The 111722-nt window shown below is 64.1% G+C and carries 108 protein-coding genes and 1 pseudogene (2 of these 109 cut by a window edge); 58 read left to right on the forward strand and 51 right to left on the reverse strand.

Features of this window, described 5'->3' with window-relative positions; all coding sequences use genetic code 11:
• Both alr and AC1Z32_RS00540 read left to right on the forward strand, forming a co-directional pair.
• A protein-coding gene (alr, locus tag AC1Z32_RS00535) for an alanine racemase (RefSeq protein WP_483476765.1) crosses the window boundary here: on the forward strand, positions 1-431 show its final stretch. The gene continues 673 nt to the left of window position 1, outside the view; 431 of the gene's 1104 nt are visible here — the last part of the coding sequence; the start codon falls outside the window, past its left edge; its stop codon occupies positions 429-431.
• A gap of 151 nt (positions 432-582) precedes the next feature.
• Entirely contained in the window at positions 583-2388 is a 1806-nt protein-coding gene (locus tag AC1Z32_RS00540; protein WP_483476766.1) for an L-lactate permease, read from the forward strand.
• A gap of 6 nt (positions 2389-2394) precedes the next feature.
• On the opposite strand, the gene AC1Z32_RS00545 is transcribed toward AC1Z32_RS00540, so the two are convergent.
• A complete protein-coding gene (locus AC1Z32_RS00545) occupies positions 2395-4017 on the reverse strand; it encodes a D-alanyl-D-alanine carboxypeptidase/D-alanyl-D-alanine-endopeptidase (protein ID WP_483476767.1) in 1623 nt (540 codons plus the stop codon).
• A gap of 400 nt (positions 4018-4417) precedes the next feature.
• On the opposite strand from AC1Z32_RS00545, the gene AC1Z32_RS00550 reads away from it, so the two are divergent.
• From AC1Z32_RS00550 to AC1Z32_RS00560, 3 genes are all read left to right on the forward strand, one after another.
• Positions 4418-4723 (forward strand): DUF485 domain-containing protein, encoded by a 306-nt coding sequence (locus tag AC1Z32_RS00550; protein ID WP_483476768.1) that lies wholly within the window; start codon positions 4418-4420, stop codon positions 4721-4723.
• Positions 4720-6393: a cation acetate symporter gene (locus tag AC1Z32_RS00555; protein WP_483476769.1), complete on the forward strand. Its 1674-nt coding sequence runs from the start codon at positions 4720-4722 to the stop codon at positions 6391-6393. Before AC1Z32_RS00550 ends, AC1Z32_RS00555 begins: the two co-directional genes overlap by 4 nt.
• Positions 6394-6642: 249 nt before the next feature.
• Entirely contained in the window at positions 6643-6939 is a 297-nt protein-coding gene (locus AC1Z32_RS00560; protein ID WP_483476770.1) for a hypothetical protein, read from the forward strand.
• A gap of 52 nt (positions 6940-6991) precedes the next feature.
• Here AC1Z32_RS00560 and AC1Z32_RS00565 read toward each other — a convergent pair whose 3' ends face one another.
• Genes AC1Z32_RS00565 through AC1Z32_RS00580 form a run of 4 tightly spaced genes read right to left on the reverse strand, consistent with a single transcriptional unit; the run spans position 6992 to position 11706 of the window.
• On the reverse strand, positions 6992-8371 hold the full coding sequence (locus AC1Z32_RS00565) for a CoA transferase (RefSeq protein ID WP_483476771.1): 1380 nt from the start codon (positions 8369-8371) through the stop codon (positions 6992-6994).
• Positions 8372-8424: 53 nt separating this feature from the next.
• Positions 8425-9426, reverse strand: coding sequence for a 4-hydroxythreonine-4-phosphate dehydrogenase PdxA (gene pdxA / locus AC1Z32_RS00570; protein ID WP_483476772.1), 1002 nt, complete (start codon positions 9424-9426; stop codon positions 8425-8427).
• Between the two features lie 25 nt (positions 9427-9451).
• Positions 9452-10705 carry a four-carbon acid sugar kinase family protein gene (locus AC1Z32_RS00575; protein WP_483476773.1) on the reverse strand — a complete coding sequence of 418 codons (1254 nt, stop codon included), beginning with the start codon at positions 10703-10705 and terminating at the stop codon, positions 9452-9454.
• Positions 10702-11706 (reverse strand): 2-keto-3-deoxygluconate permease, encoded by a 1005-nt coding sequence (locus tag AC1Z32_RS00580; protein ID WP_483476774.1) that lies wholly within the window; start codon positions 11704-11706, stop codon positions 10702-10704. Before AC1Z32_RS00580 ends, AC1Z32_RS00575 begins: the two co-directional genes overlap by 4 nt.
• A 260-nt stretch (positions 11707-11966) precedes the next feature.
• Between AC1Z32_RS00580 and AC1Z32_RS00585 the strand changes: the two genes are divergently transcribed.
• Positions 11967-12737, forward strand: coding sequence for a DeoR/GlpR family DNA-binding transcription regulator (locus AC1Z32_RS00585; RefSeq protein ID WP_483476775.1), 771 nt, complete (start codon positions 11967-11969; stop codon positions 12735-12737).
• A 3-nt stretch (positions 12738-12740) separates the two neighbouring features.
• Here the strand turns inward: AC1Z32_RS00585 and AC1Z32_RS00590 are convergent, their stop codons facing one another.
• Both AC1Z32_RS00590 and AC1Z32_RS00595 read right to left on the reverse strand, forming a co-directional pair.
• Entirely contained in the window at positions 12741-13913 is a 1173-nt protein-coding gene (locus AC1Z32_RS00590; protein ID WP_483476776.1) for a thiolase family protein, read from the reverse strand.
• Positions 13914-13946: 33 nt separating this feature from the next.
• Complete coding sequence (locus tag AC1Z32_RS00595) at positions 13947-15248, reverse strand: MFS transporter (RefSeq protein ID WP_483476777.1); 1302 nt, start codon at positions 15246-15248, stop codon at positions 13947-13949.
• A 193-nt stretch (positions 15249-15441) separates the two neighbouring features.
• On the opposite strand from AC1Z32_RS00595, the gene AC1Z32_RS00600 reads away from it, so the two are divergent.
• The gene (locus AC1Z32_RS00600; protein WP_483476778.1) at positions 15442-16194 is read left to right on the forward strand and encodes an SDR family oxidoreductase; all 753 of its coding nucleotides are present in this window, start codon (positions 15442-15444) and stop codon (positions 16192-16194) included.
• Between the two features lie 15 nt (positions 16195-16209).
• Positions 16210-17013, forward strand: a complete 804-nt coding sequence (locus AC1Z32_RS00605) for an enoyl-CoA hydratase/isomerase family protein (RefSeq protein ID WP_483476779.1) — start codon at positions 16210-16212, stop codon at positions 17011-17013.
• Between the two features lie 4 nt (positions 17014-17017).
• On the opposite strand, the gene AC1Z32_RS00610 is transcribed toward AC1Z32_RS00605, so the two are convergent.
• Entirely contained in the window at positions 17018-17902 is an 885-nt protein-coding gene (locus AC1Z32_RS00610; protein ID WP_483476780.1) for a LysR substrate-binding domain-containing protein, read from the reverse strand.
• 64 nt (positions 17903-17966) lie between these two features.
• Here AC1Z32_RS00610 and AC1Z32_RS00615 point away from each other — a divergent pair, with 64 nt between their 5' ends.
• Positions 17967-19910, forward strand: coding sequence for a CaiB/BaiF CoA-transferase family protein (locus AC1Z32_RS00615; protein WP_483476781.1), 1944 nt, complete (start codon positions 17967-17969; stop codon positions 19908-19910).
• On the opposite strand, the gene AC1Z32_RS00620 is transcribed toward AC1Z32_RS00615, so the two are convergent.
• The gene (locus AC1Z32_RS00620) at positions 19852-22362 is read right to left on the reverse strand and encodes a hybrid sensor histidine kinase/response regulator (RefSeq protein ID WP_483476782.1); all 2511 of its coding nucleotides are present in this window, start codon (positions 22360-22362) and stop codon (positions 19852-19854) included. The two genes, AC1Z32_RS00615 and AC1Z32_RS00620, sit on opposite strands and share 59 nt — an antisense overlap.
• 362 nt (positions 22363-22724) lie before the next feature.
• A complete protein-coding gene (locus AC1Z32_RS00625; protein WP_483476783.1) occupies positions 22725-24068 on the reverse strand; it encodes an aminotransferase-like domain-containing protein in 1344 nt (447 codons plus the stop codon).
• 107 nt (positions 24069-24175) lie between these two features.
• Here AC1Z32_RS00625 and AC1Z32_RS00630 point away from each other — a divergent pair, with 107 nt between their 5' ends.
• Complete coding sequence (locus tag AC1Z32_RS00630; protein WP_483476784.1) at positions 24176-24784, forward strand: DJ-1/PfpI family protein; 609 nt, start codon at positions 24176-24178, stop codon at positions 24782-24784.
• Between the two features lie 12 nt (positions 24785-24796).
• Here the strand turns inward: AC1Z32_RS00630 and proP are convergent, their stop codons facing one another.
• A complete protein-coding gene (gene proP, locus AC1Z32_RS00635) occupies positions 24797-26251 on the reverse strand; it encodes a glycine betaine/L-proline transporter ProP (RefSeq protein ID WP_483478167.1) in 1455 nt (484 codons plus the stop codon).
• Positions 26252-26724: 473 nt separating this feature from the next.
• Between proP and AC1Z32_RS00640 the strand changes: the two genes are divergently transcribed.
• On the forward strand, positions 26725-26991 hold the full coding sequence (locus AC1Z32_RS00640) for a hypothetical protein (RefSeq protein WP_483476785.1): 267 nt from the start codon (positions 26725-26727) through the stop codon (positions 26989-26991).
• 12 nt (positions 26992-27003) lie between these two features.
• Here the strand turns inward: AC1Z32_RS00640 and AC1Z32_RS00645 are convergent, their stop codons facing one another.
• The 9 genes from AC1Z32_RS00645 to AC1Z32_RS00685 form a co-directional block, all read right to left on the reverse strand.
• Positions 27004-28611 (reverse strand): ABC transporter substrate-binding protein, encoded by a 1608-nt coding sequence (locus AC1Z32_RS00645; protein ID WP_483476786.1) that lies wholly within the window; start codon positions 28609-28611, stop codon positions 27004-27006.
• Between the two features lie 91 nt (positions 28612-28702).
• Positions 28703-30340, reverse strand: a complete 1638-nt coding sequence (locus AC1Z32_RS00650) for an AMP-binding protein (protein ID WP_483476787.1) — start codon at positions 30338-30340, stop codon at positions 28703-28705.
• A 12-nt stretch (positions 30341-30352) separates the two neighbouring features.
• A complete protein-coding gene (locus AC1Z32_RS00655; RefSeq protein WP_483476788.1) occupies positions 30353-30748 on the reverse strand; it encodes a RidA family protein in 396 nt (131 codons plus the stop codon).
• 283 nt (positions 30749-31031) lie between these two features.
• Positions 31032-31481, reverse strand: coding sequence for an acyl-CoA thioesterase (locus AC1Z32_RS00660; RefSeq protein WP_483476789.1), 450 nt, complete (start codon positions 31479-31481; stop codon positions 31032-31034).
• Positions 31478-32659 carry an acyl-CoA dehydrogenase family protein gene (locus AC1Z32_RS00665; protein ID WP_483476790.1) on the reverse strand — a complete coding sequence of 394 codons (1182 nt, stop codon included), beginning with the start codon at positions 32657-32659 and terminating at the stop codon, positions 31478-31480. The genes AC1Z32_RS00660 and AC1Z32_RS00665 overlap by 4 nt, the downstream gene beginning before the upstream one ends.
• Complete coding sequence (locus tag AC1Z32_RS00670; RefSeq protein WP_483476791.1) at positions 32660-33511, reverse strand: enoyl-CoA hydratase family protein; 852 nt, start codon at positions 33509-33511, stop codon at positions 32660-32662.
• An 11-nt stretch (positions 33512-33522) separates the two neighbouring features.
• Positions 33523-34083, reverse strand: a complete 561-nt coding sequence (locus AC1Z32_RS00675; RefSeq protein WP_483476792.1) for a MarR family winged helix-turn-helix transcriptional regulator — start codon at positions 34081-34083, stop codon at positions 33523-33525.
• The gene (locus AC1Z32_RS00680) at positions 34080-34841 is read right to left on the reverse strand and encodes an SDR family NAD(P)-dependent oxidoreductase (RefSeq protein WP_483476793.1); all 762 of its coding nucleotides are present in this window, start codon (positions 34839-34841) and stop codon (positions 34080-34082) included. Before AC1Z32_RS00680 ends, AC1Z32_RS00675 begins: the two co-directional genes overlap by 4 nt.
• 2 nt (positions 34842-34843) lie before the next feature.
• Positions 34844-37228: a bifunctional salicylyl-CoA 5-hydroxylase/oxidoreductase gene (locus AC1Z32_RS00685; RefSeq protein WP_483476794.1), complete on the reverse strand. Its 2385-nt coding sequence runs from the start codon at positions 37226-37228 to the stop codon at positions 34844-34846.
• A 1171-nt stretch (positions 37229-38399) separates the two neighbouring features.
• Between AC1Z32_RS00685 and AC1Z32_RS00690 the strand changes: the two genes are divergently transcribed.
• From AC1Z32_RS00690 to AC1Z32_RS00700, 3 genes are all read left to right on the forward strand, one after another.
• Positions 38400-39554, forward strand: a complete 1155-nt coding sequence (locus AC1Z32_RS00690) for a PLL family lectin (protein ID WP_483476795.1) — start codon at positions 38400-38402, stop codon at positions 39552-39554.
• Between the two features lie 98 nt (positions 39555-39652).
• Positions 39653-39844: a hypothetical protein gene (locus AC1Z32_RS00695; protein ID WP_483476796.1), complete on the forward strand. Its 192-nt coding sequence runs from the start codon at positions 39653-39655 to the stop codon at positions 39842-39844.
• 4 nt (positions 39845-39848) lie between these two features.
• Positions 39849-40136: an MFS transporter gene (locus tag AC1Z32_RS00700; protein WP_483476797.1), complete on the forward strand. Its 288-nt coding sequence runs from the start codon at positions 39849-39851 to the stop codon at positions 40134-40136.
• A 228-nt stretch (positions 40137-40364) separates the two neighbouring features.
• Here the strand turns inward: AC1Z32_RS00700 and AC1Z32_RS00705 are convergent, their stop codons facing one another.
• Positions 40365-41351 carry a Vgb family protein gene (locus AC1Z32_RS00705; RefSeq protein ID WP_483478168.1) on the reverse strand — a complete coding sequence of 329 codons (987 nt, stop codon included), beginning with the start codon at positions 41349-41351 and terminating at the stop codon, positions 40365-40367.
• Between the two features lie 165 nt (positions 41352-41516).
• On the opposite strand from AC1Z32_RS00705, the gene AC1Z32_RS00710 reads away from it, so the two are divergent.
• A complete protein-coding gene (locus tag AC1Z32_RS00710) occupies positions 41517-42494 on the forward strand; it encodes a YncE family protein (protein WP_483478169.1) in 978 nt (325 codons plus the stop codon).
• Positions 42495-42926: 432 nt separating this feature from the next.
• On the opposite strand, the gene phaZ is transcribed toward AC1Z32_RS00710, so the two are convergent.
• The 3 genes from phaZ to AC1Z32_RS00725 all read right to left on the reverse strand — a co-directional run bounded on the left by phaZ (position 42927) and on the right by AC1Z32_RS00725 (position 45886).
• Positions 42927-44141, reverse strand: a complete 1215-nt coding sequence (gene phaZ / locus AC1Z32_RS00715) for a polyhydroxyalkanoate depolymerase (RefSeq protein WP_483476798.1) — start codon at positions 44139-44141, stop codon at positions 42927-42929.
• Positions 44142-44158: 17 nt separating this feature from the next.
• Positions 44159-44677 carry a hypothetical protein gene (locus tag AC1Z32_RS00720; RefSeq protein WP_483476799.1) on the reverse strand — a complete coding sequence of 173 codons (519 nt, stop codon included), beginning with the start codon at positions 44675-44677 and terminating at the stop codon, positions 44159-44161.
• Between the two features lie 381 nt (positions 44678-45058).
• On the reverse strand, positions 45059-45886 hold the full coding sequence (locus tag AC1Z32_RS00725; protein ID WP_483476800.1) for a universal stress protein: 828 nt from the start codon (positions 45884-45886) through the stop codon (positions 45059-45061).
• Between the two features lie 340 nt (positions 45887-46226).
• Here AC1Z32_RS00725 and AC1Z32_RS00730 point away from each other — a divergent pair, with 340 nt between their 5' ends.
• Complete coding sequence (locus AC1Z32_RS00730) at positions 46227-46535, forward strand: hypothetical protein (RefSeq protein ID WP_483476801.1); 309 nt, start codon at positions 46227-46229, stop codon at positions 46533-46535.
• 17 nt (positions 46536-46552) lie between these two features.
• Here the strand turns inward: AC1Z32_RS00730 and AC1Z32_RS00735 are convergent, their stop codons facing one another.
• From AC1Z32_RS00735 to AC1Z32_RS00755, 5 genes are all read right to left on the reverse strand, one after another.
• Complete coding sequence (locus AC1Z32_RS00735) at positions 46553-47029, reverse strand: DUF3564 family protein (protein ID WP_483476802.1); 477 nt, start codon at positions 47027-47029, stop codon at positions 46553-46555.
• 23 nt (positions 47030-47052) lie between these two features.
• Positions 47053-47451, reverse strand: coding sequence for a c-type cytochrome (locus AC1Z32_RS00740; RefSeq protein ID WP_483476803.1), 399 nt, complete (start codon positions 47449-47451; stop codon positions 47053-47055).
• Between the two features lie 142 nt (positions 47452-47593).
• Entirely contained in the window at positions 47594-48382 is a 789-nt protein-coding gene (gene fnr / locus AC1Z32_RS00745; RefSeq protein ID WP_483476804.1) for a fumarate/nitrate reduction transcriptional regulator Fnr, read from the reverse strand.
• A 231-nt stretch (positions 48383-48613) separates the two neighbouring features.
• A complete protein-coding gene (locus tag AC1Z32_RS00750) occupies positions 48614-49972 on the reverse strand; it encodes a PAS domain-containing sensor histidine kinase (protein ID WP_483476805.1) in 1359 nt (452 codons plus the stop codon).
• Positions 49973-50043: 71 nt separating this feature from the next.
• A complete protein-coding gene (locus AC1Z32_RS00755; protein ID WP_483476806.1) occupies positions 50044-50883 on the reverse strand; it encodes a universal stress protein in 840 nt (279 codons plus the stop codon).
• Positions 50884-51178: 295 nt separating this feature from the next.
• Here AC1Z32_RS00755 and AC1Z32_RS00760 point away from each other — a divergent pair, with 295 nt between their 5' ends.
• Complete coding sequence (locus tag AC1Z32_RS00760; RefSeq protein WP_483476807.1) at positions 51179-51418, forward strand: UDP-glucose 4-epimerase; 240 nt, start codon at positions 51179-51181, stop codon at positions 51416-51418.
• Here AC1Z32_RS00760 and AC1Z32_RS00765 read toward each other — a convergent pair.
• Positions 51415-52953, reverse strand: coding sequence for a bifunctional aminoglycoside phosphotransferase/ATP-binding protein (locus AC1Z32_RS00765; RefSeq protein ID WP_483476808.1), 1539 nt, complete (start codon positions 52951-52953; stop codon positions 51415-51417). The genes AC1Z32_RS00760 and AC1Z32_RS00765 overlap by 4 nt on opposite strands.
• Before the next feature lie 397 nt (positions 52954-53350).
• On the opposite strand from AC1Z32_RS00765, the gene AC1Z32_RS00770 reads away from it, so the two are divergent.
• The 4 genes from AC1Z32_RS00770 to AC1Z32_RS00785 all read left to right on the forward strand — a co-directional run bounded on the left by AC1Z32_RS00770 (position 53351) and on the right by AC1Z32_RS00785 (position 56023).
• Positions 53351-54097: a beta-ketoacyl-ACP reductase gene (locus AC1Z32_RS00770; RefSeq protein ID WP_483476809.1), complete on the forward strand. Its 747-nt coding sequence runs from the start codon at positions 53351-53353 to the stop codon at positions 54095-54097.
• Between the two features lie 46 nt (positions 54098-54143).
• Positions 54144-55121, forward strand: a complete 978-nt coding sequence (locus AC1Z32_RS00775; protein ID WP_483476810.1) for a universal stress protein — start codon at positions 54144-54146, stop codon at positions 55119-55121.
• A gap of 163 nt (positions 55122-55284) precedes the next feature.
• Positions 55285-55716 (forward strand): Hsp20/alpha crystallin family protein, encoded by a 432-nt coding sequence (locus AC1Z32_RS00780; protein ID WP_483476811.1) that lies wholly within the window; start codon positions 55285-55287, stop codon positions 55714-55716.
• 34 nt (positions 55717-55750) lie between these two features.
• Positions 55751-56023: a hypothetical protein gene (locus tag AC1Z32_RS00785; RefSeq protein ID WP_483476812.1), complete on the forward strand. Its 273-nt coding sequence runs from the start codon at positions 55751-55753 to the stop codon at positions 56021-56023.
• 19 nt (positions 56024-56042) lie between these two features.
• Here the strand turns inward: AC1Z32_RS00785 and AC1Z32_RS00790 are convergent, their stop codons facing one another.
• Both AC1Z32_RS00790 and AC1Z32_RS00795 read right to left on the reverse strand, forming a co-directional pair.
• A complete protein-coding gene (locus AC1Z32_RS00790) occupies positions 56043-56882 on the reverse strand; it encodes a universal stress protein (RefSeq protein ID WP_483476813.1) in 840 nt (279 codons plus the stop codon).
• Positions 56879-57556 carry a nitroreductase family protein gene (locus tag AC1Z32_RS00795; protein WP_483476814.1) on the reverse strand — a complete coding sequence of 226 codons (678 nt, stop codon included), beginning with the start codon at positions 57554-57556 and terminating at the stop codon, positions 56879-56881. The genes AC1Z32_RS00790 and AC1Z32_RS00795 overlap by 4 nt, the downstream gene beginning before the upstream one ends.
• A gap of 265 nt (positions 57557-57821) precedes the next feature.
• Here AC1Z32_RS00795 and AC1Z32_RS00800 point away from each other — a divergent pair, with 265 nt between their 5' ends.
• Together AC1Z32_RS00800 and AC1Z32_RS00805 are read left to right on the forward strand one after the other, a co-directional pair.
• A complete protein-coding gene (locus AC1Z32_RS00800) occupies positions 57822-58514 on the forward strand; it encodes a CBS domain-containing protein (protein WP_483476815.1) in 693 nt (230 codons plus the stop codon).
• A gap of 179 nt (positions 58515-58693) precedes the next feature.
• The gene (locus AC1Z32_RS00805) at positions 58694-59857 is read left to right on the forward strand and encodes an AI-2E family transporter (RefSeq protein WP_483476816.1); all 1164 of its coding nucleotides are present in this window, start codon (positions 58694-58696) and stop codon (positions 59855-59857) included.
• Positions 59858-59866: 9 nt separating this feature from the next.
• On the opposite strand, the gene AC1Z32_RS00810 is transcribed toward AC1Z32_RS00805, so the two are convergent.
• The gene (locus AC1Z32_RS00810; protein ID WP_483476817.1) at positions 59867-60928 is read right to left on the reverse strand and encodes an IS630 family transposase; all 1062 of its coding nucleotides are present in this window, start codon (positions 60926-60928) and stop codon (positions 59867-59869) included.
• Positions 60929-61140: 212 nt separating this feature from the next.
• Between AC1Z32_RS00810 and AC1Z32_RS00815 the strand changes: the two genes are divergently transcribed.
• On the forward strand, positions 61141-61623 hold the full coding sequence (locus AC1Z32_RS00815) for a carboxypeptidase regulatory-like domain-containing protein (protein WP_483476818.1): 483 nt from the start codon (positions 61141-61143) through the stop codon (positions 61621-61623).
• Between the two features lie 20 nt (positions 61624-61643).
• Here AC1Z32_RS00815 and AC1Z32_RS00820 read toward each other — a convergent pair whose 3' ends face one another.
• Positions 61644-62384 carry a GNAT family N-acetyltransferase gene (locus AC1Z32_RS00820; RefSeq protein ID WP_483476819.1) on the reverse strand — a complete coding sequence of 247 codons (741 nt, stop codon included), beginning with the start codon at positions 62382-62384 and terminating at the stop codon, positions 61644-61646.
• 67 nt (positions 62385-62451) lie between these two features.
• Complete coding sequence (locus tag AC1Z32_RS00825) at positions 62452-63075, reverse strand: hypothetical protein (RefSeq protein ID WP_483476820.1); 624 nt, start codon at positions 63073-63075, stop codon at positions 62452-62454.
• A 263-nt stretch (positions 63076-63338) separates the two neighbouring features.
• On the opposite strand from AC1Z32_RS00825, the gene AC1Z32_RS00830 reads away from it, so the two are divergent.
• Positions 63339-63932: a hybrid sensor histidine kinase/response regulator gene (locus AC1Z32_RS00830; protein WP_483478170.1), complete on the forward strand. Its 594-nt coding sequence runs from the start codon at positions 63339-63341 to the stop codon at positions 63930-63932.
• Between the two features lie 35 nt (positions 63933-63967).
• On the opposite strand, the gene AC1Z32_RS00835 is transcribed toward AC1Z32_RS00830, so the two are convergent.
• The 3 genes from AC1Z32_RS00835 to AC1Z32_RS00845 all read right to left on the reverse strand — a co-directional run bounded on the left by AC1Z32_RS00835 (position 63968) and on the right by AC1Z32_RS00845 (position 65752).
• Positions 63968-64282 (reverse strand): DUF4148 domain-containing protein, encoded by a 315-nt coding sequence (locus tag AC1Z32_RS00835; protein ID WP_483476821.1) that lies wholly within the window; start codon positions 64280-64282, stop codon positions 63968-63970.
• A gap of 113 nt (positions 64283-64395) precedes the next feature.
• Positions 64396-64689, reverse strand: coding sequence for a hypothetical protein (locus AC1Z32_RS00840; RefSeq protein WP_483476822.1), 294 nt, complete (start codon positions 64687-64689; stop codon positions 64396-64398).
• A gap of 100 nt (positions 64690-64789) precedes the next feature.
• On the reverse strand, positions 64790-65752 hold the full coding sequence (locus AC1Z32_RS00845) for a LysR family transcriptional regulator (RefSeq protein ID WP_483478171.1): 963 nt from the start codon (positions 65750-65752) through the stop codon (positions 64790-64792).
• Positions 65753-65852: 100 nt separating this feature from the next.
• On the opposite strand from AC1Z32_RS00845, the gene AC1Z32_RS00850 reads away from it, so the two are divergent.
• From AC1Z32_RS00850 to AC1Z32_RS00880, 7 genes are all read left to right on the forward strand, one after another.
• Positions 65853-67019 carry a mandelate racemase/muconate lactonizing enzyme family protein gene (locus AC1Z32_RS00850; RefSeq protein ID WP_483476823.1) on the forward strand — a complete coding sequence of 389 codons (1167 nt, stop codon included), beginning with the start codon at positions 65853-65855 and terminating at the stop codon, positions 67017-67019.
• Positions 67020-67120: 101 nt separating this feature from the next.
• Positions 67121-67690, forward strand: coding sequence for a hypothetical protein (locus AC1Z32_RS00855; protein WP_483476824.1), 570 nt, complete (start codon positions 67121-67123; stop codon positions 67688-67690).
• Between the two features lie 26 nt (positions 67691-67716).
• Positions 67717-68277, forward strand: a complete 561-nt coding sequence (locus AC1Z32_RS00860) for a hypothetical protein (protein WP_483476825.1) — start codon at positions 67717-67719, stop codon at positions 68275-68277.
• Between the two features lie 31 nt (positions 68278-68308).
• Positions 68309-68848, forward strand: coding sequence for a hypothetical protein (locus AC1Z32_RS00865; RefSeq protein ID WP_483476826.1), 540 nt, complete (start codon positions 68309-68311; stop codon positions 68846-68848).
• 126 nt (positions 68849-68974) lie between these two features.
• Complete coding sequence (locus AC1Z32_RS00870; protein WP_483476827.1) at positions 68975-69757, forward strand: hypothetical protein; 783 nt, start codon at positions 68975-68977, stop codon at positions 69755-69757.
• Positions 69758-69941: 184 nt separating this feature from the next.
• Entirely contained in the window at positions 69942-73001 is a 3060-nt protein-coding gene (locus AC1Z32_RS00875; protein WP_483476828.1) for a transglycosylase domain-containing protein, read from the forward strand.
• 27 nt (positions 73002-73028) lie between these two features.
• Positions 73029-73709, forward strand: coding sequence for a TetR family transcriptional regulator (locus AC1Z32_RS00880; protein WP_483476829.1), 681 nt, complete (start codon positions 73029-73031; stop codon positions 73707-73709).
• 42 nt (positions 73710-73751) lie between these two features.
• Here the strand turns inward: AC1Z32_RS00880 and AC1Z32_RS00885 are convergent, their stop codons facing one another.
• Complete coding sequence (locus tag AC1Z32_RS00885; RefSeq protein ID WP_483476830.1) at positions 73752-75092, reverse strand: ArsB/NhaD family transporter; 1341 nt, start codon at positions 75090-75092, stop codon at positions 73752-73754.
• An 18-nt stretch (positions 75093-75110) separates the two neighbouring features.
• Complete coding sequence (locus tag AC1Z32_RS00890) at positions 75111-76148, reverse strand: amino acid ABC transporter substrate-binding protein (protein WP_483476831.1); 1038 nt, start codon at positions 76146-76148, stop codon at positions 75111-75113.
• Positions 76149-76413: 265 nt separating this feature from the next.
• On the opposite strand from AC1Z32_RS00890, the gene AC1Z32_RS00895 reads away from it, so the two are divergent.
• Together AC1Z32_RS00895 and AC1Z32_RS00900 are read left to right on the forward strand one after the other, a co-directional pair.
• Complete coding sequence (locus AC1Z32_RS00895) at positions 76414-76776, forward strand: cupin domain-containing protein (RefSeq protein ID WP_483476832.1); 363 nt, start codon at positions 76414-76416, stop codon at positions 76774-76776.
• Positions 76777-76780: 4 nt separating this feature from the next.
• On the forward strand, positions 76781-77527 hold the full coding sequence (locus AC1Z32_RS00900) for an SDR family NAD(P)-dependent oxidoreductase (protein WP_483476833.1): 747 nt from the start codon (positions 76781-76783) through the stop codon (positions 77525-77527).
• A 6-nt stretch (positions 77528-77533) separates the two neighbouring features.
• Here AC1Z32_RS00900 and AC1Z32_RS00905 read toward each other — a convergent pair.
• Positions 77534-77863, reverse strand: a pseudogene (locus tag AC1Z32_RS00905) (acyl-CoA dehydrogenase family protein); the annotation flags it as partial.
• Positions 77864-78127: 264 nt separating this feature from the next.
• Here AC1Z32_RS00905 and AC1Z32_RS00910 point away from each other — a divergent pair.
• A complete protein-coding gene (locus tag AC1Z32_RS00910) occupies positions 78128-79189 on the forward strand; it encodes an LLM class flavin-dependent oxidoreductase (RefSeq protein WP_483476834.1) in 1062 nt (353 codons plus the stop codon).
• Between the two features lie 46 nt (positions 79190-79235).
• Here the strand turns inward: AC1Z32_RS00910 and AC1Z32_RS00915 are convergent, their stop codons facing one another.
• Genes AC1Z32_RS00915 through AC1Z32_RS00930 form a run of 4 tightly spaced genes read right to left on the reverse strand, consistent with a single transcriptional unit; the run spans position 79236 to position 83101 of the window.
• On the reverse strand, positions 79236-80477 hold the full coding sequence (locus AC1Z32_RS00915; protein ID WP_483476835.1) for an acyl-CoA dehydrogenase family protein: 1242 nt from the start codon (positions 80475-80477) through the stop codon (positions 79236-79238).
• A gap of 15 nt (positions 80478-80492) precedes the next feature.
• Complete coding sequence (locus AC1Z32_RS00920; protein ID WP_483476836.1) at positions 80493-81506, reverse strand: NrtA/SsuA/CpmA family ABC transporter substrate-binding protein; 1014 nt, start codon at positions 81504-81506, stop codon at positions 80493-80495.
• A gap of 45 nt (positions 81507-81551) precedes the next feature.
• Positions 81552-82265 (reverse strand): ABC transporter ATP-binding protein, encoded by a 714-nt coding sequence (locus AC1Z32_RS00925; protein WP_483476837.1) that lies wholly within the window; start codon positions 82263-82265, stop codon positions 81552-81554.
• The gene (locus AC1Z32_RS00930; RefSeq protein WP_483476838.1) at positions 82265-83101 is read right to left on the reverse strand and encodes an ABC transporter permease subunit; all 837 of its coding nucleotides are present in this window, start codon (positions 83099-83101) and stop codon (positions 82265-82267) included. The genes AC1Z32_RS00925 and AC1Z32_RS00930 overlap by 1 nt, the downstream gene beginning before the upstream one ends.
• A 305-nt stretch (positions 83102-83406) precedes the next feature.
• Between AC1Z32_RS00930 and AC1Z32_RS00935 the strand changes: the two genes are divergently transcribed.
• From AC1Z32_RS00935 to AC1Z32_RS00965, 7 genes are all read left to right on the forward strand, one after another.
• Positions 83407-85005: an ABC transporter substrate-binding protein gene (locus AC1Z32_RS00935; RefSeq protein WP_483476839.1), complete on the forward strand. Its 1599-nt coding sequence runs from the start codon at positions 83407-83409 to the stop codon at positions 85003-85005.
• A 9-nt stretch (positions 85006-85014) separates the two neighbouring features.
• Positions 85015-85995, forward strand: coding sequence for an ABC transporter permease (locus AC1Z32_RS00940; protein WP_483476840.1), 981 nt, complete (start codon positions 85015-85017; stop codon positions 85993-85995).
• A gap of 20 nt (positions 85996-86015) precedes the next feature.
• Positions 86016-86969, forward strand: a complete 954-nt coding sequence (locus AC1Z32_RS00945) for an ABC transporter permease (RefSeq protein WP_483476841.1) — start codon at positions 86016-86018, stop codon at positions 86967-86969.
• 13 nt (positions 86970-86982) lie between these two features.
• The gene (locus tag AC1Z32_RS00950; protein WP_483476842.1) at positions 86983-88671 is read left to right on the forward strand and encodes an ABC transporter ATP-binding protein; all 1689 of its coding nucleotides are present in this window, start codon (positions 86983-86985) and stop codon (positions 88669-88671) included.
• Between the two features lie 35 nt (positions 88672-88706).
• Positions 88707-89909, forward strand: a complete 1203-nt coding sequence (locus AC1Z32_RS00955; RefSeq protein WP_483476843.1) for an acyl-CoA dehydrogenase family protein — start codon at positions 88707-88709, stop codon at positions 89907-89909.
• A 104-nt stretch (positions 89910-90013) separates the two neighbouring features.
• A complete protein-coding gene (locus tag AC1Z32_RS00960) occupies positions 90014-91369 on the forward strand; it encodes an LLM class flavin-dependent oxidoreductase (protein WP_483476844.1) in 1356 nt (451 codons plus the stop codon).
• Positions 91370-91512: 143 nt separating this feature from the next.
• On the forward strand, positions 91513-92352 hold the full coding sequence (locus AC1Z32_RS00965; protein ID WP_483476845.1) for a CmcJ/NvfI family oxidoreductase: 840 nt from the start codon (positions 91513-91515) through the stop codon (positions 92350-92352).
• Between the two features lie 10 nt (positions 92353-92362).
• On the opposite strand, the gene AC1Z32_RS00970 is transcribed toward AC1Z32_RS00965, so the two are convergent.
• From AC1Z32_RS00970 to AC1Z32_RS00980, 3 genes are all read right to left on the reverse strand, one after another.
• Positions 92363-93001, reverse strand: a complete 639-nt coding sequence (locus AC1Z32_RS00970) for an NADPH-dependent FMN reductase (protein WP_483476846.1) — start codon at positions 92999-93001, stop codon at positions 92363-92365.
• Positions 93002-93142: 141 nt separating this feature from the next.
• Complete coding sequence (locus tag AC1Z32_RS00975; RefSeq protein ID WP_483476847.1) at positions 93143-93916, reverse strand: HAD family hydrolase; 774 nt, start codon at positions 93914-93916, stop codon at positions 93143-93145.
• A 9-nt stretch (positions 93917-93925) separates the two neighbouring features.
• Positions 93926-96286, reverse strand: a complete 2361-nt coding sequence (locus tag AC1Z32_RS00980) for a hybrid sensor histidine kinase/response regulator (protein ID WP_483476848.1) — start codon at positions 96284-96286, stop codon at positions 93926-93928.
• A 342-nt stretch (positions 96287-96628) separates the two neighbouring features.
• On the opposite strand from AC1Z32_RS00980, the gene AC1Z32_RS00985 reads away from it, so the two are divergent.
• The 3 genes from AC1Z32_RS00985 (at position 96629) to AC1Z32_RS00995 (ending at position 97492) form a co-directional block, all read left to right on the forward strand.
• Complete coding sequence (locus tag AC1Z32_RS00985) at positions 96629-96817, forward strand: hypothetical protein (RefSeq protein WP_483476849.1); 189 nt, start codon at positions 96629-96631, stop codon at positions 96815-96817.
• 81 nt (positions 96818-96898) lie between these two features.
• Positions 96899-97111 carry a hypothetical protein gene (locus AC1Z32_RS00990; RefSeq protein WP_483476850.1) on the forward strand — a complete coding sequence of 71 codons (213 nt, stop codon included), beginning with the start codon at positions 96899-96901 and terminating at the stop codon, positions 97109-97111.
• Between the two features lie 153 nt (positions 97112-97264).
• Positions 97265-97492 (forward strand): DUF2934 domain-containing protein, encoded by a 228-nt coding sequence (locus tag AC1Z32_RS00995; protein WP_483476851.1) that lies wholly within the window; start codon positions 97265-97267, stop codon positions 97490-97492.
• Between the two features lie 28 nt (positions 97493-97520).
• Here AC1Z32_RS00995 and AC1Z32_RS01000 read toward each other — a convergent pair whose 3' ends face one another.
• Positions 97521-97700, reverse strand: coding sequence for a hypothetical protein (locus AC1Z32_RS01000; RefSeq protein ID WP_483476852.1), 180 nt, complete (start codon positions 97698-97700; stop codon positions 97521-97523).
• 433 nt (positions 97701-98133) lie between these two features.
• Between AC1Z32_RS01000 and AC1Z32_RS01005 the strand changes: the two genes are divergently transcribed.
• Positions 98134-98325, forward strand: a complete 192-nt coding sequence (locus AC1Z32_RS01005) for a hypothetical protein (RefSeq protein ID WP_483476853.1) — start codon at positions 98134-98136, stop codon at positions 98323-98325.
• An 8-nt stretch (positions 98326-98333) separates the two neighbouring features.
• Here AC1Z32_RS01005 and AC1Z32_RS01010 read toward each other — a convergent pair whose 3' ends face one another.
• On the reverse strand, positions 98334-98606 hold the full coding sequence (locus AC1Z32_RS01010) for a hypothetical protein (RefSeq protein WP_483476854.1): 273 nt from the start codon (positions 98604-98606) through the stop codon (positions 98334-98336).
• 91 nt (positions 98607-98697) lie between these two features.
• Positions 98698-99324 (reverse strand): dihydrofolate reductase family protein, encoded by a 627-nt coding sequence (locus tag AC1Z32_RS01015; RefSeq protein ID WP_483476855.1) that lies wholly within the window; start codon positions 99322-99324, stop codon positions 98698-98700.
• A gap of 538 nt (positions 99325-99862) precedes the next feature.
• Between AC1Z32_RS01015 and AC1Z32_RS01020 the strand changes: the two genes are divergently transcribed.
• The 12 genes in view from AC1Z32_RS01020 to AC1Z32_RS01075 are tightly spaced (at most 2 nt apart) and all read left to right on the forward strand, a layout consistent with a single transcriptional unit that may run on beyond the window.
• Complete coding sequence (locus AC1Z32_RS01020) at positions 99863-100558, forward strand: beta-ketoacyl synthase chain length factor (RefSeq protein WP_483476856.1); 696 nt, start codon at positions 99863-99865, stop codon at positions 100556-100558.
• A complete protein-coding gene (locus tag AC1Z32_RS01025) occupies positions 100545-101336 on the forward strand; it encodes a lysophospholipid acyltransferase family protein (protein WP_483476857.1) in 792 nt (263 codons plus the stop codon). Before AC1Z32_RS01020 ends, AC1Z32_RS01025 begins: the two co-directional genes overlap by 14 nt.
• Entirely contained in the window at positions 101317-101616 is a 300-nt protein-coding gene (locus tag AC1Z32_RS01030; RefSeq protein WP_483476858.1) for a phosphopantetheine-binding protein, read from the forward strand. The genes AC1Z32_RS01025 and AC1Z32_RS01030 overlap by 20 nt, the downstream gene beginning before the upstream one ends.
• A gap of 2 nt (positions 101617-101618) precedes the next feature.
• Positions 101619-101870: an acyl carrier protein gene (locus AC1Z32_RS01035; RefSeq protein WP_483478172.1), complete on the forward strand. Its 252-nt coding sequence runs from the start codon at positions 101619-101621 to the stop codon at positions 101868-101870.
• The gene (locus tag AC1Z32_RS01040; protein WP_483476859.1) at positions 101867-102517 is read left to right on the forward strand and encodes a COG4648 family protein; all 651 of its coding nucleotides are present in this window, start codon (positions 101867-101869) and stop codon (positions 102515-102517) included. Before AC1Z32_RS01035 ends, AC1Z32_RS01040 begins: the two co-directional genes overlap by 4 nt.
• Positions 102514-104217: an ApeI family dehydratase gene (locus AC1Z32_RS01045; RefSeq protein ID WP_483476860.1), complete on the forward strand. Its 1704-nt coding sequence runs from the start codon at positions 102514-102516 to the stop codon at positions 104215-104217. The genes AC1Z32_RS01040 and AC1Z32_RS01045 overlap by 4 nt, the downstream gene beginning before the upstream one ends.
• The gene (locus AC1Z32_RS01050; RefSeq protein WP_483476861.1) at positions 104214-105971 is read left to right on the forward strand and encodes a glycosyltransferase family 2 protein; all 1758 of its coding nucleotides are present in this window, start codon (positions 104214-104216) and stop codon (positions 105969-105971) included. Before AC1Z32_RS01045 ends, AC1Z32_RS01050 begins: the two co-directional genes overlap by 4 nt.
• Positions 105958-107550 (forward strand): HAL/PAL/TAL family ammonia-lyase, encoded by a 1593-nt coding sequence (locus AC1Z32_RS01055; RefSeq protein ID WP_483476862.1) that lies wholly within the window; start codon positions 105958-105960, stop codon positions 107548-107550. The genes AC1Z32_RS01050 and AC1Z32_RS01055 overlap by 14 nt, the downstream gene beginning before the upstream one ends.
• Positions 107543-107980 (forward strand): acyl-CoA thioesterase, encoded by a 438-nt coding sequence (locus tag AC1Z32_RS01060; protein WP_483476863.1) that lies wholly within the window; start codon positions 107543-107545, stop codon positions 107978-107980. Before AC1Z32_RS01055 ends, AC1Z32_RS01060 begins: the two co-directional genes overlap by 8 nt.
• A complete protein-coding gene (locus AC1Z32_RS01065; protein WP_483476864.1) occupies positions 107968-108663 on the forward strand; it encodes a LolA family protein in 696 nt (231 codons plus the stop codon). The genes AC1Z32_RS01060 and AC1Z32_RS01065 overlap by 13 nt, the downstream gene beginning before the upstream one ends.
• Complete coding sequence (locus AC1Z32_RS01070; protein ID WP_483476865.1) at positions 108660-111077, forward strand: MMPL family transporter; 2418 nt, start codon at positions 108660-108662, stop codon at positions 111075-111077. The genes AC1Z32_RS01065 and AC1Z32_RS01070 overlap by 4 nt, the downstream gene beginning before the upstream one ends.
• A protein-coding gene (locus AC1Z32_RS01075) for a beta-ketoacyl-[acyl-carrier-protein] synthase family protein (RefSeq protein WP_483476866.1) crosses the window boundary here: on the forward strand, positions 111074-111722 show its 5' portion. 536 nt of this gene lie beyond the right edge of the window; only the first 649 of its 1185 coding nucleotides appear in the window; it begins with the start codon at positions 111074-111076; the stop codon falls past the right edge of the window. Before AC1Z32_RS01070 ends, AC1Z32_RS01075 begins: the two co-directional genes overlap by 4 nt.

The raw sequence follows: 111722 nt of genomic DNA on the forward strand, positions 1-111722 counted from the left end.
GCTTCCCGTTGCGCGCGGCGATGTCGCTCGAAAGCCGCATCATCAGCGTGCAGACGCTCGAGGCCGGCGAGACGATCGGCTATGGCCGCACGTTCACGGCGGATCGCGCGATGAAGATCGGCGTGGTCGCATGCGGCTACGCGGACGGCTATCCGCGCCACGCGCCGACGGGCACGCCCGTGGTCGTCGATGGCGTGCGCACGCGCATCGTCGGACGCGTGTCGATGGACATGCTCACCGTCGACCTGACGCCGTGCCCCGCGGCGGGCATCGGTGCGCCGGTCGAACTGTGGGGCGAGCACGTCCGGGTGGATGAAGTCGCGGAGGCGTCCGGCACCATCGGCTATGAATTGATGTGCGCGCTCGCGCGGCGCGTGCCCGTGAGCATCGATTCGGACGTGCCTCGCAAAGAGGAAGCCCATTCCGCCTGACCCTCGCGTAGCGTGATTCCTGCGGCGGCGCGCCTTGCCCTCGCGCCGCCGCAAAACTTGAAATCGACCTTTCGCCCCGCTATACATCAAAGATTAGGTAGTAATCCTGTAAGGAACAGTTCGAATCCTAATATCAAAAAAAGGAAGCGACATGTACCAGCAGACCTACAACCCGTTGGGCAATGCATTCCTTTCCACCATCGCCGCGGCGATTCCGATCCTGACACTGCTCTACTTCATCGCGCTGCATCGTCATCGCGATTCACAGGGCAACGTTCATCTGGGCATTTCGGCGCCGTATGCGGCGTTCTTCGGCGTCATCGCCGCGTTCATCATTTCCTGCCTCGTGTTCCGAATGCCCGTGACTTCGGCGGTTTCGGCTTTCGCGCTCGGCTCGCTTTCGGGATTTCTGGGCATCATCTGGATCGTGCTGGCCGCGATGTTCCTCTACACGATGAGCGTCGTGACCGGCAAGTTCGAGATCGTCAAGGAATCGATCGTCCACATCTCGTTCGACAGAAGGCTCCAGTGCGTGCTGATCGCTTTCTCGTTCGGCGCGATCATCGAGGGCACGTCGGGATTCGGCACGCCTGTGGCGATTGCCGGGGCCGTGATGGTCGGCCTCGGCTTCAGGCCGTTCCAGTCGGCGGTGCTGAACCTGCTCGCGAACACGGCGCCGGTTGCGTGGGGCGCGATCGGCACGCCGATCGTCACGCTCGCCGCCGTCAGCGAGCTCGATCAGGTCACGCTCTCGGCGATGGCGGGTCATCAGTTGCCCTTCGTATCGGTGCTCGTGCCGTTCTGGCTCGTCGCGACCTTCGTGAAGATGGAAGGCGGCTCATGGAAGGAAGTCTTCGAAGTCTGGCCCGCGATGCTCTGCGCGGGCGGCTCCTTCGCGATCATGCAGTTCTACGCGTCCGGCAGCCACGCACTGCACCTGATGACCGATGTGGTCTCGGGCGTGTTCTCGGTAATCTGCACGGCGCTGTTCCTGCGCTTCGTCTGGCATCCGAAGACGCGCTTTTTGCTCAGGTCCGAGCGTGAAGCGCTCGCGCGGGAAGGCGGCGCGTCGGCTGACGTCATCGACAAATCCCAGTGGAAGTACAAGTACTCGGCCGGCGAAACCATCTATGCGTGGATGCCGTGGGTAATCCTGATCGCCTGCTGCGCGCTGTGGGGCGTGCCCGAATTCAAGAAGCTCCTCAACAACCTGTTCGCGGGCGTTCCCTTCTCCACGACGCTGCTCGGCTCGCCGTTCAAGGGGACGCTGTCATTACCCGTCTGGGACATGCCCTCGCTGCATAACCTCGTGCAACGGATGCCGCCGGTCGCGCCCGTCAACGCGAAGGCGGAAGCCGCGCGCTTCACCATCAACTGGCTGTCGGCGGCGGGCACCGGCGTGTTCGTCGCGGCGATGCTGTCCGGCTTCGTGCTGCGCCTTTCCGCCGCGCAATGGAAGGACGCGTTCATGCAGACGATGCACCGCATGAAGATTCCCGTGCTCGTCATCGCACAGGTGCTCGGACTGGGCTTCCTCACCCGCTATTCGGGCACCGATGCCGTTCTCGGGCTCGCCTTCACGGGCGCGGGCGTGTTCTATCCGTTCTTCGCGGCGTTTCTGGGCTGGCTCGGCGTGTTCCTGACGGGCTCCGACACGGCGTCCAACGCGCTCTTCGGCAGCCTGCAGCGCATCACGGCGCAGCAGCTCAACCTGAATCCGATACTGATCGTCGCAACGAACTCGACGGGCGGCGTGATGGGCAAGATGATCGATGCGCAGTCGATCATGGTCGCGTGCGCCGCCTGCTACGACGATCCGAAGGAGCGTTCGTTCGCGCTCGGCCCGATCTTCCGGACGGTATTCTTCCACTCGATCGCGGGCGCGGCGGTGATCGGCGTGATCGCGATGCTGCAGGCGTATGTCTTCCCGGGGATGATCCCGGTGCCGCCGAAGTAAGGCCGCTCAGTAACGCGCGTAGACGATGCCCAGTATTTTTGCTTCGTCGTCGAACACTTCGAGCGTGTCGGTGAGCGCCGTGACCGGACCGGCGTCGTTGACGAAGAGCGCGTACGAGAGCCGGCGTCCGCTCTTCGCGTCCATGTAGCCCGCCATGTTCATCGCGATCATCTGACCGTTGGTCACGGTCGCGCCGCTCTTTACCCTGATGTGCTCCTTGCCGGGGACATCCTTGCCGATTGCCGCGAGCGAGCCGTCGACGCCGAGGATCGACAGCGCATCGCGATACACCGGATAGATCGGCAGGCGGCTCATCACGGTGAGCAGTGTCGCCGTGGTGCGCGCGGTCGCGCGGCTGTCGGGCGAACCGCTGCCATTGGTCGGAAAGTTAAAGCCCGCGCCGTCGATGCCGAGCGTGCCCGTCAGATATTGGCGCTCGGTGACGAGCGCGGTATCGACCGTGCGCGCGCCTTTCGTCAGACCTTGGTACATCAGGCTCAGATTCGCGCCGGTATTGAGGCTCACCTTGAGTATCAGCTTCGCGATCTCGGAGTAAGGCAAGGAGGTGAAGCTCGCGACCTGTGTCGCGCTCGTATAGCTTTGCGGCGATGGCAACCTGCTTCTGTCGTTCGCCTGAACCGCCGGCGCCGATACGCGCACGCCCGCGCGCGTCAATGCGTCGATGAATGCGGTGCGCGCGAACGACGGCGGATCTTCGACGCGCAGATTGCTGACATACAGGTTGTTGCCGACGAGCGGCGACGTGTAGCCCATGGGAATCGTCGCGGGCGTGGAGAGGCTTGCTTCTCCCGAGATCGTGCCGTGGCAGCCCGGTGCGGCGAGGCAACCGAGCGGGCCTTCGTCGAGCGCATCGCCGGATGTGACGATGTCGGCCTGGGCGTTTGCCGCAGTCGTGAGCGTCGCGCCCTGCATGGTCATCGCGCTCGTGCGCGGACGCCAGTCGAGCTGGCCGGGCTGGCCGGCGGATGTCGGCGCGAGCGTCACGTCGATCACGTTTTCGTTCACGAGAATCGGTGAAATGAGCACGTTGCCGTTGGGCACGCGAAACGCATCGAAGAGCCTGTCATCGACGATGACATCGCCGCTGACCGACGTGATGCCCGCCGCCTTGACTTGCTGCGCGAGCTGGTTCACGGCCGTCAGCGGATCTTCCGGCGTGAGAATGGCGCCATCGAAGGCGCGCGCCTCGTTGTGATCGAAGTCGGTGAAATCGATGGTGCCATCGGGTTTCTGGCGTCCGCCGAAAGTCAGATCGCCGGACGCCTTGAGGATGAGATCGCCTGTCAGCTTGCCCGATGCGTCGAGCGTGCCGTTCCGGTAGACCGGCGTTTCGAAACGATGATCCGCGCCGATGGTGTTGAGCGCGGTGCCCACCGAATACAGCTTGCGGACCGAGCCCGTGAACGAGAGCACGTCGGGTTGAAGTGCGAGAAGCGTTTCGCCTGTGGTCGCGTCCATCACGACCATCGACCATTGGGAATTCGCGCTGGTGTAGCGCGGCTTCTTCATCACCTGATCGATGGGATCCTGCGATGAACCGCCGCCACAGCTCGCGGCGAGAAGGCTGGTGGCGATCAGCAACGGGACAGCCAGAATTCGCGCGCGCATGTTCTTGTTCTCGTCGTTATTCAACGAGATTGAGAATAGGACGGGCGGATCGGAATACAAAGGAAGTTCGCTCCGTTCGAAGGTCAGGTGTACCCCGCATGTTTTGGTGCGTCTTCGCCGCTGCGCCGTCCCCAGTCGCGTGAGCACGAAAGCGCTTGTTTGGCGAACGCTTAAAAATACATCGCTCACAACTGGCGTTTTGCGATCAGATTCTTCTCAATTCCCACGCAAAATAAACCTACCGGATGGTCGGTTTATTAATAGAATGGCTGCTCGTCGGCAATGGTGCGACCCGATGCCACGCGCTGACGATCCATCCCAAAACAAGACCGGCAATCATCCGCGCTGGCCAGAGAACAAGGATTTCGCGGCAAACATCCATCCCTTCGGAGACACATGCATGGACGAGCAGCAATTGGAGAAGCTTCGCCTACACCCTGACTTCACACGCCTGGTCGCGACCAAAACGCGGCTGGCCTGGAGGCTCACCGCCGTCATGCTGACGGCTTACTTCAGCTTCGTTCTTCTCATCGCGTTTTCTCCCGCGACGCTCGGGCTTCGTATCGGCGCGGGCACCGTGACGTGGGGCATTCCGGTCGCCATCGCGTTCATTCTGCTGGCCTTTGCGCTGACCGCCGTCTACGTGCTGAAGGCAAACGGCTCGATCGACGCCCTGAACGAAACCCTGAAGGAGCATCACGCATGAAGAAGCTTCTCCCGATGATTCCGCTCGCGCTCGCAACGCTCGTCCTTGCGCCGCAGCACGCCATCGCCGCCGATGCGATCCAGGGCCCGGTGAGCGCACGTCCGCTCAATGTGAGCGCGATCGCCATGTTTTTCGTCTTCGTTCTCCTGACGCTCGGCATCACGCGCTGGGCCGCGAAGCGCACTCGTTCCGCCTCGGACTTCTACGCGGCGGGCGGCGGCCTGACAGGCTTCCAGAATGGTCTCGCCATCGCGGGCGACATGGTGTCGGCGGCGTCGTTCCTCGGCATTTCCGCGATGATCTTCGACAAGGGCTACGACGGCATGATCTACGCGCTCGGCGTCGTGGCAGGCTGGCCGATCATCCTCTTTCTCATCGCCGAGCGGCTGCGCAATCTCGGCAAGTACACCTTCGCCGATGTCGTTTCGTACCGGCTCGCGCAACGCCCGGTGCGGATCGTCGCCGCGTGCGGCACGCTGACCGTCGCGATCATGTATCTCGTCGCGCAGATGGTGGGCGCGGGCAAGCTGATCCAGCTCCTGTTCGGGACGAGCTACATGTCCGCGGTCATTCTCGTGGGCTGCTTGATGGTGCTCTACGTGATGTTCGGCGGCATGCTGGCCACGACCTGGGTGCAGATCATCAAGGCTGCGCTGCTGCTCGGCGGCGCGACCTTCATGGCCATCATGGTGCTCGCGTATTTCGGCTTCGATCTGGAAGCGCTTTTCTCGGGCGCGGTCAAGGCGCACGCGAAAGGGCAGTCGATCATGTCGCCGGGCGGCCTCGTCTCGAACCCGATCGATGCCGTCTCACTCGGCGTCGGCATGATGTTCGGCACGGCGGGCCTGCCGCACATCCTGATGCGCTTCTTCACCGTCGCCGATGCAAAGGAGGCCCGCAAGTCCGTGCTCTATGCGACGGGATTCATCGGCTACTTCTATCTGCTGATTCTGCTGCTGGGCTTCGGCGCGATCGTCATCGTCGGCACCAACGGCGACTTCCACGATGCGGCCGGCAAGATCATCGGCGGCAGCAACATGGTGGCCGTGCATCTGGCGGGCGCGGTGGGCGGCAATCTGTTCCTCGGCTTCATTTCGGCGGTGGCGTTCGCGACGGTGCTCGCGGTCGTGGCGGGTCTCGCGCTCTCGGGTGCGTCGGCCGTTTCCCATGACCTTTACGCGAATGCATTCCGCAAGGGCGCGGTGACGGAAGCGCAGGAGATTCGCGTATCGAAGATCGCGACGCTTGCCATCGGTGTGCTGGCGATTCTGCTCGGCCTCATCTTCGAGAATCAGAACATCGCCTTCCTGTCCGGTCTCGTGCTGGCGATTGCCGCATCGGCAAACTTCCCGGTGCTGTTCCTTTCGATGTTCTGGAAAGGACTCACGACGCGCGGCGCGGTCGCGGGCAGTCTCACCGGCCTCTTGTCGGCGATCGTGCTGCTCGTGCTCGGACCGACGGTCTGGGTGCAGATCCTCAAGCACGATCACGCGCTCTTCCCGTATGCGAATCCCGCGCTGTTCTCGATGACGCTGGCATTTGCGTCGGCGTGGCTGTTCTCGGTGCTCGATTCGTCGGCGCGGGGCAAGCGCGAGCAGCAGCTTTACGTGGGGCAGTTCATCCGTTCGATGACCGGCATCGGGGCGGCTCGCGCGACGAGCAAGCACTGAAGCCACGAGAACGCGCCCGCCGCATGCATGCACATGGGGACGTGCATGCCGCCGGGCGCGTTTTTGCTGAGGTGTTTACGCCCGGTTTACATCGACGGCGTGGCAACTACACTTGGTAACTGCGGCGACGATAGACCTTGCCGCTGTCCCAATCCTTCTGAGCAGTCATGAGACGGCAGGCACGTTTGCCGATCGTTGCGCGCGCGGTCGATTTTGGATTCTCGTCTCACGGATTCGGAGGAGCCAATCATGCAAACCGTTCTAAGAAGATATTCTGGAAAAGGCGCAAAAGAACTATTCGATTTGCTGGAGAAGCGCAAGGGAGATGTCGAAGAACTGATGGGCAGCGTCAAGGGTCTGGTGTCGTACACACTCGTGCAAAGCGCCGACGGAGGATACTCCGTGACCGTGTGCCGGGACGCGGCAGGTGTCGATGAAAGCGTGCAGCGAGCGAAGGACTGGATCGCGAAAAACGCGGGCGACATTGGCGCGGCTGCACCGGAAGTGACGGCGGGGACGGTCATTGCTCACGTGAACCGGTCTTAGTGCCGGGAGCGCGGCGCACGCGGAGCGTGCGTCGCTTTTCACCCACGTCGCTTCACCACTTCGCTTCCGATGTCCCCGGCGGCATCGATTCCCGCGCATATCCCGTTGCTGTCCGCTCCATCCGAGCGCTTGGCCGCACCGCGATCAACTCGCCGAATCCCGATTCATAGCGCTCGACATACGGTGCGATATCCGGCTTCGCGATCTTCAACCCGCCATCGACGCGCCCGAGCCCCCGCAACCAATGCCCCGTTTGCGCGAGCGAAACCTGCACGTGCCAGCTTCCGCCTTCGCGCTGCTGCTTCCACAGCGCCGCCGCCGCGCCGAACGCCATCAAAAACCCGCTCGCCATATCGAGCATCTGCATCGGCAATGGGCGTGGCTTGCCTTCGCCGGCCGCTTCGCCTTCGGCCGCGTTGAATCCCATGGCGGTTTGCACGAGCGAATCGAACCCGCGCCGTGACGCCCACGGTCCTTCAGTGCCATACGCGCTCAGCGACGTATAGACGATGCCCGGCCGACGCTCAGCCAACGCTTCCGGCCCGAACCCCAGCGAAGCAATCCCACCCGGCCGATACCCCTGCGCAAACACATGCGCCTCGTCTATCAGCTTCCAGAGCGTGTCGCGATCGCCGGCTGACCGGAGATCGAGCAACGCCGAACGCTTGCCGCGGCTCGTATCCGCGATCGCGGGAATGTTCGGCAGATGCGGCGCATTCACGAGCATCACATCGGCACCGAACGCGGCGAGCGCCCGTCCGCCGACCGGCCCCGCGAGAATGCGCGTGAAATCGAGCACGCGCAGACCGTCGAGCGGACGCGCATCGGCGGACAAGGCGGGCAGGGCGCGAGGCGGCGCATCGCCGATGCGCGTGATCGTCATCAAGGGCTGCGCGGCGATGGCCTGCGCTTGCGGCGTCGCATCCCATTCGTCGAACGTGCGCAGCATCGTGACGACGAGACCTTGCTCAGCCGCGGCGCTCTCGTAATCGCACGCGCGCCACGACAGCAACGCACGCTCCGCTTCCTCGCGCGTCGCGGTGCGCGGATCGAGCCCGAGCAGACGCAGCGCGCCATCCTGATGATGTTCGAAGTTCGCGTGGATGCGCACGTAACCATCGGCGCATCGATAGAGGCCGGAGAAGCGTCCCCAGGTCTCGGGCTCCTTGCCATCGACGGTAAACGCCCCCGTGCATTCGACAGCCGCGTGCGTCATATCGACGGACACGCGCTGCCTTTCGACGCCGCGCGCATGGGCAAGCTCGCACGCGGCCAGTGCCGCCGCGCCGATGCTCGCCTGCGCCGCCGTGCCGACAGCAAACGTGGATGGAAAGACGGGATCGCGACCGGGAAGGCCGATGAAAGAAAGCGCATCGTCGGGCAAGCCGGCGATGCGCCATAGGCGGTGCAGCGTATCGAGAGAGGAGGTCATGATCGATCGGCGCGAGTGCTTCGTATGAAGCACCCATTATCGCGCCAACCGCATCAATGACGCCGCGTCGCCAGTTCCGTGCCCTGACGCAGCGCTTCGAGCATGCTGCGTTCATCGGCGATGCCCTTGCCCGCGATATCGAACGCCGTGCCGTGATCGACGGAGGTGCGGATCACATCGAGCCCGACCGTCACGTTCACGCCCGCTTCGAGGCCGAGCACCTTCACGGGACCATGCCCCTGATCGTGATACATCGCGACGACGAGATCGAAGTCGCCACGCCCTGCGCGATAGAAGAGCGTATCGGCGGGCAGCGGTCCCGTCACGTCGAGCCCGCGTTCCTGCAAGACCTTCACGGCGGGGATGATCTTCTCTTCTTCCTCGCCATAACCGAACAGCCCGTTCTCGCCCGCATGCGGGTTGATCCCGCACACGCCGATGCGCGGCTTCGCGATGCCCGCCTTCACGAGCGTCGCGTTGCCGCGCTCGATCGTGCGCTGCACGAGACCCGGCTCGATCTTGCGGATCGCGTCGATGATGCCAATGTGCGTCGTCACGTGAATCACGCGCAATTGCGGTGCGACGAGCATCATCGACACTTCGTCGACGCCCGTCAGATGCGCGAGCATTTCCGTGTGGCCGGGGAACTTGTGGCCGCCCGCGTGCAGCGCTTCCTTGTTGAGCGGCGCCGTGCAGATCGCATCGATCTGATTCGCCTGCGCCAGCTCGACCGCGCGCGCGATGTACTGATACGCCGCGTCGCCCGCGATGGCGGACAGCTCGCCGAAGGGCAGATCGTCGGGAATCAGGCCGAGATCGATGCAATCGATCACGCCTGGTTCATAGCGCGCTTCGGTCGCATCCTTGATGCGGCGCACCGTCGCCTTGCCGCCGACGATCTCGTTCGCGCGCTCGAGACGGCGCGCATCGCCGATCACGAACGGACGGCACTGCTGATAGACGGCATCGTGCGCGAGGCTCTTGACGACGATTTCCGGACCTACGCCGGTTGCGTCGCCCATCGTGATGCCGATTACGGGAAGATAGTTGCTCATGATGTTCGTCTGGTGGTGTCGTGTCTCAACGCGAGACGGGAATATCCGCCCCGCGCAAATGCAAATAGGCGCCGAGCAGCGCGTGCTCGCTGCCGAACGCGCCGGCTTTCGTGACGATGGACGGGCCCTTGCCCGTCGATGGCCTTCCGAGCGCGACGCCCGCTTCGATCTCGCGCAGGAGTTCGAGGCTGCCGACGTTCGCCGCGGCGAGGATCGCGCGCGCGGTTTCGCCGCCGGTGGCGATCAGTCCGCCGAGCTCGTCGAAGTGAGGCGCGACGAGCGCCGCGAGCGCATTCGACAGCAGTGCGCCTTCGGCGGGATCGAACGCGTCGTCGCGGCCGATGCGCACGATCGCGTCTTCGTTGCCGCGCACCTTTGCGCCGATGCGCTCGCGCCACGCCTGCCATTCCGGATGACGCGCGCCGTCGCGCAGCACGGCGGGCGGCACGATCGTTTCGCAGACGCCCGCTTCGGCGCACAGCAACGCGCACTGGCGCTCGGAGATCGGGGAGAGACTGCCGACGAGCGCGAGGATCGGCCCTTGCGCCGGCTCGATGGCGCGCGTCGCCGGCAGGGAAGCGCTCGCATCGAAGAGATCGGGCAGCGCGGCCAGCTCACGCGCGAGACCGCCCGAGCCGACCCAGAAAAACTGCTCGTCCACGGATGCCGTCACGCGCGCAAGCGACGCGAGATCGTCGCTGGTTTCGGCATCGACGATGATCGCGTCGACGCCATTCGCCGATGCCGCCGCCGATGCGACCATCGCGGCGACGTCTTGCGGCGCGGCGCGGAACGCATCGAGCGGAACATGCGCGACGCGCAGGCCGACCATGTCCAGCATCGCGCGCAGTCCCGCGTTCTGTCCGGCGTTCTCGAGCTTCCACGTTTCGGTGTCTTCGAGCGGCACGCCGCGCACGATCACGCGGCCGTCGCGCACGGTGCGGCCCGTCGCGGGAAACGCGGGCGTGACGATCGCCGGTCCGGCGATCTTGGTCAGCGCCGCGACCTCGGCGGTCCAGTTGCCGCGCAAGGTCGAATCGATCTTCTTGTACAGCCGCCGCCCCGGCGCGCGCAGCGTCTGCCAGGCGCTCGCCGTGCGCTTCGCGGCATCGGCGGGCGTGAGGCGGCGCGTGTCGGTGTCGGCGGCGATGACCGCCGCGCCGGCATCCGATGCATTCGCGTCGAGCGATACGACCGTCTTGCGGCCCGCCGCCGCGAACGCGATTGCGCAGTCGGCGGCGCCCGAGAGATCGTCGGCGACGATCAGCAGGCTCTTCATTGCGTGGCCCCGCGTGCCTTCGAGCTGGACGATGCGCGTGCTTCGTTTCGCGCGCTCACGCGTTTGGCGATCGCTGCCGTCAGGATCGGCGACACGATGGCGGTCACGACCACGCATGCCGCGACGAGCAGCGTCGCCGTCTTCGCCGCTTCTTCATAGACCGGATTCGCCGCCGCGATCAGCGCCGGAACCGCCGCCGCGTTGCCCGCGGTATTCGCCGCCGCCGCGCCCGCGACACCCGTGCCGCCCGTCAGACGATCCGCGAAGTAGAGCGGAATGCCCGTCACGATGACCACCGCGAAACCCAGGCCGATGCCGAGCAGACCGGCTTGCCAGACCTTGTGCAGATCGAGGCCCGCGCCGAGCGCCAGCGCGAAGAACGGAATCATGACCGGCACCGCGCGGGCCAGGAAGTCGCGCATCTCGCGATCGAGATTGCCGAGCAGCATGCCGACCGCGAGCGGCAGGATGCTGCCGACGAGCGTCGGCCACGGAAACGCGGAAAGGCCCGCGACGCCGAGCGTGACCATCGTCAGGAACGGGCCGGATTCGAGCGACATGATCGTGTACGCGCCGACGTCTTCCGAGCGGCCGTACTGACCCATCAGCGCCATGTAGAGGCCGCCGTTGGTGTCGTTCATCGCGGCGACGACGGCGAGCGTCGAAATGCCGGCGAAGAGGCCCGACGTGATCGGCTGCTCGCCGAGGAAATGCCCGAGCACGACGCCCGCGATGATCGCCGTGCCGACCTTCGTCACGAACAGCGCGCCACCTTTCTTGAGGAGATAGGGCGTGGCCTTCACGTCGATGCTCGCGCCCATGCAGACATAGAACACCGCGAGAATCGGCAGCGCGCCCGTGAAGAGCGCGTTCGTGAACGAGCCGAAGAACTTCGGCATGCCGGGCATGAACGTCGCGATCAGCGAGCCGATCAGCAGCGGGACGATCATCATCCCGCCGGGCACGCGCTCGACGGCGCGCTTGATGTGAATTTGAGCCATACGTGTCTCCAGAGTGGTTTCTGTCCGATTCAGTCACAAATTGATCGAATCAATCAAAGCGAAGTGTAGTCCTCCGCCCGGTTTTGCGCAATTCGAGCGGTATTGGTGTTTACAGTGATCGGTTCGGAGAGATTCGCTTGCGCGAATGATTGAATCGGTCAAAATATGTGTCGGATAGACAGATGCGACACGCATTCACCGCGCCCGGGCCGTTCGCTACACTGTGCCGCGCCGGAAATCGTCCGAACTCAGGGAAGAGAATGAAAGTCGAGAAACGCCGCGAGGCCATGCTCAAGGCCGTGCTGTCAGGCATGAACGATGTCGCCGCGCTGTGCGATCACTTCGGCATGTCGGAAGCGACGGTGCGCCGCGACCTGCGAGCGCTCGCCGAAGAGCGGCGCATCGTGCGCACCTACGGCGGCGCGGCGTCGGTGGGCATGCACGAACCGGAGGAATCGCTCGATATCCGGCGCGAGAGTTTCCGGGAGCAGAAGGAAGCGATTGCGCGCGCGGCGGCGCGGCACGTGCAGGACGGCGACACGATCTTCCTCGACGGCGGCACGACGAACGCCGCGCTCGCCCGCTGCCTCGCCGGGCGCACGGAGATTCACGTCGTGACGAACAATCTGCTCGCGGTGAGCGCGCTTGCCGCGGCGGACGTGCGCGTGACGCTGATCGGCGGCGACGTGCGGCCGTCGAGCATGAGCACGCTCGGGCCTTTCGCGCAGGTGGCGCTCTCGCGCGTCACTTTCGACAAGGCGTTTCTCGGCGCGGACGGTGTCGTCGCGGGACGCGGGCTGTGCGAAGCGACGGCGGAGCAGGCGTTCCTGAAGGAATGCATCGCCCGGCAGGCGGCGGGCGTGTTCGTGCTGGTGACGTCGAACAAGCTGGAGCGCGCGAGCCAGCAGCACTGGACGCCGCTGGAGCGCAAGTGGACGCTCCTTACCGATGCATTGGCCGAAGCGCCGGTGCTCGCGCGCTTCGAGGAGCTGGGGAACGTGACGGTGGAATGCGCGGAGTCGAACGTTTAGACGTTACGTCGAAAGAATCGTGACCAGCGCAACGGCGGAATCGCCCGCGAGCTGACCGCCGTTGTTTTCCGCGAGCGCGACCTTCGCGCCGGGACGTTGCCGCGCGCCCGCCTTGCCGCGCAACTGCTGCGTCAGTTCGACGATCTGCGCGACGCCCGTCGCGCCGACCGGATGCCCGCGCGAGAGCAAGCCGCCGCTCGGATTCACCGAAATCCTCCCGCCGATGCCCGTATCGCCGGAACGGATCAGCTTCGGCGCGTCGCCCGGCGCGCACAGGCCGAGGTTCTCGTAGTGGATGAGTTCGGCGGGCGCGGATGCGTCATGCAATTCGACGACATGCACATCCTCGGGTCCGATGCCCGCTTCCTCATACGCTTCGCGCGCCGCGCGCACGGCGACGAGCTCGCCCGTGCCATCGGCTTTCGCCGAGACGATCGAGCTCGCGCGGATATACACCGGGCGAATGTCGTGCTTCGCCGCGAAATCCTCCGAGCAGATGAAGAGGGCCGCGCCGCCATCGCCGATCGACGAGCACATGAAGAGCGTGAGCGGATCGCTGACCATGCGGCTCGTCAGCACTTCCTCGACGCTCGTCTCCTTGCGGAACTGCGCGTGCGGATTGAGCGAGCCCGCGTGCCGGCTCTTCACGACGACGCGCGCGAAATCGCTCGCATCGGCGCCGGTCTTGTCCATCCACTTGCGCGCCTTCGCCGCGTAAAGGTCCATGAAGAGGGAGCCGGTTCCCGTGGTCACGCCTTCGGGCAGCGGCTCTTCGAGATCGACGGCCTTGGCGAACGCGCCGAACGAAACCGCCTTGTCCTCGTGCGACAGCTTTTCGACGCCGACGACCAGCGCCGTTTCCGCCTGCCCCGACGCCACCGCGAGCCACGCGAGATTCAGCGCGGAGCTGCCGGACGCGCAGGCGTTCTCGACGTTGAACATCGGCTTGCCGTCGAGCCCGGTATTGCGCAGCGACGACTGCGCGCGAATCATCTCCTGACCGGTCACGACGCCCGCCGCCGCGTTGCCGAAGAACACGCGATCGACATCGTTCACGGTGACGTGCGCGTCCTTCAGCGCGAGCGACACCGCTTCCTCCGCGAGCGACTTGAGATTGCGTTCGAGAAACTTGCCGAAGGGCGTCATGCCGACGCCACCGATCACCACTTTGCGCATGGTTGTCTCCATTGCATTGATTGAAAGAAAGCCTTAATCGAGCGTCTTGCCGCGCGTTTCCGGCATGCGCGCATAGACGATGCAGCCCGCCGCGCACACGGCGGCCACGTAGATCCACAGGTATTGCGAGAGACCGGCGTTGTTCATCGCGGTGACGATGGTCGGCAGCGTGCCGCCGAAGAGCGCCGCCGATACCGCATAGGGCAGCGCAACGCCCGTGGCTCGCACATGCGCGGGGAACTGCTCGGCCATGACGGTGGCGCAGGTCGCGGCGAAGCCGGACGAGAGCAGCATGCCGATAGTGACGATGACCGTCGCGGTCCAGTAGTCGCTGTTCAGAAAGTGCAGCGCGGGATACGCGAAGAGCGCGGAGCCGGCGGCGAACGCGAGCAGCACGGGCTTGCGTCCGATGCGATCCGAAAGTATGCCGAGCAGCGGAATCGCGACGAGCGAGACGACGATCGACACGACGCTCGCGCTGAACGCATCGCGCAGCGGCAGGCCGCGCATATGGGCGAGCGTCGGGAAGAGCACGAGCCAGAGATAGTTGCAGAGATTGCCGGCCATCGCGATGCCGATCACGCGCAACGCGGCGCGCCGATGCTCACGCACGATCGTGATGAACGGATGCCGGGTGTGCTGGCGCGACGATACGTTCTTTTTGAACGTGTCGGTTTCGGATACCGCGAGCCGGAACCACAGCGCGACGAAGCCCATCAGTCCCGCGATCGCGAAGGCGATGCGCCAGCCCCACGCGGCCATCGCGGGCGCATCGATCATCGACGTGAGCAATGCGCCGATCGATGCCGCCACGAGCACGCCCGCGTTCACCGCGAAGTGCTGCCACGACCCCGCGAAGCCGCGCCTCGAAGGCGACGCGGATTCCATCAGGAACGTCGATGCCGAGCCGAACTCGCCGCCCGCGGCGAAGCCCTGCACGAGCCGCGCGGCGACGAGCACGAGCGGCGCCGCGACGCCGATCGATGCATAGCCGGGACACGCGGCGATCACGAGCGAGCTGCCCGCCATCAGCGCGACGGATAGCGCGAGGCCGTTCTTGCGGCCGTGGCGGTCGGCGTAGGCGCCGAGCAGCGCGCCGCCGATGGGCCGCATCACGAAGCCGACCGCGAATACCGCGAAGGTCGCGAGCAGCGCGACGCTCGCGTTGTTCGCCGGAAAGAACTGCCTTGAGAACAGCGACGCGAACGTCGCATAGATGATCCAGTCCGTGAACTCGACGATGGTGCCGAGTGTCGCCGCGACGATCGCCTTTCTCTGTGCACGAGTGAGCGGCGTCGCGCCCGGCTCGGCTACGTTCGGAAGCGTGGTGTCCATGATGTCGTCTCCGTGTGGGTATGTGATGGACGCATCGTAGGTTTGGCTTTCCGCCCGCTCAAACGACATTTTTTGCGCTGTCGATTGACTTCTTCTCAATCGAACAAAAACTCAATCGACCTCGCAAAAAATGTCGTTTGAGCACACGCGATGAGGCGGCCTAGCATCGGGGCATTCGTTCAAGGAGACAGCAATGAATGCTTCAAAGGAAGTCGCGATTGTTACGGGCGGCGCGAAGGGCATCGGTTTTGGCATCGCGCAAACACTGGCACGCGACGGCAAACGCATCGCGCTATTCGATCTCGATCGCGCCGCGCTCGACGAAGCCGCGACTCGACTCGCAGCACAAGGCGCGGACGTCATGACATTAGCGGTCGATGTGACGGACAGTGCATCGGTGAATCGCGCGGTGGAAACAGTCATGGAGCGCTTCGAACGCATCGACGTGCTCGTGAACAACGCGGGCATCGTGCGCGACAAGCGCATCACGCGCATGAGCGACGACGACTGGGATGCCGTCATCAATGTGAATCTCAAATCGCAGTTTTTATGCTGCCGCGCCGTGCTCGCGCACATGAGCGCGGCGAAGCACGGGCGCATCGTGAATATCTCGTCGCGCGCGTGGCTCGGCGGCGCCGGGCAGGCGAACTATTCGGCGGCGAAGGGCGGCGTCGTGAGTCTCACGCGCAGTCTCGCGCTCGAATGGGCGAAGGACGGCGTGACGGTGAACGCGGTCGCGCCCGGCATCGTCGACACGCCGCTCTTTCAGGCGTTCGATGACGAGCTTCAGGAGAAGCTGAAGAAGTCGGTGCCGGCGCAGCGCATCGGCACCCCGGAGGATATCGCGGAAGCGGTGCGCTTCTTCGCGCGGCGCGAGGCGTCGTACATCACGGGGCAGACGCTTTATGTATGCGGCGGACGCTCGCTCGCGTCGCCGAGCGTTTGAGGAGCGGAGGACATCATGACCATTCGCTACAGCGTGTCCGATCACGTCGCCGTCTTGACGCTCGACCGGCCCGAAGCGCTCAACGCGCTCGATATCGATACGCTCGTCGAACTGCGCGCGCGTCTCGCCGATGCCCGCGACGATGACGGCGTGCGCGTGATCGTCATCACCGGCGCGGGCGCGAAATCGTTTTGCGTCGGCGCGGATCTGAAACGCACGTTGCCGCCATCGACATCGTTCGGATCGTCGTTCGTGAAGTCGATCGATCGTGCGGGCGCGGAAGGCATCTATGTGCGTTTGATGGAGCTGAGCTCGTTGCGCATCTTCAAGCCGGTCATCGGCGCGATCAATGGTTATTGCCTCGGCGGCGGGCTGGAGCTCGCGCTGCAATGCGACTTGCGGATCGCATCGAAGAGCGCGGTGTTCGGCTTGCCGGAAGCGGTCGTCGCGAGCATTCCCGCCGTGTGCGGCATTCAGGCGTTGCAGCGCGCGGTGCCTTCTGCCATCGCGATGAAGATGCTTCTCACCGGCTGCAAGATCGATGCGGACTATGCGCATCGGATCGGGCTGGTATCGGATATCGCGGAACCCGAAGCCCTGATGGACGATGCGCTGCAACTCGCGCGCACGATCGCATCGAACGGGCCGCTCGCGGTGCAGATGATCAAGAAGGTCATCGAGACGAGCGCGAACGTGCCGCTCGCGCAGGCGCTCGAATTCACCGAACTCGCGTGGGGTGCGATGCGCGAATCGGAGGATCGTGTGGAAGGGCGCAAGGCGTTCGCGGAGAAGCGCAAGCCTGTCTATCGCGGATATTGATTCATCACGCGGAAAGCAGCCATGTGCGAAACGCGGCGAACTCGGGATTCGAAAGATGCGCGGGTGGATAGATCAGGTAGTACGTGAACGCGCCGAGATCGAGCACGAAGGAAAACGGCATGACGAGCGTGCCCGCGCCCAGTTGATCCGCGACGAGCACGCGCTGCGCCATCGCGATGCCATGCCCTTGCGCCGCCGCGAAGTACGCGAGGATCGAGCTTTCGTAGGAGAGGCCGCCGAGCGGATTCACGCCTTGCACACCGGCTGCATCGAGCCACTTCGCCCAGTCTTCGCGGCGCGCGAGCGAATGCAGAAGCGGCACGTTGCGCAAGGCTTCGGGCGATGCGTCGTTGAGATCGGGATGCGCGCGCAAAAACTCGGGGCTGCATACCGGCACGAGCTCGTTCGGCACGAGCCGGTCGCAGCCGAGATCGGATGAAGGCGCGTGCGAAAGACGAATGGCGGCATCGACATCTTCGGTGTTGAAGTCGACCGGTTGCAGCGATGTGGTCAGACTCACTTCGATATCCGGATGGTCGCGATGAAACGTCGAGAGACGCGGCAGCAGCCAGTTCATCGAGAACGTGGTGTAGGCGCGGATCTTGAGCGTGCGCCGCTTGCGCGCTTCGGTGAGATTGACGGTCGCGGTGCGCAATGTGTCGAAGCTGCGGATCACGTCGGAGAGATAGCGCGAGCCCATCGGCGTCAGCGTGATCGCGCGATGTCCGCGCTCGAAGAGCAGCACGCCGAGCTGGTCTTCGAGCAGCTTGATCTGGCGGCTGACGGCGGCGGGCGTCACATTCAGCTCATCGGCGGCGAGCTGGATGCTGAGCAGACGTCCGCAGACTTCGAAGGCGCGCAGCGCGTTGAGTGACGGAAGGGTTCGCATCGAATGATGGTAGCAACGCGGGCGTGAGCGCGCCAGCCGTGAAGATACGGAGAAGGAGACGATCATGTTGGAAGGTTTGCGAGTGTTGGCGTGCGGTGCGCGCGATGCGGTGAAGCTGTGCGCGACTTTGCTCGAACGTGCGGGCGCGCAAGTGGATTGCGCCGCGACGGATGTTTCGGGCTACGAGGTCATCGTCGTTTCGTCGGATACGGACGATGCGAACGTAATCGCGCAATGGAAGGCATCGGGCACGCGCATTGTGTGCGACATCACCGCGACAGGCCCGCAGGATTCGCGCGCCGGCCAGCCCTTTACCGACGCGCAGGTTCAGGCGATGAGCGGCCTCATGGACACGACCGGCTTTGCGCATGGCGCGCCGGCGCGCATCGGCATTGCGCTGACGGAGATATCGGCGGCGCTGTATGCGGCGTCGGCCATCGCGTCGGCGGTGCGCGTGAAGCGCAGGCGCGGCATCGCGCAGAACATCGATGTGACACTGATGGGCTGCGCGGCGAGCGCGCTCACGACCTTCCTGCCCGCCGCGTTCGCGCGCCGCACGGCGGGACGCGTGGGCAACCGTCATCCGGCGTGCGCGCCGTGGAACGCATACCGCACGCGCGACGGCTGGATTCTCATTTGCACGAGCACCGAAGAACAGTGGCGCAAGCTCAGACAGGAAGCGCGCGTGCCGCAACTCGACGACGCGCGTTTCGGGACGCTCGCGGATCGCGTGTGTCATGTCGATGCACTCGACCCGCTCATCGAAACCTGGACGGCGACGCTTTCCACCGGCGACTGCACGCGCATCTGCGAGCGCATCGGCGTGGCGGCGGGGCCGATCGTCGGCATCGGGGATTTGCACCGCGAGCCGAACTTCCGCATGCGTCATCCGGAAGCGGCGCGCGCGATCGAAACAGACGGCATCGATGCCGGCACGTATCGGCGGGTGTCGGTCTTCGCACGGTCCTCGTTGAGCGAAGCGGTCGCCGTGGCGAAGCGGGAAACGCGTGAGCGCATCGATGCCGCGCCGCTCGCGGGCGTCAAGGTGATCGAGATCGGCCAGTACACGACGGCGCCGCTCGTTGGCAAGCATCTCGCGGCGCTCGGCGCGCAGGTCGTGAAGATCGAGCCGCCCGAGGGTGAAGTCGCGCGTTCGTGGGCGCCGGGGCAGGGCGGCACGAGCTATTTCTTCGCGCTCAACAACACCGACAAAGAGACGATCGCGCTCGATCTCAAGCAGGAAGACGATCGCGCGCACTTGCGCACACTGCTCGAAGACGCCGATGTGCTCGTCGAAAACCTGCGCCCCGGCGCGCTCGCGAAGCTCGGTTTCACGCGCGAAGCGCTCGGCGCGATCAATCCGCGCCTCGTCTATTGCTCCATATCGGGCTTCGGCATCGCGTCGGCGTATCCGTCGCGGCCCGCGTTCGACACCGTCATCCAGGCGATGGGCGGCCTCATGGATCTCACGCGGAGCGAAGGCGCGCCGGTGAAGATCGGCGCATCGGGCGCGGACATTCTCGGCGGGCAGGCCGCGTTGTTCGCAATTGTCGCGCGGCTGGCATCGTCGACGGAGAGCGCTGGCGAGTTCATCGAAATCTCGATGCAGGATGTCGCCGCGTGGTGCGCGCTGTTCGCGGCGGGCAAGGCCGAATCGCGCGGACAGGCGCTCGCCTGCCTCGACGGCCACATCTGGACCGAAGCCGGCGTGTCCGATGCGCAACGCGCGCGCTGCATCACGCAGCCGAAAGCCGTGGCGGCGAGAATCATCGAGCATGCAGTGCCGGTGATGCGTGTCGACGAGCTGCTCGAAGACGGCGACTTTCTCGCCGATGTCCTGAGCGCCGCGCGCGATGCGAACGGCGCGTTCTGGCCGGTGCTGAAGCTGCCTTATCGATTGACGAAGACGCCCGCGCGCGTGCGTGCCGTGCCGGGCGCGCCGCAAGCTGTCAGGCGCGCCCCGCCAGCGCCAGCACCCGCTCCAGTTCCGGAAGACCGACCGGCTTGACGAGATGCGCATCGAAGCCGGCAGCGCGTGTGCGCGCGATGTCCTCGTCCGAGCCGAGGCCGGTCATCGCCGCGACGATCACGCGCTGGCTGCCGGGCGTCCTGCCGTCGTCGCGCATGCGCCGGATCACGTCGAAGCCCGTCATGCCCGGCATCGACAGGTCGAGCAGCACGACCTGCGGCCGCGATACCTCGAACGAATCGAGCGCGCCGGGTCCGTCATAGGCGGCGCGCGCCTGATGGCCGAGCATATCGACGAGCAGCGTCATGCTGTCGGCGGAGTCGCGGTTGTCGTCGACGACGAGCACATCGAGCTGGCGGCTCGCGACGGCGGACGGCGGCGCGCCCGCCGATGCGCCTTGCACGGGCGGCTCCGCGAGCGGCAGCCATAGCGAAAACGCGCTGCCCTGTCCCGCGCCGCCGCTCTTCGCCTCGACATGCCCGCCGTGCAGCTCCGCGATCGCGCGCACGAGCGTAAGGCCAATGCCGAGCCCGCCTTCGTCGGCATGCGCGCCCGGCGGATGCTCCTGCACGAAGAGATCGAACACGATGCCGAGCGCGTCGGCGGAAATGCCGCGGCCTTCGTCGATCACGCGCACCATGGCCGAGCCGCCACGCGGCCCTGTTTCGAGCGTGATCGTCGAGCCGTGCGGGCTGAACTTCGACGCGTTGTTGAGCAGGTTGTTGAGCGCCTGCACGAGCCGCGTCGAATCGCCGTTGACGAAAAGCGGCTGGCCGCCGTCCTGCACGACGATGCGCTGCCCGCGCTCGTCGCACAAAGGCTGGCTCGCTTCGACGCTCAGATGCACGACATCGGCGATATCGACGGTCTCGGTCGTCAGGCGGATCTTGCCCGAGCTCACGCGCCCGGCTTCGAGCAGATCGTCGACGAGGTGGGTGAGATGCGCGAGCTGCCGGTCGACGATCTGACGGCTGCGGATCACGTCGGCGTCGTCCGATGCCTTCAGCTTCAGGATGCTCACGGCGTTGCGAATGGGCGCGAGCGGATTGCGCAATTCGTGGCCGAGCAGCGCGAGGAACTCGTTCATGCGCCGGCTCGACGCTTCCAGTTCTTCGAGACGCCGCCGCGCGGTCATGTCGCGCGTGATCTTGACGAAGCCCTGCTCGCCGCCGTTGGCGTTCGGCAATGCGCTCAGGATCACGTGCGCCCAGAACTCCGAGCCGTCCTTGCGCACGTGCCAGTCCTCGTGCTCGACGCGGCCGCGCTTCGCGGCGAGCGCGAGATCGTCGCCGGGGCGGTCGCGGCCGTGCTCGTCGGACGTGTAGAAGAGGGCGAAGTGCCGGCCGATGGCTTCCTCGGCCGTGAAGCCGTAGATGGCGTGCGCGCCGTCGTTCCAAGAGCGCACGTAGCCGTCCTCGTCGAGCATGCAGATCGCGTAATCGCTCACCGAGTTGATGAGCAGACGCAGGCGCTGATTCGCCTCGGTCGCGACGAGGCGGTCCGTGATGTCGTGCACGAAGCACGCGAACTGGCGCTGGCCTTCGTACCACACTTCACTGATCGTCAGCTCGGCGGCGAACTCGCTGCCGTCGCGGCGCAACGCGGGCAACTCGACGCGCTTGTTGATCATGCGCGCCTCGCCCGTCGCGAGATAACGCGTGAGTCCCTTGCGATGCATGTCGCGAAAGCGCTCCGGCACGATGAACGACGCGAGTTCCCTGCCTGCCACTTCCTGCGCCTTCCAGCCGAAGAGCAGCGTCGCGGCCTCGTTCCAGTCGACGACCATGCCCGCTTCGTCCATCGACACGAACGCGACGTGCGCGTTGTCGAGCACGGTCTGACGGCGGCGCATGGCATCGGCGAGCTTTTTCTCGTACTCGGTGCGCAGCGACGACTCGACGGACAGATCCGCCGTGACGCTCGCATTCTCCTTCACGAGCTGGCGATTTTCCTGCGCGATGTCCTCGCGCGCGATGGTCTCCGCGATGCACGCGCAAAACGCATCGAGGATGCTGATGTCCGATTGCGCGAAGCGATCGACCTCGCCGGAGATGAGCTTCAGCACGGCAACCGAGCGGCCTTCGTAGACGACCGGCGCGACGACCATCGATACGGCGCCGACCGCCTCGCACGCGGCGCGGTCCACGCGATGATCGGTGGCCGAATTGCGGCAGATGAGCGCCTGCTGGCGCGTGATGCAAAGCCCCGAAAGGCTTCCGGATGTGGGCAGCCGCGTGCCGATGTGCGCCGCCGCCGCGCCGCTCGCCGCGCGATATGTGAGCTCGTCGCCCTCGATCCATTCCACCACCGCGGAGGCGACGTCCGCGACTTCTTTCAGCGTGTCGGTGACTTTCTGCAAATAGGCGGGAAGCGGCAGCCGCGAATGCGCGAGGCTGGCGAACGTGGCGAACCATTTCTGGAAATTCGCCTGGCGCTTCTGTTCCGCCTTGATTTTATTTTCCGGTGTCGACGCCTCGTATCGAGTCCGCATAGACCATTTCCAGTCGATGGATCGCGACGTTGAATCGCGGAAGCATCGCGAGTTTGTGAGACGGATAATCGCCTCAATTGGAACACAAATATAGCGGCAATCGTTTGACGAAAAGAGAGATGCGGAATGCGTGTTTGAACCGACGCGGGCGGCGGCGCAAGGCGTCAGGGATTATTGCCCGAACTTTCGGTTTCGCTATTCGAAAAGCCAGTCAGATAATCCCGGTCTCATCGGGGTTCAGTATGGATTGCCGCGCGAAGCGAGTTCCGCTTCGGTAAATTCGTCGCTGATAATCGGATTGGCGATTCCGGCCGGTGAGCTAATTGTGCCCAAATAATAGGCGCGGCTTATTCAAGAATAAGCTACATCGAATAAGCATACCGCCCGACGACTTCGCTCACGCGCTCCAGCGCCTCGGCCAGCATTTCCGGTTCCACCGATCCCAGCGCCAGCCGCAGCGCATGCGGCACCTGCGCCGCAGTGGAGAACGGCTCGGCCGTCGACACCGAAATCCGCTGTTCCAGCAACGCCGCGGCGATGCGGTCCGCGCGCACGTCCTCGGGCATCGGCAGCCACACGAAGTACGAAGAGGGATGCGCGATCCGCGTCAGGCGCCCGAGCGCGCGCGCGGCAATGCGCTGACGCATCGATGCATCAGCGCGCTTCTCTGCTTCGAGCCTCTCGACCGTGCCGTCCTCCAGCCAGCCGCACGCAATCGCCGTCATCACGCCGGGCGTATTCCATGTCGTCACGCGGATCGCACGCTCGATCTTGCGCACCCATTCGGTCGGCGCGGCCACATAACCGACACGCAAGCCCGTCGCCACATTCTTCGAAAACCCGGACACGTGCACGGTCAGCTCCGGCGCGAGCGCGGCGAGCGGCGGCGGCGCGTCTTCGGCGAGGAAGGCATAGGCGGCATCCTCGATGACGACGAGGCCGTGCCGCCGCGCGACCGACACCAGTTGCCTGCGCCGCGTCGCCGTCATCACCCAGCCGAGCGGATTGTGGAGCGTCGGCATCGTGTAGATGGCGCGTACACGGCGGCGCCTGCACAGCGCATCGAGCGCGTCGGGATCGGGGCCCGCGCCCAGGGCGGGCAAAGGCGCGAGTTCGAGCCGATGCGCCTCGGCCAGCAACTTGAAGCCGGGATAGGTCAGCGCGTCCACGGCGACGACATCGCCGGGTTTCAGCAGCGCCATCACGGTCGTGGCGAGACCGTGCTGGGCGCCGTCGACGAGCATCACGCGGTCCGCGCTCACGTCGAGGCCGCGACGCGCCAGATGACGCGCGACCGTCGCCCGGTCGCGCGTGCGTCCGCCGTGCGGCTGATAGCGCAGCAGCGCTTCCAGATCGCCCGCCGATGACAACTGCCGCAACGCATTGCGCAGGAGCTCCGCCTGGCCGGGCAACGCGGGATAGTTGAAGTTGAGATCGAGCATGTCGGCGGCGAGCGCCACCTGATCGATGCCCAGATCGCGCGGCAATACCGTCTCCTTGACGAACGTGCCGCGCCCCGTTTCGCCGCTGACGAGGCCCATCGTGTTCAGTTCCGCATAGACGCGCGTCGCGGTCACGATGCCGAGCCCCTCGCGCGCGGCCAGTTCCCGATGCGTCGGCAGGCGCGCGCCCGGCTTCAGCCGGCCCGAGCGGATGTCATCCGCGAGTCTGTCGACGATCTGCTTGTAGCGAGGCGGTTTCGGCATGAGCGGGCGTATCGGATGTATCGCGTGTATCCATGACAATTTTTTGATTGTATTTGCTTTTGCCCGTAGCATGCGCTCATGCAATCCATGCGCTGAAAGGAGACATCATGCACATCGCCATTCTGACGTTCGAAGGCTTCAACGAGCTCGATTCGCTCATCGCGCTCGGCATTCTCAATCGCGTGAAGAAGCCGGGCTGGAAGGTGTCGATTGCTTGTCCGTCGGATGAAGTGCGCTCGATGAACGGCGTCGTCCTGAAAGCGCAGGCGACGCTCGAAGACGCCGCCCGCGCCGATGCCGTGATCGTCGGCAGTGGCGTGCTTACGCGCGAAGTCGTCGCCGATGCCGCGTTGATGGTGCGCATCCGGCTCGATCCCGCGCGCCAACTGCTCGCCGCGCAATGCTCGGGCACGCTGATTCTCGCGAAGCTCGGCCTGCTTCAGGACGTTCCCGCCTGCACGGACCTCACGACGAAGCCGTGGGTCGAGGAAGCGGGCGTGCGCACGCTGGATCAACCCTTTGTCGCGAACGGCAATGTGGCCACGGCGGGCGGATGCCTCGCGTCGCAGTATCTCGCAGCGTGGGTGATCGCGCGGCTCGAAGGCACGGACGCGGCGCGCAGTGCGATGCACTATGTCGCGCCGGTCGGAGAGAAGGAAGAGTACGTGGAGCGCGCGATGCGGAACATCGCGCCATTCGTCGAAGTCAGCGTCTGAGGGCGCGCGCGTTCATGCGCGCTTCCTCTTCGGCGCCGCCTCTTGCCGGCTCTTGCTCTTGCCCTTGGCCGAATGAACGACCTTCAGCTTCTTGCTCACGAGGAAGAGCGCTTCCGCCTTCGTCGCGACGCACGGCCCGGAGCCGAGCAGGGGCTGCCGCGCGGTTTCGCGCAACGCGAACACCGACACCACGCCGATCGCCGATGCTGCCATCAGATAGTACGCCGGCATCATGAGATTGCCGGTCGCATCGACGAGCCATGCCGTGACGAGCGGCGTCGTGCCGCCGAAGAGGGACACCGAAACGTTGAAGCCGATAGCGAGCGCGCCGTAACGAATGCGCGTCGGGAAGAGCGCGGGCAGCGCTGATGGCATGACGCCCGTGAACGTCGAAAGCAGTGCGCCGAGGATCAGCAAGCCGAGAAACACCGGCAGCATCGCGCCCGTGCGCACGAGCAGCAGCGCGGGAATCGACAACACGAAGAGACCGATGCAGCCGAGCATCATCACGGGCTTGCGGCCGATCAGATCGGAGAGATGCCCCGCGAAGAGCGTCATCGGGATCATCAGCACCATCACGAGCAGCACGAGAAAGAGGCCGTGGGTTTCGTCGAAATGCAGCGTCGCCGACAGAAAGCTCGGCAGGTACGACAGCGCCATGTAATCGGTGACGTTGAAGATCAGCACGAGGCCCACGCACTGCATCATCGGCTTGAACTGCTGCGTGACCAGTTGCTTGAACGTTTGCTTCGGGCGCGACCGTTCATGCGCTTCGCGCGTCTCGGCTTCCTTCTTGAAGGCCGGCGTTTCTTCGAGCTTCATGCGGATATACAGGCCGACGAGCCCGAGCGGACCCGCGATCATGAAGGGTACGCGCCATCCCCACGAAAGCAGCGCGTCGTGCGAGAGCAGCGCGGTCAGCAGCGCGACCGTGCCCGCGCCGAGGATATAACCCGCGAGCGTGCCCACTTCGAGAAAGCTGCCGTAAAAGCCGCGCCGCGAATCGGTCGAGAATTCGGCGATGAACGTGGCTGCGCCGCCATACTCGCCGCCCGTGGAGAAGCCCTGCACGAGACGCGCGACGAGCAGCAGCACGGGCGCGTAGATGCCGATCGAGCTATAGCTCGGAATCAGGCCGATACAGAAAGTGCCGACGGCCATCATGATCATCGTCATGGCGAGCACGCGCTGGCGGCCGATCTTGTCGCCGAGCGGACCGAACACCATGCCGCCGATCGGCCGCACGAGAAAGGCGGTGGCGAACGTCCCGAAGGTCGCGATCAGTTGCGCGGACGGACTGCTCGACGGAAAAAATACTTGGCCCAATACGACGGCGATATAGCTATAGACGCCGAAGTCGAACCATTCCATGGCGTTGCCGAGCGCCATCGCGCCCACGGCACGCTTCAGAAGCGCATGATCGACGATGGTGATATCGCCCAGCGTGAGGGGCGGCGAAGGTTTGATTCCGGCATTGCGCTCGTGCGAGGGGCTCAATTGTCTCACTCCTGATTTTCAAGGCGAACACGCGGGACGGCGATGTGTTCGAGCAGAAGGTCGCCGATGAGGCGCGCGGCCCTCGGCATGATGGGTCGATAGAGTGTGCGGACCGCGGCACGTGCTTGCCTTCGCTCACGCGTCCGGAAATCGGCAGAAAACGACACTCGCCCGTTCGTGCTGTCGGATCGAGACGCACACGGCGCGGCGCAAGCGTTGGCCGCGCCCCGACAATGCTCTTCTGCGCAGATGACCGCGCCTCCCGCTCATTCCCTTTGCCATCAAGGCTTCCAGCGAATTGGAGCGACGCACCCATTGCGATTGGCATGGGCCATGCACTTGTCGAAGCGGGCGCGATGATGCCTTCAACACGATGTTCGAGTCCGGCGAACGCGTTGATTGATCGCGCCTCTTTTTTTATCGACACGTTCACTGGAGTCGCCATGAAAGCGAAAGCCTTCGCCCTCATCCTGTTCGCGAGCGCCGCATTGCCGGCCGCTTCCGCCTTCGCCGCCGATTGCGCCACGGCGAACATGCATTGCCAGGGCAAGGTCGCGCCGGTATCGCACGGCACGCACGCCGTTCATGCCACGAGCGCGAAGGATGTCAGGCGCGATTCGCCCGATGTCGGCGGCGGCGACGCATACAAGACGCAATCAGGCAAGCGCGAGCAGCGCGACAGCATCGACGCGTGGTATCGCGGCGGCTGATAACGTAAGCGATCAATCGAGCGTGATGCCGTCGAAGCGATGCCCGCCGAGCGGGCTGATCAGATAGCCGTGCACGCGCTTCGAGATAGGCTGGAAGATGTTCGCGTGCGCGAGCGGCGTGTAAGGCACCTGATCCTTGAAGACCACCTGCGCTTCTTCGTAGAGCTTCGTGCGCGCATTCTGATCCGTGACGAGGCGCGCTTTCGCGAGCAGATCGTCGAACTGCCTGTTGCACCACTTCGCCATGTTGCTGCCGTGAACCGCATCGCAACCGAGCGTCGTGCCGAGCCAGTTGTCGGGATCGCCGTTATCGCCGAGCCAGCCGTAGAGAATCGCATCGTGCTCGCCGTTGGTCTTCGCGCGCTTGTTGTACTCGGCCCATTCGTAGGTGACGATGTTCGCCTTCACGCCGATCTTCGCCCAGTCGGATTGAATCAGTTGCGCCATCAGCCGCGCGTTCGGGTTATAGCCGCGCTGCACCGGCATGGCCCAGAGCGTGATCGTGAAGCCGTTCGGAAAGCCTGCTGTCTTCAATAGCTCTTTCGCTTTCGCGGGATCGTGCGGCGCGTCTTTGAGCGCCTTGTTATACGACCATTGCGATGGCGGCATCGGGTTCGTCGCGACGGTGGCCGCGCCTTCGTAGACCGTCCGGATGATCGCCTGCTTGTCGATAGCCATGTCGAGCGCGCGGCGCACGTTCACATTGTCGAGCGGCTTGTGCGTCGTGTTGTAGCCCACATACGCGACGTTGAACCCGACACCCGAGAGCACCGTGAGCTTCGGATCGTTCTTCGACGCGGCGATATCGGCGGGGCGCGGAAACGACGTCACCTGGCATTCGCCGCTCGACAGCTTCTGCTGGCGCACCGCCGCATCCGGCGTGATCGAGAAGACGAGCTTGTCGATGTGCACGTCCTTCCGGTTCCAGTATGCCGGGTTAGCGTCGTAGCGGATCGTCGAATCCTTCTGATAGTCGCGGAACACGAATGCGCCCGTGCCCACGGGCTTTTGATTGAGGTCCTCGGGCTTGCCCTGCTTGAGCAATTGCGCGGCATACTCGCCCGAAACGATCGATGCGAACTCCATCGCGATGTTGCGCACGAACACGACATCCGGCGTCTTGAGCGTGAAGCGCACGGTGTAGTCGTCGAGCTTGTCGACGGAGGCGATGTTCTTGTCGTAGCCGAGATCGGTCAGATACGGAAAGCTGACGGGATGCGCCTTCTGAAACGGCTCGTTCGGATCGATCATGCGCTTGAACGTGAACACGACATCGTCCGCGTTGAAGTCGCGCGTGGGCTTGAACCACGCGGTCGACTGAAACTTCACGCCGCGCCGCAGATGAAACGTGAAGGTCTTCGCATCCGGCGACTCGTCCCACTTCTCAGCGAGACCCGGCACGAGATCGAGCGTGCCGCGCTTGAATTCGACGAGCTGATCGTAGACTGCGTGCGCGCCCGCGTCGAAATCGGTGCTGGTCGTGTATTGCGCGGAGTCGAAGCCGGCGGGACTGCCTTCGGAACAGAACACGAGCGTTTTGCCCGCAGCCGATGCGGCTTGCGAACTCATTGCGAATGCGGCGAAGATCGAAACGGCAAGGAGGCGTTGCGTCGAAAGCATTTTTCTTGTTTGCTCGGAAGAGTGGGCAAGCCGCCTCGCGGCGGGCGTGAGCCATACTCTACCAAGCAAACGTTTTTGTTTCGCGATCGCGCTACATTGCGCGCAATGCGAAACGTTTGAGCTTGCCCGTTTCGGTGCGCGGCAGCGCATCGAGGAACACGACGACACGCGGATACTTATAGGGCGCGACGTTGCGCTTCACGAAGTCCTGCAACTCGGCAATCAGTGCATCGTCGCGATCGAAGCCGGGATTGAGCACGACGAACGCCTTCACGATCTGCCCGCGCGTTTCGTCGGGCACGCCGATCACGCCGCATTCCGCGACGGCTTCATGCTGCATCAGCACGCTTTCCACTTCCGGCCCGGAGATGTTGTAGCCCGCCGATACGATCATGTCGTCGGCGCGCGCCTGATAGAACACGTAGCCGTCTTCATCGATGACGACGGAATCGCCAGGCAGATTCCAGCCGTCGCGCACGAACTTCGACTGACGCTCGTCGGCGAGATAGCGGCAGCCTGTCGGGCCGCGCACCGCGAGCTTGCCGATCGTTCCGGGCGGCACGGGCTGCATCGCATCGTCGACGGCCTGCACGATGTAACCCGGCACCGCGCGCCCGATCGCATGCTCGCGCACGTCATCGCCCGCGGACGAGATGAAGATATGGATCATTTCCGTGCCGCCGATGCCGTCTATCATCTCGATGCCGCTCGCGTCGCGCCACAATGCGCGCGTCGAATCGGGCAAGGCCTCGCCCGCCGACACGGTCTTCTTCAGGCTCGCGATATCGAAGCTTTTGATGAGCGGCGCCATCTGCCGATAGAACGTCGGCGCGGTGAACATGATCGTCGCGCGAAAGCGCTCGACGGTTTGCAGCAGCGTTTCGGGCGTGAGCTTTTCGAGCAGCACCGTCGATGCACCGGCACGCAGCGGAAAGCACAGCAAGCCGCCGAGCCCGAACGTGAACGCGAGCGGCGGCGTGCCGCAGAACACATCGTCGGACGTGGGCTTCAGGATGTGGCGCGGGAAGAGATCGCACATCGCAATCACGTCGCGATGAAAATGCATGCAGCCCTTCGGCGCGCCCGTTGTGCCGCTCGTGAACGCGATGAGGCACACGTCATCGGCGGCGGTATCGCATGCCTCGAAATGATCGGGCTTCGATGCGGCGAGCGATTCGAGCGAGCCCCGTGCATCGTCGTGAAACATGAGGACTTGCGCGAGCGTTTCGCAATGGAACTCGCCGCCTGGCTCGCGGCAGCGTGCCAGTTCTTCGGTGAGGCGCACGTCGCATAGCGCCGCGGAAATGTGCGCCTTGTCGATGATCTGCTTGAGCTCCTTCGCGCGCAACAGCGGCATGGTCGGCACGACGACGAGTCCCGCCTTCAACGCCGCAAAGAACGCGACGGCCATCTGCAAGGTATTCGGGCCGCGCAGAAGTATGCGATTGCCCGGACGCAAGCCCATTTCATCGACAAGCACATGCGCGCTGCGATTCACGAGCGCGCGCAACTCGCGATAACTCGTTGCATGCGGCGCGCCGTTCACATCGGACCAGATCGCGGGACGATCGCCGTGACCGCTTTCGATCGCGCGCTCCAGCAGTTCCGTCGCGCAATTCATGCGCGCGGGGTAGGCGACATCCGCGTTGTCGAGCATGAACACCGGCCATTGATCCTGCGGCGGCAAATGATCGCGCGCGAATGTATCGACATGTGCTGACCGTTCCATCGTGCTCTCCGCTTAGTCGGGAATGACAGCCGTGGCTTCGATTTCCACCAGTGCTTCGTCTTCGATGAGCGCGACCACCTGCACCGCGCTCATCGCGATGTCGTAATCGCCGATCAGCTCGCGAAACGCCGCGCCGATTTCCTTCGCCGCCGCGAGATATGCGCGCTTGTCGGTGACGTACCATGTCATGCGCACGAGATGCTCGGGCTTGCCGCCCGCTTCGCGCAGCACGTCAACGACATTGCGCAATGCCCGCGCGGCCTGCGCGCCGAATTCCTTGCTGACGAAGCGCGCCTGTTCGTCCCAGCCGATCTGCCCGGCGATATACACCTGCGTGCCGCGCACCGCGACGCCGTTCGCATAGCCGCGCGGCTTGACCCAGCCCGAAGGCAGAAGCGTCTTTTTCATGAGCGTGTCTCCACTAGAGTCTGTTCAGATATGAAACGCGCATGCGCTGCCCCGTAAAGGGCCGATCGCAAGGAATGCGACGAAGCTAATACCGGGCGTATTCGCGAGGAGCATGACGCCGCGAGCGGCCCTTTACGGGGCAACCCCTGACTAGAAAAATTCATTCTTGGGGAACGCCCGAAATCGGCCGTATTGCGGCGTCGCGCGTCGCTTGTTTGGGGCCGCCAAACGGCGCGCCGCGCTCCTTGCACTACAGCCGGTTTCGGGCGTTCGCATGCGCGTTTCATATCTGAACAGACCCTGCCGATACGCGGCTCGTGCCGGGCGCGAACTGCTCGATTGCGCGGGCTATGTCGCCGGGAATGTCTATCGAGCGGCCATCGTCGAGCGATGTCGTCACCAGAACCTGCTTCGCGTGAAAGCGCACTTCGCCATCGCAATGACAGACGATATCGATGCGGATCGAGCGCTGTCCGATCGAATCGACGGCAAGCGAAAGCGTCACCGTTTCGCCCATGCGGCTAGGCCTCGAGAACTCGCAATTGAGCTTGACGATGGGAAGCCCGACGCGGCGCCCGGCTATCATCGTTGCGTAGTCGATGCCGAGCGCATCGTTGAACCAGTCCTCGACGAGCGCGTTCGTCATCACGAGGTATTGCGGAAAGTACACGATGCCCGCCGGATCGCAGTGCGCGAAGCGGATGCGCATCGGCATATCGAAGGTTGGCTTCATCGCTGGGCGTCTCCATGCGCTTTCAACAGATCCCGTCCGACGATCAACTGCTGCACTTCCGTCGCGCCTTCGTAAATGCGCAGCGCGCGAATCTCGCGGTACAGCGATTCCACCGCCGTGCCGCTCTTCACGCCGAGTCCGCCCCACAACTGCACGGCCGCGTCGATGACTTGCTGCGCGCCTTCGCTCGCATGCCACTTCGCCATGGCGGCTTCGCGCGTGACGCTTTCGCCCTGATCGCGCAGCCAGGCGGCGCGATAGACGAGCAGCGCGCTCGTGTCGATGGTCAACGCCATCTGCGCGAGCTTCGCCTGCGTCAGTTGAAAATCGCCGAGCGTCTGGCCGAACATCTTGCGCGATGCGGCGCGATCGAGTCCTTCCTGCATCGCACGGCGCGCAAAGCCGAGCGATGCAGCCGCCACCGACGTGCGAAAGATATCGAGCGTGCGCATCGCGATCTTGAAGCCTTCGCCGGGCACGCCGAGCATCTGGCTGCGCGGCACGCGCGCGTTGTCGAGGTGCAGGCGCGCGAGCGGATGCGGTGCGATCACGTCGATGCGTTCGGCGATGCGCAAGCCCGGCGTGTCCGCATCGACGATGAACGCGCTGATGCCGCGTGAACCGGGCGCTTCGCCGGTGCGCGCGAACACGACATAGAAGTCCGCGATGCCGCCGTTCGAGATCCAGGTCTTGTCGCCGTTCAACATGTAGGCGTCACCATCGATCCGTGCATCGAGCGACATGGCCGCGACGTCCGAACCTGCTTCGGGTTCCGACAACGCAAATGCCGCCAACGCCGTGCCGCTTGCAACGCGCGGCAAGTAGCGCGCCTTCTGTTCGTCGGTGCCCGCGAGCGAGATCGCGCCGGACCCGAGCCCTTGCATCGCGAAGGCGAAATCGGCAAGGCCGTCATGCTTCGCCAGCGTTTCGCGCAGAAGACACACGGCGCGCGTATCGATCGTGTCATTCGATGCGCCGTATTGCGTGCCGCCGATGCAATGCCTGAGCCAGCCCGCATCGCCGAGCATGCGCACGAGGCGCTTGCAGGTCGCGTCGGTATCGGCGTGATCCACATGCTTCAGATGCGCGGCAGCCCATGCATCGGCATTGCGCGCGAGTTCGCGATGACGCTCATCGAAGAAGGGCCACGCCAGCGCGCTGTGAAGATCGGCGTTCATTCAGTCTCCTTCGAACACCGGGCGCGTTTTCGCTGCGAATGCGCGATACGCGCGCTCGAAATCCCGCGTGCTCATGCAGATCGCCTGCGCCTGCGCTTCGGATTCGATCGCTTCGTCGATGCTCATGCTCCATTCCTGATGCAGCATTTTTTTCGTGATGCCGTGCGCGAAGGTCGGGCCCGCGACGAGTTCCGATGCGAGTTTCGCGGCTTCGTCGAGCAGCGTTTCCGGCGCACAGAGGCGGTTATAGAAGCCCCAGTTGTAGCCTTCGTCGCCGGTCGCGGCACGGCCCGTGAACAGCAGCTCCGATGCGCGCCCCTGACCGATGATGCGCGGCAGGATCGAGCACGCGCCCATGTCGCAGCCCGCAAGACCGACGCGCGCGAACAGGAACGCGAGCTTGCTGCGCGCGGTGCCGAGGCGCATATCGGAGGCCATCGCGAGAATCGCGCCCGCGCCTGCGCACACGCCATCGACGGCGGCGATGACCGGCTGCGGGCAATGGCGCATCGCCTTGACGAGATCGCCCGTCATGCGCGTGAAGAGCAACAGCTCGGGCATCGGCAGATCGATCAACGGAGCGATGATTTCATGCACGTCGCCGCCGGAGCAGAAGTTATCGCCCGCGCCGTGAATCACGACGGCTTTCACATCGGTTGCATAGGCGAGCTGGCGGAACAAGTCCCGCAACTCCGCATACGATTCGAAGGTCAGCGGGTTCTTGCGCTCGGGGCGATTCAGCACGATGGTCGCGACGTTGTTCGTCACGGACCAGCCGAAATGCTTCGCGCGATAGGCCGCGAGCGTCGTGCGGTTGCCGGCGAGAAGCGCGTCGGCGGCGGATGAGGTCATCGTTGTCTCCTTCAGTCCTTCAATGTCTTCATCAGATGTTGCTTGAGCTTGCCGAGCCGCTGATGCGTCTGCGACTTCTCGTTCAGCTCGAGACCGCCGAACATCTCGACGACCCATTGCTCATGCGCGGTCGCCATCTTGTCGAACGCGGCGCGGCCTTGCGGCGTGAGACGCACGCTGGTCGAGCGGCGATCGTTCGGATCGGTATAGCGTGAAACCAGGCCTTCCTTTTCCAGTTGATCGGTGATGCCCGTCACGTTGCCGCCCGTGACCATCATGCGGCGCGATAGCTCCGTCATCTTCAAGCCTTCCGGATGACGTTCGAGTTGCGCCATCAGGTCGAAGCGCGGCAGCGTGGTATCGAACTCGGTGCGCAGCCGCTTGCGCAATTCGGCTTGCACGAGGTTCGTCGTGGTCAGCATGCGCAGCCACAGGCGCAGGCCCATGTGACTGTCGGTGCCCGTGCTCATCTCCAGATCGACGACGTTCTCCGCGGGCTTTTCAATGCCCTTGCGCGGCGGTTTCGGCTCCGTCGCGGTCGTCGTTTTCTTGTTGCGTGCGGCGTGGGTCACGTTACTTCTCCACCTGATACGGAAATAGATTGGCCGTTCATCGCTTCGGAGCCGGGCGCGCAGAGCCATAACACGGCGTTGGCGACTTCTTCCGGCTGCACGAAGCGGCGTTGCGGGTTGTTTCGGACGAGTGCCTCGCGTGCATCCTGTTCGCTGCGCGAGGTCTTCGCCATGATCTGATCGAGCGATGCGCGCAGCAGCTCCGTTTCGGTATAGCCGGGACAGACCGCGTTGACGGTGATGCCTTTGGTCGCCACTTCGGCGGCGAGCGCGCGCGTGAGGCCAATGACGCCATGCTTCGCCGCGCAATAAGCGGCGACATACGCGTAACCGATTTGCCCCGCCGTGCTCGCAACGTTCACGATGCGGCCATAACCGCGTTCGAGCATCGCGGGCAATACGGCGCGCGTGCAGAGGAACACGCCGGTGAGATTCACATCGAGCATGCGTTGCCACAGTGCGGCATCGGTATGCGTGAAGGGCGCGGCCTGCGCGTGGCCTGCGTTGTTCACGAGCAGATCGACGGGGCCTGCGCGCATGAACGCTTCTTTCACGGCCGTTTCATTCGTGACGTCGACACTGATGCACGCCACATCCCCGTATGAACGCATCGCATCGCGCTGCGCTTCGAGACGCGCGATATCGCGGCCCATCAGCGTGACGCGCGCACCGGCACGCGCGAGCACCGCTGCGCACGAGGCGCCGATGCCGCTGCCGCCGCCTGTCACGACCGCATGTTTATCGACGAGAGCTGTCATGATCAGACCGTTCCTTCGGCGCGTTGCGCGCGTTCTTGCGGCGTGAGGCGCGCATTGTCGGCGGCCATCGCGCGCTCGCGTTCCAGATTGCGTTCGAGTTGCGATTTGGCGGCGACGTATTGCTTCGGCCAGGCGATATCGAAGTAGCCGATCTTCGCCGCTTCGTTCAAGGTCCACGACGGATTCGCGAGATGCGGACGCGCCACCGCGCACAGATCGGCGCGTCCCGCCGCGATGATGCTGTTCACATGGTCCGCTTCGGATATCGCACCGACCGCGATCGTCGCGATGCCCGCTTCGTTGCGGATGCGATCGGCGAACGGCGTCTGGAACATGCGGCCGAACACGGGCTTTTCCTGCTTGCTGACCTGTCCCGACGAGACATCGATCATGTCCGCGCCCGCTGTCTTGAAGGCGCGCGCGATTTCGACGGCGTCGTCGGGCGTCGTGCCGCCGTCAACCCAATCGTGCGCGGAGATGCGAACGGACATTGGCTTGTCCTGCGGCCAGACCGCGCGCATGGCCTTGAAGACTTCGAGCGGATAACGCAGGCGATGGTCCAGCGAGCCGCCGTATTCATCGGTGCGATGATTGGTCAATGGCGAGAGAAAGCTCGACAGGAAATAGCCGTGCGCGCAATGTAGTTCGAGCCAGTCGAAGCCGGCTTGCGCGGCCATTTCGGCGGCGCGCACGAATTGCGCTTCGATCTCGCGCAATTCTTCATGCGACGCCTCGCGCGACCACTGGCTCACGCCCTGCAAATACTGTTGCGGCGAAGCGGAAACGAGCGGCCAGTTGCCTTCGGGAAGCGGCTGATCGATGCCTTCCCAGCTCACGCGCGTCGATGCCTTCGCACCGGCATGGCCGAGTTGCATGCCGATCTTCGCATCCGATTGCGCATGCACGAAATCGACGATGCGCTTCCACGCGGCGAGATGCTCCGGCGCATACATGCCCGGACATCCCGGCGTGATGCGCGCTTCAGGCGATACGCACGTCATCTCCGTCATGACGAGCGCGGCGCCGCCCATCGCACGCGCGCCGAGATGCACCAGGTGATAGTCGCCCGCGATGCCATCGACGGCGGAATACTGCGCCATCGGTGAGACGACCACGCGATTCTTCAACGTCACGCCGCGCAGTTTGAAGGGCGTGAACATCGGCGGAACGGAACGTTGCTGCGCATTGCGTTCGATGCCCGCGCGCGCGGCGAGCCAGTCTTCGAACGAGGCGAGATAGCGCGCATCGCGTTCACGCAGGTTTTCATGCGAGATGCGCTGCGAGCGCGTGAGCAACGAATACGCGAACTGCTCGGGCTCGAACGACGCGTAACGGTCCACGTGCTCGAACCATTCCGTCGAATTGCGCGCTGCGTTCTGGATGCGTAGCACATCGACGCTGCGCACCTGCGTGTAGTGTTCGAGCGCGCCTTCGAGATCGCCTTCCTGCTTCGCGAACGCGGTGTCGATGCTATTGGCGAGCTCGATGGCATCCTCGAGCGCGAGCTTCGTGCCGGAGCCGATGGAGAAGTGCGCGGTATGCGCGGCATCGCCCATCAGGACGACGGGCGTGCGCTTGCCGTTCGCATCGTCGCGCCAATGCACCCATTCGCGATTCACGACGCGAGGAAAGCGAATCCATTGCGCGGAGCCGCGCAGATGCGTGGCGTTCGAGATCAGCGCATGGCCGTCGAGATACTTTGCGAAAAGCTTTTCGCAGAACGCGATGCCGTCTTCCTTGCTCATGTCGGCGAGGCCCGCCGCGCGCCAGACGCGCTCGGGCGCCTCGACGATGAACGTCGAGGTGTTCTCGTCGAAGCGATAGGCATGCGCCTGAAACCAGCCCCATTCGGTCTTTTCGAAGGCGAACGTGAAGGCGTCGAAGCATTTGTTCGTGCCGAGCCACACGAAGCGGCAATCGCGCATATCGATATCGGGCCGATATGTCGACGCGTATTTCTGACGGATCGCGCTGTTGAGGCCGTCGCTCGCGATGATGAGGTCGGCGTCGTAGTCGTCGTCGTTCGTGACCTGCGTTTCGAAGACGAGCTTCACGCCGAGCTGTTCGCAACGCGCCTGCAGGATATTCAGCAGACGTTTGCGGCCGATGCCGCAGAAGCCGTGTCCCGACGAGCGGATCGTGCGGCCGTTGATATGGACTTCGATGTCGTCCCAGTGATTGAAGGCGCCGAGAATGGCGTCGGCGCTTTGCGGGTCTGCCGCGCGCAGATTGCCGAGGGTCTGATCGGAGAAGACCACGCCCCATCCGAATGTGTCGTAAGGACGGTTGCGTTCCACCACGGTGATGTCGTAAGTGGGGTGGCGGTGCTTCATCAAAAGGCTGAAATACAGGCCCGCCGGGCCTCCGCCGATGCAGACGATGCGCATGCTTGCTCTCCGACTGGTGTCTCCCTAAGTCGATAATTTAGGTCTTGATAGTTTAGATGTCAAGTAAATTGACGGGCGGGGCGTAACTGGAGCCCTCGGTAACCCTCGCATTCAGCCGCAAGTCCGGTATCGATGCCGAGACGGGCTTTGAACAATGTTTAAGCGAACAACGAGGCGGGGATGGAACTGGTGCAGTGCGCGCGCGATGGCGGGGAAACGTCCGCGATCCATGATCTTGCTCTGGAACGCAGTTGTTTCAGCGAGTGAGGACGATGCAAGGCGCATATGGCGATCTCAATGGGAACCTCGCTTTGTCGGCGATCAGTTTCATTCGGCCACTTCCTCTATCGCGTCTCTTCGAGCGCGACAATCATCTTGTAGCAAGCAATGTGAGTTGGTCCAGCTGCCTTGATTCACGGCGTTTTTAATACCTCGCGCGAATTTAAACGCGTGACGGCAAGCACGAAGCGACGGGGATATACGTTGTATTGCGACCCCGATAAGCCATTGTGATTGAATGTGTCGTCCACATGACGTGAGCGGGAACGTAGCATCGCCCAGGCGTCGTCGCCAAAGCGGAACGTGAGCGGTGCGCAGTACAGAAACGGCACTCGAAGACTATCAATTGTGCGAATGATATAGGCGGATGGTTGGAAAGTCTCGACCCAGTCTCCCGGGTAAGGCTCGATGTAACAATCACAAACGGAACGAGTAACGTATGCAGTTAAATCCTTTAGATTCTTCACGGACGTTCATAATATTTCGGACTGTTATCTAGATAAATTTTGGTGCTCGCACGCCGTCAAAAAAGGTACGCATTGCCAGCTGATAGACAGGCTTGAAGTTCACCGTAAACGATCTATTGTTTGAGACACCGGCCATAAAACCATCAGTGGACCTGAGGGATGGCTTCCGGCCATCGCCTTTCATCTACCCGACGATGATCTGATTCCAGCGAGACGACGCGGTATCGAACGCGCAGACGCGACAAAAAAATTGCGCACGTTCGATAGAACTCAATCTGGCGAATCGACGAACTCCCTTGATTGGAAGGAGGCGGCTGCGCGCGCTCGCGACCGAATGGCGTCGGCACTTATTCGACGTCCGTAGCAACAAGAACAGACTGAGCGGGGATCCGATTTCCTAATGGCCTCTGGCCAAAGGAGGGCTCATGCATACGACGAGGAATGTGACGCGGCGCGACGTTCTGGAAACGATGGGCAAGGCGACGCTGCTTGGTATCGGCGGGCTGGCAGCGTTGAGCGCCATGACGCCGGTCGTCGCTCAGGTCGGGCGCCAGAAGTCGGCCGTCTCGAGCGTTTCGTGGGGCCCGAATCGCCTCGATATTTTTGGTCTCGGCAACGATAACCAGATGTATCACAAGGCCTGGAATGGCAACTTCTGGTCTCCTTCGCCGACCGGATGGGAAGGATTGGGAGGCGTATTCAGCAGTCAGTCCTCCGCGGTTTCATGGGCTCAGAACAGGCTCGACATCTTCGGCCTCGGCACAGACAACCAGATGTATCACAAGGCCTGGGCCGGGGGATGGTTTCCGTCTCCGGGCGGCTGGGAAGCGCTGGGCGGGCGTTTCAACAGCCCTCCGGCGGCCGCGTCATGGGGCAGCAACCGTCTCGACATTTTCGGTCTCGGCACTGATAACGGGATGTATCACAAAGCATGGGCCGGTGGCTGGTTTCCATCGCCCACGGGCTGGGAATACCTCGGTGGCGTGTTCGCCTGCCCGCCCGCAGTCGTCTCATGGGGTCTCAACCGCCTCGATATCTTCGGGCTCGGCACGGACAACCAGATGTACCACAAGGCCTGGGACGGCTCGTGGCATCCGTCAGGACTAGGATGGGAGCCGCTGGGCGGCGTGTTCTCGAGTCCCCCGGCCGTCGTTTCGTGGGCGCCAGATCGTCTCGACATATTCGGACTGGGGACCGACAACCAGATGTATCACAAGGCCTGGGCAGGGGCATGGTTTCCGTCGCCGGGGGGATGGGAACCGCTGGGAGGAGTATTCAACAGCATGCCCGCGGTGGAGTCCTGGGGGCCCAATCGGCTGGATATCTTCGGAATCGGCACCGACAACCAGATGTATCACAAGGCTTGGGCCGGTGCATGGTTCCCGTCCCCGACCGGATGGGAAGGACTGGGTGGTGTGTTCACAAGTCCGCCGTCGGTGACCTCGTGGGGCAACAATCGCCTCGACATCTTCGGCCTCGGCACGGACAACCAGATGTATCACAAGGCATGGGCTGGCGCATGGTTCCCGGGACCCACTAGCTGGGAAGGTCTTGGAGGTAATTTCAATAGCCGCTTCTAAAAGACCCGCTTGAACGCGTCGAAGAACGGGTCGTCTTCTGCGCGTTCAAGTTTTGGCGATATCTTTTGTTCAACGCCGTTTGATCGATCGGTTCACGAGTGGGATCGAGTCGCGCAAACGTCGGCTTCGCAAAGCAGGCGCTTCATGATGTCGTTGGCATCTCGGATGCGGCGTTCGCGTTCGGTGCGAGCATCTTCTTCATCGCTTATGTGTTGCTCGAAGTGCCGAGCAATCTCGCGTTGCACAAGGTCGGCGCGCGTAGGTGGATGTGCCGCATCATGGTGACTTGATCTGGTGTCCTCGGCGACGATGTTCGTGCAGGGACCGACGAGTTTCCAGATGCTGCGCTTCGTGCTGGGCGCGTGCGAGGCGGGCTTCTTCCCCGGCGTGATGCTCTATCTGACCTACTGGTTTCCCGATGCACGGCGCGCGAAGGCGATGGGCCTGTTCTACCTTGGCGCGCCGCTCGCGTTCATGTTCGGTGCGCCGTTGTCAGGTTACCTGTTGCGCTTCGACGGCATGCTCGGCTATCAGCGGATGTTCATGCTCGAAGGCCTCGCAGCGACCGCCGCAGGAGTATGAGCGTACTTCTATCTCGATGACAACCCAGCCGATGCGACGTGGCTCGATGCCGACGAAAAACGAGCCCTCATCGCGACGCTTGCGAATCGCACGGTGCTGTATTTGGCTTCGTGTTCTTCCTGATCCAGATGGGTGTGTCTGTCGTCGTGTTCTATCTGCCGACGTTCCATTCAGAGCGGCCTTTTGAAGGACCGCCGCCGTGACCGGCTTTACTGTCTCGGATCACCGTCAGTCGCTGCCGGAACGCGCTTTATCCGACGGATACCGCAACAGATGATCGGTGCCGGATTCGGACAACCAGACTTCGCCGGGGCGCCCCATCATCTGACGCACGTTCGCGTGTGGCCGTGGCAGCGCAAGCGTGTCGAATCGCTCGGTCCGCGGGTCGAAGCGCACTAATGCGTTGGCGCTCCATTCACTGAGCCAGACGATGTTCTTGTCATCGACGAATATCGCGTACGCATGCGGATTCGGGCCGGGCAGCGGCCATTCCCGCCATTGATGTGTTGCGGGGTCGAACATGCCCACCTTTCCTGCATTCCACTCGCTGACCCAGACGCGTCCCTTCGAATCGGACCATACTCGCCGCGCGCCTTGATCCGGTGTTGGCGGCTCGATGACCTCTGCCGCGCCGCTCACCGGATCGATACGGCCAAGATAGCTGCCAGCCAGGGACGCGAAATACACGCTGCCGTCAGCGGTGACGCAGATGCCGTACGCGCCGGGACCACGCGGCGCATCGAATACGCGCATGTGGCCGCTCGCCGGATCGAGCTCGCCGTAGATTCCGCTTTGCCCCGTAAACCAGAGATGGCCTCGCCTATCGAAGACCGCCGTGTTCAGATTCGCGTTCCGCCGGTCCTTGGGCAATGGAAAGCGCTTGACCGCGAGTGTCTTCGAATCGACGCGCACGATTGCGTTCAGCCCGCCGTCCGTGATCCATGCCGCCCCATCCTGACCGACGATGACGCCGTGCGGTGCCGACCCGTCGCCGAGCGCGACGGGGTCGATCTTGCCGCTTCGCGGGTCCAGCCGTCCGACCGCGCCTCGTGCCTGCGCGGTGTACCACACCGTTCCGTCCGGCGACGGCGCGACGTCGTGCGGGGCGCTGCCGGAAGGAACGGCGAATGAATCGAAGGATGGAGGCTGGGCCTGCGCCGAAGCCGTCGCGACCAGGGCGCCGACAAGAACCGGCGCACAATACCGGAAGAACATTGCGATGAAAATCATGTTCGCCCCTATGGCACAGGAGGTGCCGGCGATACTGCTCGCTGCGCATTGCCAGATCCGTTTCGACGGAGGAAGCGCATGGACTCGTTACGACATAGCCCACGCTCGGCCTCGCGCCGCGGTTGCGCACTGCTGCTCGCTGCTGCATTCATGGCCCAACTGACGCCGCGCATTTCCTCGGCGGCGGACGAGCCCGATGTGACGCATCTTCCGCTTCAACACGTGGGGGATGTTCCATTGCCCGGACGCGCATCGCGCTTTGACTACGAAAGCGGAGATCCCGAACGCCATCTGTTGTTCATCGCGCATCTGGGCGATGGCGAGATCGTCGTCTTCGATACGCAACACGCGCGCGTCGTCGATACGATACCCCAAGTCGATGCCGTGCATGGCGTGCTGGTGGTCCCGCAGTTGTCGCGCGTGTTCGCGTCGGCGACCGGGACGAACGAGATCATCGCATTCGACGAGAAGACGCTGAAGATCGTCGCGCGCATGCCGGGCGGCGTCTATCCGGACGGCATGGCTTATGCGCCCGAAGCACACAAGCTTTACGTCTCCGATGAAGCGGGAAAGACCGAGACCGTGATCGATGTTTCGACGAATCGGCGCGTCAAGACGATCGCGCTCGGCGGTGAGGCGGGCAACACGCAATATGATCCCGTCTCGGGGCATATCTTCGTCAACGTCCAGACGCGCCGGCAGCTGATGGAAATCGATCCGGCCACGGACACAATCGTCACGCGGATCGGCTTGCCCGGCGCGAACGGCAATCACGGCTTGCTTATCGTGCCGCAATCCCGTCTTGCATTCATTGCCTGCGAAGGGAACAGCCGGTTGCTTATACTCGATATGCGCGCGATGCGCGTAACCCAGTCCTTCGACGTCGGACGAGATCCCGACGTGCTTGCCTTCGACGCGTCCGCGAACACGGTGTACGTGGCAGGGGAAGCAGGTGTCGCATCGATGTTCCGCATCGAAGGGGCACGCGTCACGAAGTCCGGCGCGGGTCGTCTGGGCCCGAATGCTCACGTCGTATACGTCGATGCGGCGACGCGCCGATCGTACTTCCCGCTGGCAAGCGTAGACGGGCATCCGGTGTTGCGCGTCATGGTGCCGCGGCCACATTGAACGCGCGCACGGAAAGTATCCGCAAGCTTTGGCGGATAAGCGAGGCTCCGCAAAATCCGCATTTACCCTCTCCAACCACGCGTTCCTTTTGATGTAGGCTTTCTACACATTTAGAACATACCTTGCAGAAAGGTACGGCGAAGGCAGGCGTGAACGCTTCGTCGGCACAATGAACCTGAGAGACAATGAAGAGAACTTCGTCCCCGAAACTGGGACGCGGAAGCATTTGCGCGCCCAGAAGTGTCGATAGCGAGATCGACCATCTCGAGCGAGTCCTCGCGGGAGAGGGCGCCGATTCGATGTTTGCGCGAACCTATTGGCGCGCTCGAGTGATCGAAGTTCGATCGACGCCGGGGTTGATTCCACGGCAGCGGGAACGCTTGGAGCGATTGCTTTCCCGCTTTGTCGACGGCTCCGAAGAGACTGACTGATTCATTCCGGGTTGTGCGCATGACAGGGCGTGTCGAGCGAGCGCCAGAATTTTCGCAGAGCCGGCTGAACGATGTCATGCCAGCGCGGGCCGGTGAAGAGATCGTAGTGATTGCAGTCGTCGATGGTCAGGCGGCTTCGCGCCGCGCCGGTGTTCGCGCAAAGCGCATGCGCGGCGTGGGTCTGGCCCGCACCGGTGATGTCGTCACGACCACCTTCGACCGTATAGAGCGGCAGGCCGGACAGCGCCGCGAGTCGAACCGGCCGCCCACCGATGCGCCACAGTCCGCGTGCAAGAAGGGCCTCCTGGAAGACGACCTGGATGGTGTCGAGAAAATAGGCCTCCGGCATGTCCAGCACCGCCGCATATTCGTCGAACGCACGCTGCGCCTGCGCGAGAGGCTCAGCGGACGCTCGAATGGCGCTCATCCAGTAGCGGATTGCAAGCGCGAACTGCCGCTCGGGATGCCCCGTCAATATCCCCGCCTGTTGCAGGTAGCCGGGATATACCCGTCGTGTCGCGCCGGCATAGGGCGCGGGAACCGTATCGATGACCCATGCGCTAAACCATGCGCGCTCACGGCTCTGTGCGAATCGCTCGAGTGCGGTCGGATTCAGGCGTGCGTCTACCGGACCGCCGATCAGCGTCAGACTCGCAAGCGGCTCGTCTCCCGCGTCGGCGCGCAAGGCAGCGGCGGCGAGGGCCGGCGGTGCCGCCTGACACACGGCGAGCAGATGCAGCGCACCGGCTTCCTGCTGAGCGCGCCGCACGAAGCGCTCCAGCGTGAGCACGTAGTCCTCGAGACTCAGCGGACCTGCCTCGGGCGCGATGTCGCGCGCGTCGATCCAGTCGGTGATATACACGTCCGCGTGCTGCAGTAGCGATTCGACCGATTCCCGCATCATCACCGCATGATGCCCGGCAAGGGGCGCGCACACGAAGACCGCTTCTCTCGGCGCGCGGCTGTCTTCGCTTTTTTGCGCGGGCCATGCGCGCGAGAAACGCCGCAGCGAACAGAACGGCACATGGTCGACTACACACTCATCGACGGGACATGTCTCGTTGCCATCCTCGATACAACCGATGGCAAACGGCGGCGGCGCGGTGTTGGCGCCTGCGGCACTCGCGAGCCAGGGATAGAAGTTCATGGCGGGCGGTGCGACGCCCTTCCATGCGTCGAACATGCCGCGTTGCCACTCGAGCCAGTGATAGGACATGAACTTGGCTCCTCGGTCTAGCCCGATGAGTCGCCGATGGGACCTTCGATATAGGGAAGCATCGCGTGCCGGCCGACGCCGAGCAGCTGCAAGGCGCTCTGAAGCGCTTCGATCTCTCGATAGCGATTCACTCTGTCTTCGGCGCCGTCGGGCCCGATTGGCGCGCCATGTTGCGTCACGAGCGTGCACATTTCGGCGTCGATTGCCCGGGCCAGTTCGCCCAAGTCGCCATCGGCGCGAAAAATCGCGTGGATATCGTCGGCGGTCGAACCCGCGGCGCGATTGTGATTCGTGTCGTAGGTCAGAATCACATCGACGACGACGGCACGGAAAGCGCGCAGACGCCGGACCGACTCCGTAATCGTCTCGATCACTCTCCGCGTCGTGGCATGGCCATCCGCGCTGTTGGGACGATTTGCCAGCACGGCCAGTTCGGCGATCCGCCGGTCGCCGGCCACGATGTGCAGATCGGTCGACACGAGTTCCGCGACCTCGTCTTCGAGCGACCGTTCGTGCTTTGCACGAGCTTCTGACATGCTGCGTCCCTCAACGCCTCTCGTCCAATACCTTAGTACCCTGACTGACGGTCAGCATCGCACTTCTTTTGCGCGGTCGCCAGCGATTATTTCGACATTGCAATGGGGCGAGCGCGCCGGGCCGATAGGGCGCAATGGAGCGACACAGTTGGTGTTTTCGTTCGAGCCGCGCTGGATTTAACCCAGGTCAATCAGCTACGGTATCGCGCGTCGTAACCTGAGCCTTCGACGCAATACTTTGTGAGCTGATGCAATGACCAAGGTTATCGGTTTGGTGGTTGTCGTGGTGCTGGCCGTTATCCTCGTCGCGGTTGCGGTCGTGCAATACACGATCTGGAAAAACGCGGATTAGAACACAGCCGGGCATCGCTTCGCCGCCGTTCAATGCGACAGCAGAACCGGCAGCGTGGATGTCTCGATGAGCGTGCGCGTGACGCCGCCGAGCACCCGTTCCAGTCCACGCGAATGGGCATAAGCGCCCGCGATGAACATATCGGCATGCACACTGTTCGCTCTGTCCATCAACGTCAGCCCCGTGTTTTCGCCACGCACGCGAGGCGTCGATGAAAAGCTCGCGCGCACGCCTTGACGTTCCAGATAAGCAGAGATCTCGATGCCCGCGGGTGCTTCTTCATCTCGATGTCGCTCGACGGTCATGATCTCGACGAAGCGCGCGCGGCGCAAGACGGGCAGCGCATCGGCCACCGCGCGCGCGGCTTCACGACTGTCGTCCCACGCGATGACCACGTTCTCGCCGAGACTCCTGATGTCGCCGGCACGCGGCACGAGCAGAACAGGGCGCCCGGAACCCATCACGACATCCTCGACGAAATGCCGGGCAATGAACGCCTCGGGATCGTCGGGATCGTCCTGTCCGAGCACGATCATATCGGCATGACGTCCATGCAACGTAGCCGCATCGAGCACGGAGCCTCCCGGCGCGCGCCACTCCGCGTTGACGCCCGCCAACTGTGCCGCGTGCTCGAACGCTGCGCGCGCCTTGTCGAGCGCGGTTCGACGTTGTTCTTCGTAGGCGGTGCGTTGCAAGGCCTCGGCGGGCTCGAACATGTGATGAACCAGATCCTGACAGACCAGATAGAGCCCGATGACGTGAGCATCGAAACGACGTGCGATATCCAAGGCGAACTGCGTGCGCGTTTCGCAACGCCGGCTGTTGTCCAGATGGACGAGAATGGTTTTCCAGTTCATGAAGTCTTCTCCTTCAGCCGCGTCGGTGAGACAGCAGCACCTCGATGCCTTCGATGCGAAGTATGCAGTCATCGAGTCTACGGATGCGGCATGACGCACCGCTTGACTCAGGTCAACGGCGCGGCGCTTTCTGGCCGCTTGTCCGGAGCATGCGATCAGTCGCCAGCGCGGCGCCCGTCGTCGGGCAAGCGGACGATGCAGCGTGATCGCGCGCGGCTTGATGTGAGTCAATCCCGGAAAGCGTCGAGAGCGGAGGATGATGTAACGTCGCAATGTGCGCGTCGGACGTCAGGCCACAAGGCAAGCGACAACGATAAATGTTGGCGGGAGAGAAAACGTCATGGGCCTCGGAATGCAGATTGCCTATCTGGGCTTCGTCGGCACCAACGATGTCGAACGCGAGGCCGGCGTCGAACTCGTTCGGCTCGAACGCGCCGCGCAAGACATCGTCAACTGCCATCTGACGGTCGAGGCGTATCGAGACCAGTCGGGGGGTGGACGCTACGATGCGAGGCTCGATCTGGTGACGCGCGAGTTCAACCTCATTCCAATCGAGCGAGGCTCAGACCCGGATTTGGCGATCGCCATTCATCAGGCATTCGAGAATGCCATGCGTCTGCTTCGGCGAAGGCGCATCGGGCCGGCATAAGGTGTATCGACGTTATCTCACGTTGCCGGCGAACCGGGATCGCCGGCATTCGGCGGGCGGTCTCCGATCGCGTCCGGCTCGTCGGAGAAAAGCTCATGCTCGGCAATGGTGGTCTCGCGATCGATGCACTGGATATGCCAGTGCCCGGCGTTTGCAGTGCGAGGTTCGCTGTTCCCGCCGCAGCCGAAATAATCGGCGCGGCCTCTTTGGGATTCCCCTCTCTCGCGGGCCGCTGGCTCGGGTGCGTCTTCATCGGCGGGGGCGCATTCGGGTGCGTTCAGCCGCAGCCCGTGGAGCATGAGCAGAACGTCCGACGCGCTGGGATCGAGCAACAGCGTGCCGGCCGATGTGGATTGCCACGTTCCCCACGGCGGAACGTCAAGGCGATCGTGGCCTTCACGAGACCAGCGGCCGCTTTCACTATCGAGCCATAGGACAGCAAAAGAGGATTCGCTGGCGTGATCGAATGCATCGAGTTTGATGGTGATGCGCATCGTCGATTTCCTTCGAAAGAGAGTCAATGACGCAGCACCCATTCGACCAGCGTATGCGCGTCTTCGGGTGAGAGCGGGCCGCCGCGCTCCGCGGGCGAGGGCATGGCCATATCGCCCCAGTGCGCCCGGCCGCCCACACGAAGCTTATGTTCGAGCATGACTTGCGCATGGGGGTCATTGCGGTAGCGGTTGGCGATCTGCTGAAACGACGGGGCGAGGAAAGGGGCGTCGTTCGTGTGGCAGAACATGCAATGCTGCTGATCGATGAGCGCGGTCGGCTCGGATTGGGCGAGCGCCCGCGAGGCGAGAAGCAGCAGCGCTGCAAGAAGCGCTGCCAGTGCGACATGCCGGGCGCGAATAGGGAAGACATCGTGGACGATATCGCGTTGCGGGCAGAAATCATGGGAAAGGCGAGTGAACATGACTGATAGACCGAATTGGGCACACCGTGATGATGCGAGTCCGCTCGTCCCGCTCGTTGATCTGAATCAACGCTGGGAAAGCCGCCAACGCAAACGCCGAAGCGGTATACGCACCAATCGCGGTCGAATCGCGGCTAAGGCGCTAAACGCGTTCGAGACCGGCCTGATCCAGGATGCGCACTTCCTTGCCGCGTGCATCGACTACGCCGGCCTTGTGCAATTTGGAGAACATCCGGCTCACGGTTTCCAGCTTGAGGCCGAGATAACTTCCGATCTCCTCGCGCGTCATGCGCAAGACGAACTGCGCGGGTGAATAGCCGCGTGCCTTCATGCGCGTCGAGATGTTGAGCAGGAATGCCGCGACGCGTTGCTCGGCCGTCATCGTGCCGAGCAACATCATGAGGTTGGATTCCCGCACGATCTCGCTGCTCATCAGGCGATGCACGTGATGCTGGATCGTCCTGACCTCGCGGCACAGCAGTTCGAGCAGGTCGAACGGGATGATGCAGACGACGCTGTCTTCGAGCGCGATCGCATCGCACCCGTGGTGGTCGGCGCTCACGCCATCGAGCCCGAGCGCGTCTCCTGCCAGATGGAAGCCGGTCACTTGCTCATTGCCGTCACGATGCATGACAACGGTTTTAAAGCAGCCGCTGCGCACCGCGTACACGCTCTGGAAGGCATCGCCGAATCGATACAGTGTCTCGCCGCGCCGCACGGTTCGGGTTGCGCAGATGATCGCGTCGAGCCGTTCGTATTCATCCGGCGACAGACCGCTCGGCATGCAGACATGCTGCATCGAGCAGGTCGAACAGCGCGAGCCCTTGCGCGTTTCGGTGGTAGGAGTGACATCGGCGATCTGAAACGCGCGGCGCGGTGCCGGCGCTTCGGATTGCCGGGCGATGGATCTGCCTTCGCTCACTGGGAACATGCTGCATCTCCTGTCGAACCGGGTTCGCGCGCAGGCGACAGATGCCGTGGAACTCAGCGTCTCGATGCGCGGCCGATGAATCCATACGTCGAATTATTGGCCTCGCTGTCTGGAAACTAAATCGGCGATGGCGGAAAGTGCGGTAGGGAATTTCGGCAGGCGTGTAAGGAAATCCTGACGGACGGACGAACGCTCAGGCTCGAAGGACTTCGAATGCGCGGCCTCTCGTGGTCATGGCTGCGATGCCTGGTCACGCACCGCCTCGCGCGGCAGGACGACTGTGAGCACGAAGCCGGTCTCCGGCATCGAGTCGATGAAGACGCGGCCGCCCAGTGCATTCGCCCGTTCGCGCACGCCGAGCAGACCGAAGGACTGGCTGCTCGCAGCCGGCAAGGCGGGGGCGCCTACGCCGTTGTCGCCGACGCGCAGCACGCAGTTGTCGTCGTCGGCGCTGAGCGAGACATCGACTCGACTCGCATGCGCATGGCGCACGATATTCGTCAGCGCTTCTTCGACGATGCGGAAAACCGCCGTCGCGGCGTCCGGGTTGAACCCGAGATCGCCGGTATCGAGGCGATGTCTCACGTCGATCCCATGGCGTTGCACGAAATCCTCGACCAGCCAGTCGATGGCCGCCGGCAACCCGAGATCATCGAGCATGACGGGCCGCTGATGCGCCGCGATGGATCTGAGCGAGGCGATATTGCGATCGATGAGGCCAACCATGCGCTGCAACTGAGTCACGGTGTCTTCAGTCAGCAAGGTATGGGTGCCGAGCTCTGCGTGCAGTGCGAATACATTCATCTTGAGCGCGCTGAGCGTCTGCCCGAGATCGTCGTGCAATTCGCGCGCGACCCGGCTCTTCTCCTGCTCACGTACTCGCTGCAGGTTCACGGAAAGCGCACGCAATTCCTCGCGCGACTGCTTGAGCTCCGCGTCGGCCTTCACGCGCTCGGTCACGTCGCGCAGGATCACGGTGAACAGCTTGCCGTCGTCATCGTCGACCTGCGATATCGATGCCTCGATGGGAAACTCCTCGCCGTCCGCGCGCAGCCCGTACAAGACGCGCTGCGGGCCCATCTGGCGATCCGATATCCCCGTCTTGCCGAAGTGCCGCACCTGATGCTCGTGCGCCGTGCGGTAACGCTCGGGGATGAAGCGCGACAGCGGAGCGCCGATAGCATCGCTCGCGGTGCAACGGAAGACACGTTCGGCCATCGGATTGAACATGAGGATGCGCTGCGCCGAATCGATCGTGATGATGGCGTCCGTCGTGGACCGGATGATGCCGTCGAGCCGTGCGCGGGTCATGGTCGCCTGACCGGCGCTCACCCGCCTGGCGCGTTGCGACGCAAGGAGAAAGACGAGGCTCGCGAGCAGAAGGGCGCACGTTGCGGCGCCCGCCAGCGACCATGCTCTCGCTGGGGTGCCGAGCGGGCAGATCGAGGGCAGGTACTGAATGCCGATCCACCACAAGGCGAACAGTGCGGCTCCGGACAGAGTCGCCTGCGCGATCGCCTGGCGCGAGGGGGCTTGCCGAGCGGACGAACCGTTCGCCAGTGCGGGACTCCGGCCGTCATCGTTGCTCATGTTGGCCTCGGACGAACGGCTGTCAGCCGTCGGTGGACATGGCGGACTCGTCGAAGTGGAAGAGGGTACTTTCAATGTGACATGAGGACGGGCATTGTCATCGAGTGCAGCATGGTCCGGGTGGCGCCGCCGAGAACCACTTCTTGCCAGCGCGCATGGCCGTAGCCTCCCATCACGATGAGGTTGGCGCCGACGCTACGGGCCTCGGAAAGCAGCGCGTCGCCCACGGACGCGTCGGACGTTCTATCCGTTTCGCGGACGGTCACGCGCACGTCGTGCCTTGCGAGCGTCGACGCGATATCCGCGCCGGGGATGCGGCTGCCGGGCTGCTCGCCTTTCATTGCATCGATTGTCACGAGCGTCACTTGCCTCGCTTCCTTCAGGAACGGCAACGCGTCGTGCCACGCGCGTGTCGCTTCGCGGCTGCCATCCCAGGCGACGAGGACATTGCCTCCCACGTTGGGGAACACGCCCGAATACGGAAGCAGCAGGAGCGGGCGTCCGGCCGTCATGACGAGCGTCTCCGCAAAATGATCGGCGATATAGGTCTCGGGATCGTTCGGATCGTCCTGGCCGGCGATGATGAGATCCGCGCACCGTCCGCGTCGGGCGACCTTGTCACGCGCGCGTGGCAGCGCTTCGATCCAGTCGCCGGAGAGTCCCGCGCGGGCCACGCCTGCATGGAATAGCCGTTCGAGCGAGCGGCAACGTTCCTGACGCTGGCTCTGATGCGTTTCGTACCACGCGGCGGAACCGGCCATGACGCTGAAAGCCCGTGGCTCGGGCGTGAACACTGCGTACACCGCGTCGAGATGCGCTTTGAAGCGTTTCGCGAGCAAGAGGGCGGTTTCGAGCCGGTAGATCGCGCGCTCACTTGCGTCGAGATGGACGACGATGCTCTTGTAGCTCATCGCGAACTCCTGGGACCGGTTGCATCGAAAGACGATGGATCATTGCGTGGAACCCAGTCTGCGGGCGGCCCTCAGGGTTCCGGTTGACTCAAATCAAGGGAATACAACGCGGCGAGCGATGCCGTGATCCGTTGACCTGGCTCAAGGGCGCGCTTTTCGGCGCCCGTAGAGTCGGCGTGTCCGGCGCGCGTCCGTGCATAACCCACGGAATCATCGACGCGCCTGGCACGTATGTCCCGCAACGGTAAGGACGGCTGCGCGCTGCAATCAGTGTTCGCTTCAAGGGAGAACCGACATGTCGCTCAAGGGATCCATAGACAATGCCGACTGGACCGTCACGTGCAACACGGAGCAAACGGCGCGAGGCTTCGAATGTTCGATCAGTGTCGAGCATCGCAATGTGGACGGCGGGCGCTTCGTGCATCGGTTCAGGCACGCGCATACCTTCGACAACGAACGCGAGGCGGTGCTCGCCGGGCTTTGCGAAGGCATGAACTGGATTCGTCTCAAGGCTGCGAAGACGATCGACGTCTAGCCGGATTCGACCGGCACGTCGCGATTCGGTCGGGGGGCGATTCGATCCAGCCGCGCAAGCAGCCGATGCCAGAATGCACGCTCCCCGAACGCTGCCAAATCGACGTCGGTGTGAATCGTCTCCGCGATGCCTTGCTCGCCGGCGTTCAAAGGCTCGGCATGCAAAAGCTGCAGGTTCAGCACGGACAGGTCCGCATCCGAAAGCGCGTGTTGCGCCTGCGCCCGTGCGGCGACGCGCGCGAGCAGCGTGCGCCGGGGCGCGTGGAAGTCGAGTATGAGCACAGGCACGGACAGCGAGCTCGCCAGTCGCATGAAGCGCTCGCGGTGCGCGCGCCGGAGAAACGTGGCGTCGGCGATGGCGGTCAGTCCCGCTTCGAGCACGTCGCGGGTCAGTTCCAGGAGGTGGTCATATTGTCTGTCGATGGCGTCGGGGCCATACGCCTCGCGCGGAAGGCGCCCGCCCTCCGGTGGCGAGAAAGGTGCCGCGCGTTTGCGCTCGATATCGCTGACGAGCCGAACCGCGCGGATCAGCCGCGCCAGACCCGCGCTCGCGGAAGACTTTCCTGAGCCTGAAAACCCGTGGCACAACAGCAGACATGGCGATCCGCCATGCGCCGTACGCGACGCGGTATGCAGATAGCGACGCGCATCATGGGCATGGGTCTTCAAGGTTTCGACCAGTGCTCGCACGAGCGCACGATAGACCACATAGAGGCGCAATGCCTTGAGGCCCGCATAATCGCCCGTCGCGAGAAGCCATGCGTTCAGGGCGCGTGCGGCAAGGTCGTCGCGGCCATGCGCTTCGAGATCCATGACGAGGAAGGCCACGTCGCTCATCACGTCGATCCATCGCAAGCCTGCGTCGAATTCGATGCAGTCGAATATCACGGGTCTCGAACCTTGCAGAACGATGTTCTGCAGATGCAGGTCGCCGTGGCATTCGCGCACGAAACCTTGTGCGCGTCGTTGCTCGATGTGTGCATCGAGCCGGATCATTTCCGCCTCGCACCAGTCTGCGAGATGCGTCGATACAAGCCCCGGTGCGATCTTGCTCAGGTCGTCCAGCACCGCGCGAAGCTGTCCCGCGCAAAACGCTCCCGATCCATACAGGCGATGCGGCGGCGTACGCGGCGCGCGCCGATGAAAGCCCGCGATGTCGCTTGCCGCGCGTTCGATGGTTTCGCCGTCGAGCGCGCCGGCTTCGAGCAGGGCAGCGAAGATTCGCCTGCCGTCGAAGCGGCGCATCATGACCGCACGTTCCACCGCCACACCCTTGCCTTCGATTCGAAGCACATGCCCGCGCCGCACGATGGAAACGACACGCAGATAAGTGCGCGGTGCGAGTCTGCGGTTGAGGCGGCGTTCGTCCTCGCATGCTCGTTGGCGTGCCGCCGAGTTCGAGAAGTCGACGAAGCCGAGGTCGACCGGCTTCTTGATCTTGTACGCGAAGCGGCCCGCCAGATAGACGATCGAGATATGCGTCTCGATTCGCTCGACGCGTCCGGCCGGATGAGGATAAGTGGCGGATCTGCGCATCGCCGCGTCCACGGCTCGCAAATGATGCCGTCCACTCCGCTTCCTGCGCGTTTCGGGCATGACGCTCAATTCGGACGGTCGATGCGACCGTTGGTGACCTGTTCCCGGGTCCGGTACAAGCGATCGAATGCGCGCGATGTCATTTCTTTTCTCCGCAATGGCTCGTGTCGTTGAAGGCGACTGTGCACGCGGAGCGTGTGCCTCCGTTTGACCCAGGTCAACGCCGCGGACCGATGGAGCATGAGTAGTGCCGCGGCTCGTGCAAACTGGGGTGCGCTCGCTGAGGGAAGCTTTCATGCCCTTGATGTGGATCAACGGTGCCGGGACGACTGCGAATAGAGTCGGGGCGTACGCACGGCGCCGGTCGCGTCGTGCAATGCAAGGGAGGGAGATCAGCATGTCGCATGAACGCACGGCATTGGTAACGGGCGGCTTGGGCGGCCTGGGCGCGGCCATCGCGCGCGCTCTGCACGACAAGGGCTATCGCGTCGCGGTCACCTCTTCGCCGCGCAATGACCATGTGCGGACGTGGCTGGAAAGCGAGCGCGCAAACGGCCGGGAATTCGCGGCTTACGAAGTCGATGTCGCGGATTTCGACTCTTGCGCGCGCTGCGCCGCGAAGGTCGGCGAAGCGTTCGGCGCCATCGACTGCCTCGTGAACAACGCCGGCATCACGCGCGATGCGCGCTTTGCCCGAATGACCAAGGCCGATTGGGACGCGGTCATGCGCACCGATCTCGATGCGCTCTTCAACATGACCAAGCCGTACATCGGCGCGATGATCGAGCGCGGCTTTGGACGGATCGTGAATATCGGCTCGGTGAACGGATCGCGCGGTGCGTTCGGTCAGGCGAACTACGCGGCCGCCAAGGCGGGCATTCACGGATTCACCAAGGCGCTCGCGCTCGAAGTGGCGAAGGCCGGGGTGACCGTGAACACGGTCTCGCCCGGCTATCTCGCAACCGCGATGGTCGAGTCGGTGCCCGAGGAAGTCATGCGCACGAAAATCCTGCCGCAGATTCCGCTCGGCAGGCTGGGGCGTCCCGAAGAGGTTGCAGCGCTCGTGGCGTTTCTGTGCACCGACGAAGCCGCGTTCATCACCGGCGCCGACCTCGCGATCAACGGCGGCATGCACATGCATTGATAGGATCGCGCCTTTTTTCACTTCGATCACGAGCATAGAGGTTCGTATGAGCAACACGCCAACTCACCGCCAGCAACGCGCGGCCTTTGGACGCATCATGCTATGCATCGATTCGACTGAAGACTGCGCCGATGCCGCTGCGCTGGTCATCTCGCTCGCCGACGCGGACACGAAAGTGCGCATTGTCGGACTGCTCGAAAACGCCCGCGCGATGATTCCCCACGCGCCCCTCGCGTTCTTCAACCTGAGCGGCGCCCATGCGCACCTGCAGCGCGGCGTCGAGGCGAGCGTGAGCAACGCGCAGGCGTGCCTGAAGCGCGCGGGCATCGACGTGGACACGCATATCGCCGATCTGTTCGATGGCGGCGGGGACGCGGCTCACGCCCTCACGCGCGCCGCACAGGCCTGGCGAGCGGACCTCATGGTGCTCGGCGCGCGACAGCACTTGTGCATCCTGCAATGGACCGAGCGTGCAGCCCGAGATGCACCGGGCATGGCGCATTGCTCGATGCTGGTGTTGCCGCAGCAGCGTGTGCGCAAGCTGACCGCACGTCCCGCGCGATTACTGTGCGCCGTGGACGGCAGTCCCGCTTCGCTGGAAGCATTGCGCGCGGGGTTCAGGATCGCCGAGCCGGGCGCGCACGTGAAAGCGATTTATGTCGTGGATCGTTCCGCCCAGGGAACCGACGCCGCCTCCCGTGCGTCGCTTCAGGACGCTTTTCGTGAAGAAGGCCAGACGGCATTGGCGAAGGCACGCACCGTGTTTTCGCAATCCTGGAGCACGCAGGACTTCACATTCGATGCCACGATGGTTCACACCGATGAAACAGGGGACGACGTCGCGCATGCAATCGTGCGTGAAGCGGCGCGCGGCAAGGCCGATGCAATTCTCATGGGCACGCACGGACAGCGCGGCGTTGCGCGCTGGATGCTCGGCACGGTGTCCGGACGCGTGACGGAACTGACGGAGGTTCCGCTTCTGCTGTCGCGTCGCCGCCCGCTCGAAGGCGTTCCGGCCGATTGATCGGCTCCCGCGAAGCGCGTTGGCTTGACTCATGTCAATCGCGTTTCAGGGGAAGAAATTTACAGTGGTTCCGTACTCCGGAAAAACGCTGTGGAGTCCAGATGCAAGCCGATCGCGAGACGCCGACCGGTGATTTTTCAGCCGTGCTCTCAAGGAGACTGCGATGAGCAACCTGACTCGTTTCGATCCTTTTTCCATCGACCCCGTATCCGAGATGTTCCAGGGATTGTTGCGCCCGTTGCGCGGCCTTTCGCCCGAAGAGTCGCCTCTGGGGCACGTGAAGATAGACGTGAGCGAAACCGACGCGGCGTATGAGGTCAAGGCCGAATTGCCGGGCGTCGAAAAGCAGGATATCGAGGTCAAGCTCGACCGTAACACCGTGTCCATCCATGCGAAGTCGGAGCGCAACAAGGAAGAGAAGGAAGGCGAGCGCGTGATTCGCCGCGAACGATATTCGGGTGAAGTCAGCCGCACGTTCTCGCTCGGCAGCGAGATCGACGACGCAGGTGCCAGCGCCCAGTATCAGGATGGCATCCTGACGCTCACGCTGCCGAAGAAGGCGCCCGCCGACCAGAAGCGTCTGCAAATCAGCTAGGACCGGGCAAAGGCGTTAAGAGGAGGAGCCGACCATGATCCAGGAATTGACGCTCTACGCGCCCTTGCGCTGCCACGCGGACTGCGTCGAATTCACCGCTAGCCTGGATGGAAGGCAGCAGGCTTTTCGCGTCGATGCCAGCGTGTTCAGGGAAATGCTGCAGGTCAGGCATATCGACGAGGCGAGCATGAAGAACCTCTTCATGGCGGACCCGGAACACTTTCTGTTCGTCGCGGCGCGCAAACTCGGCGAGCTGGGCCCGGGCAGCGAGCCGATCCGATTGACGCTTGCCGATCTGCTTCGTTGAGCGCGGCGGATCGGTCTCTTCAGTTCGACATCAGGACAGGGAAGTCGGCCTCGCAGAGCACGGCTCGCGTGAGGCCGCCGAGGAGGATTTCGCGCACGCGGCCATGATGAAACGCGCCCATGACGAGCAGGCGCGCACGCTCCGATTTCATATACGAGGTCAACGCGCCCTCGACGCTTGCGCTTCGCGGGACAGAGAGGTCGACGACGTTCACGTGAACCGAATGCCTGATCAGGCTTCGCGCGAGATCCGACGAGGCGCGCCCGTCGCCGAGCGGCGGATCTCGATCCGCGCGGATCGATACGATATCCACGCGCCTCGCGCGACGCAGCAGCGGCAGCGCATCGCATGCGGCGCGCGCGGCTTCTCGGCTGCCGTCCCACGCGATGACCGCGGTCGCATCGAGCGGAGGCGGCGAGTCTTTGCGCGGCCAGACCAGCACCGGGCCGCCCGCACCCATGATCGTGCCTTCGGGAAAGCGGTCGGCGAGGTAGGCGTCGGCTTCGTGCGGGTCATGCTGTCCGACGATGGTCAGGTCGGCGCATCGTGCGTGATGGAGAATCGACGATCCGCTGGTCATTTGACATACCAGCCAGTCGTGCGGCACCTTCGTCGAAGCAAGCCGTTCGCGGAACATGTGCTCGGCGCGCTCGCGCCGCTCGCGGCACATATCCGCGAGAGAGACGTCGTAGCGGTGCTCGCGATCCGCCTGGTAGTAGAAGCGCGGATCGAGCGTGAATTCCGAATACACGCCGCGCAGATGCGCTTCGAAGCGCTCGGCCAGCGCGACCGCGGCGTCGAGCCTGTGCGTCGCGTGCGGGCCTGTGTCGAGTTGCACGACAATGGTCTTGAAGGTCATCCTTGCTCCGGCTGAACGATTGATCGAGCGCGCGCGACGTGCCCGATGGTCTGCGCCAGCAAGGGGCTGGATCCAGCCTGCAGCTTCAGGTTGGCCGCGAGCGCCGTGCGGTTCATCCAGCCACGCGCGCCCACGGCGAGTCCCACCGAAGCGCAATACAGATAGACGTTCTGCACGATCGCGCCGGCGCTCGCATACGCGAAGCTCTCGCGTTGGCGCGCGGGTACGTCCTGCATGCGGTTCAGATCGGCGACGAAGACGAGATCGACGGGCGCATGCACGAGAAAGTCCTGATAGCCGGTCGTCGCGCGCAGATCGAACGGCGCGGCCAGTACGAGCCGGTGCAGGTCCGGATCATATCGATACGAACCCGAGGCGAGCAGCACGTAGATATCGATCTCATACCCGCCGAGCGCGGATGGCGCGGTGCGGCCGCCCTCCGCGCCGCGGTTGATGCCATTGGCGGCCCACAGCAACTCGCCGAGGACGTCCGGATCGACGGGTGCGTCCGAGAACTCACGCGATGTGTGGCGCGCGGCGAGCGCATCCAGCAGGGGCATGCCGCCGAAGCGCCGCGGCTCAGGAAGATCGATGACGGAAGGCGGCGCCGTGTCGAGCGGACGCGGTGAAGGCGTGTTCAGCACGGCGCCGATGCGAAAGAGAGGTCTGGTCATGGCTGCATGCTCGCGGACGCAAGCATCCGATGCGAGGGAGTTGACCGATTCTTCCACCATGCGCGGACTGGCGATTGATCTGGATCAGTCCGCACGAGACTGATGGCCTCACTTTCATTGAAAGCGCCAATTCGCCGGTCGAGTGGTTCGAGTCTGCGCTTGGATTGATCTCGGTCAATGGCGCACCTTTGCCCACGACGAAGAATGGCGCAAGGCCGTGAGGAATCCCCTGTACGAAGCCGTCGAACCCTCGAAGGAGATGAACATGCGAGCAGCCGAAATCATGACGACGTCCGTCATATCAGCCGATCCGGAAATGACCATACGCGACGCCGCCAGAACGATGGTGCTCCGAAACATTAGCGGAATGCCGGTGATCAACGAGACCGGCAGGCTCGTCGGCATGGTGACGGAAGGCGATCTGCTGCATCGGCACGAGATTGGCACGGGCTTCAGGCATCGTGCCTGGTGGCTCGAACTGCTCTCTTCGACGCGCGAACTGGCGGGCAAATACGTCAAGGAGCACGCGGGCAAGGTCAAGGATGTCATGTCGACCGACGTCGTGACTGCCACGGAGGATTGTCCGATTGCGGAGCTGGCCGAACTGCTCGAGCGTCGGCGGATCAAGCGTGTACCCATCGTGCGCGATGAAAAAGTCGTCGGCCTCGTCAGCCGGGCCAACCTGCTGCGCGCAATAGTCGCCCTCGCACCCGAGCGACCCGCGCCGATCGATCGCGACGATGCATCGATACGCAATGCGATCGTGCTTGCCATGAACGGACAGCGCTGGGCGATTGCACCCGAGAACGTCATCGTGAAAGAGGGAATCGTGCATCTCTGGGGCATCATCATGAGCGAGGAAGAACGCCAGGCCGCTCGCGTGGCGGCTGAAAACGTGCAAGGGGTGAAGAAGGTCGTTGCGCACCTCGAATATCCCGTTGTCATGCCCGCGGCATAGGAAGCGGCGCAACCTGCGCGGGAAGTCCCGCCGGGATCGTGACGGAGGACGATCTCCCGCAATTTAGCGGCGATTACCTCGTCGCACTCTCGCACGTCAGCACGCGGCAGGCGCAGCCCGATGCCGATGTTCCCCGATGACGATTAGAATCCGGGGGAGCGGATATCGGGAACAGCGCGATGAAAAAGAGAACGTCTGCGTCGAATGCGTCGTGGCTTCCCGCCATCCTGATCCTCGCGTTGGGCGCACTGGTTTTTCGCCCGTTCATCGGCCCGGTACTGTGGGCGTTCATCATTGCCTATGCGACGTGGCCGTTGTTCATATTCATCCGCAGGGGCCTGCGTGGACGCGCCTCGTTGAGCGCGCTGATGACTGCTGCAACGGTCGCGCTCGTCATCATCGGGTCGATGATTGCCGTTGCGGTACCCTTGGCCCGCGAGGTCATCGAATTCGCTCACCGGCTCGTTGCGTGGAGCGGCGGCGAGCCGAATCGGCTTGCCTCGCTCGTGGCGGACATTCCCATCGTCGGCACGAAGCTGTCCGAGTGGATACATGAGGCGCCCGCGTGGAGGAGTGAAGTCGCATCGCTGAGCAACGGATGGCTGAGCGCCATTCCGAAGGCGGGCCGCCTCGCGGGGCGCAATGCGCTGCAATTCGGCTTCACGATCATTGCGCTCTATTTCACGTATCGGCATGGCGAGTCTCTGGTCGTGAAGGCGCGCCGGTTGCTGGAGCCGCTCGTCGGTCCGAGGCTCGAAGCCTACGTCGCATCGCTTCGAAGCGTCACGCGCGCGGTGCTGGTGGGCGTCCCGATTACCGCTATCGGACAGGCTGCTGCTGCGGGCATCGGCTACTGGGCTTCAGGCGCCGACGAACCAATCCTGCTTACGCTGCTGACCGCGGTCGCCGCGCTCGTTCCATTCGGCGCGTTGTTCATCTGGCTGCCCACCGGTGTCGTGCTCCTCATCGATGGGAACCCATGGAACGGCGTCGGACTCTTGCTCTGGGGGGCGCTGGTGGTGAGCTCGATCGACAATGTCATACGGATGTTCATCATCGGCAATGCCATCCGCATGCCTTTCGCGCTCGCGTTGCTCAGTATCCTCGGCGGTGTCGCTGCATTCGGACTGGTGGGATTGTTCGCCGGTCCGCTCGTGGCGGAGATGCTGCGCAGGCTCTGGGATGAACGATTGCAGGCGGCGGCGACATGGCGCGAGCCCGACGCCGGGAAGACCATCGTTGCCCGCTCGTTATTCGTGGACCGTTATCGTCCGAAGAGCGCCGCGCGCGCGATGATGCGCGGCAGAGCGCGACGAGATCGAATCGGGCGCGCGAGCAACTAGTCGACTGCGTCATTGATTTGGCACCTGGCGGATTCGACGCGAAGGATCGTCATACTTCCACTTGATCGGCTTCGGATTTTTGTTGTGCTCGCGGATGTAGCGCATGAGTTTGCGATTCAGATCCTTTACTGAAGTGAAGATGCCCCGGGCGATCACATCACGCTGGATGCGCGAGAACCAGTTTTCCACTTGGTTAAGCCACGACGAGTAGGTCGGCGTGAAGTGCAGACGTACGTTGCGATGCGCGTTGAGGAAGGTGGCCACCCGCTCCGTCTTATGGCTACTCACGTTGTCACAGATGACATGGATTTCTCTGCGTTTGGGCTGGCTGGCCACGACGTCGGTCAGGAAGGCCACAAACTGTTCGCTGGTGTGGCGCGGCGCTGTTCTGCCCAGCACCTCGCCGGTCGCAGTATTGAACGCCGCGAACAGGCTGAGCGTGCCGTTGCGCTTGTACTCGAAGCCGTGACTCTCGGCGCGCCCCGGCGACAGCGGCAGCATCCGGTCCTTGCGGTCGAGTGCCTGAATCGCGGTCTTCTCGTCCACACAGAACACCGCTGCGTGCGCCGGCGGGTTCAGGTAAAGCCCGATCACGTCGGCTGCTTTGGCCTCGAAGTCCGGGTCGTTGGAGACCATGTGCCGCTCCAACTGCTGCGGCTTGACCCCATGCTTGCGCCAGATGCGCTGCACGGTCGAGACCGACACGTCGCCGAGCTCTGCCGCAAGCTTATAGCTGCTCCAGTGTGTCGAGCCGTCGGTGGGTTTGTGCTTGAGAGTACGGTTGAGCACACGCGCCTCAAGTCTGGCTGGCGGCTGCTTGGGAGCGCGCCCGGGATGTCGGGCGTACATGCCAGACAGTCGCTCGCTAAGAAAGCGCCCCGACCAGCGCGCGATGAAGCGCGAGTCGCAACCCAGTGTGCGCATGATGCTGTCGCGCGATTCGCCGTCCTCGAGCATCAGGATCAACTTCGCGCGTCGTACGTCCGCCGCACGCACCGTTCGGCTGCGCGCCGCCGACAGCAGTTGCTCGCGTTCGGTATCGGTCAGATTCATTTTGCCCATGACCCGCATCTGAACACACTTGGGGTGCCAATTCAATGATGCAATGCACTAGGTTTGGCTCGCCGAGCGAAGGGGGACCCCGCAGACGGCTCCTGCTTGACTTGCGTCAACCGGTAACGGCGCGAGGATGGGATGCTTGGATTCACCCGGCTGAGTAGGACGATGGCGGCTTGCCTCTCGACACTTCGCCAGGTTTTTCCACCGCATCCGAGAGTTGCATCATGCTGCTGCGAATCCTTCATCGTTCGGTCCTTCGAGTGTCGCCAGCCTTCATGCTTGCGCTCGTCACGAGCGCGGCAATGTCACAGCCGCTGCCAGAACCGGTAAGCCGCGACGGCGTCCTTTTCGTCACGGGAGGCGTTGGCGTGGACGAGGCGAGAGCGTTCGAAGCCGCCGCGCCTCGCTACAGCCTGCGCCTGACCTTTGCAACGCCCTCGGGCAGCTATCTTTCCGATGTAGATGTGAAGATCACGACGGACGCAGGTCGTCATGTACTGCATGCGCGTACCGATGGTCCGTTTCTTTTCGTGATGTTGCCCGCGGGGCGCTACCGTATTCTCGCGAACAATGGCGGAGCGGATGTGACGAAGCTGGCGACGGTGCCGGCCCGCGGCGGCTTGCACATGAATGTGCTGATGTCGGAAACACCCAAAGCTGTCGTCCTTCGTCGCTGCCAGCGTTGTAGTGCGTCCGTCGGGCGTTAGCGGGGAACCCATTTGCGCCGTCACTGCAACGCCACTACTTTGTCCACTTCTCCTTTCAGGATCTCTTTGGCCTGCTGCAGCGACGAAGCGTACGGAATATCCGTGCTGACGAAAGCAACGTCGATTGAATCGGCTGCGCATGACAGCGGCTGACACGGGTCATAGCAGAAGTAGTTCACGTCCGGGCAGCCCGATTTTCCGGCAGGTCCGTATTCGCGGTACGCTTCGCGATTCCAGTCACAGGGTTGGCCGAATGTCTCGAACGAAACGCGACATACCGGCCTGAAACCCAGTCGGCGATAGTAAGCCGTGAGGCATGTATCGAAGCAGAAGAGGTGGTTGGCGCCCTCATGGATTGCCAACTGAAGCAGTCGCGCCATGGATCCGGGATACTTCGGCGATTTGCAAACGCTGGAGAGATACCCGCGCGTGTCTTCCGTATTGCCGAGGGCGAATACCGCCATGCCATCGTGTGACACGAATAGCCGTCTGTTCCGGAACTGTTCGACGGCAGGAAGCAGGACAGTGGCGCCGCGATCACCATGTTCGGCCTTTGCTTGCCGAAGCAGCGTCCAGAAGGCTTGCGCATCGGTGATCTCGTAAGCCAGCAGACGCCCATCGCAATAGTAGAGACGCGTCGGCGTGAACACGACCGGTCCCCCGGGAATGTCACTTCTAACGAATACCGGCGCGGTGACAGCGGCGTCGACATCCTGGCCAATGATATTGCACAGGCCTTTCGAAACAATGCTATCGATCATCTCAATCTCCCTGCTCACTGAAGTCACGTTCATCGATGCTGGACACATACTGGTGCGTTGAAGTCGGTTATGCATGAGTGGATTGCGATCGACTCGATGCCAGTCCTGCCAGCCACCGCGCGTCCTTGATCAGGCCAAGCGCGAGGATGAAGCCGCCGAATGCCATGCTTGCTATTTCGAACCCGTGCTGGACATGGGGATGCCCCAGCATGGACAAAGCAATGACCGAGACACTCACGAGATAGCCCAGCGTGACGTTGCCATCGCGAGTGCCGATGCCATGGTTGGCGATCAGTACCGCCACATACTGCGTACCTTGCGAGACGAGTGTGGCAAGCAGCGCCGCGCCGGGCACCCCGCCGATGTGTGCGATATCGGCTTGGCTGACGAGCCCGCCATGCACGACCGCTGCCATGAAAATCAGGTTGAATGCGAGCTGTGCGATAAACCGGCCGAGCTTGCCCAGCGTGACGAGGCCCGTTATGCGGACCATTGCGGCATCGGCGAAATTGCAGAGCATCGAGAAGAGCGGCGCGCAAAGCGTCATGAACATGGCCGTTCCGGACAACCACGGACTTGCCCACATGGACGTTCCCGTTCCATAGGCGAAGTAGACCAGGGCTCCGATGCAAAGTGAAATGCGCAGTTGGCGCACATAGGAGACGGCGGCAGATGAAAGCTTCACGTTCATGACAGTCCCTCGCAAATTGGCTCAACCTCGAACCGGATAGTACGAGTCGGCGGCAAAGGACCAAAGCGAAGAGATATGTCATTCCGTTTCACGACAACGCTTCCGAGCTTTTGCCAGGCCGGTTGTCGTGAAGCGATTTGCCGGCCTGGTGGTCTGAAGATATGACGCTCCCCACGAGCCGACGCGTCGGGCCGCGGATCGTATCATTCGTCTAGTAAAAGGAAGGCCCTCCGATGCGATAAGGCGCCATATTCCCGAGCGAGCTGCTGCCTCATGTATTCGACCTCTTCGTGCAGAGCGAGCGCACACTCGATCGCGCGCAGGGCGGGCTGGGAATCGGGCTCGCGGTTGTGAAGCGCCTCGTGGACAAGCATGACGGAACGATCAGTGCGCATAGCCAGGGCATGGGTCATGGCGCGACGTTTGAAATCCGGCTGCCGCGGATCGCACGGCCCGCAGTCGCGCCGACGAAATCCGCCAAAGCCGAGGTGCTTCCACGGCGAGTGCTGATCGTGGACGACAACGCGGACGCCGCGGACTCCCTGTCGACCTTGCTCCTGCTGCAAGGGCATACGCTGGAGGTCGCCTACAGTGCGCAGGAGGCGATCCGGTGCGCGGAAACTTTTCGTCCCGACGTAGCCCCGCTCGATATCGGACTGCCTGGAATGAGCGGCTATGAACTGGCCCGGACATTACGCGCCATGCCGCATCTGGAAGGCATTCGGCTGATAGCCGTCACGGGTTACGGCCAGGCCGAAGACTATCAGCGGACTCGCGAAGCCGGATTCGACGATCATCTGGTGAAGCCGGTCGAGCTATCGGCGCTGGAACGAACTCTGACGTCGCCGCGACATTAGGGCATCGATAACGCTGGAAACGCCGTGCTTCGGCTTCAGCCAGGCGGAGGAAGCCGCTGGCACTCCGTCTGAAACCAATAGTCGACGAGGCGCTGCGCGGCCTGCAGATCCTCTGGATACCACGGGTCGTCATCCCATGGCGACGGGTTGTAGCCCGCCTTCCTCAGCGCCGCGAGTTCGCTCTGATGTTGCGCCATCGTAGGTGGCGCGTTGGTCCTGAGCGCGGCCAGGTCGCGGCACTCCGCCGGACTCAGATGCGGCCCATTTTGTGGCACGCCGCCGGCGACACATCCAGTCAGCAGCAGCGCCAGCGCGGTTAGGGCCGAGCGGTTTCCCGGGAACTCATGCATAGCACGTCTCCACGCAATAGTCGCCGCAACGAGTCGGCTTTGAAAATATTGCGCTCGAAACGGTCGTTGCGCTTGCCACTGCACCCGTCAGAAGAAAATCCGGATGACCGCGTTCATTCCTTGGTTTGATGTGTCTCGTCCACCCCGGGAAAGAACGCGTTCCATACCGCTCGTACGCCTTGCGCGGCGGCGGCTTGCGCGTCCATGTGCTCCGTGTCCCCGGAGATGCCCGGATCCGCGCTGAGGCCGCGCCAGTGCGTGAACACGAGCACGGGCTGCTCGGTCCAGTGGCCCTCGACATACCGGGAGAATGCCGTATCTCCGCTTGTGAGCCTGACTTCGTACCAGCCTTCGCGGTACGGCGCATATCGGTCCAAAGGGAACCACTCGGTAGTATCGACTCCCATCTGCGCCCCCGCGTTTAGACGTGACAACAGGCTAGGAAGCACGTAGCGTACCCAGTTCGCCGTTCATGTTGCTCGCGCACTTCGCGGGCGTTCGGTCAGCTCATTTGCGGGCGCTTCGTTTCTTCCGTTCGCGCGGTTCGCTACCCGTTTCGACGGGTGTAAAAGGTGCCTGGAATCGCCCGACCAGGAAGTCGATGAACGCGCGCGCGCGCGCTGTCTGGTTCTTCTGCCGGGGGTAATAGACGAACAGGTCGGCAGATGGAAGAACCGTGTTTGGCAACACGAGATTGAGCCGCCCGCTCTGCACGTACTTCGCCAGATCCCATTCCGAGCGAATCAGGATTCCGTGTCCCTCCAGTGCCCAACGAAGCACGATATCGCCATCGTTGCTGGACAGCGCGCCTTTTACCTTGATTGCCTCGATATGGTCGTTCACGATGTAGCGCCAAACCCCGTAGGCGTCGTCGTTCTGTCTATGGATGATGCACCGGTGATCGGCCAGCTCTTCGACGCGCTCAGGCGTTCCATGCTTCTCCAGATACTTCGGCGAAGCGCAGAGAAAGCGGCGATTGCTCATGATGCGGCGCGCGCTCAGACGGCTGTCGGGCAAGTCGCCGAATCTGATCGCCATATCGAACGCGCCTTCGATCAGGTCGACGGGGCGGTCCGTCACCTCGAACTGCACCTCGACGCTCGGGAATCGCTTCGCGAACTCCGACACGAGCGGGGCAATCGTCGTGCGTCCGAAACCGAGGGTCGCGTTGATGCGCAAGAGACCTTGCGGATCACGCCTCGCGCCCGAAATCGCCTCTTCCATCTCGCGGACTTGCCCGACGATCTGCGAGGCATACCGGAGATAGGTTTCGCCTTCGGGCGTGAGACTCACGCTTCGAGTGGTCCGATTCACCAGACGAACGCCCAACCGTTGCTCGATGACGCCAAGCCGCTTCGTCGCGGCCGGCGGCGAAAGATCGAGGGCGCGCGCCGCTCCAGAGAGGCTTCGCAGTTTCGCCAGCAGAATAAAGAACTCGAAATCAGTGGCCGTTTGCGTTTCAGTATTCACTGGATGTGAAAAATGAAATGAATGAAAGTGCAGTTTAGCAGCGATTTTCACGGTTAAGCTACGCCCGCAATACTCTTTGAAAACATCTGGAGCCCGTGCCGTGAGAATCGTTGAAATCCGCGAAAAGACCGTTCCTATCAGCTCGCCGATCCGCAATGCGTACATCGACTTCAGCAAGATGACGCTGAGTCTCGTCGCCGTCATCACGGACGTGATCCGCGACGGCAAGCCGGTGGTCGGGTACGGCTTCAACTCGAATGGCCGGTATGGTCAGGGCAAGTTGATGCGCGAGCGTTTCATCCCTCGCATTCTCGAAGCCGACCCGGCCTCGCTGGTCAACGATGCAGGCGACAACCTCGATCCCCACAAGATCTGGGCGACGATGTTCAGCAACGAGAAGCCCGGTGGTCACGGTGAGCGTTCGGTCGCGATCGGCACCATCGACATGGCGATCTGGGATGCTGTCGCGAAGATCGAAGGCAAGCCGCTGTTCCAGTTGCTCGCCGACCGATACGGCAATGGCCAGCCGGACCGCAAAGTTTTCGTGTATGCGGCCGGCGGTTATTACTATCCCGGGCAGGATCACGAGAAGCTGAAAGACGAGATGCGCAGCTATATCGACCGTGGCTATACGGTCGTGAAGAAGAAGATCGGCGGTGCATCGCTCGATGAGGATCTGCGCCGCATCGATTCGATCCTGAGCGTGCTGCAGGACGGCCAGAAACTCGCCGTCGATGCCAACGGCCGTTTCGATCTCGATACCGCGATTCAATATGCGAAGGCGCTCTCGCAATACGATCTGTTCTGGTACGAGGAGCCTGGCGATCCGCTCGACTTCGAGCTGCAGACGACGCTGCGCAACTACTACGGCAAGCCGATGGCGACCGGCGAAAACCTGTTCTCGATGCAGGATGCGCGCAACCTGATCCGTTACGGCGGCATGCGCGCCGACCGCGACTGGCTGCAGTTCGATTGCGCGCTGAGCTACGGCCTCGTCGAATATCTGCGCACGCTCGACATGCTGCGTGCGCATGGCTGGTCGCCGAGCCGCTGCATTCCGCATGGCGGCCATCAGATGTCGCTCAACATCGCGGCTGGCCTTGGGCTTGGCGGCAACGAATCTTATCCGGACCTGTTTCAGCCGTATGGCGGCTTTCCGGATGGCGTCAAGGTGGACAACGGTTACATCACGATGCCCGATCTCCCGGGCATCGGCTTCGAGGGCAAGTCCGATCTCATCGCCGAGATGAAAAAACTTTCCGCATAATTCGACCCTCCTTGAAATGGCAGCATAGCGAATCTATTCTGCTGAAGATGCAGATCCGGGCCGCAAGCCCATGCGGTCGCTGTCAGTCGAAGGAGACGCTCATGCGTCGCTTGCTCGTCGTGGTGGTCTCATTGGTCGTGAGCGCAATGTCGCTCCATGCGGATGCGGACGACAGGCGCGACCGCCGACGACACGACGAGCAACGCGTTTTCAAGTTATTCGACGCGCAAGGCAAGCTCATCGGACGCGTTGCATCTTATGGCGGCTATGACGGCGTCTTCCTCAGGATAAACGGCGCGCTCGTCTTCGCCCGGATCACGCGCCTCAACGACGGCGCCAACGAGTACGATTCGGCCAGATTTCAATGGTCCACATACGGACCGTTCGGTTACTCGACCGCCGATTGCAGCGGCTCGCCGCTCATTACGCCGAACAGCGGCCCGCGGCCGTCCATCGCAATGAGAACGGGCGCTGATGTCACGCTATTGATCGCGGGCGATACCGACTCGTCTCCCGTCAAGATCGTCGCGGTATTCGACGGCAAGCAATGCACGCCGCCTCCCTTCATTGGCCACGTGCCGCCTTCCACTGCGCCCGTGGCCGCGTTCACGGCCGAGACGAATTATCCGCTGACGGCGCATTATCCCGAGCCATTGACCATCAGCTATTGATTCACCGCGATCGACGGAGATGCGTCATGTGTCGAATCCTTTTAGTCCTGCTCGTCATGTGCGCGAATGCGAGCTTTGCCCATGAGCGCGATGACCCGCCACAACACGGCCGCGACGAACTGCGTCTGCCGATGGTGTACGACGCACAGGGAAGGGCGGTGGGTCCTCTGGAAGTCTACTCGGGCGCCAACGGCGTGTATCTCGCGATAGACGGCGATCCCGTCTTCGTGGCGGTCAATCACAAGCGCGTCGGTCCTTTGCAATACTCGGCCTCGCAATACGAATGGGCGGGTTATACGTTCGTGCCTTACCCGTCGCACGATTGCAGTGGAAGTGTGGCCGTCGCGGATGCGGGCAGCCCTACTCCGGCGATGCCGGTGAGAGAAGGCGCCGACGTGACGATTTATATCGCTACCAAGGGCATGTCCGGCGATACGCAGGTGTGGTCGTTCAAGCAGACCGACGCGACTACCGGCGTGACGACATGCATGACCAATCCGGTCAACGAGGGTGAGAACTACTGGGCGATCAGGAGCACCTATCCGCTGACTCAGCATTATCCCGAACCGCTGCGCGTCGCCTATTGATGGCTCGGACGCGGTCCCAACGGAGGCCGATATGAAGCGCTGCCTGATCGGAGCACTGTTCGTGCTCTACGCGATGACATGTCTTGCCGATGATTCCGCGCATCGGGAGAGACATCGCCCTGTCAGGGTATTCGACGCGAACGGGCATGTCATTGGCGATCTCACGATCTTCGCGGCGCAAAACGGCGTTGCGTTCACGGCCGGAGACGCGACTGCCGTGATACCCATCGAGCGCGTGGAGGACGCGACCTTTCACTTTTCCGCGACCGACTTCAGATGGCTCGCGACTTCGTATATCAGTTTCGCTTCGGCCGATTGCAGCGGCTACCCGATCCTCGATTCGACCAATGGACCGCGGCTCGCACTCGCAGTGAAGCGGGGCAGTGACATAACGGTCTACTTTGCCGCCGAGGGCGTGACGCAGTCCTTCACGGCGAGATCGGCGCTCGATCCCAGCGCAGCCAACGGATGTCGTACTTACTCGGTGCCCATCACGGTGTCCGGCTTTACGGTAGGCGCGAGCCTCATGATCAGCCGCGAGCATCCCGAGCCGCTCAGGATCGGATATTGAGGCTTCGCTCGCGTTTTCCATATAAAACGCAACGCCATGCCGCTCCCGCAGTTTGCTGACCTAACATGGTAATGAGACGTCGATAAAGTTCCATGCATGAAAGCGAGCTTCGGACGCGGGGGAAACATGAAAGCGTTGCTCGTCGCTGGGTGGCTGCTCGCATCGGCGGGTGCATTGCACGTCCACGCGGCGATCCGATACGACGAGCTATGGTTCAACAAGTCGATGCTATTGGATTACGCCGCGGCATCCGCGGCGGCCCCGCGCCGGTCTGTCTATGACAGTCTGCTCGTCGCCGACGGCATCGATCCCCAGTCGGGGAAAGGACAATTGATCATCGCCTGGATCACGCGCATCAATGACGATCCGGTGATTCTCGGAAACCCGCACGGCACGAGCAGGCTGCTTTTGAATTCGAGCGCACGCGCCGAACAGGTGACAGAAGGCCTCGAACGTCTCTCGCCCGGACTGCGGCTCCAATATGTCGCGTTGATTTCGAAGTTTCTGGATACGCTCGTTCCCCCCGATTGCTTCGGCTCGAACGACATGACCGCCGTGATCAATCGGATCTCGTTGAGTGCCATGTCCGAAGCGGATATCGACGGCTATTTTCGCGTGTTGCACGCGGCCCTTCATGCCAGCGTATCCGCAGCGAGCCTGGATTTACCGAGCGCGGAGCAATATTCGCGGGCCGAAGAGCGCCTGAAACTTTCGATATTGCATGAACTGGGATACGTTCCGGCGGATATCGCGCGCTACACCGTTTATGCGGAAGACCCGAGAGGCGCGGCGCCGGCCGACGCGTGCTGGGCGATGCGAGTGACCTTGCATGCCATTCTCGCGATGCCGGATCCGGAGCGCGACGTCGTACTGCGAAAGACAGTCCGCTCGCAGGGCGTAACGCGCTGAATGCCATTGGAAGCGGAATCATTGCGATTCGATAGAAAGTTGCGTCTGCCCCGCACTCGATTTGCGCCGCAATCTTTCTTCGAAGCGGAAAGAACGAAGCGCTGATTGTTGCATTCCAGCGGCATTCCTGAACTAAACTAATTGGAGCCGAATAAAGCCGTCGGGCGCATTGGGAGAAGGCGTCATGAGCGGGCCTCTGGAAGAACAACTCTTGGGCGCGTCGCGCGCCGCGCCCGCAAGGCGTTGGACCGCATGGCTCTTCGCCATCGCGTGTGTGCTCATCTGCGTCGTCGCCGCGCAGATGACACAGACCGAAATGCGGACCTCGCAGCGACAGGCGCGCTATCTGTCGGAACTCGGGCGCGAGATCGGGTTTTCTCTCGACGACGGCCCGAGCGCCAGCATCCGCTATCCGGCGGCGGGCCCTTATGACGTGCGGCTCGGCTATGCATCGCTGCCGTCGTTCGAGGAGCGGCTCATCGCGCGCGGGTTCGCCGTCACCGCGCAGGCGCGCGGTTCCGCGGCCATGTTGGCGATGGCCGACAAGGGCCTCTTCCTTCCTTATGACGAAAAAGACCGCGCCGGGCTCACGCTGCTCGATGCCCGCGGCACGATGCTTTTCAGCGCATCGAGCCCCGGCCTCGTCTACGACGATTTCGACTCCATCCCGCCTGTCATCGTCAGTGCGCTGCTTTTCATCGAGGACCGCAATCTGCTCGACGAGCGCGAACCCAACCGCAACCCGGCGATCGACTGGGGACGGTTCGGTCGTGCGGTTTTCGATCAGGGCGTGCGGATCTTCGACAGGCACGCGCCGCAGCCGGGCGGCAGCACGCTCGCAACGCAGATCGAGAAGTTTCGCCACTCGTCGGGCGGACGCACCGCCTCGGCGCCGGAGAAGCTTCGTCAGATCGCGTCCGCCTCTGTGCGCGCCTATCTCGACGGCCCGCAGACCATGCCGGGACGCCGCCAGCTCGTCGTGCGCTATCTGAACTCCGTGCCGCTCGCGGCGCGGCCGGGGATCGGCGAGATCAGCGGGCTACCCGATGGCATGGCCGCATGGTACGGGCGCGACTTCGATGAATACAATCGCATTCTGAACGCGCCCATTTCGGCGGAAACGCTGGATGCGCAAGCGCTCGCGTTCAAGCAGGCGCTCTCGCTCATGATCGCGCAGCGCGCGCCATCGCGTTTTCTGCGCGCGGGCAATCCGGACCTCGCGCGCCTGACCGACAGTTACCTGCGCCTGCTCGGCGCGAACGGGATCATCGCACCGGCCCTTCGCGACCGGGCCCTTGCCGCGCGGCTCGAACTGAACGCGACGCCGCATCGGCGCGAGGCGGTGTCGTTCGTCACGCGCAAGGGCGTGACGGCGCTGCGCACGAACCTGCTCGGGACACTCGGCGTATCGAGCCTCTACGATCTCGATCGCCTGGATCTCACCGTCAAGGCGACGCTCGATAACGCGGTGCAGCAGGCCGTGAGCGACCGGCTCGCGAGCGTGGCCACGCGCGACGGCGCGCGCGATGCCGGAATCATCGGCTATCACATGCTGCGGCCACAGGACGATCCGTCGAAGATTTCGTACAGCTTCACGCTCATGGAGCGCCGCAGCGGCGTGAACCTCGTGCGCGTGCAGACCGACAGCCTCAATGAACCTTTCGACATCAGCCGCAGCGGCCGGCTCAACCTCGGCTCGACAGCGAAGCTGCGCACCGTCATCACCTATTTGCAGATCGTCGCGGCGTTGCACGAACGCTATGGCGCGATGACCCCGGCGCAGTTGCGCGGCGTGACGCCCGACCGTCAGGATGCGCTCACGCGCTGGGCGCTCGACTACCTCGCCAAAACGTCCGATCGATCGCTTACCGCGATGTTCGATGCCGCCGTCGAACGCAAATACTCCGCGAGCCCGGGCGAGACCTTCTATACGGGCGGCGGCGCCCAGAGCTTCAACAACTTCGAGGCGACCGATAACGCGCGCGTGCTCACCGTGGAGCGCGCTTTTCAGCATTCGGTGAATCTGGTGTTCGTGCGCCTGATGCGCGATATCGTCCACTACGAAATGGTTCGGGCGGCCGGGCCATCGTCGGGCTGGCTCGATGATCCGGCGGTGCGTCACGCGTACCTGACCCGCTTCGCCGATGCGGAGAGCCGCGTGTACATGAGCCGCTTCTACGCGAAGTATCGGACGAAGAGCGCGGACGAGGCGCTTGCGCTGCTGTTGCGCGACGTGCGCAAGTCGCCGCAGCGGATCGCGACGGTGTTGGGCAGCGTCGCGCCCGATGAATCGCAGTCATGGTTCGATACCCGGATGCGCGCGGCGTTGCGCGGCACGCCGGCGGCTTCGCTCACGGACGAGGACCTCGCGAAGCTCCATGCGAAATACGGCATCGACAAGTTCAACCTCAACGATCGCGGGTATATCGCGCGCGTGCATCCGCTCGAACTGTGGACCGTGAACTATCTGCGGGAGCATCCGCTCGCGACGCTCGACGACGTGCAGGACGCGAGCCGCGAAGCGCGCGTCACCGCTTATTCGTGGCTCTTCAAGACACGCTATCGCGCGACGCAGGACAGGCGCATCAAGCGCATGGTCGAGCTGCAGGCGTATGCCGAGATCGCGAAGTCGTGGCGCGCGCTCGGCTATCCGTTCTCGTCGGTCACGCCTTCGTTTGCGGCGGCGATCGGCGCATCGGGCGACCGGCCGGAGGCGCTCGCGCAACTGGTCGGCATCGTCGAGAACGGCGGCAGCGGGCTTGCCACGCAACGCATCGCGACGCTCGAATTCGCGAAGGATACGCCGTACGAGACGCATTTCGTGCACGTCGGCGCGCCGGCGAAGCCCTTGATCGCACCCGAGATCGCGACTATCGTTCAGCGGCTCCTGCGCGATGTCGTCGAAGGCGGCACCGCGCAGCGCCTTGCCGCTGGCATCGCGTCGTCCGATGGCCGCGCGCTCGACGTGTCCGGTAAAACGGGCACGGGCGACCAGCGCTTCAATGTGTACGCGCGCGGGCGGCGTCTCATCGAATCGCGTAAGGTAAGCAGGACCGCTACGTTCGTCTTCGTGATCGGTGAGCGCTTCTTCGGCACGCTCACCGCCTACGTGCGCGAGCCGTATGCGGCGCGCTATGACTTTACGAGCGCACTCGCCGTGCAGATGTTGAAGTCGCTCGGCCCTGAACTGCGGCCTCTCTTCGCTGACGAGGAAGTGCAGCAAAGCGGTCGGTCCGTTAACTGATGTTCATCGTTTATGAAGGCGGCTGATATGAACGAGCAACGAGTAAGACGAGACCCGGAGGGTACGCGGCGGCGTATTCTCGAGGCTGCGACACAGCAGTTCACGCAATTCGGTCTAGCGGGAGCGCGTGTCGATGCCATCGCCAACGCGGCGGGCACGAACGAGCGGATGCTCTACTATTACTTCACGAGCAAGGAAGGCCTATACGTCGCGGTGCTCGAATCGATGTATGCGCAGTTCGGAGAGAGCGAGGCGCATCTCGATCTGTCGGGCCTCGATCCGACCGATGCGATCCGCAAGCTGGCGCAGTCGATATGGGCGTACTTCTGGGACAACCCCCAATGGCTGAGTCTCATCAATAACGAAAACCTGCACAAAGGGCGGTATCTCGAGCGCTCGAGCGGATTGCGCGCGACGATCTCCCCGGTGGTCGATCTCCTGCGCGTGACGCTCGAACGCGGTGTGGCGGCGGGGCAGTTTCGCGCAGGCATCGATCCGCTCGATTTCTACGTGACACTCGTTGGCCTCGGATACTACGTCGTATCCAACCGCTTCACGCTGGACGCGTTCATGGGACGAAACTATGCGCAGCCGCAGCATCAGGCGTCGATAGCCGCCCTGCATGCCGAGATGTTGCTGTCGTATCTGCATCAAGGTGCGCTGGCGCCCAGCGATAACCCGCGCAACATCGAACTCGACAGGGCATGATCCCGCGCACGAGGCTGACCGGCTGGCGCAGTCGCCATGCGTTCATCGCACGGTGTAAGTCAGCACGATCACGTAAGCCGCCGTGATCGTGAGTTGGCACGCGGTTATGGGCAGCCCGTAGCGCAGGAAGCGGCCGAAGCTGATTGGCGTGCCTTGCTGCGAACAGATGCCCGCGGCCACGATGTTCGCCGCCGATCCGACGAGCGTTGCGTTGCCGCCGAGGGTCGCGCCGTACATCATGGCGATGAACACGGGAATCACCACGGCGGGCCATTGCGTGAACTGGTCGGACAGCGCCGACTCCGGAACGAACTCCGCCGTCACGAGATAGCCCTTGACCATCACGATGGAGGCGGCCGCGACAGGCACATTGGCGAGCAAGGATGAAAGCAGGCCGATGCCGCAGATCATCGCGAGCGCGACGAACGTGAGGCGCGTGCCGAACGTGTCGTACAGCTTGAGCGACATGACCTGCAGAAGCCCCGTCTTCGCCATGCCCTGCACGAGACAGAAGATGCAGGTGAGGAAGAGCAGCGTCTTCCAGTCGACGTCGCGCAGCACGCGATCCGTGGGCTCGACCCTGAACGCGTAGGCGACCAGCAATGCGAGCGCGCTCGCGATCACCGCGACGACAGGCGGGACGATGCGCGTCGGCAGCTCTTCGCCGAGCACGAAGAGCACCATCATCAGTGCGAGCACGACCAGCGCGAGCGCCGCATAGAGCGGCCGTTTCAGCTTCGTTTCCGGCTGGCGCGGCGGCAGCGGCCTGACGCTTCGCCAGATGTCGCGCATCAGGACGGGCAGCAACGGAATCACCACGGCGATCGCGAGCAGGCCGCCGAGGCTCGCGCGCCGAAGATATTCGCCGAACGTCATGCCGATCGAGCTGCCCACGAGGAAGGTCGCCGGGTCGCCGACGAGCGTCAGAAGCCCGGCGGCATTGCTCAGGAGCGCGGTGAGAATCATCGGTGGAACGATGTCGAGTTCCAGTGCCTGGGCGACGCGAATGATGATCGGTGCGAGCAGGATCACTGTCGTCGCGTTGGGCAGCAGCGCGCACAACGGCGCGACGATCACGATCAGCAGAAGGAGAAAGCGCTTGCCGCTTCCCGCCGTCGCCCTTAGATAGTAGTCGCCGACGAGATCGAACAGGCCCGTGGTCGCGAGTATCCGCGCGACGACCATGCCGCCGAACAGAAGGCTGATCGGCCCCGCCGAGGTTCGCGCGGTGGCGATCAGATCCTGTTCGTCGATGATGCGCAGCGCGATCAGCACGCTTGTGCCGACGAGCGCGGCGACGGCCATGTCGATCAGATCGAAGGCGATCACGAGAATCACCGCCGCGAACACGCCGACGACGAGATAGATTTGCCAGTCGCTCATGATGGGCTCGTGCAGGCGTTATTGCATCGGCGGTGCGTACATCAGGCCGCCGTGCGTGTACAGGTTGTTGAGTCCGCGTTCGAGCTTCAACGGGCTTCCCGCGCCGAGATTGCGCTCGAACATTTCTCCGTAGTTGCCGACGCTCGCCAGCGCCCGCAGGGTCCAGCCCGGCTCGATGCCGAGTGCCGCGGTGACGCTCGCGTCGGGAACGAGCGCGCGCGCCACGAGCGGAGCGCTCATCCGCGCGGCGCTGTTCTCGCGGGTCACGCCGAGCTCCTCCGCGGTGATCAGCGTGTAGAGCACCCAGCGCACGACGACGAGCCACTTCGTATCGTCGCCGCGCACGACAGGCGCATGCGGCTGCTTCGAGATGTGCTCCGGCAATATCGCGACCGCCGATTCTCCACCGGGCATGCGGTCTTTCAGCGAGCCGAGCAGCGATGCGTCCGCCGTCATGGCGCTGCAGCGTCCGGCAATGAACGCCTGCTCCAGTTCCGCCACCGAGCCGACGAGGAGCGGCTTCAGGTCCAGCTGATTCGCGTTCGAGTAGCCGACGAGATTCGCTTCCGTGGATGTCTCACGCTGCACGCATACCGTCGCGCCCTTGAGCGCGGAAAGCGCTTGAGTGCCGCTCTTCGTCCACACCATGAACGCCTGCGCGTCATGGAAAAGCACGCCCGCGAACTGGACGCCGAGCGTGCCTTCGCGAAGCAGTGTCCACGTGGTGTTGCGCGCGAGGACGTCGATGCGGCCGGTCCTGAGCGCCGGAAACCGAGCGGAGGTCTTGAGCGGAACGAAAGCGACCTTGCCTGGATCGCCGAGCGCGGCGGCGGCAAGTGCGCGGCAGAAATCGACATCGATGCCGGACCATCGTCCGGACGCGTCCTGCGCCGAGAATCCGGCAATTCCGTCGCTGACACCGCAGCGCAGAACACCTCTTGCCTTGACCTGCGCGAGCGTTTCCGAATCGGCGGACAAGGCGGCCGCAGGCCAAGCCAGCAGCGCGAGCAGCACGGCACCGCCAATCGCGATGAAGCGCTTCGCCAACTCTTTCATCGTCTTCCCCACGAGAATATGCGTTCGAAGCGTTTCGCCATTGGCGCGCACGCGCGCGTCAATTAGGTTGTAGTTGAAATTGGATCCGGTTCAAGCAATCTTTTCCGTATGCCCGAATGCACCCGGAAGATTCGATGTGCGCGGGCTTTGACTTTGCCTGCCCGCCGCCTAGACTTCGATTCCGTAAGAAATGCCATTGTCGATAAATCGTCTGCGCATTGCCGGACCGCTTCCGGTGATCCGTCGAGCGGCAAAAGGAGACGCGATGGAATGCATCGAGATTTACGCCGGCCCCGAGGGACACTCGCGGTTCAGAACCATCCGCGAGTTCGAAGCAAGTCCTATCGTTTTCAACGGCGTCGCTGTGTCGTTATCGCCGCCGCAGCCGTGCGAAAGCGTGCTCGTGCATGAGTTCGACGGCGACTACTTCCTTGGCTGGCATAACCCGCCATCGAGACAATACGTCGTCGTGCTCGATGGGGAACTCGAAATCACCGTGCAAGGCGGTGACCCCGCGCAACGCTTCGCGGCGGGCGCGATTTTCATTGCGGGCGATCTCGAGGGTACGGGCCATTCGACGCGCGCGATCCGGCCAGGCCGCGCCTTGGTCGTCAACGTGCGGAGATGACACGATGCTGCTGAAGGACGTGCTGGCAGTGGTGACGGGCGGCAGCAGCGGCATTGGCTTCGCCGCCGCTAAACGATTCGTATCCGAAGGTGCGCGCGTGGTGATCAGCGGGCGCGATGCGGAAAAGCTGCAACGGGCCGCGGAGAAGCTCGGCGAGCATGCGCTCCCTTTCATTGCGGACGCCGCAAGCTCCGGCGATATGCGACGGCTCTATGAAACCGCCGTTGGCCACTTTCAGCGCGACGTGAATGTCGTGGTGGCGAACGCTGGCGTTTCCCGGCAAACGCCGGTGCGCGAGACATCGCTGGAGCAGTTTTCCGAGGTGCTCAGCATCAACGTCGGCGGCGTGTATGCGACGGTGCGCGAAGCGTTGCCGTTTCTCGCGCGGCCAGCTTCGATCATTCTCGTTGCTTCGCTGGCGGCGAATCAGGGCACTAAAAATTTCTCCGCATACTGTGCGTCGAAGGCCGCCGTGGTGTCGCTGGCAAAGAGCTTTGCGGCGGAATTCGTCGAGTCCGGCATACGCGTCAACAGCATTTCACCGGGCGTGGCGAATACGCCGATCTTCGACACACTGGGGATATCCGAAGCGCAACTGCTGCAATGGTCGAACGTGATACCGATGAAGCGGCCAGCAGAGCCAGCGGAAATCGCCTCCGCCATTCTCTTCCTCGCATCCGATGCATCGCGCTATATGACCGGCGCCGACCTCGCGGTCGACGGCGGCATGTCGGGCATCAGTCCGTTTTAGTCGGGCTCACGAATAGAACGACGGCTTCGGCATGCGCCCGTTGAGTGCCCAGTCGCCGAGTTCACGCACCTTGTAATCGAGCGGATCGTGCAGCGTATGCACGCGCACGTTGCGCCAGAAGCGGTCTAGCCGCAGCGCAGCCGTGGTCGAGCGCGCGCAGCGGCCCAGATAGATATGGCTCAGGATCACCTGCGCGAGCAGCGGCCGCAGGCAGGCGTAGGGACTCGAGAGCGGGCCGGGATCGTTCAGCAATTCATCCGCCGCGATACGCACGCGCTCGAACACCACCGTGCCGCTGTCGGTCTGACGCTGCCCCATGTTGTCCCAGTCGCCGAGGGATTCCCGGCTATCGTTCATTGCGTTGTCGCCTGATGGTGAGGGCCGCGCTCGCGAAAGCATTCCATCGAAACGCCAATCCATGAACCATAGCCCGATTCGATATCTTCGTGGCGGATATGAAAGACCTCATGTGACAAACATCGCGACTCGCGTCTTAATGCGTTTATGGCACTTGCATATCGATAGAAATTGGATGGTCGCGCGCGCGTGCGGCGTTAGCATGGACATCCCTTCATCACCGCCTATCCGCGTTTCATAGCGATGTCATCCAAACTTCCACGCTTCGGCGTCTGGGCGCTCGTGCACGGCAGCCGCGCCGCACTTCAGGACCCCGCAGAACCCTACGACGCTTCATGGGCACGCAACAAGGCGCTCGTGCTCGAGGCCGAGCGCCTCGGTTACGACTCGGTGCTCGTCGCCCAGCATACGATCAATCCGCATGATCCCGCGCTCGATCAGCTCGAAGCGTGGACCGCATCGGCCGCGCTCGCTGCGCTTACGTCGCGCATCGAGATCATCGCGGCGATCAAGCCTTATCTCTATCATCCGGTCGTGCTCGCGAAGATGGCGCAGCAGATCGAGCACATCAGCGGCGGGCGCTTCGCGATCAACCTCGTGAACGCATGGAATCGCCCGGAGCTCGAACGCGCCGGCATCGGTTTCGCGGAACACGACGAACGCTATGCCTATGGCCGCGAATGGATCACGGTCGTCGACAAGCTGCTGCGCGGCGAGACCGTGAATCATCGCGGCGATAACTTCCGCATCGACGGTTATCAATTGCGTCCCGGCGATCCGTTCCGCCTGCGGCCGCGCATCTATGTCGGCGGCGAGTCGGAGCCGGCGCGCTCGCTGGTGGCGGCGCACGGCGACGTATGGTTCATCAACGGACAGCCGCCCGAGGACGTCGAGCGTCTGATCGCCGATGTCTGCGCGCGTGCGCGCCCCGCCGGGGAGGACGCGTTGCGCTTCGGGCTGTCGGCCTTCGTGATCGCGCGCGCGACGCAGGCACAGGCCGACGCGCATCTCGAACAGCTCTTCGCGCTTGCCGAACTCGACAAGCCGCTGCGCGAACGGCAGAAGGCCAATACCGATCCGAACGCGGTGATGCATCAGACCTTCGCGCGATCGGCGCGCGTCGGGTCGAACGGCGGCACGGCGGCGGGGCTCGTCGGCGACTACGATACGGTCGCGCGACGCATCGCGGACTTTCATCGGGCGGGCATCGAACTCTTCATGCTGCAGTTTCAGCCGTTCGAAGCCGATATGCGCCTCTTCGCCGAAGAGGTCGCGCCGCGCGTGCGCCGTCTGCTGTCCGCGTGATCGCTTCACGCGCCCTGCGGCGCGCGAACGAGTGAAAGACCCTCGATCAGAAGAACGCGCCCGTGGGCGGAAGCGCGCCGCTCAGCGCGTTCCGTCCGAGCAGGCGCTCCTTGTAGAGCCGCGGATTATGCGACGCGATCACCTTGATGTTGCGCCAGTGCCGGTCCAGCGCACCCACGCGCGAGACGACCGAGCCGGAGCCGAGATCGATCAGCCAGTTCGCGATCTGCGGCGCGAGATCGTCGATGACGACCTTGGCCTCCGCCGCCGCGAACGTGGCGGCTAGTGTCGCATCGTATTCATCGCTCGTGCCATAGGTGTCCCATACGCGCTGCAACGCCGCAACCGCGCGGTCGGCAGTCGCCTCGATACTCGACGAGTAAGCGCGGATGCGTCCGAGCAACGCCTGCAACACGGGTTCATCGGTGGGGTGAGCGGCTTCGCCGTGGTAGAAGTTCCGTGCTCGCGCGCGAAGCACCTCGACGGCGTCCAATGCCACGCGCCGCGCGATGCCCGCGATGCAGTTGGTCAAATAGACCTGATGAAAGGTGAAGCCCCACGGCGCCGCTTCGTCGGTGCGCGGAGGATCAGCCGGATAGACCTGCGCGGGCAGCACCTCGACGCCGCGAAACTTCGCCGTGCCCGACCCCGTGAGGCGCTGGCCGAAGCCTTCCCAGTCGTCGTCGCTGCTCACGCCTTCGCCTCGTTCCAGCACATATTGCACCGTGCGTCCCGCGCGGCTTTCCACTGCGACGCCAACGAACGCATCGTTGTACAGATTGCCCGTCGCGTAGACCTTGTCGCCGGAGCCGATGTACGCTTGGCGGATCTCATCCCATTCGAGCCGCGTCAGGACTTTATCGGGCCGCGCGCCGGCCGGGAGTGCGCCGGTTTCGGTGAAGCTCAGGCCGACTGTCTTTTTCTTTCCGGTCAGTTCGAGGACGTGCGTATGGAAAGGATGCTCGCGGCGTCTTAACGCCGCTTCGACCTGCCATAAGTGATTGCGAAACGCGTGCGCGATATTCGAATCAGCCGCCGCGATATCGCGTGCCACGACGAACAGCTCGTTCAGCGATACCCCGTGCCCGCCCGCATCCGCCGGAAGACGCAGCGCGCCGAAGCCGAGCGCCTTGAGGCCCGCGATCTCTTCGTGCGGCAGGCGATGTTCCCGTTCCCGCGCGGCCGCGCTCGCGGCGATATCGGCAATGATGTCCGCGAAGCCCAGCGACGCGGACAGCGGCGAGACCAGTCGCGGCCCGCCCGGTTTGATCGTGCTCTTGTCAGTCATGCGTTTGCCTCGTCATCAAACCTTGATGCTGTAATCCGCGACCTTGATGCGCGAATTGATGATCTTGCGCTCCGCGAGCCAGTCGGCCGCGCGCTGGAACTGCGCGAGGAACGCGGCATCGTCGGCTTCGTGGAACTGATTCACCCGTTTGAGGCCCGCCAGATAATCGCGCACCTGATCCGGATACTTGCCCTCGCGCTGCACGAGCTGTTCGGCTTCGGCGGAATGCGACGATTGCCACGCGCCTTCCACGTAGTACGCGTCGATCACGGCGCGAATCAGTTCCGAGTTCTCTTCGGTGAACTTGCGGCGCGTCACGAGCGAGCTGTAGTCGATCAGAAAATCGAGGTCGCGGCCTTCGTTGAAAACGTCCTTGGCATCGTTTGAAAAGCGCGCGATGTCCACGCCCGGCGACCACATCGACCACGCGTCGACCTTGCCTTGCGCGAACGCGGGCGCGGCGTCGGGAGGATTCAGATAGACGAACTGAACCTTGTCACGATCGACGCGGTGCTTCTCCAGCGCCGCGATGAGCAGAAACTCGCCCAGCCCCGAACGATTGACGGCGACCTTGCGGCCCGCCAGATCCGCGATCGAATTGATGCCGCTCGACTTCTTCACGATGATCGATGTGGAGCGGGGCGAATAGACATCGAACGCATTGAAGACGATGGGCGAGCCCGCGAGCATCGCGGCCAGCGCGGGCGTCGTCGATCCCCAGAAGCCGAAGTCGGCGCTGCCGCCGACCACGGCCTGAAGCGAGGGCGCATGATTCGGAAACGGGCCGATCCATTCGACCTTGATGCCTTTCGCGGCGAGCGTTTTCTCGAACACGCCGCGCTGCTTCGCGATATCCGGCAGGCTGCCGTAACCCCAGCCGATGCGGACGATATCCGTGTTGCGCGTCAGCTTGCGTGGCGGTTCGGCCGCGCGAGTCGAAGCGGGAAACAGGCTGCCGGCCGCGGCGCCGGCCAGAAGGCCACCCGCCGCGCGCAACAATTGGCGGCGGCTCAATGATGAATCGGTCATGCGTGGTGGGTCCTTGTCGTTTTGCGAGCGTTGATGCGCGCGGCCTCAGTGAGTTTCGAGAGACCGGACGCGAAGCTCGTCGAGCAGAATGGGCCGCAGTGTTTGCGGCGTGTGGTTTTTCGGTTGGAAGGAGGCGGCGATGCGTCCGGCGCGCATGACGAGAATCCTGTCGGCGAGCGCGAGCGCTTCATCGACGTCATGCGTGACGATCAGCACACCCGGCTGATGCAGCGCGACGAGCTCCTTGACGAGCCCGTGCATCTTGATGCGGGTGAGCGCGTCCAGCGCCGCGAACGGTTCATCGAGCAGCAGCAGCGCCGGATCGCGCACGAGGGCGCGCGCCAGCGCCACGCGTTGTGCCTGACCGCCGGAGAGATTGCGCGGCCAGTCGCCCTCGCGTCCGGCGAGTCCGACTTCGGCGAGCGCGCGCGACGCGCCTTCGCGACCGACCGTCGTTTCGTGGCCGAGCGCGACGTTTTCCCACAGCGCGGCCCAGGGCAGCAGGCGATGCTCCTGAAACACGACGGACGGACGCTCGGGCGCGCGGATCGTGCCGGCGTCGGGCAGATCGAGTCCGGCGAGCGCGCGCAACAGCGTGGTCTTACCGCATCCGCTTTCGCCCAGCAGCGCGACGAATTCGCCTTTGCGGATATCGAGATCCAGCGCATCGATGACGACGCGGCTGCCGTAACGCCGCCTGAGGCCGCGCACCGATACCGCGAGCGCGGCGTTCGAATCGAAGGACAGGGCCGTGCTCATCATTGCGCTCCCTTTGCGTAGTTCGCGTGCCAGGAAAGGAAACGCGTTTCGAGCGCGCGCACCAGCACATCCGCCGCCACGCCGATGATCGCGTAGACGATCATGGTCAGAAGGATGACATTCGTGTTCAGGAATTCGCGCGCATCCATCGCGAGGAAGCCGATGCCCTTGGTCGTGGCGAGCGTTTCGGCGATCACGAGTGCGAGCCACGCATGGGCGAGGGCGTAGCGCACGCCGGTGAGAATCGAAGGCATCGCGCCGGGAAGAATGATTCGCCGCACGATCGCGGACCAGCTGAGCCCGACGACCTTGGCCAGCTCCATCAGCTTCGGATCGATCTGGCGAATGCCGAGCATCGTGTTGATATAGATCGGGAACAGGACGGCGAGCGAAACCAGAAAGACCTTCGCGATCTCGCCCACGCCGAACCAGACGATCACGAGCGGCAGCATCGCGAGAAAGGGCACGGCGCGCACCATCTGGATCGGGCGGTCGAGCAAGGCCTGCGCGAGCGGCGAGAAGCCGACCAGAATGCCGAGCACGAGCCCGAGCGTTCCGCCGATGACGAAGCCCGCGGCGGCGCGCAGCAGCGACACGCCGAGGTGCACGAAGAGATCGCCGGTGCGGGCCATGTCGAAGGCCGTTTCGATGACGCGGCTCGGCGCCGGGAGCACCTGAGGCGCGATCAACCCGATGCGCGCGGCGGCCTCCCAAAGCAGGACGACCAGAGCCGGGACGATCCACGATAACCATCGATAGAGCGCGGCCTTCGACAGACCGGCTCCGGTTTCTCTCGAGACGACATAGCGAGTTGGGGTGGAAGTCAGATCGGCCATGTCGGTTCCGTGTAGGGCATGAATAGAGCGTGCTTCATCGACGAGGGAAAGATAAGCGCCGTAGCGCGTGGGGCTTGCGAGGCGGAGCTTGCAATTAGAGGGCGTCCGGTGCCGCAATGACAAACGGTTTTTTATGCTTAGCTTTTTCTCGAATGCCATTGCACGCGACGTCACATGCTTTTCGAAACGCCGTGCTTTCCATATGCATAAGCATTCGTTCCAGTGCGCGCGATGCCGTTTTATCGTGAGCGCTGCGGCGCCTCATATGCCGTCATCGAAAAACGAACACAGAGGAACGGCACTACATGGCAGGCTTGAATCGACGTGAATTTCTGGTTTCATCGGGCGCGGTGCTCGCGTCCGCCGGCCTGTCCTCGCTCGCATTCGCGCAAGACGCCACGCCCAGGCGCGGCGGCACGCTCAACATGCTGATCAATCCCGAGCCGCCCGTGCTCGTCTCGATCTTCCAGACGACGGGACCGGCGCTCGTCGCGAGCTCGAAGGTGCTCGAAGGCCTGCTCGCCTATGACTTCGATCTGAAGCCGAAGCCGCAACTCGCGACCGCATGGAACGTGAGCCCGGACGGGCTCAAGTACACGTTCACGCTGCGCCAGAACGTGAAGTGGCACGACGGCGAGCCGTTCACGCCGGCGGATGTCGCATTTTCCATCGACCTGTTGAAATCGATTCATCCGCGCGGGCGCAGCACGTTCGCCAACGTGACGCGTGTCTCGACGCCCGATGCGCGCACCGCGATCATCGAACTGTCGAAGCCCGCGCCGTATCTGCTGAAGGCGCTGTCGGCGGGGGAATCGCCGATCGTGCCGAAGCATCTCTACGCCAACGGCGATCCGCTCACGAACCCGCATAACAACGCGCCCATCGGCACAGGGCCGTTCCGCTTCAAGTCGTGGGCGCGCGGCGCGAGCATCGTCTACGAGCGCAATCCGGATTACTGGGACGCGGGCAAGCCGTATATCGATGCGCTCGTGTTCAAGGTGATTCCCGATGCCGCCGCGCGCTCCGCCGCGTTCGAAACAGGCGCGCTCGATCTCGGCGGCGAGAATCCGGTGCCGCTTTCCGACTTGCCGCGCCTCTCGCAATTGCCGCAACTCGCCGTGGAAACGCGCGGCTATCGCTTTCTGGAGCCGCTCTCGGAGATCGACTTCAATCTCGCGCATCCGATCCTGAAGGACTTGCGCGTGCGTCAGGCTATCGCGCATGCGATCAATCCGCAGATCGTGCAGAAGACCATCGCGTACGGTTACGCCGACATTTCCCCGACGCCGATCACGCCCGCATCGCCGTATCACGACGCGAAGCTCGCGCCGTATGCATTCGATATCGCCAACGCGGAAAAGCTGCTCGATGCCGCGGGTTATCCGCGCAAGAACGGCGGCCCGCGCTTCTCGTTGACGCATGACTTCCTGCCCTACGGCGACATGTATCGCCGCCAGGCCGATTATGTGAAGTCGGCGCTCGCGCGCGTGGGCATCGACGTGACCGTGCGCTCGCAGGACTTGCCATCGTTTCTGAAGCGTGTGTATGCGGACCGGCAGTTCGACTTCACGAGCATCGGCGTGAATACGCTCTTCGATCCGAGCGTGGGCGTGCAGCGGCTTTACTGGTCGAAGAACATTCGTCCCGGCGTGCCTTTCTCCAACGCGCCGCATTACAGCAATGTGGAAGTCGATACGCTGCTCGAAACCGCATCGATCGAAACCGACGAGAAGAAGCGCGTCGCGCTGTACCAGCAGTTTCAGCAGATCGTGTATCGCGACTTGCCGATCCTCACGCTCGTCGCGCCGCGCATGGTCACGCTCGCGAACCGGCGCGTGCGCAATCACACGGTATCGGCGCAAGGACTAGAAGGCAATCTCGCTGATGTCTGGCTGAGCGCCTGAGGAATCGCAATGAACCGACGCACGCGCTTCGCCGCGATCGCGCGACGCACCGCATGGCAGGCCTTGCCGACGATGCTCGCCATCGTGATCCTCAACTTCTTCCTGCTCAAGCTGATGCCCGGCGACGCCGCCGACGTGCTCGCCGGCGAAGCGGGGTCCGCGACCGCCGAAACGCTGCAGGCGTTGCGGGCGAAGTTCGGTCTCGATCAGCCGCTCCTGCATCAGCTCGGGTCGTATCTGTCGCATCTCGCGCACGGCAGTCTCGGTTATTCGCCGCGCTATGACGCGCCCGTGATGCAGCTGATCCTTTCGCGGCTGCCGAACACCTTGCTGCTGATGGGCACGGCGCTCGCGCTCGCGATCGTCGCGGGCATCCTGCTCGGCGCCGTGATGGCGCATTGGGCGGGCAAATGGCCGGACCGCGTGCTGTCGGTGCTCGCGCTGCTGCTGTATTCGACGCCGGGCTTCTGGATAGGGCTGCTCGCCATCGTGCTGTTCTCGGTGCATCTCGGCTGGCTGCCGAGCGGCGGCGATGTGACCGTCGGCGCGCAGTTGCAAGGCTTCGCGTATCTCGCCGATGTCGCGAAGCACGTGCTGCTGCCTGCCGTGACGCTCGCGACTTTCTTCGTGGCCATCTATGCGCGTCTCACGCGCGCCGCGATGCTCGAAGTGAAGCGACAGGACTTCGTGCGCACCGCGCATGCGAAAGGGCTTCATCCGTTGCGCGTCACCGTGCGTCACGTGTTGCGCAACGCGCTGATGCCGCTCACGACGATGGTCGGCATTCACTTCGGCACGCTGCTGGGCGGCGCGGCCGTCACCGAAACGGTGTTCAGCTGGCCGGGTCTCGGGCGTCTCGCGCTCGATGCCGTGATGGCGCGCGATTTCAGCGTGCTGCTCGGCGTGCTGCTGCTTTCGTCGCTGCTCGTGATCGTCGCCAACGTGGCGGTCGATCTGCTGCAGGCGTGGCTCGATCCGCGCATCGCCTGATTATTCAACCCGATAAACGCATGGCTTCCGATTCGACCGAACTTGCTTCATCCGCCGAAGTTTCTTCGTGGCGCCGTCAACTGACAGGCGCGCTGTTCGGCGCGCGACGCGCTGAAGGCGCGCCTTCGCCACGCGCCTCGCGTGGCATCTGGCGTGCGCTGTTACGCAATCCGTCCGCGCTCGCGGGCATTGTCCTGCTCGCGGCGTTCATCGCGCTCGCGCTCGGTGCGCCGCATCTCTTTCCCGGCGATCCGCTCGATATGGCCGCGACGCCCTTCGAATGGCCCGGCAGCGATCCGCTCTACCGGCTCGGCACAGATTCGCTCGGCCGCGATGTCGCCGCGGGCATCGCGCACGGCACGCGCGTGTCCTTGCTGATCGGGGCATCGGCGGCGGCGATCGGGCTTTGCATCGGGACGCTCGTCGGTGCGGTCGGCGGCTTCTTCGGCGGTATCGTCGACGATCTGCTCGTGCGCGTTACCGAGCTGTTTCAGACCGTGCCGTCGTTTCTGCTCGTGATCGTGATCGTCGCGATCGGGCGGCCGGGCGTGACGGTGATCGCGCTCGCCATCGGCATTGCATCGTGGCCGACAGTCGCGCGTATCGTGCGCGCCGAGTTCCGCACGCTGCGTCAGGCCGATTTCGTGCTGGCCGCGCGCAGCCAGGGCTTTTCCAACACGCGCATCATTTTCGGCGAGATTCTGCCGAACGCGCTGCCGCCGGTGATCGTCACGGCGTCGGTGATGGTCGCGAGCGCGATCCTGATCGAATCGTCGCTGTCGTTTCTCGGCATGGGCGATCCGAACGTGGTCACGTGGGGCGGCATGATCGGCGCGGGGCGCGATTCCTTGCGCACCGCGTGGTATCTCACGGCGATTCCGGGCGCGGCGATCGTGCTCGCGGTGCTCGCGCTCAACCTCCTCGGCGACGGCCTCAACGACGCCCTCAATCCGCGCATGCGCGAACGTTCCTGATCGAGACCTGCCAGTGGCGAATCTTCTTGAAGTGCGCGATCTGCGCGTGAGTTTCGGCGCGCATCGCGCGGTGCGCGGCATCGACCTCGATATCGCGGAAGGCGAGACGCTCGCGCTCGTCGGCGAATCCGGCTGCGGCAAGTCCGCGACGGCGCTCTCGCTGATGCGTCTCGTGCCCGAGCCGGGCCGCGTGACGGGCACCGTGCGTTTCGACGGACGCGACGTGCTCACGCTGACGCCGCGCGAAATGCGCGATGTGCGCGGCAGTCAGATCTCCATGATCTTCCAGGAACCGATGACCTCGCTGAATCCGGTGCTGTCCGTCGGCGCGCAGATCGTCGAGACCTTGCGCCGGCATGAATCGCTCTCGAAGGAAGCGGCGGCGAAGCGCGCAATCGAACTGCTCGATCTCGTGCATATTCCCGAGCCGAATCGGCGCGTGGCCGACTATCCGCACGAGCTTTCGGGCGGGCAGCGGCAGCGCGTGATGACCGCAATGGCGGTGGCGTGCCGTCCGCGCCTTCTGATCGCCGACGAGCCGACCACCGCGCTCGACGTCACCATTCAGGCGCGCATTCTCGATCTTCTCGCGGAATTGCGGCGCGAATTGTCGATGTCGCTTCTGCTCATCACGCATGATCTCGGCGTCGTTGCGGAGCATGCGGACCGCGTCGCGGTGATGCTCGCGGGCGAGAAGGTCGAGGAAGCGCCGGTCGCGCGGCTTTTCACGCAGCCGGGGCATGCATACACGCGCGGGCTGCTGGGCGCGTCGCTGAATGTGGCGACGGAGCTGCATTACCGCGACTGGAAGCTGCCCGAGATTCGTCATGCACGAAGCGATGACGGCAAGCCCGCGTTCAACGTCACGCCGCTTGCGCCGGTGCGCGTTGCAGAAACGCAGTACGACGACGATACGCCGCTGCTGTCATTGCGAGACCTGACGGTCGACTATGCGCACCGGCATGGCAAGAGCACATTGCGCGCCGTCGATGGCGTGTCGTTCGATATCGCGCGTGGCGAGACCGTCGGGCTCGTCGGCGAATCGGGCTGCGGAAAGTCAACGCTGTCGAAAGCGATCTTGCGGCTCGTGCCGGCATCGGGCGGCGCGATTCGCCTGCGCGGCACGGATCTCGTGCCGCTTGCCGAGCGCGCGTTGCGGCCGCTGCGCCGCCAGGTGCAGATGGTGTTTCAAGACCCGTATGCATCGCTGAATCCGCGCCGCACCGTCGGCGAAATTCTGGAGACGGTGATGGCCGTGAACGGCATCGGCGATGCGCGGCAAAGACGCATGCGCGCCGCCGCGATGCTCGATCGCGTCGGGTTGCCCGGCGCCACGCTCGGGCGTTTTCCGCACGAGTTTTCGGGCGGGCAGCGGCAGCGCATCGGCATTGCGCGCGCGCTCGTGCTCGAACCCGCGCTGCTGATCTGCGATGAACCCGTCTCCGCGCTCGATGTGTCGATACAGGCGCAAATACTGAATCTGCTCGTCGAGCTCAAACGCGATCTCGGGCTCGCGTACCTCTTCATATCGCACGATCTTTCCGTCGTGCGCTATATCGCCGATCGCGTGCATGTGATGCATGGCGGACGCATTGTCGAGAGTGGCGATCATCGTGAGATATGGCGCGCGCCGCGGCATGCGTACACGCGCGCGCTGCTCGACGCGATCCCCGGCAAACGATTCGACGCGCAAGCCGCGTAGAACCCGCATCAACGAGAACAGGAATTTCACATCACATGTCGAACAAGAATCAGAAACTCGAAGCCGCGCTCGCCTCGTTGCCCGAACTGGCAAAGGCTATCGGCGAAGACGCGGCCGCGCGCGAGACACGCCGCGAACTGCCGTTCGATGCGTTCGCGCTCTTTCGTCAGTCGGGTCTGGGCAAGCTGCGCTTTCCGCTCGAATGGGGCGGACTCGGCGGCTCGCTCGAAGACGTCTTCAACGTGATCGCGACGCTCGCCGCGCACGAAAGCAATGTCGCGCATGCGCTGCGCATTCACTTCGACCAGACCGAAGCGCTGCTGCTTTCGCCGCGCACGCCGTTCAACGAATTGCAGATCCGGCGCGTGGCCGAAGGCGCGATTTTCGGCGGCGCATCGACGGAAGCGGGCACGTCGCGCCCCGGCGAAATCACGACGCAACTTCGGCGCGAAGGCGATCATTTCCGTCTCACGGGCCGCAAGTTCTACGCGACGGGCACCGCGTTCTCCGACTATGCGCGCCTGAACGTGCAGGACGAAAACGGCGAAGCGGCCATCGCGGTCGTGCCGGTTCGGCGCGAAGGCTTGCGCGTGCTCGACGACTGGGACGGCATGGGCCAGCGCATGACGGCGAGCGGCAGTCTCGAATTCGACGAGCTAGTCGTGCACGCGGACGAAGTCACGCCGCGCGTGCAGACGACGCTCGCGGGCCGTCACGGCGGCGCGCTGCGTCAGTTGCATCTCGTGGCGGTGGCGGCGGGCATCGTGCGCAATGTCGTATCGGATGCGCAGCGCTATGTGCTGAAGCACGGGCGCCCTGTGCTGCACAGCACGGCGCCGTCCGCGCGCGAGGATGCGTTCATTCAGCAAGTGCTCGGCGAGTTGACGGCGAACAGTCACGCGATCGATGCGCTCGTGCGCGACAACGCGCGCGTGCTCGAACGCTCGTCGCAGGCGATCCGCAACGGCGATGCGAACGCCGATTCTCTCGTGCTCGACGGCGCGCTCGCGACGGCGCGCACGCAGATCGTCGTCAGCAAGCTCGCGTTGAGCGCGGCGGAGCGCCTGTTCGAGGCGGGCGGCGCATCGGCGACATCGCGCGCGCATAACTTCGATCGTCACTGGCGCAATCTGCGCACGATCTTCAGCCACAATCCGCTGCTGCACAAGGCGCGCGTGATCGGCGATTACACGCTGAACGGCGTGACGACGCATCTCACGGAAGGGCGGGTGTTCTGACGTTCAAAGCACGGCGCGTGATATGGATGTTCGAATTCCTTCGTGGCGCAGCATGACGCGCGCATCGGAGAATCGAGAGTTCAAATGTTGCGGAGAACTCTGTCATGACATCGAGCGGCCACGTCCCGCGCCAGTTGCATCTGAACATCAACGCGCTCCATTCCGGCTTCGTGCCGTCCGCATGGCGTCTCGCCGATGCGGACCCGCGCGCGTTCCTCGATGCGAACCATTACGTGCGGCTCGCGCAGACGGCGGAGCGCGCGTGCTTCGATGCGATTTTTCTCGCCGATAACGCTGCGATCGCCGATCAGCTCGACTTCCGTCCGATCACCGCGCTCGAACCCACGCTGCTGCTCGCGAGCGTGGCTGCCGCAACGACGCATATCGGGCTGATCGCGACGGCATCGACGAGCTATAACGAGCCGTATAACATCGCACGGCGTTTCGCGACGCTCGATCTCATCAGCGGCGGGCGCGCCGGCTGGAACATCGTGACGACCGCGGATCTGCCGTCGGCGCGCAACTTCGGTCTCGACGCCGTGCCCGATCACGCGCAACGTTACGCGCGCGCCGACGAGTTCGCGTCGCTCGTCAAGACGCTGTGGAATAGCTGGGAAGAGGGCGCGTTCATCGGCGACAAGGATGCGGGCCGCTTCGTCGACCTGGAGCGCGTGCATCCCGCCGCGCATCGCGGGCGTTTCTTCGCTGTGCAGGGCGCGCTCAACGTGCCGCGCTCGCGACAAGGGCATCCGGTGCTCGTGCAGGCGGGCGCGTCGGGCGATGGGCGCGAGCTTGCCGCGCGTCACGCGGAAGCGGTGTTTTCGGCGTCGCAGTCGTTCGAAGAATCGCGCGCTTATCGCGATGACCTGAACGCACGCGCGGCGCGTCACGGGCGCGGACCGCACGCGGTGAAAGTGCTCGCGGGCCTCACGACGATCATCGGCGCGACCGAAGCCGAAGCGATCCGCCGCCGCGATGAACTCGTCGATCTGATTCCGTGGACCTACAGCCTCAACCGGCTTGCCGGCATTCTCGGCGTGCCCGTCGATACGCTTTCGCTCGACAGGCGCCTGCCCGGCGATCTGCCGCCGCCCAACAACGGCAACGGCAATCACACGTTCTTCAACGCGACGCTCGCGCAGGCGCGCACGCACGGCTACACGGTGCGCGAGCTCGTGCGGGCGCTGGCGGGCGGCGGCGGGCATCGGGTGATCGTCGGGACACCGGAGCAAATCGCCGACGACATCGCGTACTGGTTCGAGCACGGCGCCGCCGACGGCTTCAACCTGATGCCCGACGCGCTGCCGGACGGACTCGAAGCGTTCACGGAAGGCGTCGTGCCGATTCTCCAGCGGCGCGGCATCTTTCGCCGCCAATACGACGGAACGACGCTGCGCGGGCATCTCGGTCTCGCGGTGCCGGCGGACCGGCGCACGGCGCAGGTGGAAGCCGAGGCATGAGCGGGCGTTCGCGGTGACGCTCGCGCAGCCTGCTATGCATTGCACAAAAGCTTGGTTGTGGAAGCGATTTCACCGGCTTAGATTCGAAGCATCGATTCATCGGAGAGGCGCGCGATGCCGCGCTTCCCGGCACGGAGCGAATCATGAGCGATGTCGTCGAGCAGCAGCTTGAACAAGAGGCCGAAGTGCGGGCCGAGCTGAACTATCTGGTGCCGACCGGCGTGAAGCCTGTGGCCTATGCGTACGATCCGCCGCCCGGCGTGCCGCGCCGCACGGGCGCCTATCGCGCGCAGGCGGTGACGATTTCGAATGCGCGCCTGCGCCCGCCGCCGGGCGGGCTGTCGCTCGACAGGAACGGATTCGAGCTGCATCGGGAAAGAAGTGCGCTGGCCGATTTCTCCGACGAAGCCGCGGTCCGCTCGGCGTATTACGCGCAATCCGAGCGGCTGCTCATGCAGTGGACGGGCGCGAGGCGCGTGGTTATTTTCGATCACACGTTGCGCGATGGCGGCGCGGCACGCGCGAGCGGCGTGAAAGAGCCGGTGCATCTGATCCACAACGATCAGACTTTCGTATCCGGCCCGCGGCGCGTGCGCGATCATCTTCCGGACAATGAAGCCGCGCGGCTGCTGCAAGGCCGCTTCGCGATCGTGAACCTGTGGCGGCCCATCGGCGATGTGATCGAATCGTCGCCGCTCGCGCTGTGCGATTCGCGCAGCATCGATCCGCGCGATGCCGTCGCGCAGGACTTCGTGTATCCGACGATGACCGGCGAGACCTATGCGTTCGTCCATAACGCGGAGCATCGCTGGTACTACTTCCCGCGCATGTCGCCCGACGAAGCATTGCTGATCAAGATCTACGATTCGGCCGGCGACGGCATCGCGCGATTCACGGCGCACACCGCATTCGACGATCCTTCATCGCCAATCGATGCGCGGCCGCGCCGGAGTATCGAGTTGCGCGCGCTGCTGTTTTTCTAGAGCGCGTCGCTTAACCCTGCGCAACCGCCACGCGCTTTTCCACCGCATGCCACGCGTCCGGCCCATGCGCGCCGAACGCAAGCGCGAAGCTCGACGCCTGCTGCCCGACCGTGCGAAGCTGCTCGACGACCTTCGGGTCCGAACAGGTATCGGCGCTATCGAAGCGCGTCTCCAGCGTGTTGACCGCGGCGCCGAATGGCGTCGGCCAGCCGCGCAGCGCATGCACGATCGAGCGCAGCGACGTCAGCACCGTGCCCGCCGCCTGCCAGCCATAAGCCGTGACGATGCTGCCGACCGCGCGGCCATCGAGATACGGGCGGTCATCGAGCCGCAGTTCTTCGAGCGTATCGAGCGCGTTTTTCACGAGCCCCGAGATGCCGCCGTGATAACCGGGCGTTGCGATGATGAGCGCATCCGCCGCGCGCACCGCTTCGATGAGCTCGTGCTGTTCATCGGTCAGTTCGCGCGTCTCGGGCGCGTAATGCGGAAGGCTGTGGAGGAACGCGCCGCCGAACAAAGCTACGCGCGCGCCGGAATCCTGAGCGCCTTTCAGCGCGAGGGCCAATGCGCGTTCTGTCGATGATGCGGGCCGCGTCGTTCCGCCAATTCCGACCACGAGCGGACGGCGCGATGATTCAGTTCGGGACAAGTCGATGCTCCGGCAAAGTGAACGGCTTGAGCCGTCGGATGGAACATCATAGCCAGCGGGCGCGCGTACCGGAACGCATGATTTTCGCTAACGATATACGCGATTCAGCGAGCGCTTACGAGCCAGGAAGGAGCGGGGGAATCAGCGTTTGAGCGGCGAGGTGTCGAACTTCGCGAGAAGCGCAGCGGGTCCGGGATAAACGGCTATGCATCCTGCGTCTTTCAACGACTCCTCGGGGAACGCACCCGAAAGAAGGCCGATGCTGCGCAAGCCCGTTCGTTTCGCCGCCTGAGCGTCATAGGGCGAATCACCGATGACGATCGCCGCTTCTGGCTCCACCTCGAGTTTTTGCAGCGCCGCTTCGAAGACGTCGGGGTCCGGCTTGGAGCTTTCCACGTCTTCCGATGACACCGTGACGTCGAGCAGATCGGCGATGGCGGCGATATCGAGGTACACCTTCAGCTCATCTTTTTTCGCCGACGATGCAACGGCGAGCTTGGTGCCCTGCGTCCGCAGTTTTTGCAGCAAATCCGGCACTGCCGAGAATGGGCGCACCAGTTGCAGATAGTTCGCCTTGAAGTGCTCTCCGCGCCACGTCTCGAGTTGCTCGCCGTGGTCGCGAATCTGATCCTCCGAAAGAAAAACCGGCAGCAGCTTGTCTCCGCCCTTGCCGATCTGACTGCGCGCCTGCTCGAAACTCACTTCGTGGCCGAAGTGCGCGAACGCTTCGTGCCACGCCAGCGCGTGCAGGTCGACGGAATCGACCAGAGTGCCATCGATATCGAAGATTGCGGCGCGTAGCATGGCGGCTCCCGTTGGACTAGCGGCTCGATTATTCGCGTTGGCGCAGCCGCTCCGTCGTGTCAGCAGTCCTTGTGCCCGTGCCGACTCATGGGCGCCGTTATCTCGCGCCACCGGACGCTCTCAATCCAGAAAGCCTCTGAGCACCGCGCCGAGCTCTTCGAACGTGAACGGCTTGCGCAGCGCGGCCCAACGGAACGCCATCGAGGGCAACGCCGGCATCTCGTAACCCGAGGAGAACACGACGCATATCGAAGGCCGATGGCGCGCCGCTTGCCGCGCGAGTTCGATGCCATCCATCGCGGGCATGCTGAGATCGGTCATCAGCACATCGAACGACTCATTTTCCAGCCGGTCGAGCGCGTCGTGCGGCGATGTCATCGATGTCGGGGCGTGGCCGAGCACACTCAACTGCGCGCTGATGGCCTCGCAAAGATTGGCGTCGTCATCGACGAGCAGCACGCGCAGCGCTCGCCCGCCGGTCGCTTGCGCTTTCAGCTGTGCGGAGCCGTTGCCGGCCGCGGATTTCTTCGCGCCGTCGAGCATCTGACGTATCTTGTGGGCGAGCTGATCCCGGCCATAGGGCTTGCTCAGCAATTCGACGCCCGGATCGAGCCTGCCGCCGTGGACGATCGCGTTCTGCGTATAGCCCGACGTGAACAGCACTTTCATGCGCGGCAAGAGACGCGCGGCCTGCGCCGCCATGTCGGTGCTGCTGACCGGGCCGGGCATGACGACATCGGAGAACAGCAAATCCACTTCGATGCCGCTGCGCAGCACCGTCAGCGCCTGCTGCGCATCGTCGGCCTTGAGCACGCGATAGCCCAGCGCCGTCAGCGTATCGACAGCGGTCGACTGCACCTTGGGATCGTCCTCGACGACGAGGATCGTTTCGCTTCCGCCTTTGACCGGAGCGACGCGCGCACGCGGCGGCGGCTCGACCGCCTGACCGGTGGAGCGGGGCAGATAGATCTTCACGGACGTGCCGTGGCCGACCTCGCTATAGATCTTGATATGGCCGCCGGTCTGCTTCACGAAGCCGTAGGCCATGCTCAGCCCGAGGCCCGTGCCGTGACCTTCCGTCTTCGTCGAGAAGAACGGGTCGAACGCGCGCTCCAGCACGTCCTGCGCCATGCCCGTGCCGGTATCGGTCACGGCGAGAAGCACGTATTGCCCCGCGGTGACTTCGAGTTCGGACGCGACGTACTCGTCGTCGAGCATGGCGTTCGACAACTCCATCGTCAGCTTGCCGCCTTGCGGCATTGCATCCCGCGCGTTGATGGCGAGATTGAGGATGACGTTCTCGAGCTGATGGATATCGACGGACGTGTTCCACAGCCCGCCCGCGACCACCGTCTCGACCCGGATGGTTTCGCCGAGCGCGCGCCGCAGCAGATCATCCATGCCGCGCAGGGCCGCGGCCAGGTTGATGATCACGGGCTGCAAGGGCTGCTGGCGGCCGAAGGCAAGCAGTTGCGACGCGAGCTTCGAGCCCCGTTCCACGGCTTCGATCGCTTTCGTGATGCGATCGCGCGTCCACGCATCCCTGTGGTGCCGGGTGTCGAGCAGTTCGAGATTGCCGCGCAGAACCTGAAGCACGTTGTTGAAATCGTGAGCGACGCCGCCCGTCAGTTTGCCGACGGCTTCCATCTTCTGCGACTGAAAGAGGGCCTTGCGGGTTTCTTCCAGCACGCGGCTGGCTTCCATGCGCTCGGTGATGTCGCGCGTGATCTTGGCGAAGCCGACGAGCGTGCCGGCGTCGTCGCGAATGGCGTCGATCACGACGTGCGCCCAGAATCGCTTGCCGTCCTTGCGCACGCGCCAGCCTTCCGCTTCGAACCGGCCTTCCCTGGCGGCGATCGCGAGGCCGCGTTGAGGCAGGCCGGCCGCCGCATCGTCCGGCGTATAGAAACGCGAGAAATGCGAGCCGATGATTTCCTCGGACCGATAGCCCTTGATGCGCCGGGCACCCGCGTTCCAGTTCGTGACGATGCCTTGCGGCGACAACATGAAGATCGCGTAATCCGTCACGCCGTTCACGAGCATGCGGAAGCGCTGCTCGCTTTCGACGACAGCCTCGTGCGCGAGGCGCTTGTCGGTCATGTCGCGGACAATCTTGCCGAAGCCGAGCAGGCGGCCTTCGCCGTCGGTGAGGGCGGTGATCACGATGTTGGCCCAGAAGCGCGTGCCGTTCTTGCGCACCCGCCAGCCTTCCGATTCGACGCGGCCGGCGCGCCGCGCCGCGGCGAGCAGCGCGGCGGCGCTGCCCTTTTCACGATCTTCCGGCGCGTGAAAAAGGTCGAAGGAACGGCCGATGACCTCTTCGGCCTGAAATCCGTGGATCTCCACCGCACCCGGGTTCCAGGTCTCGATGATGCCGTCGGGAGACAGCCCGATCACCGCATAGTCGCGAACGGAGGTGACCCACCGGCGGCACCAGTCGTCGGGTATGGAAAAGTCGTCGCGGTGTTCGTCGCCTCGCATGTCTGAATCCGTTTCTTGTGCTTTGCACTTCTCGAGCGTGGCGCAGAGTAAAGACTGCGCAAGCATACACTGTGCCTGGTGGCGTTTCGGGAGCCCGCTATTTCCAGCCGTTGCGCGACCGCGCGCGCAAGCCCGCCTGCAGCGCTTTTGTCATGCGAAACGAAACTGCGTGTTGTCGATGACGAGCCGCGCGCATGCGAGCATAGTGCGCCATTTGTGGCGCGGCGGGGGCTTCTTGTCGCGAAACGGTCCACGACATCGGCTGCGACGGCCGCAGCCCATCCATATCGAACGCGGAAAATGACTACGGCGTGGCAACAAATGCAAAGCGCACCGGGAGAGATGAATCGGACACGCGATGTCACCTCCAAGGGTTATCGGCTCACGGCAATGGCCACTCTGGACGACGACATGTACTCCGCCATGCTCGCGGGCGATCCGGCGAGGGGAAAGTTCGCGGGCGCGGAGCGCTACGCACTCGTTTATGGGATGGCCGAGATCGATCACAAACGCGCACCGCCGGCGGACTAGCCGTCACCGACGATGCCGCTGCGCATCGAAAACCGTGCTGCTGCAATGCCAGTGCAAGTTCGCGGGACCACGGCGATGAAAATGGCTCACAGACTGAGATCGTCCACGGCGGGGCCGGTATGGGGGCTGGCGCTCGGCATACTGCTGACGGCCGCCGGTGCCGCGCTATGGTGGTCCGGAGATCCGTCTTTCGCCGAAGATCGATGGGACCGGTTGGCTGCCGTGGCCGCGCTGCTTGCCGGCGTGTTCCTGATGGTGTGCGCGGGACGTGAGTTGCACCGCCGGCACAGGTGACTTCGCGCGCCACGGGCAGCCCGCGCGAGCGTATCGACATTCCTTCCAGCTCGAACCTGTCAGGGACACCGCGGCATGATGGTTGCTGTGCGGATGAGCGTGCAAGCGCCAGTCGAATCGACGGCGACGTCGTCGCATAACACGGAGGGAGTCATGGACGATCAGAAAGAGCAGGACCGCATTCGTCGTCGTGCCTACGAGATGTGGGAGCGCGACGGCAGCCCCGAGGGACGCGCCGAGGAATTCTGGCAGCGTGCGATAACGTCGATCGAAGCGGAGGATGCGGGCGGCCAGACGGCGGACGCCGATGCCGATGCCGACACTGCGCGCAGCGAGTCCGAGCGTGAAGCCGAGGAGAAGAGCGGCGCGACGGGAAAATAACCGCCTGAGCCCCGTTCATTCCTACGGATCAATCGGAAACCGGCGCATCGGGAATGTGGTGCGCGGCGATCACGGAACGTTGGTTGATCGCGGGCGGCTTCGTCTTTCGCGGCCGGAAGACGAGGTCGCCTCGCCGGATGCGCTCGCCGCTGATCGCGCAGACATCTTCGGCGTGCGCTCTGCCGAGCCCCCCGGACTTGCTCGGCAAGGCAGCCCAGTTGTGAGTCGGACAACGAAACAACGGCCGTGCGCGGCGTCAGCCGCTCGCGGATCGTGATCGAGACATGCTCATGTTTGATGGACGATTCGCGCGACGCTTCCGGACAAACGCAATGACTCGGGCGATGCTCTGAGGCAATCGAACCACGTCACGCGCTTGCGCGGCTTCGCCCCGGTGTCATCGATGGTCGCCATGTTCTTCCTTCAGGTCTGCGGTGGTCTTTTCCTCTGATTCGCATTCCCTATGCCGAAGCGGGACATATCGGCGCGGCAGCGGCATCCGAAAGCCGCCGTCAACCGACGACGACGCCATCACGCCGCATCGGAATATCGCTTGCTCACTGGACTGTGTCGAAGCACGTGCGAGCCATCGCGATGTTTATCGCGGCGCGTGGGCGCCTTCGTCATAACGGAGAACTGCGATGAACCTGTTTCGCAATCGCGCGCTGGCGGCGGCGCTGCTCGTCGCCGTGACCGCGTTGTCCGCCTGTTCGAAGAGCGGCGACAACGCCACATCCAGTCTTGGCGGTCACGGCAGTCCGGGCGGCGGCGCATCGAGCCCCGCCGAGGCCGGAGGCGGACCGGCGTCGAATGCGGCCGGCGCAAGCCAGTAGCCGGGCGGCTAGCGAACCGGCTCCCGGCGCGCGCTGCGAATCGTCTCGAATTGTTCGATCTGGTTGAACCCGTACTCGACGGCGAACTGTTTCGCGTCGCATGCGTTCGAGAATCGCTTGAGGATGCCGCTCGCCAGCTGGTCGCCGTTCGGCAGCCGCACGATGAGCATGGCGGCGAACATCGAGCCATCGGGGACGGCGAGCCCTGTCAGCTGGTAACCCTTGAATGTTGCCTCGATAGTCTGTTCCATGCGGCCCCCGGCCGGTTCGCGCTTCCCCATTCCGTGCAGCGAACGTCGCGCCCGAAGGGGGTGTTCCAGGGCACGAGGCGATGTTCGTATGGCTCGCCTTCGAACTGTGGGAGGCGCAGGACTATGCGACTTGATCGAACGATCCCGTGCGCACCTCGCCGTCGCGGATGTAGCGCGTGATCAGCACGCCGCCCGGCGTGCTGGCCGCGTGCGCCAGCGTGAAGGCGGACGCCAGCGCGTCGTCGCCGAACAGGCGCTTGCCGCGCCCAAGCATGACGGGGTAGATCAGAAGCCGAAGCTCGTCGATCAGGCCGGCTGCGAGCAGCTGGCGCACGAGGTCGCCGCTCCCGAATGTCAGCAGATCGGCGCCGTCCTGCCGGAGCAGCGCGCGTATCGCGTCGACGGGCTCACCCTTCAGCGCATGACTGTTCTGCCAGTCGAGCTCATCGGGCCGATGCGTGGCCACATGCTTGGGCACGCTGTTGAAACGATCGGCGATGGCGCGGCTGCCCGAGCCGGCCGGCACGCGCGGCCAGTACGGCGCGAATATGTCGTAGGTGCGGCGCCCGAGCAGCAGCTCGAACGGCTGTGAGAGCAAGTCGTGCAGGTGTTGCCCGATGGCTTCGTCGCCATAGGGGACGATCCATCCGCCAAGCCGGAACTCGCCGCCGGGATCTTCCGCGGGCCCGCCGGGGGATTGAATGACGCCATCCAGGCTGACGAAGACGGAAACGATGAGCTTGCGCATGGGGTTCTTCTCCTGGTCGACGGACCCGCTCGGTCCGCAGATACGACGAACGATTCGGATGCGAATCGACAAATGACTCACCGTGGGTTCAATGGTCGGTCACGTAATCAGATCTTTCCGAAACGATTGAAATATTCAGCGACGCACGCGATTTTCCCTGGCAACGCGGCCAGCCGAATCACGGGCGAAGCGCCGCCACGCATGGGCGACGATTGCGCGTTCCACACATTTGCAACGATTTCCACGGCAGTGCCGCCGAGCGTGCGAAACACAGCCCGCTGACGCATCCGTCGCGGCGATGAGACGGACAAGCACGCGCGGCGCATTTGTGCTGAATTCGTTCCGAATCGTCTGTAGAATCCCGCACCTGGAAAAATTGACGGATGCCAAACGCGCTTCGCGTGTCGCCACGCTCAATATTTTCCGTGTCGTGCCGTTATCTCGTTTTTAAGCAATTAATAAAGAAGCACCGGGCGGCCCAGCCGCCGGCGGATGTCCTTGCCTCAGGTGCCAACCGTCTCCACGCGCGAACATCGACATGTCCGATCTGCACTGGACCATTCCGGTTGCACGCTGGTCTTTCTGGCCGGCGGCCGCATCCGTTGCACCCGACGTCGGCTTCATCGAGCCGATGACGCGGCGCAGGCTCAGCACGCTGTCGCGGGCCGCGCTGAAGGTCGCACACGATTGCGCCGCGGAGGTGCCCGCCGTTCGCGTGATCTTCGCGTCGCGTCACGGAGAACTGCGCCGCACGACCGACATCCTGCGCGACATCGACGCGAGCCGCACCGTCTCCCCGACTTCCTTCAGCCTTTCCGTGCTCAATACGATGACCGGCATATTCGGCATCGTGCGCGGCGACCGCACGGCGGCGAGCGCGTTGTCCGCGGGCGCCGAGACGCTCGGCTATGCGCTGCTCGAAGCGCACGCGCAATACGCGACGGACGCCTCCACGCCGGTGCTGCTCGTGTATGCCGACGAACCCGCCGATGCCGCATACGGAACGGTCGAGGACGAAGTGGAGGGCGGCGCGCTCGCGATCCTCATCGATGCGTCCGCGCAGACGGGCCGGCTCGAATGCGCGCGCAGCGCCGGCACCCGTTCCGCCGATGCAGCGCGCGCGTCGTTCGCGTCGCAGAGCCAGGCCGTGCAGCACTGTCTCGATCGACGGACGACGTCCCAATGGCGCGGCAACGCGTCCGACTGGCAATGGTGCTGGCATGAAGGCGCTTGACTACTACTGGCGCTTCGTCGCAACCGCGCTCGCATTCGCCGTCTTCGGCATCTGCGGGCTCGGCTTCTCGCTCATCCTGTTTCCGCTCGCGTCGATCTGGCCGCATCGCGAATCGAAGCAGCGCGCGATCGCCGCGATCATTCACGTGTTCTTTCGCGCGCTGGTCGCCGTCCTCGTATGGGCCGGCGTGATGAAGCTCGATACGCGCGGCGCAGAGGCGTTGAACCGCGCATCGGATCAGCCTGTGATCGTCGTCGCCAATCACCCGACGTGGCTCGACGTGATGGTCCTGCTGTCGCTGACGCCGCGCGCGTGCTGTGTCGTGAAGAGCGCGCACTGGAGCAATCCGTTCTTCTGGGGCGTGGTCCGCGCGGCGGAGTACGTGAGCAATTCAGACCCCGTCGAGCTCGTCGAAGCCGGCGCGCGGCAACTCGCGCGCGGCTACACGATGATCATTTTCCCCGAAGGCACGCGCAGTCCGACGCCCAACCGGCTGCACGCGTTCTCACGCGGTTTCGCGCACATGGCGCTGCAGTCCGGCGCGCCGATCCTGCCCGTGCTGGTGGATTGCGATCCGCCCGCGTTCACGAAGGACATGCGCTGGCACGACGTGCCCGAGCGTGCATTTCACATGCGCGTGAATGTGCTCGAGCCCCTCGGCGCCGACGAACTCGCACCGCGCGACGAGCCGCCCGCGCTTGCCGCGCGCACGGTGACGAGCGCGATCCAGGCTCACATTACCAGGCATTTGATCGACTATGGATTCTTTAAAGCTTGAAATCAAACGGCTTCTGATCGAAGCCCTCGATCTCGACGACATGATGCCCGACGACATCGACGACGATGCGCCGCTCTTCGACACCGACGGCGTGGGTCTCGATTCGATCGACGCACTCGAGATCGGCATCGTGCTGCGCGAACACTATCAACTGACGATCGCGGCGAACGACGAGCGCACGCGAGAGCATTTTCGTTCGATCAACACGCTGGTCGCGCTGGTGGCGAGCCAGCGCGAGCTCGCGCATGTTGCGGACGACACCACGAAAGAAGGGGAATGACCGTGACCGAGACCGAAATCCTTGAGCGCATCCGCGCGATCTTCGAAGAGAACTTCGGGATTGCGCCCGAGCGCGTGACGCCCGAAGCGCATCTCTTCGAAGAGCTCGATCTGGACAGCATCGACGCCGTCGATCTCGCGATCAAGCTGCAGGAGATGACGGGCCGCCGCATCAAGCCGGAAGAATTCAAGTCGGTGCGTACCGTCGCGGATGTGGTTGCCGCGGTCGAGTCGCTGCTCGTCGCGCAGGAATGATGCCGTCGCGGAGCGCTCATGCGCTGGACGCAAGTCAAACGTCTTGCGACGCGCGCGGCCCGGCTGGCTTCGCACTGAACGCCGCGCTCAGGCTCGCCTATCCCGCGGTCATCCTGGGCGCGTGGTTCTGGAATGCGCCGCGCTATGTCGGCTGCCTGCTGTTCGCGTTGATCTGGTTGCAGCGCTGCGTGGGCACGGGTGTGGTGGGCGCGTCGCTGCGCAGGCTCACGCGCGTCGACTGGACGGTGGCGTTCATGCTGAGCATCGCGTCCGCCGCGATCGTGTGGACCGACAGCGAACGCCTGCTGCACATCTACCCCGCTCTCGTGAACCTCGGCCTGCTGATCGCGTTCGGTTCGACGCTCGTGCAGGGTCCGTCGATGATCGAGAAGTTCGCGCGCATCCGCACGCCCGATCTCAGCGAGCCCGCCGTGCGGCACACGCGCCGCGTCACGCAGATCTGGTGTGCGTTCTTCGCCGCGAACGGTCTGTTCTCGCTCTATACGGCGCTGTACTGGCCGCGCCAGGCGTGGTCGCTCTACAACGGCGCGATTGCGTACGGGCTGGTCGGCGTGCTGCTCGCCGGTGAAATCGCGTGGCGGTATCTGGTGATCCTGCCGCGGGCGCGGCGCGCGGAGGCGTCATGATCGCGCTGCACGAATTGTTGTCCACGTCGCGTGACGCGCTCACGCCGGTCTGCCGCGATGACCGCGCGCAAACCGCGAACGACGCCGCCGCGATCATCACGCACGCGATGTTCCGCGAGCGCACGGCGGCACTCGCGCTGTCGCTGCGCGGGCAGGCGGCGCGCCGCTACGCGCTTTGCATCGACGATCCGTTCGACTTTGCCTGCGCGCTCTTCGCGCTGTTCGCTTGCGGCAAGGAGCCGGTGATTCCCGCCAGCTCGGCGCCCGGCTATCTGGCCGATCTCGCGGGCGCATACGACGCCATGCTGACGGACGCGGACATAAACGCGCAAGCCGCGACGTCACGAGAATCCTGGTCGATGACCATCGACCCGCACGCGCCGCTCACGCTCTACACATCGGGCAGCAGCGGCACGCCCAAGCCGATTCACAAGACGCTCGCGCAGTTCGACGCCGAAGTGCGCACGCTCGAACGCGAGTGGGGCGCGCTCGTGGGCGACGCGACCATGCTCGCGAGCGTGCCGCATCGACATATTTATGGGCTGCTGTTTCGCGTGATGTGGCCGCTCGCAGCGGGCCGCGCGTTCGATCGCGCGCTCTGCGCCGAGCCGCAGCAGGTGCGCTCGCGCATCGCGCGCTGCGGCGCGGCCGTGATGGTGTCGTCGCCGGCGCAGCTCGTGCGCTGGACGGCGCTGTCCGACTTTGCCGCGCTGAAGCCCGCGCCGCGCGCGTTCTTTTCATCGGGCGGACCGCTCGCGGCAGATGCGGCGCGCGACTACGCGGCCCTGTTCGGCGCGGCGCCCATCGAGATCTACGGCAGCACCGAGACGGGCGGCATCGCGTGGCGCAGACAGAACGAAACGACGTCGTGGCGGCCGCTCGACGGCATCGACGTACGGCGCGCGGATGACGGCGCGCTGGAAGTGCGCTCGCCGCATCTCGGCCACGAAGGCTGGCATCGCACCGACGACGCGATCGCCCTCGACTCCGACGGCCGGTTCCGTCTTCAAGGCCGCCTCGACCGCGTGATCAAGCTCGACGGCAAGCGCGTGTCGCTGCCCGAAATGGAAGCGCGGCTGGCGCTGCACCCGTTCGTGGCGCAGGCGTGCGTGGTGCCGCTCGCGGGGGCGTCGCGCGAACGCGTGGGCGCGGTGATCGCACTCAGCGAAGCAGGCAGCGGCGCGTTGCGCGGCGAAGGGCGCGTATCGCTCGCGAAGACGCTGCGCCGTCATCTCGCCGCCTACTTCGACGCGGTGCTGCTGCCGCGCCGCTGGCGCTTTCGCATCGCGTTGCCTTTCGATGCGCGCGGCAAGCTGCCCGTCTCGGCAATCGCGGCGGCTTTCGGCACGCGCGCCGAGGGTTTCGAGGTGCTCTCGGAAGCGCGCGACGGCGACACGCTGAACTACGAATTGCGCGTGCCGCCCACGCTCGATCATTTCAGCGGCCATTTTCCGGGTCATCCGGTGCTGCCGGGCGTCGTGCAGGTCGACTGGGCAATCCGGCTCGCGGCGGAACACGTCGTGGGCACGCGCGAAGCCGCATCGGTCGATCGTCTCAAGTTCACGGCGCCCGTGCCGCCCGGCGCGGTGCTCGATCTGCGGCTCGCGCACGATGCCGCGCGGCGCCGCGTGCAGTTCGCATATCGTCTGAACGGGCGCGATTGCTCGTCCGGCGTGGTCGTGTATCGGGGGCACGCATGAACGGCGCGGACCTGCGGACGTGCATCGTCATTCCGATCTACAACCACAAGGAAGCGATCGTCGGCACCGTTGCGCGCCTGAGCGTGCACGGCCTGCCGATGATCGTCGTCGACGATGGCAGCGACGAGGCCACGCAAACCGTGCTCGCGAAGCTCGCGTGCCACTACGGCGCCCAGATGACGCTGCGGCGTCTGCCCGTGAACGGTGGCAAGGGCGCCGCCGTGATGGCGGGCCTGCGCGCGGCGCGGCGCGCGGGCTATACGCATGCATTGCAGATCGACGCGGACGGCCAGCATGACGCCGATGACGTGCCGCGTTTCCTCGCGGCCGCCCGCGCCGAGCCGCACGCGGTGATCCTCGGACGCCCCGTTTATGACGAAAGCGTGCCGAAGTCGCGTCTCTACGGCCGCTACGTGACGCATGTGTGGGTGTGGATCGAGACGCTGTCGTTCACCATCCGCGATTCGATGTGCGGCTTTCGCCTGTATCCGCTCGATGCGGCCTGCGCGCTGATCGACAGCACGCGGCTCGGCACGCGCATGGACTTCGATATCGAGATTCTCGTGCGTCTCCACTGGCGGCGTCTCGCGTTCCGCGCCATTCCGACGCGCGTCGTCTACGCGGAGGACGGCGTCTCGCACTTCGACGTCTTATGGGACAACGTGCGCATCAGCGCGAGCCATACGCGGCTCGTGTGCGGCATGCTGCTGCGTCTGCCGATGCTGCTCGCGCACAAGGCGATGCCGCGCCGCGCGTCCGCCGCCGCGCGCGCGGGTTCGGGCTGGTGGCGTGTCGCCGAACGCGGCAGCCGGCTCGGCATGTGGCTGCTCGCGCTCAGTTGCCGCCTGTTCGGCGTGCGATTCACGGGGCTGTGGCTGCATCCGGTCGTCGGTTATTTCCTGCTGACGGGAAGCGCGGCGCGTGCGGCTTCTCATCGATACTTCGCGCATCTGGAGCACGCCGCGCCTGGCGAACGCACGCCGCGCCCCGGATGGCGCTCCGCTTACCGGCAGATGCTCGCGTTCGCGCAGTCGGGGCTGGACAAGCTCGCGGCGTGGTCGGGCCGCATCGCCGCGGACGATGTCGTGTTCGACGAACCCGGGCCGTTCGAGGCGCTGGTCGAGAGCGGGCGCGGCGCGCTCGTGATCGGCGCGCACCTCGGCAACCTCGAAATGACGCGCGCGCTCGCGGTGCGCAACGGCCATGCGAAGGTGACGGCCATCGTCTACACGGAGCACGCGAAGCGCTTCAACAGCATCCTGTCGTCGGCGAATGGCGATTTCGCGAAACGCCTCGTGCAGGTGCGCGACTTCGGCCCCGAGACGTCGATGATGATGAAGGAGCGCATCGACGCGGGCGAACTGCTCGTGATCGTCGGCGACCGCGTGCCCGCGCATGAATCCGGGCGCACGACGGACGCGCACTTCCTCGGCGCGACGGCGCCCTTCGCGCAAGGCCCGTACGTGCTCGCGCATGCGCTCGGCTGTCCCGTTTTCCTGTTCTTCTGCCTGAAAGAGCGCGGCCCCGGCGCGCGCTACCGGCTGTATTTCGAGCCGTTCGCGGAACGCATCGACCTGCCGCGCCGCGAGCGCGCGCAGCACATCGCGGCGTGGGCGCAGCGGTACGCGTCGCGTCTCGAACACTATTGCCGCAAGGCACCCTATCAATGGTTCAACTTCTTCGATTTCTGGGCGCGCCCCGGCAAAACGATGACGGATGGCACCGCGCACAGAGGCACCGATGTCCGAGCATGACCTGATTGACACACACGCGCGACGCTTCGCGCAGCGGACGGTGACGTTCGGCGGACGGCGCGTGACGATCGAAGACATCGTTTCGATCGCGACGCAGCGCGCGCCGGTCGCACTGAACGGCGAACCCGCGTGGCGCGCGCGCATCGAGCGGGGCGCGGATTTTCTGCGGCGGCATCTCGCGGCGGGCAAGACCGTGTACGGCGTGAACACCGGCTACGGCGACGCATGCGTCGTCGATGTGCCGATGGAACTCGTCGAAGCCTTGCCGCTGCAGCTCACGCGCTATCACGGCTGCGGCATGGGCGCATATCTCGACGACGCGCAGACGCTCGCCGTGATCGCCGCGCGTCTGAACTCGCTGGCGTACGGCTTTTCCGGCGTGCGTCTCGTGCTGCTCGAACGGCTCGCGGACCTCATCAACCATCGGGTCTTGCCGCGCATTCCATCGGAAGGCTCGGTCGGCGCGAGCGGCGATCTGACGCCGTTGTCGTATGTGGCGGCGGCGCTGGTCGGCGAGCGCGACGTGATGTTCGGCGGTGCATTGCAGAGCGCCGCGAGCGTATGGACCGCGCTCGGCGTGACGCCGCTTTCGCTCGCGCCGAAGGAAGGACTCGCGCTGATGAACGGCACGGCGGTGATGACCGGTCTCGCCTGTCTCGCGTTCGCGCGCGCCCGTCATCTGACGCGGCTCGCCGCGCGGCTCACGGCGCTTTCGACGGTGGCGCTCGACGGCCGCGCCGCGCACTTCGACGCGACGATCTTCGCGGTGAAGCCGCACGCGGGCCAGGCCGAAGCCGCCGCGTGGATCCGCGCCGATCTCGCGGGCCGCGACGACACGCCGGGCCATCGTCTGCAGGACCGCTATTCGATCCGGTGCGCGCCGCATGTGATCGGCGTGGCGGCGGATGCGCTGTCATGGATGCGCCGCGACATCGAGAACGAGCTCAACAGCGCGAACGACAATCCGCTGATCGATCCGGACGCCGAGCGCGTGCTGCACGGCGGCAACTTCTACGGCGGCCATATCGCGTTCGCGATGGATGCGCTGAAGACGGCCGTCGCCAATCTCGCGGACCTGATGGACCGCCAGCTCGCGCTGATCGTCGACGATAAATTCAGCAACGGCCTGCCGCGCAATCTGACGGGCGCGGACCGGGCGCGCGCGCCGATCAATCACGGCTTCAAGGCCGTGCAGATTTCGGCGTCGGCATGGACGGCCGAGGCGTTGAAGCACACGATGCCCGCGAGCGTGTTTTCGCGCTCGACGGAAGCCCACAATCAGGACAAGGTCAGCATGGGCACGATCGCCGCGCGCGATTGCCTGCGCGTGCTCGAGCTGACGGAGCAGGTGGCGGCGGCGCATACGCTCGCCACCGTGCAGGCGTTGAATCTGCGCCTGCGTCTCGATCCGTCGACACCCGTGCCCGCCGCATTGCGCGCATTTGCGGATACGGTCGCGTCGATCTCGCCGTTCGTCGCCGAGGACCGCGCGCTGGAAAGCGATCTGCGTGCATTGACGCAGCGCATCGCGGGCTGCGCGCTGGCCGATGCGGACGCGGAGGATGCGCGTCATGGCTGACGTCATCGAGAACCGCACGCTCAAGGCGAGCGCGATCGTCGAAGTGCCGTTTCACGATGTCGATGCGATGAACGTGTGCTGGCACGGCCACTATCTGAAGTATTTCGAAGCAGGGCGCGCGGCGCTGCAGCGCGCATTCGACTACGACTATCGCGAGATGCAGGCTTCGGGTTATGTGTGGCCGGTCGTCGAGGCGCATCTGAAATACGTGCGTCCCGCCATTTACGGCCAACGCATCGAGGTGTGCACGGAACTCCTCGAATATGAAAACCGCCTGAAGATCGGCTATGAACTGGTCGATTGCGCGACCGGCCAGCGGCTGACCAAGGGCTACACGATTCAGGTCGCCGTGGAAGCCGCCACGCAGGCGCTTCAGTTCGTGTCGCCGCCCGTCGTGTTCGAGAAGCTGGAGCGCGTATGGGCGCGTTGACGAATTCCCGCGGCGCGCACAAGGCGGTGTTCGCGCTGCTGTTCGCGGCGAGCGCGTGTCTCATGCCGCTTGCGCCGCATGCGCGCGCGGCAATGCCCGCGCCGGGCGCGAACGGCAACGCGGCGCTCGTCTCGCAAGTGACATCGCGGCTCGCGCAGATGAAGGGCGTGCGCGCGCAGTTCACGCAAACGCAGACGCTCTCGGCGATGAAGCAGCCGCTCCTCAGCACGGGCTCGCTCGTGTTCTATCGCGAGCGCGGCGCGATCTGGCGCGTGGATACGCCGTACGAGGCGGCTTACGTGATCACTGATGCGGGCGTCACCCAGCTCGATGCGAACGGCAAGCGCATCGGCACGAAGGGCGCACAGGGGGCGCAGGGCGTACGCGGCGTCGCGCAGGTATCGAAGATGATGCGCGCGATGCTCGGCGGAGATCTGTCCGCGCTGTACTCGCAGTTCGATGTCGACGTGCAAGGCTCCGCGTCAGACTGGTCGCTGGTCTTGAAGCCGAACCAGCCGCAGCTCGCGCAGGCGATCAAGGGTCTGCACATGAAGGTCGGCGCATTCCTGCGCAGCCTGCGCATCGATCTTGCGAACGGCGACGCCACGCAAATCGAGTTCACGAAGAGCGAAGCGCTCGACGACCTTCCGCCCGCCGAGCGCACCTTGCTGGGAGCGCCATGACGCCCTGGGAATGGCAGCGCACGACGACGGCGCTGTGGCGCGTGCGCGCCGCATGGCTCGTGCTCGCGCTCGTCGCCGTGCTGTATTGCGTCCATCGCTTCAACGGTCCTTCGCCGCTGGAGACGAACGTGCTCGCGCTGCTCCCCGCGACGGAAGCGGACCCCGTCGCCGAAAAGGCCGTCGAGCAACTGGCGAACGCGCTCGGCGACCGCACGGTGTTCCTCGTGTCGAGCCGCGACGCGGATCATGCCAAAGCCGCAGCGAAGCAGTTCGGCGCGGCGCTGCGCACGAGCGGCGCGTTCGCGTCCGTGACGGCGGAGCTGCCGCCGTTCGATATCGCGCGGATCGGCGCGCTGTACACGCCGTATCGCTTCGGCCTGCTGACGCGCGACGACCGCGACTCGCTCGCGAATGCATCGAACGGCGCGGCCAGGCTGCGCAACGTGCTGATGCGGCGCATCTACAACCCGGTGCACGGCCCGCTCGCCACGCAGCTCGCGGACGATCCGTTCGGCTGGCTCGAGCACTGGCTGGCGGAACTGCCGCTCGCAACATCGAATCTGGATCTCGAAGACAACCTGCTCGTCGCGCATCGCGGTGACACCACGAGCGTGCTCGTCGTCACGACGCTGCACGGGTCCGCGTATGAATCGCGCACGCAGCGCGCGGTGTTGTCGGCGGCGGCGCGCGCCGAAGCGTCGTTGCGAACGGCGTGGCCCGATGCGGCCGTCGCGCGGGCGGGCGCCGTGTTTTACGCGGAGTCGGCGCGCAGCGCATCGGAGCGCGAAGTGCATCTGATCGGCATCGCGTCCGCGTGCGGCATCGCGCTCCTGATGCTCTGGGTGTTCCGCTCGCCGCGCCTGCTGCTGCTCGGTTTTCTGTCGACGGCGCTCGGCATCGTCTGCGCGCTGGCGCTCACGATGTGCGTGTTCGGCAAGCTGCACCTGCTGACGCTCGTGTTCGGCGCGAGTCTGATCGGCGAGGCCGTCGATTATTCGATTCAGTACTTCGTCGTCTATCTCGGCGCGCCGCGCGGCTGGGATGCGGCGCGCGGCGCGCGCTCGGTGCGGCCCGCGCTGGCCGTGGCGCTCGCCACCAGTCTGCTCGGTTACGCGATTCTCGCGTGGGCGCCGTTTCCCGCGCTCAAGCAGATCGCGTGCTTCGCGATGACAGGCATCGGCGTCGCGTTCGCGTCCGTGATGTGGCTGCTTCCCGCGATGCTCCCGAAGGGGCCGAAAGCCACGCAGCGGCGTCTCTTCGCGCGCGCGGCCGTGCTGCTCGCGCGCTGGCAGGCCGCAATCGGCGCGCGGCGTTCGTGGCTCGTCGCGGTCGTGCTCGTCGCGCTCTCGGCGCCGGGCTGGCTGCTGCTCACGAGCGACGACGACATTCATCTGCTGATCCAGCGCGATCCGGCATTGGTCGCGCAGGAAAATCAGGTGCGCGAAGCGGTCGGCGTCGACAACACCGCGCAGTTTTTCGTGGTGCAGGGCGCGTCGGAGGAAGCGGTGCTGGAGCGCGCGGAAGCGCTCGGCGCGAAGCTCGACGCACTGAGCGGCGACGAATCCGCCGACGGCTGGCGCTCGGTCACGCAATTCGTGCCGTCCGCGCGCCGGCAGGCCGAAGCGCGCGCGGCGCTCGCGCAACACATGTTCGCCGATCCCGCCGCATTGCGCGCGACGCTGCTGCAAGCCGGTTTCCGCGACGAGATTGCCGACGCGTGGATCGCGTCGTTCAAGCAGGCGGACGCGCAGCCGTTGACCGTCGAGCGCTGGCTCGCGGCGCGCTGGTCGAAGCCGTACGTGCACCTGTGGCTCGGCGCGTTCGATGCGAACGGCCGGCGCGGCTACGCGGCCATCGTGATGCCGCGGCGCGTGACGCCGCGCAATCTGCCGGCGCTCGTCGCGACGGCGCGCGCCGTCGAAGGCGTCGCGTTCGTCGACAAGGCGGCGAGCGTATCGAAGCTGTTCGGCGCGTATCGCGTCGATAGCGGCATGTGGCTCGGCGGCGCGCTGCTGCTCGTGCTCATGCTGCTGATCGCGCGCTATCGGCTGCGCGGCGGGCTCGCGACGACGCTGCCCGTGCTGCTTGCCGTCGGCGTGACGCTGGCGGTCTTCGGCTACGCGCGCGTGCCGCTCAATCTGTTCAACTGCCTCGCGTTGATGCTGGTGCTCGGCGTCGGCGCGAACTACGCGGTGTTCCTGCGCGAAGGATGTCTGCGCGAGAACGCCGACCTCGGCGCGGTATGGACGGGCGTGCTGCTGTCGGCGGCGACCACGCTGCTGTCGTTCGGCATGCTCGGCATGAGCGCGATGCCCGCGCTGAAGAGCTTCGGCGCGACGCTCGCGCTCGGCATCCTCGTGTCGGTGCTGCTCGCGCCGATGGGCATGCCGGCTGAAGGGAGAAGAAACGCATGACGTTGTCACCGGTATTTCTGCATGCGCTCGGCATGATCAACGCACTCGGCGCCGACACCGATTCGATCGCTTCCGCGCTTGCCTCGTCGCAATCGCCCGGCATGGGACCGATGCGCCTGAAAAACGGCGACGCGTTCGTCGGCCGCGTAAACGCTTCGCTCGATATCGCGCCTTCGCCCGCGCTCGCGCGCTTCGATTGCCGCAACAACCGCATGCTGCTCGCCGCGCTCGGGCAGATTCGTCCCGCCATCGAAGCGGCCCGCGAGCGCTATGGGTCGGCGCGCATCGGCATCGTGCTCGGCACCAGCACGTCGGGCGTGAGCGCGGCGGAAGAGGCGTTTGCGCATCGGGCGGAAACCGGCTGCCTGCCGGAGAGCTTCGACTATCGGCAGATGGAGATCGGCACGGCGGCGCCCTTTGCGGCTGCGGCGCTGAACGTGCAAGGCCCGGCGTTCACGATTTCGACGGCCTGCACATCGAGCGCAAAGGCGTTCGCGGCGGCGCGGCGTCTTTTGCAACTGAACCTGTGCGACGCGATGATCGTCGGCGGCGTCGATACGCTGTGCGAGCTGACCGTGCAGGGCTTCGCGTCGCTCGACTCGACGAGCCTCACGCGGACCAACCCGATGAGCCGCAATCGTAACG

This window comes from Caballeronia sp. 11_S32, from assembly GCF_056930355.1.

Excerpts from the sequence above, each read along its gene's own strand:
- AC1Z32_RS00740 (WP_483476803.1), bottom strand. The coding sequence starts at position 47,451 with ATGTTCACTCGCCTTTCCCATGATTTCTGCCCGCAACGCGATATCGTC.
- AC1Z32_RS00615 (WP_483476781.1), top strand. The coding sequence starts at position 17,967 with ATGTTGGAAGGTTTGCGAGTGTTGGCGTGCGGTGCGCGCGATGCGGTG.
- AC1Z32_RS01020 (WP_483476856.1), top strand. The coding sequence starts at position 99,863 with ATGTCCGATCTGCACTGGACCATTCCGGTTGCACGCTGGTCTTTCTGG.
- AC1Z32_RS01015 (WP_483476855.1), bottom strand. The coding sequence starts at position 99,324 with ATGCGCAAGCTCATCGTTTCCGTCTTCGTCAGCCTGGATGGCGTCATT.
- AC1Z32_RS00540 (WP_483476766.1), top strand. The coding sequence starts at position 583 with ATGTACCAGCAGACCTACAACCCGTTGGGCAATGCATTCCTTTCCACC.
- AC1Z32_RS00930 (WP_483476838.1), bottom strand. The coding sequence starts at position 83,101 with ATGGCCGATCTGACTTCCACCCCAACTCGCTATGTCGTCTCGAGAGAA.
- AC1Z32_RS00810 (WP_483476817.1), bottom strand. The coding sequence starts at position 60,928 with ATGCGGGTCATGGGCAAAATGAATCTGACCGATACCGAACGCGAGCAA.
- AC1Z32_RS00595 (WP_483476777.1), bottom strand. The coding sequence starts at position 15,248 with ATGGACACCACGCTTCCGAACGTAGCCGAGCCGGGCGCGACGCCGCTC.
- AC1Z32_RS00865 (WP_483476826.1), top strand. The coding sequence starts at position 68,309 with ATGAAGCGCTGCCTGATCGGAGCACTGTTCGTGCTCTACGCGATGACA.
- AC1Z32_RS00920 (WP_483476836.1), bottom strand. The coding sequence starts at position 81,506 with ATGACCGATTCATCATTGAGCCGCCGCCAATTGTTGCGCGCGGCGGGT.
- AC1Z32_RS00925 (WP_483476837.1), bottom strand. The coding sequence starts at position 82,265 with ATGAGCACGGCCCTGTCCTTCGATTCGAACGCCGCGCTCGCGGTATCG.
- AC1Z32_RS00985 (WP_483476849.1), top strand. The coding sequence starts at position 96,629 with ATGAATCGGACACGCGATGTCACCTCCAAGGGTTATCGGCTCACGGCA.
- AC1Z32_RS00705 (WP_483478168.1), bottom strand. The coding sequence starts at position 41,351 with ATGTTCTTCCGGTATTGTGCGCCGGTTCTTGTCGGCGCCCTGGTCGCG.
- AC1Z32_RS00655 (WP_483476788.1), bottom strand. The coding sequence starts at position 30,748 with ATGAAAAAGACGCTTCTGCCTTCGGGCTGGGTCAAGCCGCGCGGCTAT.
- AC1Z32_RS00835 (WP_483476821.1), bottom strand. The coding sequence starts at position 64,282 with ATGCATGAGTTCCCGGGAAACCGCTCGGCCCTAACCGCGCTGGCGCTG.
- AC1Z32_RS00645 (WP_483476786.1), bottom strand. The coding sequence starts at position 28,611 with ATGCTTTCGACGCAACGCCTCCTTGCCGTTTCGATCTTCGCCGCATTC.
- AC1Z32_RS00640 (WP_483476785.1), top strand. The coding sequence starts at position 26,725 with ATGAAAGCGAAAGCCTTCGCCCTCATCCTGTTCGCGAGCGCCGCATTG.
- AC1Z32_RS01060 (WP_483476863.1), top strand. The coding sequence starts at position 107,543 with ATGGCTGACGTCATCGAGAACCGCACGCTCAAGGCGAGCGCGATCGTC.
- AC1Z32_RS00995 (WP_483476851.1), top strand. The coding sequence starts at position 97,265 with ATGGACGATCAGAAAGAGCAGGACCGCATTCGTCGTCGTGCCTACGAG.
- AC1Z32_RS00955 (WP_483476843.1), top strand. The coding sequence starts at position 88,707 with ATGTCGAACAAGAATCAGAAACTCGAAGCCGCGCTCGCCTCGTTGCCC.
- AC1Z32_RS00900 (WP_483476833.1), top strand. The coding sequence starts at position 76,781 with ATGCTGCTGAAGGACGTGCTGGCAGTGGTGACGGGCGGCAGCAGCGGC.
- AC1Z32_RS00940 (WP_483476840.1), top strand. The coding sequence starts at position 85,015 with ATGAACCGACGCACGCGCTTCGCCGCGATCGCGCGACGCACCGCATGG.
- AC1Z32_RS00620 (WP_483476782.1), bottom strand. The coding sequence starts at position 22,362 with ATGCGGACTCGATACGAGGCGTCGACACCGGAAAATAAAATCAAGGCG.
- AC1Z32_RS00720 (WP_483476799.1), bottom strand. The coding sequence starts at position 44,677 with ATGTCAGAAGCTCGTGCAAAGCACGAACGGTCGCTCGAAGACGAGGTC.
- AC1Z32_RS00560 (WP_483476770.1), top strand. The coding sequence starts at position 6,643 with ATGCAAACCGTTCTAAGAAGATATTCTGGAAAAGGCGCAAAAGAACTA.
- AC1Z32_RS00880 (WP_483476829.1), top strand. The coding sequence starts at position 73,029 with ATGAACGAGCAACGAGTAAGACGAGACCCGGAGGGTACGCGGCGGCGT.
- AC1Z32_RS00775 (WP_483476810.1), top strand. The coding sequence starts at position 54,144 with ATGAGCAACACGCCAACTCACCGCCAGCAACGCGCGGCCTTTGGACGC.
- AC1Z32_RS00795 (WP_483476814.1), bottom strand. The coding sequence starts at position 57,556 with ATGACCAGACCTCTCTTTCGCATCGGCGCCGTGCTGAACACGCCTTCA.
- AC1Z32_RS01005 (WP_483476853.1), top strand. The coding sequence starts at position 98,134 with ATGAACCTGTTTCGCAATCGCGCGCTGGCGGCGGCGCTGCTCGTCGCC.
- AC1Z32_RS01045 (WP_483476860.1), top strand. The coding sequence starts at position 102,514 with ATGATCGCGCTGCACGAATTGTTGTCCACGTCGCGTGACGCGCTCACG.
- AC1Z32_RS00935 (WP_483476839.1), top strand. The coding sequence starts at position 83,407 with ATGGCAGGCTTGAATCGACGTGAATTTCTGGTTTCATCGGGCGCGGTG.
- AC1Z32_RS01025 (WP_483476857.1), top strand. The coding sequence starts at position 100,545 with ATGAAGGCGCTTGACTACTACTGGCGCTTCGTCGCAACCGCGCTCGCA.
- AC1Z32_RS00820 (WP_483476819.1), bottom strand. The coding sequence starts at position 62,384 with ATGATCGATAGCATTGTTTCGAAAGGCCTGTGCAATATCATTGGCCAG.
- AC1Z32_RS00980 (WP_483476848.1), bottom strand. The coding sequence starts at position 96,286 with ATGCGAGGCGACGAACACCGCGACGACTTTTCCATACCCGACGACTGG.
- AC1Z32_RS00680 (WP_483476793.1), bottom strand. The coding sequence starts at position 34,841 with ATGACAGCTCTCGTCGATAAACATGCGGTCGTGACAGGCGGCGGCAGC.
- AC1Z32_RS00870 (WP_483476827.1), top strand. The coding sequence starts at position 68,975 with ATGAAAGCGTTGCTCGTCGCTGGGTGGCTGCTCGCATCGGCGGGTGCA.
- AC1Z32_RS00765 (WP_483476808.1), bottom strand. The coding sequence starts at position 52,953 with ATGCGCAGATCCGCCACTTATCCTCATCCGGCCGGACGCGTCGAGCGA.
- AC1Z32_RS00790 (WP_483476813.1), bottom strand. The coding sequence starts at position 56,882 with ATGACCTTCAAGACCATTGTCGTGCAACTCGACACAGGCCCGCACGCG.
- AC1Z32_RS00735 (WP_483476802.1), bottom strand. The coding sequence starts at position 47,029 with ATGCGCATCACCATCAAACTCGATGCATTCGATCACGCCAGCGAATCC.
- AC1Z32_RS00760 (WP_483476807.1), top strand. The coding sequence starts at position 51,179 with ATGTCGCTCAAGGGATCCATAGACAATGCCGACTGGACCGTCACGTGC.
- AC1Z32_RS00965 (WP_483476845.1), top strand. The coding sequence starts at position 91,513 with ATGAGCGATGTCGTCGAGCAGCAGCTTGAACAAGAGGCCGAAGTGCGG.
- AC1Z32_RS00770 (WP_483476809.1), top strand. The coding sequence starts at position 53,351 with ATGTCGCATGAACGCACGGCATTGGTAACGGGCGGCTTGGGCGGCCTG.
- AC1Z32_RS00590 (WP_483476776.1), bottom strand. The coding sequence starts at position 13,913 with ATGCGCAAAGTGGTGATCGGTGGCGTCGGCATGACGCCCTTCGGCAAG.
- AC1Z32_RS00855 (WP_483476824.1), top strand. The coding sequence starts at position 67,121 with ATGCGTCGCTTGCTCGTCGTGGTGGTCTCATTGGTCGTGAGCGCAATG.
- AC1Z32_RS00800 (WP_483476815.1), top strand. The coding sequence starts at position 57,822 with ATGCGAGCAGCCGAAATCATGACGACGTCCGTCATATCAGCCGATCCG.
- AC1Z32_RS00960 (WP_483476844.1), top strand. The coding sequence starts at position 90,014 with ATGACATCGAGCGGCCACGTCCCGCGCCAGTTGCATCTGAACATCAAC.
- AC1Z32_RS00730 (WP_483476801.1), top strand. The coding sequence starts at position 46,227 with ATGGGCCTCGGAATGCAGATTGCCTATCTGGGCTTCGTCGGCACCAAC.
- AC1Z32_RS00815 (WP_483476818.1), top strand. The coding sequence starts at position 61,141 with ATGCTGCTGCGAATCCTTCATCGTTCGGTCCTTCGAGTGTCGCCAGCC.
- AC1Z32_RS00545 (WP_483476767.1), bottom strand. The coding sequence starts at position 4,017 with ATGCGCGCGCGAATTCTGGCTGTCCCGTTGCTGATCGCCACCAGCCTT.
- AC1Z32_RS01070 (WP_483476865.1), top strand. The coding sequence starts at position 108,660 with ATGACGCCCTGGGAATGGCAGCGCACGACGACGGCGCTGTGGCGCGTG.
- AC1Z32_RS00805 (WP_483476816.1), top strand. The coding sequence starts at position 58,694 with ATGAAAAAGAGAACGTCTGCGTCGAATGCGTCGTGGCTTCCCGCCATC.
- AC1Z32_RS00665 (WP_483476790.1), bottom strand. The coding sequence starts at position 32,659 with ATGAACGCCGATCTTCACAGCGCGCTGGCGTGGCCCTTCTTCGATGAG.
- AC1Z32_RS00945 (WP_483476841.1), top strand. The coding sequence starts at position 86,016 with ATGGCTTCCGATTCGACCGAACTTGCTTCATCCGCCGAAGTTTCTTCG.
- AC1Z32_RS00725 (WP_483476800.1), bottom strand. The coding sequence starts at position 45,886 with ATGAACTGGAAAACCATTCTCGTCCATCTGGACAACAGCCGGCGTTGC.
- AC1Z32_RS00755 (WP_483476806.1), bottom strand. The coding sequence starts at position 50,883 with ATGAGCTACAAGAGCATCGTCGTCCATCTCGACGCAAGTGAGCGCGCG.
- AC1Z32_RS00610 (WP_483476780.1), bottom strand. The coding sequence starts at position 17,902 with ATGCGAACCCTTCCGTCACTCAACGCGCTGCGCGCCTTCGAAGTCTGC.
- AC1Z32_RS00895 (WP_483476832.1), top strand. The coding sequence starts at position 76,414 with ATGGAATGCATCGAGATTTACGCCGGCCCCGAGGGACACTCGCGGTTC.
- AC1Z32_RS00565 (WP_483476771.1), bottom strand. The coding sequence starts at position 8,371 with ATGACCTCCTCTCTCGATACGCTGCACCGCCTATGGCGCATCGCCGGC.
- AC1Z32_RS00575 (WP_483476773.1), bottom strand. The coding sequence starts at position 10,705 with ATGAAGAGCCTGCTGATCGTCGCCGACGATCTCTCGGGCGCCGCCGAC.
- AC1Z32_RS00840 (WP_483476822.1), bottom strand. The coding sequence starts at position 64,689 with ATGGGAGTCGATACTACCGAGTGGTTCCCTTTGGACCGATATGCGCCG.
- AC1Z32_RS00710 (WP_483478169.1), top strand. The coding sequence starts at position 41,517 with ATGGCCCAACTGACGCCGCGCATTTCCTCGGCGGCGGACGAGCCCGAT.
- AC1Z32_RS00875 (WP_483476828.1), top strand. The coding sequence starts at position 69,942 with ATGAGCGGGCCTCTGGAAGAACAACTCTTGGGCGCGTCGCGCGCCGCG.
- AC1Z32_RS01010 (WP_483476854.1), bottom strand. The coding sequence starts at position 98,606 with ATGGGGAAGCGCGAACCGGCCGGGGGCCGCATGGAACAGACTATCGAG.
- AC1Z32_RS00890 (WP_483476831.1), bottom strand. The coding sequence starts at position 76,148 with ATGAAAGAGTTGGCGAAGCGCTTCATCGCGATTGGCGGTGCCGTGCTG.
- AC1Z32_RS00660 (WP_483476789.1), bottom strand. The coding sequence starts at position 31,481 with ATGAAGCCAACCTTCGATATGCCGATGCGCATCCGCTTCGCGCACTGC.
- AC1Z32_RS00585 (WP_483476775.1), top strand. The coding sequence starts at position 11,967 with ATGAAAGTCGAGAAACGCCGCGAGGCCATGCTCAAGGCCGTGCTGTCA.
- AC1Z32_RS01065 (WP_483476864.1), top strand. The coding sequence starts at position 107,968 with ATGGGCGCGTTGACGAATTCCCGCGGCGCGCACAAGGCGGTGTTCGCG.
- AC1Z32_RS01030 (WP_483476858.1), top strand. The coding sequence starts at position 101,317 with ATGGATTCTTTAAAGCTTGAAATCAAACGGCTTCTGATCGAAGCCCTC.
- AC1Z32_RS00555 (WP_483476769.1), top strand. The coding sequence starts at position 4,720 with ATGAAGAAGCTTCTCCCGATGATTCCGCTCGCGCTCGCAACGCTCGTC.
- pdxA (WP_483476772.1), bottom strand. The coding sequence starts at position 9,426 with ATGAGCAACTATCTTCCCGTAATCGGCATCACGATGGGCGACGCAACC.
- AC1Z32_RS00600 (WP_483476778.1), top strand. The coding sequence starts at position 15,442 with ATGAATGCTTCAAAGGAAGTCGCGATTGTTACGGGCGGCGCGAAGGGC.
- phaZ (WP_483476798.1), bottom strand. The coding sequence starts at position 44,141 with ATGTCCTATCACTGGCTCGAGTGGCAACGCGGCATGTTCGACGCATGG.
- AC1Z32_RS00915 (WP_483476835.1), bottom strand. The coding sequence starts at position 80,477 with ATGACTGACAAGAGCACGATCAAACCGGGCGGGCCGCGACTGGTCTCG.
- AC1Z32_RS00885 (WP_483476830.1), bottom strand. The coding sequence starts at position 75,092 with ATGAGCGACTGGCAAATCTATCTCGTCGTCGGCGTGTTCGCGGCGGTG.
- AC1Z32_RS00785 (WP_483476812.1), top strand. The coding sequence starts at position 55,751 with ATGATCCAGGAATTGACGCTCTACGCGCCCTTGCGCTGCCACGCGGAC.
- AC1Z32_RS00860 (WP_483476825.1), top strand. The coding sequence starts at position 67,717 with ATGTGTCGAATCCTTTTAGTCCTGCTCGTCATGTGCGCGAATGCGAGC.
- AC1Z32_RS00910 (WP_483476834.1), top strand. The coding sequence starts at position 78,128 with ATGTCATCCAAACTTCCACGCTTCGGCGTCTGGGCGCTCGTGCACGGC.
- AC1Z32_RS00605 (WP_483476779.1), top strand. The coding sequence starts at position 16,210 with ATGACCATTCGCTACAGCGTGTCCGATCACGTCGCCGTCTTGACGCTC.
- AC1Z32_RS00685 (WP_483476794.1), bottom strand. The coding sequence starts at position 37,228 with ATGCGCATCGTCTGCATCGGCGGAGGCCCGGCGGGCCTGTATTTCAGC.
- AC1Z32_RS00625 (WP_483476783.1), bottom strand. The coding sequence starts at position 24,068 with ATGCCGAAACCGCCTCGCTACAAGCAGATCGTCGACAGACTCGCGGAT.
- AC1Z32_RS00780 (WP_483476811.1), top strand. The coding sequence starts at position 55,285 with ATGAGCAACCTGACTCGTTTCGATCCTTTTTCCATCGACCCCGTATCC.
- AC1Z32_RS00990 (WP_483476850.1), top strand. The coding sequence starts at position 96,899 with ATGGCTCACAGACTGAGATCGTCCACGGCGGGGCCGGTATGGGGGCTG.
- AC1Z32_RS01040 (WP_483476859.1), top strand. The coding sequence starts at position 101,867 with ATGATGCCGTCGCGGAGCGCTCATGCGCTGGACGCAAGTCAAACGTCT.
- AC1Z32_RS00670 (WP_483476791.1), bottom strand. The coding sequence starts at position 33,511 with ATGACCTCATCCGCCGCCGACGCGCTTCTCGCCGGCAACCGCACGACG.
- AC1Z32_RS00550 (WP_483476768.1), top strand. The coding sequence starts at position 4,418 with ATGGACGAGCAGCAATTGGAGAAGCTTCGCCTACACCCTGACTTCACA.
- AC1Z32_RS00580 (WP_483476774.1), bottom strand. The coding sequence starts at position 11,706 with ATGGCTCAAATTCACATCAAGCGCGCCGTCGAGCGCGTGCCCGGCGGG.
- AC1Z32_RS00750 (WP_483476805.1), bottom strand. The coding sequence starts at position 49,972 with ATGAGCAACGATGACGGCCGGAGTCCCGCACTGGCGAACGGTTCGTCC.
- AC1Z32_RS01055 (WP_483476862.1), top strand. The coding sequence starts at position 105,958 with ATGTCCGAGCATGACCTGATTGACACACACGCGCGACGCTTCGCGCAG.
- AC1Z32_RS00825 (WP_483476820.1), bottom strand. The coding sequence starts at position 63,075 with ATGAACGTGAAGCTTTCATCTGCCGCCGTCTCCTATGTGCGCCAACTG.
- AC1Z32_RS00630 (WP_483476784.1), top strand. The coding sequence starts at position 24,176 with ATGCACATCGCCATTCTGACGTTCGAAGGCTTCAACGAGCTCGATTCG.
- AC1Z32_RS00650 (WP_483476787.1), bottom strand. The coding sequence starts at position 30,340 with ATGGAACGGTCAGCACATGTCGATACATTCGCGCGCGATCATTTGCCG.
- fnr (WP_483476804.1), bottom strand. The coding sequence starts at position 48,382 with ATGTTCCCAGTGAGCGAAGGCAGATCCATCGCCCGGCAATCCGAAGCG.
- AC1Z32_RS01050 (WP_483476861.1), top strand. The coding sequence starts at position 104,214 with ATGAACGGCGCGGACCTGCGGACGTGCATCGTCATTCCGATCTACAAC.
- AC1Z32_RS00690 (WP_483476795.1), top strand. The coding sequence starts at position 38,400 with ATGCATACGACGAGGAATGTGACGCGGCGCGACGTTCTGGAAACGATG.